Annotated in this window: 83 protein-coding genes, 1 pseudogene and 2 other annotated features; of the genes and pseudogenes, 7 read left to right on the top strand and 77 right to left on the bottom strand. The window is 29.7% G+C overall.

Annotated elements, in window-relative coordinates; translation table 11 throughout:
• Nucleotides 1-155: 155 nt before the first annotated feature.
• The 12 genes and pseudogenes from DW911_RS03600 to DW911_RS03555 form a co-directional block, all read right to left on the bottom strand.
• Complete coding sequence (locus DW911_RS03600; protein ID WP_118607476.1) at nucleotides 156-1,772, bottom strand: bifunctional folylpolyglutamate synthase/dihydrofolate synthase; 1,617 nt, start codon at nucleotides 1,770-1,772, stop codon at nucleotides 156-158.
• 53 nt (nucleotides 1,773-1,825) lie between these two features.
• Complete coding sequence (locus DW911_RS03595; protein ID WP_118431537.1) at nucleotides 1,826-2,152, bottom strand: cyclic-di-AMP receptor; 327 nt, start codon at nucleotides 2,150-2,152, stop codon at nucleotides 1,826-1,828.
• A gap of 62 nt (nucleotides 2,153-2,214) precedes the next feature.
• Nucleotides 2,215-3,387 (bottom strand): deoxyguanosinetriphosphate triphosphohydrolase family protein, encoded by a 1,173-nt coding sequence (locus DW911_RS03590; RefSeq protein ID WP_118607475.1) that lies wholly within the window; start codon nucleotides 3,385-3,387, stop codon nucleotides 2,215-2,217.
• Between the two features lie 53 nt (nucleotides 3,388-3,440).
• Complete coding sequence (locus DW911_RS03585; RefSeq protein ID WP_233542998.1) at nucleotides 3,441-4,727, bottom strand: TrkH family potassium uptake protein; 1,287 nt, start codon at nucleotides 4,725-4,727, stop codon at nucleotides 3,441-3,443.
• 86 nt (nucleotides 4,728-4,813) lie between these two features.
• On the bottom strand, nucleotides 4,814-5,188 hold the full coding sequence (locus tag DW911_RS11085) for a TrkA C-terminal domain-containing protein (protein WP_233542996.1): 375 nt from the start codon (nucleotides 5,186-5,188) through the stop codon (nucleotides 4,814-4,816).
• 6 nt (nucleotides 5,189-5,194) lie between these two features.
• Nucleotides 5,195-5,347, bottom strand: a pseudogene (locus DW911_RS11080) (NAD-binding protein); the annotation flags it as partial.
• 26 nt (nucleotides 5,348-5,373) lie between these two features.
• Nucleotides 5,374-6,174 (bottom strand): NAD-binding protein, encoded by an 801-nt coding sequence (locus tag DW911_RS11075; RefSeq protein ID WP_233542994.1) that lies wholly within the window; start codon nucleotides 6,172-6,174, stop codon nucleotides 5,374-5,376.
• A gap of 162 nt (nucleotides 6,175-6,336) precedes the next feature.
• Complete coding sequence (locus DW911_RS03575; RefSeq protein ID WP_118431543.1) at nucleotides 6,337-7,002, bottom strand: potassium channel family protein; 666 nt, start codon at nucleotides 7,000-7,002, stop codon at nucleotides 6,337-6,339.
• A gap of 11 nt (nucleotides 7,003-7,013) precedes the next feature.
• Nucleotides 7,014-8,417, bottom strand: coding sequence for a TrkH family potassium uptake protein (locus DW911_RS03570; protein ID WP_118431545.1), 1,404 nt, complete (start codon nucleotides 8,415-8,417; stop codon nucleotides 7,014-7,016).
• Nucleotides 8,418-8,480: 63 nt separating this feature from the next.
• On the bottom strand, nucleotides 8,481-9,032 hold the full coding sequence (locus tag DW911_RS03565; RefSeq protein ID WP_199589035.1) for a manganese efflux pump MntP: 552 nt from the start codon (nucleotides 9,030-9,032) through the stop codon (nucleotides 8,481-8,483).
• On the bottom strand, nucleotides 9,023-10,597 hold the full coding sequence (locus tag DW911_RS03560; protein WP_118431547.1) for an NAD(P)/FAD-dependent oxidoreductase: 1,575 nt from the start codon (nucleotides 10,595-10,597) through the stop codon (nucleotides 9,023-9,025). The genes DW911_RS03565 and DW911_RS03560 overlap by 10 nt, the downstream gene beginning before the upstream one ends.
• A complete protein-coding gene (locus DW911_RS03555; RefSeq protein ID WP_118431549.1) occupies nucleotides 10,591-11,670 on the bottom strand; it encodes an NAD(P)/FAD-dependent oxidoreductase in 1,080 nt (359 codons plus the stop codon). The genes DW911_RS03560 and DW911_RS03555 overlap by 7 nt, the downstream gene beginning before the upstream one ends.
• A 133-nt stretch (nucleotides 11,671-11,803) precedes the next feature.
• Between DW911_RS03555 and DW911_RS03550 the strand changes: the two genes are divergently transcribed.
• Both DW911_RS03550 and DW911_RS03545 read left to right on the top strand, forming a co-directional pair.
• Entirely contained in the window at nucleotides 11,804-12,535 is a 732-nt protein-coding gene (locus DW911_RS03550) for a YebC/PmpR family DNA-binding transcriptional regulator (protein ID WP_118431551.1), read from the top strand.
• A complete protein-coding gene (locus DW911_RS03545; protein WP_233542992.1) occupies nucleotides 12,522-13,211 on the top strand; it encodes an MBL fold metallo-hydrolase in 690 nt (229 codons plus the stop codon). Before DW911_RS03550 ends, DW911_RS03545 begins: the two co-directional genes overlap by 14 nt.
• Nucleotides 13,212-13,246: 35 nt before the next feature.
• Here DW911_RS03545 and DW911_RS03540 read toward each other — a convergent pair whose 3' ends face one another.
• From DW911_RS03540 to DW911_RS03505, 8 genes are all read right to left on the bottom strand, one after another.
• Nucleotides 13,247-13,618 carry a VOC family protein gene (locus DW911_RS03540; RefSeq protein WP_118431555.1) on the bottom strand — a complete coding sequence of 124 codons (372 nt, stop codon included), beginning with the start codon at nucleotides 13,616-13,618 and terminating at the stop codon, nucleotides 13,247-13,249.
• Between the two features lie 9 nt (nucleotides 13,619-13,627).
• Nucleotides 13,628-14,749, bottom strand: coding sequence for an Ldh family oxidoreductase (locus DW911_RS03535; RefSeq protein ID WP_118431557.1), 1,122 nt, complete (start codon nucleotides 14,747-14,749; stop codon nucleotides 13,628-13,630).
• 90 nt (nucleotides 14,750-14,839) lie between these two features.
• A complete protein-coding gene (locus DW911_RS03530; RefSeq protein WP_118431558.1) occupies nucleotides 14,840-15,127 on the bottom strand; it encodes a hypothetical protein in 288 nt (95 codons plus the stop codon).
• A complete protein-coding gene (locus tag DW911_RS03525; RefSeq protein WP_118607473.1) occupies nucleotides 15,127-16,062 on the bottom strand; it encodes a type I phosphomannose isomerase catalytic subunit in 936 nt (311 codons plus the stop codon). The genes DW911_RS03530 and DW911_RS03525 overlap by 1 nt, the downstream gene beginning before the upstream one ends.
• Before the next feature lie 3 nt (nucleotides 16,063-16,065).
• On the bottom strand, nucleotides 16,066-16,509 hold the full coding sequence (locus DW911_RS03520) for a DUF523 domain-containing protein (RefSeq protein ID WP_118607472.1): 444 nt from the start codon (nucleotides 16,507-16,509) through the stop codon (nucleotides 16,066-16,068).
• Nucleotides 16,493-17,146: an HAD family hydrolase gene (locus tag DW911_RS03515; protein WP_118431560.1), complete on the bottom strand. Its 654-nt coding sequence runs from the start codon at nucleotides 17,144-17,146 to the stop codon at nucleotides 16,493-16,495. The genes DW911_RS03520 and DW911_RS03515 overlap by 17 nt, the downstream gene beginning before the upstream one ends.
• Nucleotides 17,147-17,235: 89 nt before the next feature.
• Complete coding sequence (locus DW911_RS03510) at nucleotides 17,236-18,465, bottom strand: D-alanyl-D-alanine carboxypeptidase family protein (protein ID WP_118607471.1); 1,230 nt, start codon at nucleotides 18,463-18,465, stop codon at nucleotides 17,236-17,238.
• A complete protein-coding gene (locus tag DW911_RS03505) occupies nucleotides 18,466-19,341 on the bottom strand; it encodes a DMT family transporter (protein WP_118431564.1) in 876 nt (291 codons plus the stop codon).
• A 158-nt stretch (nucleotides 19,342-19,499) separates the two neighbouring features.
• On the opposite strand from DW911_RS03505, the gene DW911_RS03500 reads away from it, so the two are divergent.
• Nucleotides 19,500-21,137, top strand: a complete 1,638-nt coding sequence (locus DW911_RS03500) for a sensor domain-containing diguanylate cyclase (RefSeq protein WP_118431566.1) — start codon at nucleotides 19,500-19,502, stop codon at nucleotides 21,135-21,137.
• 22 nt (nucleotides 21,138-21,159) lie between these two features.
• Here the strand turns inward: DW911_RS03500 and DW911_RS03495 are convergent, their stop codons facing one another.
• From DW911_RS03495 to DW911_RS03375, 25 genes are all read right to left on the bottom strand, one after another.
• Nucleotides 21,160-21,507, bottom strand: coding sequence for an Hpt domain-containing protein (locus DW911_RS03495; protein ID WP_118431568.1), 348 nt, complete (start codon nucleotides 21,505-21,507; stop codon nucleotides 21,160-21,162).
• Nucleotides 21,507-23,018 (bottom strand): HD domain-containing phosphohydrolase, encoded by a 1,512-nt coding sequence (locus DW911_RS03490; RefSeq protein WP_118431570.1) that lies wholly within the window; start codon nucleotides 23,016-23,018, stop codon nucleotides 21,507-21,509. The genes DW911_RS03495 and DW911_RS03490 overlap by 1 nt, the downstream gene beginning before the upstream one ends.
• Nucleotides 23,008-25,326 carry a transglutaminase domain-containing protein gene (locus tag DW911_RS03485; RefSeq protein ID WP_118607470.1) on the bottom strand — a complete coding sequence of 773 codons (2,319 nt, stop codon included), beginning with the start codon at nucleotides 25,324-25,326 and terminating at the stop codon, nucleotides 23,008-23,010. The genes DW911_RS03490 and DW911_RS03485 overlap by 11 nt, the downstream gene beginning before the upstream one ends.
• Nucleotides 25,327-25,340: 14 nt before the next feature.
• On the bottom strand, nucleotides 25,341-26,510 hold the full coding sequence (locus tag DW911_RS03480) for a DUF58 domain-containing protein (RefSeq protein WP_118431574.1): 1,170 nt from the start codon (nucleotides 26,508-26,510) through the stop codon (nucleotides 25,341-25,343).
• 1 nt (nucleotide 26,511) lies between these two features.
• Nucleotides 26,512-27,453: an AAA family ATPase gene (locus tag DW911_RS03475; RefSeq protein WP_118431576.1), complete on the bottom strand. Its 942-nt coding sequence runs from the start codon at nucleotides 27,451-27,453 to the stop codon at nucleotides 26,512-26,514.
• Entirely contained in the window at nucleotides 27,450-30,776 is a 3,327-nt protein-coding gene (locus tag DW911_RS03470; protein ID WP_158575434.1) for a leucine-rich repeat protein, read from the bottom strand. The genes DW911_RS03475 and DW911_RS03470 overlap by 4 nt, the downstream gene beginning before the upstream one ends.
• On the bottom strand, nucleotides 30,766-32,457 hold the full coding sequence (locus DW911_RS03465) for an ATP-binding protein (protein WP_118607468.1): 1,692 nt from the start codon (nucleotides 32,455-32,457) through the stop codon (nucleotides 30,766-30,768). The genes DW911_RS03470 and DW911_RS03465 overlap by 11 nt, the downstream gene beginning before the upstream one ends.
• A gap of 119 nt (nucleotides 32,458-32,576) precedes the next feature.
• Entirely contained in the window at nucleotides 32,577-35,303 is a 2,727-nt protein-coding gene (gene ileS, locus DW911_RS03460; RefSeq protein WP_118431582.1) for an isoleucine--tRNA ligase, read from the bottom strand.
• Nucleotides 35,304-35,339: 36 nt separating this feature from the next.
• Nucleotides 35,340-35,536: a binding site (T-box leader), on the bottom strand.
• The gene (locus tag DW911_RS03455; RefSeq protein ID WP_118431584.1) at nucleotides 35,508-35,963 is read right to left on the bottom strand and encodes a DivIVA domain-containing protein; all 456 of its coding nucleotides are present in this window, start codon (nucleotides 35,961-35,963) and stop codon (nucleotides 35,508-35,510) included. It overlaps the preceding feature by 29 nt.
• A gap of 11 nt (nucleotides 35,964-35,974) precedes the next feature.
• Complete coding sequence (locus tag DW911_RS03450) at nucleotides 35,975-36,733, bottom strand: YlmH family RNA-binding protein (protein WP_118431586.1); 759 nt, start codon at nucleotides 36,731-36,733, stop codon at nucleotides 35,975-35,977.
• Between the two features lie 28 nt (nucleotides 36,734-36,761).
• Nucleotides 36,762-37,184: a cell division protein SepF gene (locus DW911_RS03445; protein WP_118431587.1), complete on the bottom strand. Its 423-nt coding sequence runs from the start codon at nucleotides 37,182-37,184 to the stop codon at nucleotides 36,762-36,764.
• Nucleotides 37,185-37,247: 63 nt separating this feature from the next.
• Nucleotides 37,248-37,487, bottom strand: a complete 240-nt coding sequence (locus DW911_RS03440) for a YlmC/YmxH family sporulation protein (protein WP_118431589.1) — start codon at nucleotides 37,485-37,487, stop codon at nucleotides 37,248-37,250.
• Between the two features lie 24 nt (nucleotides 37,488-37,511).
• A complete protein-coding gene (locus DW911_RS03435) occupies nucleotides 37,512-38,279 on the bottom strand; it encodes a sigma-70 family RNA polymerase sigma factor (protein ID WP_118431591.1) in 768 nt (255 codons plus the stop codon).
• Between the two features lie 46 nt (nucleotides 38,280-38,325).
• Complete coding sequence (gene sigK / locus DW911_RS03430) at nucleotides 38,326-39,024, bottom strand: RNA polymerase sporulation sigma factor SigK (protein WP_442896705.1); 699 nt, start codon at nucleotides 39,022-39,024, stop codon at nucleotides 38,326-38,328.
• Nucleotides 39,021-39,758 (bottom strand): sigma-E processing peptidase SpoIIGA, encoded by a 738-nt coding sequence (locus tag DW911_RS03425; protein WP_158568161.1) that lies wholly within the window; start codon nucleotides 39,756-39,758, stop codon nucleotides 39,021-39,023. Before DW911_RS03425 ends, sigK begins: the two co-directional genes overlap by 4 nt.
• A gap of 323 nt (nucleotides 39,759-40,081) precedes the next feature.
• Nucleotides 40,082-41,725: an AAA family ATPase gene (locus DW911_RS03420; protein ID WP_118431595.1), complete on the bottom strand. Its 1,644-nt coding sequence runs from the start codon at nucleotides 41,723-41,725 to the stop codon at nucleotides 40,082-40,084.
• 99 nt (nucleotides 41,726-41,824) lie between these two features.
• Nucleotides 41,825-42,130 (bottom strand): cell division protein SepF, encoded by a 306-nt coding sequence (sepF, locus tag DW911_RS03415; protein ID WP_118607467.1) that lies wholly within the window; start codon nucleotides 42,128-42,130, stop codon nucleotides 41,825-41,827.
• 90 nt (nucleotides 42,131-42,220) lie between these two features.
• Nucleotides 42,221-42,994 carry a pyrroline-5-carboxylate reductase gene (gene proC / locus DW911_RS03410; RefSeq protein WP_118607466.1) on the bottom strand — a complete coding sequence of 258 codons (774 nt, stop codon included), beginning with the start codon at nucleotides 42,992-42,994 and terminating at the stop codon, nucleotides 42,221-42,223.
• Between the two features lie 46 nt (nucleotides 42,995-43,040).
• On the bottom strand, nucleotides 43,041-44,126 hold the full coding sequence (gene ftsZ / locus DW911_RS03405; RefSeq protein ID WP_118431600.1) for a cell division protein FtsZ: 1,086 nt from the start codon (nucleotides 44,124-44,126) through the stop codon (nucleotides 43,041-43,043).
• 22 nt (nucleotides 44,127-44,148) lie between these two features.
• The gene (locus DW911_RS03400) at nucleotides 44,149-45,420 is read right to left on the bottom strand and encodes a cell division FtsA domain-containing protein (protein WP_118431602.1); all 1,272 of its coding nucleotides are present in this window, start codon (nucleotides 45,418-45,420) and stop codon (nucleotides 44,149-44,151) included.
• Nucleotides 45,421-45,507: 87 nt separating this feature from the next.
• Entirely contained in the window at nucleotides 45,508-46,272 is a 765-nt protein-coding gene (locus DW911_RS03395) for a cell division protein FtsQ/DivIB (RefSeq protein WP_118431604.1), read from the bottom strand.
• A complete protein-coding gene (gene murB, locus DW911_RS03390) occupies nucleotides 46,272-47,198 on the bottom strand; it encodes a UDP-N-acetylmuramate dehydrogenase (protein ID WP_118431606.1) in 927 nt (308 codons plus the stop codon). Before murB ends, DW911_RS03395 begins: the two co-directional genes overlap by 1 nt.
• Nucleotides 47,191-48,267 carry an undecaprenyldiphospho-muramoylpentapeptide beta-N-acetylglucosaminyltransferase gene (gene murG, locus DW911_RS03385; protein ID WP_118431608.1) on the bottom strand — a complete coding sequence of 359 codons (1,077 nt, stop codon included), beginning with the start codon at nucleotides 48,265-48,267 and terminating at the stop codon, nucleotides 47,191-47,193. The genes murB and murG overlap by 8 nt, the downstream gene beginning before the upstream one ends.
• A 32-nt stretch (nucleotides 48,268-48,299) precedes the next feature.
• Nucleotides 48,300-48,377 (bottom strand): hypothetical protein, encoded by a 78-nt coding sequence (locus tag DW911_RS11325; RefSeq protein WP_199589043.1) that lies wholly within the window; start codon nucleotides 48,375-48,377, stop codon nucleotides 48,300-48,302.
• 20 nt (nucleotides 48,378-48,397) lie between these two features.
• Nucleotides 48,398-49,930, bottom strand: a complete 1,533-nt coding sequence (locus tag DW911_RS03375) for a recombinase family protein (RefSeq protein WP_118431610.1) — start codon at nucleotides 49,928-49,930, stop codon at nucleotides 48,398-48,400.
• A 199-nt stretch (nucleotides 49,931-50,129) separates the two neighbouring features.
• Between DW911_RS03375 and DW911_RS03370 the strand changes: the two genes are divergently transcribed.
• The gene (locus DW911_RS03370) at nucleotides 50,130-51,959 is read left to right on the top strand and encodes a diguanylate cyclase domain-containing protein (protein WP_118431612.1); all 1,830 of its coding nucleotides are present in this window, start codon (nucleotides 50,130-50,132) and stop codon (nucleotides 51,957-51,959) included.
• Between the two features lie 28 nt (nucleotides 51,960-51,987).
• Here the strand turns inward: DW911_RS03370 and DW911_RS03365 are convergent, their stop codons facing one another.
• Nucleotides 51,988-52,983 (bottom strand): FtsW/RodA/SpoVE family cell cycle protein, encoded by a 996-nt coding sequence (locus DW911_RS03365; RefSeq protein WP_118431614.1) that lies wholly within the window; start codon nucleotides 52,981-52,983, stop codon nucleotides 51,988-51,990.
• A 99-nt stretch (nucleotides 52,984-53,082) separates the two neighbouring features.
• Here DW911_RS03365 and DW911_RS03360 point away from each other — a divergent pair, with 99 nt between their 5' ends.
• Nucleotides 53,083-53,931 carry a response regulator gene (locus tag DW911_RS03360; protein ID WP_158568162.1) on the top strand — a complete coding sequence of 283 codons (849 nt, stop codon included), beginning with the start codon at nucleotides 53,083-53,085 and terminating at the stop codon, nucleotides 53,929-53,931.
• 146 nt (nucleotides 53,932-54,077) lie between these two features.
• On the opposite strand, the gene murD is transcribed toward DW911_RS03360, so the two are convergent.
• From murD to DW911_RS03220, 28 genes are all read right to left on the bottom strand, one after another.
• The gene (murD, locus tag DW911_RS03355; protein WP_118431618.1) at nucleotides 54,078-55,427 is read right to left on the bottom strand and encodes a UDP-N-acetylmuramoyl-L-alanine--D-glutamate ligase; all 1,350 of its coding nucleotides are present in this window, start codon (nucleotides 55,425-55,427) and stop codon (nucleotides 54,078-54,080) included.
• A 1-nt stretch (nucleotide 55,428) separates the two neighbouring features.
• Nucleotides 55,429-56,418, bottom strand: coding sequence for a phospho-N-acetylmuramoyl-pentapeptide-transferase (mraY, locus tag DW911_RS03350; RefSeq protein ID WP_118431620.1), 990 nt, complete (start codon nucleotides 56,416-56,418; stop codon nucleotides 55,429-55,431).
• A gap of 91 nt (nucleotides 56,419-56,509) precedes the next feature.
• Nucleotides 56,510-56,788 (bottom strand): HPr family phosphocarrier protein, encoded by a 279-nt coding sequence (locus DW911_RS03345; RefSeq protein ID WP_118607465.1) that lies wholly within the window; start codon nucleotides 56,786-56,788, stop codon nucleotides 56,510-56,512.
• Between the two features lie 60 nt (nucleotides 56,789-56,848).
• Nucleotides 56,849-57,376 (bottom strand): tRNA (mnm(5)s(2)U34)-methyltransferase, encoded by a 528-nt coding sequence (locus DW911_RS03340; protein WP_118431624.1) that lies wholly within the window; start codon nucleotides 57,374-57,376, stop codon nucleotides 56,849-56,851.
• Entirely contained in the window at nucleotides 57,360-58,700 is a 1,341-nt protein-coding gene (locus DW911_RS03335) for an MATE family efflux transporter (RefSeq protein WP_118431626.1), read from the bottom strand. The genes DW911_RS03340 and DW911_RS03335 overlap by 17 nt, the downstream gene beginning before the upstream one ends.
• A complete protein-coding gene (locus tag DW911_RS03330) occupies nucleotides 58,700-59,167 on the bottom strand; it encodes a DNA-deoxyinosine glycosylase (protein WP_118431628.1) in 468 nt (155 codons plus the stop codon). The genes DW911_RS03335 and DW911_RS03330 overlap by 1 nt, the downstream gene beginning before the upstream one ends.
• On the bottom strand, nucleotides 59,160-59,819 hold the full coding sequence (locus tag DW911_RS03325) for an HAD family hydrolase (protein WP_118431630.1): 660 nt from the start codon (nucleotides 59,817-59,819) through the stop codon (nucleotides 59,160-59,162). The genes DW911_RS03330 and DW911_RS03325 overlap by 8 nt, the downstream gene beginning before the upstream one ends.
• 103 nt (nucleotides 59,820-59,922) lie before the next feature.
• The gene (gene trpA, locus DW911_RS03320) at nucleotides 59,923-60,690 is read right to left on the bottom strand and encodes a tryptophan synthase subunit alpha (RefSeq protein ID WP_118431632.1); all 768 of its coding nucleotides are present in this window, start codon (nucleotides 60,688-60,690) and stop codon (nucleotides 59,923-59,925) included.
• Nucleotides 60,683-61,867: a tryptophan synthase subunit beta gene (trpB, locus tag DW911_RS03315; RefSeq protein WP_118607464.1), complete on the bottom strand. Its 1,185-nt coding sequence runs from the start codon at nucleotides 61,865-61,867 to the stop codon at nucleotides 60,683-60,685. The genes trpA and trpB overlap by 8 nt, the downstream gene beginning before the upstream one ends.
• Nucleotides 61,854-62,447 (bottom strand): phosphoribosylanthranilate isomerase, encoded by a 594-nt coding sequence (locus DW911_RS03310; protein WP_118607463.1) that lies wholly within the window; start codon nucleotides 62,445-62,447, stop codon nucleotides 61,854-61,856. The genes trpB and DW911_RS03310 overlap by 14 nt, the downstream gene beginning before the upstream one ends.
• The gene (trpC, locus tag DW911_RS03305; protein WP_118431638.1) at nucleotides 62,437-63,228 is read right to left on the bottom strand and encodes an indole-3-glycerol phosphate synthase TrpC; all 792 of its coding nucleotides are present in this window, start codon (nucleotides 63,226-63,228) and stop codon (nucleotides 62,437-62,439) included. Before trpC ends, DW911_RS03310 begins: the two co-directional genes overlap by 11 nt.
• Nucleotides 63,229-63,240: 12 nt before the next feature.
• A complete protein-coding gene (gene trpD, locus DW911_RS03300) occupies nucleotides 63,241-64,248 on the bottom strand; it encodes an anthranilate phosphoribosyltransferase (RefSeq protein WP_118431640.1) in 1,008 nt (335 codons plus the stop codon).
• Nucleotide 64,249: 1 nt separating this feature from the next.
• Nucleotides 64,250-64,819, bottom strand: a complete 570-nt coding sequence (locus DW911_RS03295; protein ID WP_118431642.1) for an anthranilate synthase component II — start codon at nucleotides 64,817-64,819, stop codon at nucleotides 64,250-64,252.
• On the bottom strand, nucleotides 64,816-66,279 hold the full coding sequence (locus DW911_RS03290; protein WP_118607462.1) for an anthranilate synthase component I family protein: 1,464 nt from the start codon (nucleotides 66,277-66,279) through the stop codon (nucleotides 64,816-64,818). The genes DW911_RS03295 and DW911_RS03290 overlap by 4 nt, the downstream gene beginning before the upstream one ends.
• Before the next feature lie 47 nt (nucleotides 66,280-66,326).
• Nucleotides 66,327-66,565, bottom strand: a binding site (T-box leader).
• Nucleotides 66,566-66,620: 55 nt separating this feature from the next.
• Entirely contained in the window at nucleotides 66,621-67,343 is a 723-nt protein-coding gene (locus DW911_RS03285) for a Tim44 domain-containing protein (protein ID WP_118607461.1), read from the bottom strand.
• A 4-nt stretch (nucleotides 67,344-67,347) separates the two neighbouring features.
• On the bottom strand, nucleotides 67,348-68,112 hold the full coding sequence (locus DW911_RS03280) for a 4Fe-4S binding protein (RefSeq protein ID WP_118607460.1): 765 nt from the start codon (nucleotides 68,110-68,112) through the stop codon (nucleotides 67,348-67,350).
• Nucleotides 68,113-68,213: 101 nt separating this feature from the next.
• Nucleotides 68,214-70,211: an ABC transporter permease gene (locus DW911_RS03275; protein ID WP_118607459.1), complete on the bottom strand. Its 1,998-nt coding sequence runs from the start codon at nucleotides 70,209-70,211 to the stop codon at nucleotides 68,214-68,216.
• Nucleotides 70,198-70,965 (bottom strand): ABC transporter ATP-binding protein, encoded by a 768-nt coding sequence (locus DW911_RS03270; protein WP_118431652.1) that lies wholly within the window; start codon nucleotides 70,963-70,965, stop codon nucleotides 70,198-70,200. Before DW911_RS03270 ends, DW911_RS03275 begins: the two co-directional genes overlap by 14 nt.
• A 72-nt stretch (nucleotides 70,966-71,037) precedes the next feature.
• Nucleotides 71,038-72,045 (bottom strand): sensor histidine kinase, encoded by a 1,008-nt coding sequence (locus tag DW911_RS03265; RefSeq protein WP_118431654.1) that lies wholly within the window; start codon nucleotides 72,043-72,045, stop codon nucleotides 71,038-71,040.
• Complete coding sequence (locus DW911_RS03260) at nucleotides 72,042-72,701, bottom strand: response regulator transcription factor (protein ID WP_118431656.1); 660 nt, start codon at nucleotides 72,699-72,701, stop codon at nucleotides 72,042-72,044. The genes DW911_RS03265 and DW911_RS03260 overlap by 4 nt, the downstream gene beginning before the upstream one ends.
• A gap of 71 nt (nucleotides 72,702-72,772) precedes the next feature.
• On the bottom strand, nucleotides 72,773-73,036 hold the full coding sequence (locus tag DW911_RS03255) for a Txe/YoeB family addiction module toxin (RefSeq protein ID WP_118431658.1): 264 nt from the start codon (nucleotides 73,034-73,036) through the stop codon (nucleotides 72,773-72,775).
• Nucleotides 73,033-73,293 carry a type II toxin-antitoxin system Phd/YefM family antitoxin gene (locus DW911_RS03250; RefSeq protein ID WP_118431660.1) on the bottom strand — a complete coding sequence of 87 codons (261 nt, stop codon included), beginning with the start codon at nucleotides 73,291-73,293 and terminating at the stop codon, nucleotides 73,033-73,035. Before DW911_RS03250 ends, DW911_RS03255 begins: the two co-directional genes overlap by 4 nt.
• Before the next feature lie 120 nt (nucleotides 73,294-73,413).
• Nucleotides 73,414-75,048: a SulP family inorganic anion transporter gene (locus DW911_RS03245; RefSeq protein WP_118431662.1), complete on the bottom strand. Its 1,635-nt coding sequence runs from the start codon at nucleotides 75,046-75,048 to the stop codon at nucleotides 73,414-73,416.
• Between the two features lie 397 nt (nucleotides 75,049-75,445).
• Complete coding sequence (malQ, locus tag DW911_RS03240) at nucleotides 75,446-76,927, bottom strand: 4-alpha-glucanotransferase (RefSeq protein ID WP_233542990.1); 1,482 nt, start codon at nucleotides 76,925-76,927, stop codon at nucleotides 75,446-75,448.
• Complete coding sequence (locus DW911_RS03235) at nucleotides 76,887-79,145, bottom strand: glycogen/starch/alpha-glucan phosphorylase (protein ID WP_118431666.1); 2,259 nt, start codon at nucleotides 79,143-79,145, stop codon at nucleotides 76,887-76,889. Before DW911_RS03235 ends, malQ begins: the two co-directional genes overlap by 41 nt.
• Before the next feature lie 105 nt (nucleotides 79,146-79,250).
• Complete coding sequence (locus DW911_RS03230) at nucleotides 79,251-80,624, bottom strand: aminopeptidase (protein WP_118431668.1); 1,374 nt, start codon at nucleotides 80,622-80,624, stop codon at nucleotides 79,251-79,253.
• Nucleotides 80,625-80,687: 63 nt separating this feature from the next.
• The gene (locus DW911_RS03225; RefSeq protein WP_118431670.1) at nucleotides 80,688-81,089 is read right to left on the bottom strand and encodes a hypothetical protein; all 402 of its coding nucleotides are present in this window, start codon (nucleotides 81,087-81,089) and stop codon (nucleotides 80,688-80,690) included.
• Nucleotides 81,086-82,567: a Y-family DNA polymerase gene (locus DW911_RS03220; protein WP_118431671.1), complete on the bottom strand. Its 1,482-nt coding sequence runs from the start codon at nucleotides 82,565-82,567 to the stop codon at nucleotides 81,086-81,088. The genes DW911_RS03225 and DW911_RS03220 overlap by 4 nt, the downstream gene beginning before the upstream one ends.
• Nucleotides 82,568-82,688: 121 nt before the next feature.
• Here DW911_RS03220 and DW911_RS03215 point away from each other — a divergent pair, with 121 nt between their 5' ends.
• Complete coding sequence (locus DW911_RS03215; RefSeq protein WP_118431673.1) at nucleotides 82,689-83,282, top strand: LexA family protein; 594 nt, start codon at nucleotides 82,689-82,691, stop codon at nucleotides 83,280-83,282.
• Here DW911_RS03215 and DW911_RS03210 read toward each other — a convergent pair.
• The gene (locus DW911_RS03210; RefSeq protein WP_118607457.1) at nucleotides 83,279-84,145 is read right to left on the bottom strand and encodes an SPL family radical SAM protein; all 867 of its coding nucleotides are present in this window, start codon (nucleotides 84,143-84,145) and stop codon (nucleotides 83,279-83,281) included. The two genes, DW911_RS03215 and DW911_RS03210, sit on opposite strands and share 4 nt — an antisense overlap.
• Before the next feature lie 114 nt (nucleotides 84,146-84,259).
• Here DW911_RS03210 and DW911_RS03205 point away from each other — a divergent pair, with 114 nt between their 5' ends.
• The gene (locus DW911_RS03205; RefSeq protein WP_118431676.1) at nucleotides 84,260-84,715 is read left to right on the top strand and encodes a MerR family transcriptional regulator; all 456 of its coding nucleotides are present in this window, start codon (nucleotides 84,260-84,262) and stop codon (nucleotides 84,713-84,715) included.
• A 59-nt stretch (nucleotides 84,716-84,774) separates the two neighbouring features.
• Here the strand turns inward: DW911_RS03205 and DW911_RS03200 are convergent, their stop codons facing one another.
• A complete protein-coding gene (locus tag DW911_RS03200) occupies nucleotides 84,775-85,800 on the bottom strand; it encodes an NAD(P)H-dependent amine dehydrogenase family protein (protein WP_199669446.1) in 1,026 nt (341 codons plus the stop codon).
• A 61-nt stretch (nucleotides 85,801-85,861) separates the two neighbouring features.
• Nucleotides 85,862-86,704, bottom strand: a complete 843-nt coding sequence (locus DW911_RS03195; RefSeq protein ID WP_118431680.1) for a MerR family transcriptional regulator — start codon at nucleotides 86,702-86,704, stop codon at nucleotides 85,862-85,864.
• Between the last annotated feature and the right edge of the window lie 135 nt (nucleotides 86,705-86,839).

Below are 86,839 nucleotides of genomic sequence, written 5' to 3'. Positions count from 1 at the left end.
TTTATTATAAACAGTTCTCTTTAGAATTGTCCAATAAAGTGTAACCTATCCAAATTTGAATACATACATTCATTGTAATATCCTGCCCATTAAAATAATAAATATCTTGCATGATAACTAAGCCTCCTTACATATTGTAAACATTTTAATGGCTTTTACTTTAATTCTTTAGATACCATTTCTTTTGTTTGTAAATATTGTCTTACTTGACTAATAAAATAAAGTGAACCCGTAATAAAAACTGTTCCTTGATGACAAAACGCTTCATCTACAGCTTTTTTAAAATCTGTTTCAATCTTGACTGGATAATCTTTAGCTAAATCCTTAGCTGTTGTACCACGAGGATGAGGAAACTGAGTAATAGTTAAATCATCTGTTAAAGTTAACAATTGTTCAATCATATGATTTGTATCTTTATCTTTTAAAGCACTAAAAACAATTTTAATATCTTGGTATTTTTTAGCTCCCTCTACAAAACGGGCAATTCCTTCTTTATTATGTGCACCATCTAAAATAACTAAAGGGTGTTCATGAATCTTTTCAAAACGTCCTGGCCAAGAAGCTTCATATAATCCCTTAAGTAATGTTTCTTTACTAAACTGATAATCATTATGTTCTTTTAAATATTCAAGTACACTTATCGCAAGCATACTATTATCAACTTGATAAAGAGCTGGCGTATTTAAAACAATATGTAAATCATGATAATCATAACTTACTTGATAACCATCTTGAATATTTTGTACTTGAGGAACTTGAATAAGCTTACTATGATGCTTTTTACATACTTCTTTAAAAACATCTAAACATTCTGCTTTTCTTTCCCCTGTAATATAATCAATTCCATCTTTAACGATTCCTGCTTTATTATAGGCAATACTTTGATAAGTATGTCCTAAATAATCGACATGATCCATACCAATGTTGGTATTAACAGCTACAAGTGGTCTAATAATATTCGTAGCATCTAAACTACCACCTAAACCTACTTCAAAAATAGCCAAATCGACACCTTTTTCAATAAAATACATCAAAGCAATAAAGACTTCAATTTCAAACATACTAATTTCATATTTTAGCCATAAATCAACATAACGATTAGCAAATCTTACCATCGTTGCATCATCAATAAATTGATTTTGTACTCTAATAATATCTAATCTTGAATACATTGCTGGCGAAGTAAATGTTCCTACTTTATAACCACTATCTTGTAATACTTCTCTTATATAGTTTGTAGTAGAACCTTTACCATTTGTCCCACCAATATGAACACAATTTAAAGCTAATTGTGGATTATGTAAAGCTTGCATATAATGTTTAAAGTTATCTAAACTATAAACCCGATCTTTTTGACTCGCTATAAAGTGACAGACTTGTTCATAGCTATCAAAACGTTTTTTAGTTTCTCTTGTATAATGAACTTGGTTTTGTTCTTGAACAAAACCAAATTGTTTATATAATGATATATCTGATGTTTGATATATTGCATATAAATCAATTGTTGTCAAATCAAGCGCTACTTGTAATAATTCTTTTTTTGACAGTTTGTTACCTAGTAAAAAATGAATAAAACCTGTTTTCATATTTAAAGAGATCATTCCCCCTTGATCATCTAAATATGTAAGTACAGTAGGATGTATGTAGTATTCTTTGTTGTTGTATTTCATCCATTGTTTTTTTACTGTTTCATCATTTGTACTATCAAGTTGTTTATTGACTAATACTATGGCTTGTTGCCAATTTTTTTTATTTAATAATTTTATCCCCATTTTTATCACCTTTTCTATTATATATGAAAAAAAGTAGCTAACGCTACTTTTTATTAGAATTTTTCAAAACGATCAACATCAACAACAAATACTGTTGCTCCACCTACTAAAACATCTACCATAATTGGAGTAAAGAATTCTCCCATTTCTGTTGGTGGTACTGTTGGTTCTTTTTCCACTCTTTTTTTAGAATGTTCTTTTATAATATTAATGACTTCATCTACCTTTTCATGATTTGTTCCAATGAAGAAAGTTGTATTTCCTTTCTTTAAAAATCCCCCTGTTGTTGATAGTTTTGTAACAAAATATCCAGCTTCAGTTAAAGCACCTTGTACTGAAGAACTATCATCTGAATTAACAATCGCAATAATGAGTTTCATAAAAGTAACCTCCTATCTTTACTTTATTGTAACACGAATTGCTGTCCTTGAATACAAACTTATTAAAGTTTTTCATCATGATGGATTGGTAAAAACAATCTTTGATATTCACTTAAAACATAACTATCCGTCATTCCCGAAATACAATCACTCACAATTAAAGCAGGATCATTTTTTTGATATGTTGGTAACATTTTATGAACATAACGACAAATGGGTGAGTCTTCACCGGATACAAGTTGGTCATAATAAACATGATATAGTTCTTTAATCATTCGTTCAAGTTTAATATTTTCTTGTAATAAAATAGGATGATGATGAACATGCGTTGTTAAAAAATCTAACAATGCACTTAAAGCATCGAAAACTTCACTAGAAAATCTAAGATAAGGCTTTTGATAACTGTGAATCACCAAATCCCCTATAAGTTTATTAATAATACTTTTATTATCATTACCAATAACTTGTGTTATTGATTCAGGCAGATCACTTCTTTCAATGATACCTACCGTAATTGCATCTTCAATATCTTTACCAATATAAGAAATCACATCAGAAATTCTTACTACACAACCCTCTAAAGTCATGGGTCTAATCTTCAAGCTGGTTCCTTCTTGATGCCAACAGTCTTCATATTCTTGCCAAAACTGAGCTACATTTTTATCTAAATCAGGCACATATTTTTTAGAGAGCATTTCACCATTATGACATAAAATACCATCTAATACTTGTAAGGAAACATTATAACCGATACCTTCTCGTTCTAAAAACAAAATATTTCTTACACTATTTGCATTATGACAAAAATAACCAAACCCTTTTTCTTGTAATAATTCATTAAGTACTTTTTCACCAATATGTCCATAAGGAGCATGACCTAAATCATGACCTAAAGCAATGGCTTCTAATAAATCTAAATTAAGATTTAAACCTCTACCTATTTGTCTAGCAATACGACTTACCCATTGAACATGAATGGATCTTTTAGAAATATGAGCATTCCTAAAAAAAGATAAAGCTTGAGTTTTATCAACATATCTTTGATATGATTTACAATATAAAATACGATCAATATCTTCTTCATATGGCCAACGAATATCAAATTCATCATGAGGTTTGATTGTATTTTTTACTTTAATACATTGACTATTCTTGGTTGCATACTTAGATAAACCATCATCATATTTTTTCGTCAATCTTAAAGTATTTTTAATAATATATTCTTCATTTTTCATGATTTCACCTACTTCATCATATGCTTATTTTAACCCATTTATCATTATCTATACTATTTACGCCATGTACTTGGGGCAAACAATAAAAGCATTGGGAAAATTTCAAGTCTTCCTGCTAACATATCAAAAGAAAGAACAAGTTTAGAAATATCTGATAATGATGAGAAATTTCCTACTGGTCCAACAACATTCATTCCTGGACCCACATTATTTAAACATGTCGCAACTGCAGAAAAAGCACTTGTAAAATCAATTTTAAAACAAGATAAAATAAGTAAAGAAATAACAAAGATAATCAAATAAATAACTAAATAACCATGAATAGAACGAATAACACCTTGATCTATGGGCTGATTTTCAAATTTTATAGTTTGAACACTGTGAGGATGTAAAGATTGTTTTAACTCTCTTTTAGCATTTTTAAAATACATCACAATTCTTGATATTTTGATTCCTCCACCAGTAGAACTAGAACACGCTCCTACAAAAATTAATATTAAAATAACCATTTGTGATAAAAGTGGCCATTTATCATAATCACATACAACAAAACCAGTTGTTGTAATGGTTGAACCAACTGTAAAACTTGAATAGCGAATAGCATCTAATATATTATTATACATTGGTAAAATATTGATGGTAATAATAATGATAGCAATTAAAATAACACCTAAATAATAATGCAATTCTTCACTTCTTAAAGCATCTTTAATCTTACCAATTAAAACAAAGTAAAATAAATTAAAGTTAATACCAAATAAGATCATAAAGATGGTAATAACCCAATCAAAATAAGCACTATGATAAGCAGCAATGCTGGCATTCTTAATAGCAAAACCACCTGTACCTGCCGTACCAAAGGCATTAAGTAAACTATCAAATAAAGACATTCCTCCAGCCAATAGTAAAATTACTTCAATAAAAGTCATGGCTGCATAAATAACATATAAAATACGTGCTGTCGCGCGAACTTTAGAAACCAGTTTACCTACAACCGGTCCAGGAACTTCAGCTTTTAAAATATGCATTGATCTTCCCGAAGCAATCGGTACAAAAGCAATGACAAAAACCAAAATTCCCATACCACCTATCCAGTGTGAAAAACTACGCCAAAACAAACTTGTATGACTCAAGGCTTCAACGTTAGTTAAAATAGAGGACCCCGTCGTAGTAAAACCAGAAACCATCTCAAAGAAAGCATCAATATAATGAGGAATTTCATGTGTTAAGACTAAAGGCACAGCACCAAGGGCAGAAATTAAAATCCAGCTTAACGCTACAATAACAAATCCTTCACGAGCATAAATATTTTTTTTCTTAGGGGGCTTTCTTGAAATCATAACTCCTAAAATGGAATCATCATTAATAATCCCGTTAAAGATAATAATTTACCTATTACAAAAACAATCATTCTTCTATTCATAGCTTAACCTCTTAAAATATCGCTCAGTGTTTTCATTGTTTCACCACGTGAAACTACAATCACACTGTCATCTAATTCAATTGTGGTGTCCCCTTTAGGAACAATAACATCTCTACCCCTACATATTGCAGCAATTAATACATGTTCTTTCACTTTCATTTTATTAATTGGTTTATGTAAATATTTAAATTTATTTGTTACTTTAAATTCTATCGCTTCTACTTCACCATCAACAATCTTATAAAGTGTTTTGACACACGAATCATCATCTTTATTCACTTTTGCACGGACATAACGAATAATTTGACTCGCTACAATCTTTTTAGGAGCGACAATACTATCAACTGTCAAGATATCAGATAAACTTGTATAGTTCATTCTTGTTACTTTCGCAATGGTCTTTTTATTAAATAACTTTTTAGCTTGTAAAGATAAAACAATATTTTCTTCATCTAATCCTGTTAACGCTAAAATAGCATCACAGCGTTCAATACCTTCTTCCTGTAATAATTCTTCATCACTTCCATCACCATGAATAATAGTTGCATAGGGTAATTTCTGTGCTAATTGTAAACATCTGTTTGCATCTTTTCAATAATTTTAACTTTAATTCCTTGAACACTGAGTAATCTCGTTAAATAAAAAGCAATTTTTCCCCCACCAATAATCATCACATTTTTAATTCGGCTTGTCGTCACACCAATATCTAAGCATAAATGTGATAAATCTTGATGCGTTCCCGTAATAAATAAATGGTCACCTTCTTTGACTACATAATTACCATCAGGAATAATCACATTTTCATTATGGCTAACTGCACAAACTAAAATATTCGTTTTCGTAATAAAATGTAAATTATTCAAAGCAAGACCAACTAACTGACTATCAGATTCAACAATAAACTCTACTAATTCCACTTTACCTTGAGAAAATGTATCTACTTTCGTTACTGAAGGAAATGATAAAGCACGTCTTATTTCATGTGCTGCTTCTAATTCTGGATTGATAATCATTGAAAATCCTAATTCATTACGCATAAATTCACGTTGTGAAGAATAATCTGGATTTCTTACACGAGCAATCGTATGTCTTGTTCCCATTCTTTTTGCCATTAAACCAGCTAAAATATTGAGTTCATCTGAAGCCGTAACACATATAATTAAATTGGCATCTTGAGCTCCTGCTTCTTGTAAAATATCATAAGAACCACCATTACCAACTACCCCTATTACATCATATAAATTAACAACTTCTTCTACTTTTTTAGCATTTTGATCAACAACAATAATATCATGATCCTCGTTTGCCATATGACCAATTAAAGTCTTACCGACTTTACCAGCCCCTAGAACAATGATTTTCATAAAAATACAGCCTTCCTTACTCTATTTGTATTTTACTTTCATTGTATATATATTTCAACATTGTTAACCATATCTTAACGTTATATGACTGCCAATGAAAAAATAAATTTTATTCATTATAACAAAAAAAATTACTTACAAAAAAAGATAGCTTTTGCTATCTTAATCTGTCATATAGTCAAATCTTTCTAGTTCATGTGTTATACCAAGTACTAAAAAATGATCTCCCTTTTGAATAATATATTCAGGATCAATATTAAGTACTAAATGATCATCACCGGCGTGTTTAATACCAATAACATTCATGTTATAAACACGACGAATATTTAAATCAATGAATTTTTTATCAAGCCATTGATGTGGTGCATTAATTTCAATAATCGAATGATCATCATCTAACTCAACTAAATCAACAATATTCTTTCTCAGTAATGACTTAGCAATACGGGTACCCATTTCTTTTTCAACACGTACCACACGATCAGCACCAATCTTTTGTAGAATTTGCATATTAGGTTTATTTTTAGCCTTTGCTACGATATAGGATGCTCCTAAATCTTTTACATTCATTGTCGCTAAAACAGCTGCTTCAAAATGATTTCCAACGCCAATAATAACAGCATCAAAATCACCTATACCTAATTCTTCTAATTCTTCACGATCAGTAATATCACCAACAACCGCTTTAGTTACACGATCAGCTACCCTTTCAACACAACGTACATCTTTATCTACTGCTAATACTTCACAACCTAAATCCGTTAAAGTTGTGGCTACCGTAGAACCAAATACTCCAAGTCCTAATACAGCAAATTGTTTTCCCTTCATTATGCTCTCTCCTATCCTAATAATATATGTCCATCTGAATACATAATTTCTTTTTTACCATCATGCATATTTGACTTACGGGCAAAAGAAATCACCATTGTAATTGGTCCAATACGACCAATAAACATTAAAATCATAATAACAATTTTACCCACTATTGTAAGTTGTGGAGTAAGTGAAGCACTTAATCCCACTGTTGCAAAAGCCGATACACATTCAAAAACAATATCAATAAATGGAGCTTGCTCACTTATTGATAAAATAAATATTCCCACAAAAGTGATCATTAAAGAAATAAACATAATAGTAAATGCTCTTAATATCACATGTTTGGGTATTCTTCTAGAAAAGACCGTTATTTCTTTTCGACCACAATAAACATGATAAACTAACAAAATGGCTATCGCAAAAACCACTGTTTTAATTCCTCCTGCTGTTCCAGCTGGAGAACCACCTATAAACATCACAATGGACATCATGAGTTTTGTTGCATCATTTAAACAATCCATTGGTACACTTGCAAACCCTGCTGTTCTTAAAGTGATAGATTGGAATAATGAGGCAAGGAATTGATCAAATGGTGATAGATTCCCTATCGTTTTTGGATTATTCATTTCACATAGAAAAAAGACAACAGCAGCAAATACAATCAAAAATGAAGTCATCGTCAATACAATTTTACTATGTACTGTCAGTGTCTTAAACAGCGGACGACGATTTTGATGACGACATTTAAAATACTTCTTTATTTTATCAGCTAAGTCAAACCAGACAATAAAACCTAATCCTCCTGCAACAATTAAAAAATCTATCGTTAAATTGACTATCATATTATTTTGATAAGGCATCATTGACTGACTTCCTAACACGTCAAATCCCGCATTACAAAAAGCTGAAACAGAATGAAAAATACCAAAATAAATACCTTTGATCCAACCATAACGACTAATAAACTGACTTGATAATAAAATAGCACCGATAGCTTCCACCCCAAAAGTAAAACATAATACTTTTTTGATAAAGTGAGGTAATTTATTCATGGAACTTTGATTTAAAGCTTCTTGTAATACGATTTTACTATTTAAAGTGAGCTTACGCTTAATTTTAATTAATAAAATATATAGAAAAGTTAAAAAACCTAATCCTCCTATTTGAATCATAATCATAATGACAATTTGACCAAACAAGGTATACTGCTGAGCTGGTACAACCGTGACAAGTCCGGTTACACATGTTGCTGAAACCGCAATAAACAAATGATTGATATAACTTGTTGATGTTTTTGCATTAGCAATAGGTAAAGATAAAAGCAATGATCCTACAAAGATGACACCTAAAAAGCTTAATGCAATCTGTCTTGTTGGTAACATATGATTTTGTTTTTTAACTTTTGAAATAACAGATTCAGCTATCATTTTCCTTCCTCCAATGACTATATCATATACCAATCACACAAATTAAACAAATACAATTTATTTTTAAGAAAAGAAATGATCAATTAAGACTTTAAAAGACAAAATAATCAAAATAATACCGCCTAAAAAAACAGCATGATTTTGAAATCTTTTTCCAATAAATGTACCTACATAACTTCCCATCATACAAACCAGAAAGGTTGTTAAACCAATTAAAATCACAGATAAATAAAGATGAACTTCTAAAAAAGCAAAAGTAACACCAATTGCTAAAGCATCTATACTTGTAGCAAGAGCAAGTAAAGTCAAAGACTTCCATTCAATAATAAATTGATTTTGACTTTCTTGTTCAAAAGATTCTTTAATCATATTTAAACCTAAAATAAATAATAGAATAAAAGCAACATAATGATCTATTTTAGCAATTTTATCAGCAAATAAACATCCTAAATGATAACCAATAAAAGTCATCATAGCTTGAAAAAAGCCAAAATAACTCGTAATAAATAATCTTTGATAAAGAAAAAGCGATGGCATCATGCCATAAATCATAGATACAGCACAGGCGTCCATCGCTAATGATAAACCAATAAAAATCAGTTCAATTATTGACACTTATCATTTCCCCTCATTAACATTTCACTACATTTTAAACCATCAATTGCACTTGACATAATTCCTCCAGCATATCCAGCACCTTCACCGATTGGATAAATTCCTTCAATATTACTTTGATAATCTTGATGACGTTCAAAGCGTACTGGAGCAGAACTTCTAGATTCTACACCTAATAATAAAGCATTGGATGTAAAACCAGAAAACTTTTGATTCATTAAGGCTAAGCCTTCTTTTAAATTCTTATTCAAGAAGCTTGGAAATAATTCGTTTAATGGGGCATATTTAATTCTTTTTACACTGCATTCAACATCTTCTTCATTAAAAGTATCATTTAAATAGTCCTCTACTTTTTGTACTGGTACCGAATAATCTTTACCACCTAAAATAAAAGCCTGATGTTCTAATTGACGTTGAAAAGCAATTCCAGCTAAAGGATGATCATCTTTAAAATCACTAGGATTGACTGTCACTAAAATAGCACTATTAGCAAACTTTCCATCACGTTTATAATTAGACATACCATTAACAACAACACTTTCTATTTCACTTGATGCGTTCATCACTTCACCACCTGGACACATACAAAAACTATAAACACCTCTACCTTCACTCGTTTTAACAGCTAACTTATAATCAGCAGCTTTTAAAGCAGGATGATTAGCAAAACGACCATATTGATGTTCATTAATAAATTGTTGTAAATGTTCAATTCGTAAACCAACCGCAAAAGCTTTCGCATCCATATTGATACCTTTTTGATAAAGCATTTGATATGTATCACGAGCACTATGCCCTATTGCTAAAACAAGTTGGTCAACCGGCATGACTTTCATTTCATTATTTTGTTTCATAACAATACTTTCGATTTTATTATTTTCAATATTGATATCAGTTAAAGTTGTTTCAAATAAAACTTCTCCTTGATGATTAATAATATATTCACGCATATTTTTAACAACTTCAATTAAAACATCTGTTCCAATATGTGGTTTATTTAGATACAAAATATCATCATGAGCACCATGTTTAACAAAAGTTTCTAAAATAAAACGGGCACGATGATCTTTAACTCCCGTTGTCAATTTACCATCAGAAAAAGTACCAGCGCCTCCTTCCCCAAATTGAACATTACTTTGTATATTAAGTTTTCCGGTATTTAAATAAGTATCAATATCTTTTTTTCTTTGATCAACCGGTTTTCCTCTTTCAATCAAGGTTACTTTTTGACCACTTCTCGCTAGATTATAGGCACAAAACAACCCAGCCGGACCACTTCCAACAACAACTACTTTTTGATGATTTGGTTTTAAAAGTGGATAATGATAATCTTTAACCACAGTTAATTTCTTTTTAGGATTATTTTTGATAACTTGCGCTTCATTTTCAGTTTCAAATGTAAAAGCACAATTAAAATGAACATGATTTTTTCTTCTAGCATCAACGCCTTGTTTAACTAATTTGACATGATGAATCTTTGATTTTCTAAGATTCAACATAGATGCAATCTTTCCTTTATAATCATGTTGATCTAAATCTATACTTACATCACTTATTTTTAACATATTTCCTCCTTGATTGCCCTTGCCACATATTCGCCACTAGCAAAAGCAAAATGTAAATTATATCCACCACAATCACCATCAACATCTAAAGCCTCACCAATAACATAAATACCGGGATACTTTTTTAATTGTAGATGATGGTCTATTTCATCTAAAGAAACTCCCCCATGACATACTTGGGCATGTTTCATACCGTGACTCTTTTCTACTTTAAAAGATAAATCTTTAATATTAAGTTGCTTTTCAATGATTACTTTAGCCACTTTTTCATGATAAAGTCCTTCAATTTGATAATCTTTCAACAAAGATAAATCATATTCAGGTAATAAATCCAAATGAATAACTGGCTGTTTCAAACGATAAATATGTCTAGATAATTGCATAATACAAATTCCTGATAAGCCATAATCAGTAAATAAAACTTCACCAGATACTTCATCTATTTTTTTATTATGATCATATAAAGAAGCTTTGCATTTGACCCGTTGTCCTTTTAATGATTTATAAACTGGCTTCGTTTCTAATTGCACTAAACTTTCTTTAAAAGGAATAATTTTAATTGAAAAATCTTTTAACATATCTAAATTATGGACACCTGATAGTTCACTGGCTGGTGAACCACTAGCAATAATAACTTTATCACCGTAATATGTTCCTTGATTGGTTTTAACTTCATACTGATTATTTTTGATAATTTGATAAACTGTACAGTCAGTAATAATAGAAACATCCTTTAAAGCACTTAACAATGTATTTTTAACAGTTAAACTAGATAAAGAATAAGGATAAATGAGCTCATGGTCATATCTAACCATCATTTTATTCTTTTTAAAAAATTCAACAACATCAAATTCTTTAACAATCTTTGTAATTAAAGGATGGTTTGTATTATAGTGATCCATTGTAATGGGAGTATGTGAGAGATTACAACGCCCATTTCCACTGGCTAAAACCTTTCTTGCGAGTTTACTTGCCTGATCTAAAATAATCACATCATAATTATCACTTTGTGATAATATTCCAGCAGCGACTAAACCACTAGCACCTCCGCCAACAACAATAATTGTTTCCATGATTTCACCCTTTCATTTTTTATCTTGCCTTATTATACTATATTTATATCATTTATAAAATGTCAAACCTTGAAAAAGCATGATGTTAAGAGTATAATTACAAAGTATTTAAGACAATAAGGAGGAATTATATATGGGAAGAGCGCATGAAGTGCGTAAAGTAGCCATGGCTAAAACAGCTGCTGCAAAAGCAAAATTATATTCTCGTTATGGAAAAGAAATCTTTTTAGCAGCAAAAGCAGGAGGAACAGATCCTGATGGTAACTTAGCTTTAAGAAGATTAATCGCTAAAGCAAAAAAAGAACAAGTCCCTGCAGATGTTATTAAACGTGCAGTTGATAAAGTAAAAAGTGGTGCCACTGAAGACTATCAAGAAAAAACTTTTGAAGGATATGGTCCAAATGGTTCAACAGTTATTGTTAAATGTTTAACTGATAATATTAATCGTACTATTTCACAAGTACGTCCTGCTTTTACTAAATCAAAAGCAAAATTAGGAAATGAAGGTTCTGTATCTTATTTATATGATACTTTCTCTATTTTAACTTTTAAAGGATTAGATGAAGAACAAACTTTAGAAGCTTTAATGGAAGGTGATGCAGATTGTCAAGAAATCGAAGCTCATGAAGATGGAACAATCGAATTAACAGGTGCACCTACTGATTTATATAAAATGAAAGATGCTATTGAAGCTGCATGTCCTGATGCTGAATTCGATGTTGAAGAAATTACAACAGCACCTCAAGATTATGTTGAGCTTGAAGGTGAAGATATGGCTCTATTTGAACGTTTAATGAATTTATTAAATGAATGTGATGATGTAGATAAAATCTATCATAACGTTTCAAACTATGAGGGAGAATAATTCTCTCTCTTTTTTTATGAAAGTTACTTATTTATTTAATAGTGGTTTTGTTGTTGAATTAGAAAAACATATTCTCATCTTTGATTATTTTAAAGGAGCCATTGATCATTTAGATCCTCATAAAAAAGTTTATGTCTTTTCTAGCCATCGTCATGAAGACCACTATAATCCTGATATTTTTAACTTCAAGCATCCTTCTATTACCTATATCCTATCCGATGATATTGATCACGATGGTTTTAAAGTTAAGCCTCATCAAACATATCATATAGATGATCTTTCAATTAAAACACTTTTATCTACTGATGAAGGCGTCGCTTTTGTTGTTAATGTAGAAAATAAAACGATTTATCATGCCGGTGATTTAAACTGGTGGAACTGGGAAGGAGAACCTCAAGACTTTCTAGATGATCAAGAAAGAATCTTTAAACAGGAAATCAATTCCATTAAAGATATTCATTTTGATATCATGATGATTCCTTTAGACATTCGTTTAGAAAATCACGCTAGTGATGGTATGAATTATATTTTAAGTCATATGAAGCCTCAATATGTTTTTCCAATGCATTGTTTTTCTCATCATAAAGAAATGTCTCAACTTCTTGATTTACCACCTCTTAATCAATATTCCATTTTTAAAATAGGAAAGCGTCATCAAATTTGGACATTAAATTAAAACACTTTACCTATTACAGATAAAGTGTTTTTTCATTATTTTTTACTAGGAATGATTTCTAACCAGTAATCATCCGGATCATGAATGAAATACAATCCCATAGCAGTATTTTCAAAACAAATGCATCCCATATCTTGATGTAATTGATGAGCTTGGTCAAAGTCTTCTACTTCAAAACAAATATGACTTTCATTTTCCCCTAATTCGTATGCTTGAGGATGATCTTTTAACCATGTTAATTCTATTTCAAAATCACTTTGTCCATCATTTAAATAAACAAGTTTAAAACTACCATCACTGGCTTCTTTTTCTCTTACAACTTGCATATTTAATGCTTTTTTATAAAACTCAATACTTTCATTTAAATTAGTAACATTAATATTACAGTGAATACATCTAAATTTCATATATTTCTCCTAATAAACAGTATGATAGTTTTGATCATCAATATCTAAGTCACCAAAATATTTTTCAAAATCAACACCTACATATTTTGATAAATCTTTCATTTCTAGTACAGTTTTTACATCAACATCAATACCATTAATTTGACGATCTTTTACAGCTTCAATTTCTTTTTCACCATGAGTGTAAATACGTGGTTGTCCTTTGGCTTTAGGAGCATCCCTTAATTCTTGTAAGAATGTTGATAAATGATTTTCTATATCTTCTGGATTACCAAATACTTTTGGATCAATAGCGATAAAACCATGACATGTTCCACCAACACCACCGATATGTGTATGATTAGAAGTTAACCCTTGAGATAAAATCGAACAGAAGATTTCACAAAGCATACCATAACCATATCCTTTATGACTTCCTAATTGTTCAGTAGAACCACCTAAAGGCATAATCCCCCCACCGACTTTATTGACAATATTATCTAAAACATCTGGGGCATCAGTTGAAGGATTTCCATCTTTATCTAAAGCCCAACCTTCTGGTAATTCTTTTTCAGCTTTTCGATACATTTCTAATTTTCCACGAGTAACAACAGTTGTCGAAGCATCAAAGAAAAATGGATAAGGTTTTGCTGGCATAGCAATAGCAATAGGATTAGATCCAAGCATCGCTTTTCTAGCAAATGTAGGAACCATGATGGCTTCCGAATTAGTAAAAGACATCCCCATTAATCCTTGATCACAAGCCATCTTTGCATAATATCCTGCAATTCCATAATGGTTAGAATTACGTACTGTTACAACTGCCATTCCTGTTTGTTTTGCTTTTTCAATACATTTTTCCATTGCAAAACGACCAATTAATTGTCCCATTCCGGCATGACCATCAATAACTGCTGAAACCGGTGTTTCAAATACAACTTCAGGTTTGGCATCAACATGAATTAAACCTTTTTCAATTCCTTTATGATATCTTGATAATCGTTGCATTCCATGCGATTCAATTCCATAAATATCCGATAATAATAATACATCCGTAATAATTTGACTTTCTTCTTTAGTAAAACCAAATTTTTCAAACGCTTCATTACAAAAAGCATTTAAAGTTTCATACTTAAATTTTAAATGTGCCATTTATTTTCCCCCAATATAATTTATAAAAATAAACTATCATATAATTGTAAATTCGTCAATTTGTATCAAAATTAAAAAAAGAAGAAATAATTATTTTATTTCTTCCAAGTTATACTGATTTTTATAAATAAGTATGATATTCATAATAATATCAATAGGCCAATAAAATAGAATAAAGACACTCAAGCCAACTAAAATTGAAAACTTTAATCCTAATACCATATATAATGCTGGAACTACTGAAATAATAGCAGGAATAAAGCCAACCCCTGAAGGGAAATGAATTTGATAAATTGTTCCACACTTAGGACAACGTTGTCTTGATTTATAAGCATATGATGAATCTTTAAATTCATAACTACAATGTCTACATTTCATTATAATGTACAAATCATCACTGTCATATCACCATCATAAACAACTTCTGTTTGATCTGAACATACAACAAAGTGATCTCCTAAACGAACTTCTTTTCCATCCACTGTTCCTTGACCTTTAATAATACTTACTAATTGGAATGGTTTATCATTTTTAATTGTATTTTTACCAGTTAAATCATATTTATTTAATGTTAAAAATTCTGATGAAACCATTAAAGTACGTGTTCCATTTTCAATATTTTCCACTACTTGATTAGCTAAATCATAGGGTTGGTAAGGTACAGTTGTTACATCTATAGATTGTTTAACATGTAAATCTCTTTCATTACCATCTTTATCTTTACGATGATAATCATAAACACGATAAGTAATGTCTGATGATTGTTGTGCTTCATAAATTAATGATCCACTACAAATAGCATGAATTGTACCACTAGGAATATAGAAAAAATCTCCTTCTTTGATTTTAAAAGAATTTAATAAATGATCATAATCATCATTTTCAATTGCTTTAACTAATTCTTCTTTTGTTTTAGCATGATGTCCCATGACCATTTTAGTATTTTCTTCAGTACCTAATACATACCAGCATTCAGTTTTACCTAACGAATTTTCATGGATACCAGCATATTCATCATTAGGATGAACTTGAACTGATAAATCATCACAGGCATCAATAATTTTAACTAATAAAGGAAATTCTTTATCTTTGATATTTCCAAACAATTCACGATGTTCATCAAATACTTGAGATAATGTTTTTCCAGCAAATTCACCTTCAATAATCGTATTATCCCCATTTTTATGTGCGGATGGTGCCCAACATTCTCCAGTTTGATCACTAGGAATATCATAACCATAAACATCTCTTAAACGATGTCCACCCCAGATTTTTTCATGAAATACAGGTTTTACCCATAAAATATGTCCCATAGTTTACCTCTTTTCTCTTTCTTTTAAAAAAGTATCAATATCATTTTCATTATAAACCATTATTCCCTTTTCTTGAAGTAATTTTACAAATATTCCTTGTCCATTTACTAACTTATGACAAAATGTTCCATCATAAATTTGATCTTTACCACAACTAGGACTTTTACTTTTTAAAATAACAGTAGTAACGTGATGTTTCAAACAAATATCTAACGCCTTTTTAGCACCTAATTGATATTCATATGTTCGATCAATGCCATTTTGATCAATAACTTGATTACCAATGATTTCACAAGGAGTACGTGGTATCGGTAAACCACCTAATACTTCTGGACAAACGACAATCGCTTCACCTTGATCAACTAACTCTTTTATTTTTTCTTGAAGGTTATTCTTTCCGGCATATGTACAATTAATACCAGCAAGACAACTACTTACGGCGATCATCAATAATCTCCTTAATTTCATGAGGATGATCAACAACAAAGTTAGCACCTGCTTTTAATAACTCTGCTTTACCTCTAAATCCCCAACTACAACCAATTGATTTGACTTTAGCGTTGATTGCTGTTTGAATATCGACATCACTATCACCGACATAAAAAACATCATGCTTGCTTACATCCATTAGGTTCATCGCTAAAACAACCAATGTAGGATCTGGTTTTTTAGGTTGATAAGGAGTATTTCCAAAAACATATTCAAAAGTATCTGGGAATAAATGTTTAACAATTTTAACAGCATGAGCTTTTGGCTTATTAGTTACCACCGCTAAATGATAACCGGCTTCTTTTAAATCATCAATGACTTTTTTCATTCCAGGATAAGGCACTGTGTGATCTAAGCAATGAAGTGCATAAAGCTTATCAAAACGAGCTCTGGCTTCATTAACTAAATCTTTATGATCATCTGGTAAGGCTCTTTCTATTAATTTGGTCGCACCATTACCAACAAAATGACGATATTTTTCTAATTCATGTGTTTTAAATCCATATTCTTCTAATACAAGATTTGTTGTATGAGCTAAATCTTCTAAGGAATCTACAAGAGTTCCATCTAAATCAAATATAAGGGTATTCATCATTCTCACTCCTTTATTTATTATTCTTTTCATATTCTATCACAACGAATTGATTATACAATAAAATATCACTTCATAAGAAGTGATAGAGATTATTTTTTTGGTTTAATTTTAAATATGATAATATAAACAATAATTAAGACAACAGCTAAACCATAAGGCATCAAAATAGAAGAAACATGTGCTTGAGGTTTTGGTTTTACTTTTTTAATTGTTTGTTGACTAGTCAAATTAATTGTCGATAATTGTTCATTTTGATAAGTGATTGTCATTGTTCCAATGACATCACCTTTTTTAAGAGGGGCTTTTAATGTTTTGATACTCACTTTTTCTTTTATATCTTTTTCATTATATCCTGTAGGAACAATAGCACCAATGCTTTCAGGAGCAACAACTTTTAAAGTCTTTTGTTTACCTTGAGTGACTTTTTTATTAGCTAAATGATCACCTTGTTTATGAAGTTCAACATATTGATAATGACTTCCTACATAGTTAGCTAAAGTAAGGGTATCATTAACAGCACAGTTACCATAAGTTGGGCTATTTTGACAATGAGCCACTACACAAATATAATGATGATCATTGATATTTAATAAACTAGATAAAGTATGTTGGGCTTCATCAGTAAAACCACTTTTACATCCTTCAATCATCGTTGTATCAACACCACGAATTTTAGCATTTCTAATATTCTTTTTAACCCATGAATGTTGTGAATTTGAACTTGTATACTGATAACGATTAAATGCTTCTTTAAAATCTTCATTTTTTAAAGCATATTGAGTCAATAAAGCCATATCAGCAACAGTCGTATAATGATTATCATCATGAATACCTGTTGTATTGACAAAATGAGTATCTTTACATCCTAACTTAGAAGCTAATTGATTCATTTTTTCAACGAATTTTTCTTGATTACCACAAGTATTATTAGCTAAAGCACGTGTTGCATCAGCACCAGAAGGAAGCATTGCTCCCATAATTAAATCACGATAAGTAACTACTTCACCTGGCATAAAGTTAGCGGCACTGGCACCAGTTTCCCATACTGTTGCGATATCATCATCAGTAATAGTTGTTGTCGCATTAAAATCTTTAATCATTTCAATTGCTGTAATACAAGTTACAATTTTAGTAATACTTGCTGGATAAATACGATTATTTGCATTTTTATCATAAATGACTTGACCACTATCTTGATCAATCATAATAGCACTTTGTCCACTGATTCCTAAATCAGGACTTTCAAAACCATATACGGGTACTAACCCCGAAATCATCATTGTAAAAAACAACATGACAGAAAATATTTTCTTTTTCATCTATCCTTTCCCCCTTAAAAACGATAACTTTGTTTCCGATATAATAATCGCAAAAAAGATAATAATAAATCCAAAAACTATTTGTCCATTTAAATATTCTTGACCACATAGTACTGAAAAAAATACACCAAAAACAGATTCTAAACTAAGTAATATCGAAGCCTGACATTCACTTACTAAATTTTGTCCCATATTTTGAAACAATAAAGCCAAAGTAGTTGCAAAAAAAGCAAGATAAAATAACTGTAAAATCATATCCCTGTGAATTAATTTTAAGCTATATAAATCACCAACAAAAACGGCTTGAACAAAAGAAAGTAAAGCAACCATAAAAAACTGCATTGTTGTAAGTTTAACTGGTGATGTTTCTTTCATAAAACGCTTAACAACAATCATATGTAAAGCATAAAAGAAGCCTCCTACTAAAGTAAGAAAATCTCCTTTATTCATCGTTAGAGAACTATCTAAAGATACCATCCCAACACCAACAAAACACATCAAAGCAGCCATCATTTGAAAACGATCAGGTTTTTTTCTTTCTAAAAGCCATACTAAAAAAGGCACAATGGCACAATACACAGCTGTTAAAAAAGCATTTTTCCCTGGTGTAGTCATAGTAAGCCCTATTGTTTGTACTGTATAAGCCAAATATAAAGCGATTCCTGCTAAAAGACCACCTTTTAGATCCTTTAAACAAATTGTCTTGATTTGTTTAAAAAATAATAAAATCATAAATAATGTTCCTAATGTAAAACGAATACAAAGCAACATAGGTGTAGGTAAATTGCTGACAGCATCTTTCATTACAACAAAAGAACTACCCCATATCAAAGCGGCCATGATGAGCATGAATTGTCCTATACCTTTTCGTTTCATTCTTTTCTCCTTACATAATCCAACAAATCATACCACATCTTTACTCATTTTTCATTAAAATCTTTTTTTAAATTATATAATAATTACATCTTTGCTTAATTGATAATAGGATAGCTTGTGATATAATATTTTATATAGTATCAAAGGAGTATGTGATTATGAGGGTATTCGATTATTCTGATTTAACATTTCAAATTTTAGATCATATTTATCATCTACAAGATGAATCTTTTTTATATTCATGCTTTGATGAATCTACATCTGGTTTTTCACCATATCTTGATCATGTTTGTTATAAAAATGATATTCTTTTGCAAATCAATAAACTTAAAAAAACACACATTTCTTATCAGCTTGATCAATATCATTGTCATATTATTGAAAAAAATGAATCTATGTGTCTTGTTGAAGGAGAATATCTTTTACATTTAGAACAATTTAAACAAGAAACGAAACATTTTTATACTATTTTATATAAGATTCATGATGATCAAATTAAAATTAAACATATTCACACTTCATTTTCTATGCGTCATCAAAGTATTCAAGATACCAATACTAATGAATATTTAAATATTGTTTCATCATGTAAATTCAATTATGATGAAAACTTGACAATTAAAGAGATGAACTCGTGTTTTGTTGATATGCTAGGATATCATGACCATGATGAATTATTAACGACTTGTCAGCATCATTTTATCGAATTAATTCATCCTGATGATGTTAAATCTTTTAAAGAAGTATTACAACAAGCAACAATGTCTCATCATCGCTTACAAAATGAATATCGTCTAAGAAAGAAGAATGGTGATTATATTTGGGTTATTGAACAAGGACAGATTATACTTGATTCTTCACTTCAAATTATTTTTGATATGTTGATTAGTGATGTTAATTCTATCAAGCAAAATGAATTAGATTTATTGGTACAAAAAGAGAAATATCAAATGATATTAAAAGATAATTCTATTGCGATTCTAGAATATCGTATTGATGATGATCAAATGATTATTGATATTCAAGAAGAGGATAAAAAGAAAATCTATAATCATTATCTAGATTACATTCAATCAAGTCGCTCTACAGTCTTTGACGAAGATAAACCTGCTTTAATTAGTTTGTTTACTCGTAAAATACCTGGTCCTATCATTATTCGAGAGCATATGCGAGGAAATAAACATTATTTTATTAAAAGAATTGATTCTCATATTATTTATGATAATTTAAATCGACCAATTATTGTTTTAGCAACAGCAAAAAATATTACTGAAGAATGGCAACAAAATAATGTATTAAAACAAAAAGCAGAACGTGATCCCCTTACTCATCTTTATAATTTAGAAACAGGTTCAATGAAAATTGAAGATTATCTTTCTATTAAAGATCCAGATGAAACTTATGCCTTTATTGTTTTTGATGTTGATCATTTTAAAGGTGTCAACGATACATATGGTCATCTTTTCGGTAATCAGGTACTTATTTCTATTTCACAATACTTTATTGATTTAAAAAAGAAAGATGACATTATCATTAGAATGGGTGGTGATGAATTCGTAGTCTTCTTTAGCCATGTTAATCCATCTAAAGTCAATGAATTATGTCAACACATTAATGAGGGTATTAAAAATATTTCTTATCCTCAAACAGATTATCACGCTACGATTTCAATGGGATGCTTCTACAGTCAAGAAAAATATTCCTACACTCAAATCTTTAAAGCAGCTGATAATGTTTTATATAAAGCTAAGAAAAAAGGACGTGATTGTTACACTGTAACCAATCACATCCTCTAAATCTCTCATAAGAGAGATTTTTTTAATCTAGTTGTTTTAATGCTTGAATAACTTTTTCATAATCATTTGTTATCTTTTTAAAGTACTCTTCAACATGTTCAGTTTGACGATTTCTTAATTCTTCTGTTAGTAAACAACTTGATTCATATAAATCATTAAAACCAAAGTTAGAACAAATACCTTTTAAAGTATGAACAAAACGAAAAGCTTCATCTATATTATTCTTCTCTAAATTTTCTTTTAAACTTTGATAAGACTCATCATCAATAAACTTTTTCGCAAGTCTGGTTATCATTTCTTCATTTTGTAAACGTGTCATGACTCCTTGATAGTCTCCACCAAATTGTTGATATGCTTCTTTTAAATTCATTATCGTTCCTCCTTATTACTCGTAGCAATTATATGAGTTAATCGATTACGATCATGACGATCAAATACCCCACGAATAACTAAATCTAAAGTATCCTGTTTATCATTTGTATTTAAGCATAGATGATGTTTACATATTGGATGATAAAAGCTTAAATGTTTCACTTTTTCTTTTAATTCATCTAATTGTTTGTCATCTAAAATATGATGATCTTTTATATAAATAAGTGGATTAGATATTTTTTCTGGTAATTGTAATTGTTGACTACCCCATTTTGATAAATGGAGCACCGGTGGCATAATTGAATATTCAAAACGGATTTCTTTAGAATATTGATAAAAGAAATCTGTTTTTTCGTGATCATAATCTATCATTTGTAATGTACCATCATCATAAAATACTTGACCATCATTCAATAAATCCCTAATTTCATTTTCTATATCTTGTTTGTTATTTTCTGACAGTATATGTGCAATTTCATCTTTTTTAATCGCAGGTTCAATGCTCATTAAACATTCTAATAATAATGGATTAAATTGACCACATTGCCCTTCTTTAATCATTTGTAAAGCCACTTGATGATCAAATGCTTTTTTATAAACTCTAATACTAGTAAGGGCATCATAAGCATCTGCAAGAGATACCACTTGTGCAGCAATGGGAATATCATCACCCTTTAAACCATCGGGATAACCACGACCATCAAACCTTTCATGATGCCAACGACATATTTGATAAGCATATTCTACAAAGTGATCATTTTGATAGAATGGTAAATCTTTAATCATTTTAGCCCCTTCGATAGCATGAGACTGCATAATTTTCATCTCTTGATCAGTTAATCTAGATGGTTTATTTAAAATAGATTCTGGTATAACCATTTTACCGATATCATGTAAAGTAGATGCTGTCGCAATTTCATTAATATCTTTATGACTCAAATGATAACGATCCGTTTTTTCCATTAAAACTTTCAATAATTGTTGTGTTAACATTCTTACGTTAAGAACATGTAAACCACTTTCACCATTTCTTGATTCAACAATATGACTTAATATTAAAGACATGATATTATTAGATCTTTGTCTTTCTGTTACTTGTTTACTTACCAAAGAAATAAGCATCTTTTGCTTAGCATAAATCATGAGTGTATTCTTTACTCGATTTAATATAATTTTTGAAGAAAAAGGGCGAGTAATATAATCTACGACCCCTTTACTAAAGGCTTCTTCAATCGTTTCTGGGTCATTATCAACAGAAATAATCATGACCGGTATTTTTTCAATTAATTGATTTTTATTTAAATAATCTAAAACATCAAAGCCATCCATTTTAGGCATTGATACATCTAACAAGATAAGTGAAATTTGATCTTGATATGAATGAATTATATCAATAGCTTCCTTACCATCATCAGCTTCATAAATAGCATACTGATATAAAATGTCTGACAGTAATTCTCGATTCAACAAAGAATCATCAACAATGAGTATTGTCTGCTTACTTTTCAAGCTGTTTACCTCCCTTATTATTCATATTATCAATTTGTTTAAAGAGTTTCTTACTTACCAAAACAAAATGTAATTTACATTTTTGATATAAAGAAACATTTTTTTTGTGCTGATACAATGTTTCTACAAATCTAGAAATAATATTAAACTCATAAACTTCTAAAGACTTCTCACCATAGAAAAACTTTTTTAACAAATGAATAACTCTTAAATATTCCCCTTCATGTATCATCTGTTTATGTAAAAGTAATTGGTCATTTTCTTGATCTTTCCAGCCAACATAACATTCAACTCCATAAATTGCGAGTATCTGTTTGATAATTAAGTAGAGTATCCGTGTTTGTTGATCTTGAGATGATTGTCTATATAAGCGATAAAGTTTCATTTGATATAGTGTTCTTCTCATTTCTAATATTATAACAAAAATAATAAGAATAATGCCTAAAAAGAAAGCAAAACCAATAAAAATATTTTCTAATTTTTGTATAACCTTTTTTGCTTGTTTAATCACAGATGAACTGCCTTGGTTATCAACTGCCTTAGCCTTTTTAGAATCATCTTTTTTAGCTGATGCTTCTTTAACTCCCTGTGATTGATCTAACATACTCATTAAGGCATAAGTATCATAATAATAGCCAGGTGTAACATCAATTGGCATCCAGCCAATTCCATCAAAATAGACTTCTACCCAAGCATGAGCATTCTTAGAAGTTAAAGTGACTTTCCCTTGTTTATTAAAACTACTACTTTTAGCTAAATATCCTTCTACATAACGTGCTGGAATTCCATAATAACGAAAAGCTTCAACTCCCACACTTGCAAATAAAACATCATTTCCTTGTCTTGTTTCATTCAAAAACGCAAGCAATTCATTTTTATTTTTATGATGGATACTCTTTTCACTGTAAGTCATATTTTGACTTAAGATAGAACGAATATGTTGACTTACAGAATAAATCCCTGTGTTTTTAAATTGTTGTTGATCAAATAAAGATTGAATAGAAGAAAGTAATGAATGATCAACATCTAAATATTTATCATAAACAAATTGACGATAAATATTTTCACTTTTATTATATTTCACTAACTTTTTGCTTGGATGCGCTTGTTTTGTCAGATCCGTTGTATTTAATAATTCACAAGGAAGGTTTTGTGAATATTCTTGATAATCATAATTATCACTACCAAATAAAGTAGTCGATACAAGATTTTGATCTTTAACTTGAGTAACATTTTTTCGTGATAAATAATCTATAGAATAAGGAGCATAGTAGTATTTTCTATTAGCGGCAACATTCTCTATTGTAAGTTCATTGCTTTTTATATCTTGACTATGATCATATGATAAATATTGATTGAACTGTTGTGTTGTATAAAAGCCTTTACTTTCTAACCAATTTAACATACCTTGGTGATTACCATTGTAATCAGCCCTCTTTAAATCAGTCCATTTATTATCAACTAAACGACTTCCTACATATCCTTTTAAATAGAAATCCTTAATCTGTAAAGTCGATACTTTTAAACGAATTTCATCATCTAGATGAATATTGGTAGCCTGAGTTAAATCTCCTTTAGGCAGGGTATCTTCACCATAACGCAAAGTATCTATCTTTGATGCTGTCATATTTTTTATAATCCCTATTGTTTGTTCATCACGATATGAAAAAATAGACGTTAAAGCTATAAATACTGCCATAAAACTCATAAGCCATATTCTAATACGCCAACTAATAAAATCATTATAATTCATGATCCATAAGCCAACTTGACTCAATGTCATCAATCCCATGACAATATAGGAGAATACACCTAACCACATTGAAGCAAAAATAACAATAAAAAATAAAATATGAATAAAAATAAGAGATCTATTTTTAATACATCGATATACATAATAACAAATCAGCAATAAGAAAAATAAAGTAAAAATCATCATATCTAAGTTACTTGTTTGAATTGTCATTGTAAGATTAAAAGCATCTTCATACTTGATATTATATAAATGAATAATACATTGTACTAAACCTAACAATCCTCGATAAATAAACGGTATAAATAAAATGATCACTATAAGTGCTATGACAGAAATCATGATTTTACTTTTTTTACTATGCATCATATAGTCTATTAAAGTATAAAGACTCAAAATAGCTAAAGAAATTATTCCTAAATAACTTATGTTTAAACCTGTTATTGACTGATAGAAAAAGAGAAAACCTGCAATCCATATGAGATTTAATATAAAATGATAAATATTAACTTTTTGATTTACAGTCTTCTTTGCATTTTTTGTGAGTAACTGCATGGTTTCCTCCTTTCTTAAATATCAAAATGATATATATTTTGTGTTAAATGAGAACTTGGTAACTCAATAAATTGAACTGTTCCTTTCTTTAATGATTTGACATCATCAATAGAATCTTTAACAGTGATTGCTGTTAAATCCATATCTTGAGATACTACATTTATATCTGAGATAAAATCACCTACAGTAAAATAAAGCATTTTTGAAAAAGGTAATTCATATTGTTCACTTAAAAATAATGGTAGCGTTGTCCCATTATTCTTTTGTAAAGGTGAACATAGCCATAATGTTCTAGCATAATTTAAATCATCTATCCCTAATACCGGTATCCAACTCATTTTTTCACTATGAGATACCACAATATAATGAGGAAGTCCTTGTTGAATCAAGGTCTCACTTAAAGACATTGCATAAGATAGAGCATGAGATAATTTAACAGGATCTAGTTTTTTTTGATGCTGATATAAACCAATATCAACTAACATAACCGTATTAATACTACTATTATGACTTCCTTCTTTTAAAAGCATTTGTTGCATTTTAGCTGATAACTTCCAATGAATATGACGTATATCATCACCATCATGATAATTTCTTAAATCATAAATATCACTCATGTCAAATCCTTTTTGTAGTAAATAATCATGATTCCCCTCTTTAAAATAAGATAAATCTTTTTTTCTTGTCATATCTATTTTTAATTTTTCAGGAATAATCGTCATATTTTGCCTTTGGCTAAAAGGAAAACGAATACGGCATAGACCAAATAAATCATAAAAATAGACTTCTTTACATGTCATGGTTACATCGCCACAAAGTTTTGCTTTAAATGAACAAGGAATTTGAGTTGAATGACGGTTTAAGTTTTGATGATAATGGAATGTACGACAATCATCAAAAACAATATTATGATAAGCAATATTAAACTCAACACTTCCTATAGCAAAAAGAGTTGTACTTATCACTTCTAAATATAAATGAATATCTTCATCAACCCAGCCATTAGAATCACCTAAATAATGAATTGAAATATGATTTAAATCATATTTCAATAACATATATAATAAAATTGGAAATATGGCTTCTATGATAAGCAAAGCTATAAAATATCGATATTGGCTATAAATCATAGCACTGAGAGTAAAAAGAACAATCATTCCATATAAAATTCTTGCTTTTTTCATCTTAAACTCTTTCTAATTGTGGTGCTTTAATGTCTTCTAAAATACTTTGTAAAATTTTATCAGCATCAATTCCTTCAACTCTTGCTTGTGGTTTTAAAATAAGACGATGAGCACAAACATCTTTAAAAATAGCTTGTACATCTTCAGGGTTGACATATGTTCTTTCTTTAATAATAGCGTGCGCTTTAGCCATTTGTGTAAGAGCCAAAACACCACGTGGTGAAACACCTAATTCAACGTAGGGTGATTTTCTTGTTTCTTCACATAAGCGAATGAGATATTTTAAAACATCATCTTGTATATGGATCGAAGTTAAGTAATTTTGTACTTCCATCATATCTTCTTTAGAAGCGACGGGTTGAATATGATCCAAAGGATTATCATAACGATGTGCTTTAATAATATTCATTTGATGTTGTAAATCTGGATAACCAATGGATAAACGAATCATAAAACGGTCTAATTGAGACTCTGGTAATGGTTGCGTTCCTGCTGCCCCATATGGGTTTTGTGTTGCTATACAAATAAAAGGATAAGGCAAATCATAAGTTATTCCATCAACAGTTACACGTTTTTCTTCCATTGCTTCAAGTAAGGCTGCTTGCGTCTTTGGTGAAGTACGATTTATTTCATCAGCTAATAATAAGTTACAATGAACAGCTCCAGGTCGATATTCAAAATTATTTGTTTTATTATTTAAAATAGAAAAACCAGTAATATCAGAAGGTAATGTATCCGTAGTAAACTGAATTCTTTTATAGTCCATACCTAAAGCCTTAGAAAAAGCTAAGGCTAATGTTGTTTTACCAGTACCAGGACTATCTTCTAACAAAATATGACCTCCAGCATAAATAGTCATTAAAACTTTTTCTATAATATCATCTTTCCCTATAAATGCTTTCGCTACTTCTTTAATAATATATCTTGATTGTTCAATAATCATTCTATTTCCCCCTCATTACTTTCCTCTTCATTATTTTCTACCTGACTATTTTGATTTGTTTCAGTTTCTTGATTTTCATCTGGTTTGGAAGATTCTTGATTTTCTGGTACAGATTCTTCAACAGGTACTTGTGGTACAACTTGTTGATCATTATCTGGTTGTTGATTAGTTTGTGGTTTATAACCAAACATGATTTGTAACATAGAAACAGCTTCATTTAATTTATCCATATCATCAGGAAAGAAAAGTTCATTTCCAAAAGGAACGCCAGCAAATAAATATTTCCAACTTTCAATATAAATTTCTTCATTGCCAGCTGCGCTATTTTGAAGTAATATTTTTATATTTTCTTGAGATATATGAGAATTAAATGAAAATGGTAAAGTTGGTGTATTAACCCATAAATCTATAATTTGATCAGAATTAAAGACAACTTCTTTTAAAGTATCTGTTCCATAAAAGGCATCAGTATCTATAGAAGAACTCCAAATCCATGAGTATTCTTGTGGGAAAATAACTTTTTCAATTTGAGTATTCGCAAAAGCACCTCCAAATACTTTAGCTAAGCCATCAGGCAATTCTAATGTTCCAGATAATTTTGTATTTTCAAAAGCTTTCGCATCAATAAAATATCCAAGCGAATAAACATGAAGATCAATTTGAGTAATCGGAACATCTTTAAAAGCGCCTTCTAATATTTCAATAACATTTTCTTGAGTCGCTATATGACCATGAACAGTTGTTGTTGCAGCATATAAATAATAGGCTGAAGTACTTCCTTCCCAATCACCATAAAGAATATAGCCTCCACCTTGATAATCGCAAAAATAATGATCACTAAAATTGACATTAACTAATTCAGGATAGCCCTCATTATTTTGAGGAACATACATTAATAAATGACATGTTGGATTATAGTTATTTTCAAATTGAGCCACGTTAGCATTAAATACAACAAATCTTAAATCTCCTGTGTTACTTCCGTTTATCTCTAATCCACCTTCTTCAACAACAATTTGATCTGTTGTATTAGAAACAATTCCTTCTAAAGAATGACATCCATAAAATGCATAGGCATCAATTTTATTTACACTCGCTGGTAGTTCTACATAAGTGAGTTGACTACAATTGCTAAAGGCATTTCTACCTATCTCATTGATTTCTATATCTGATAATGTTTGACTATTAAATTCTTTTAATGAACTAGGTGCATTAAGCAAAGTTGTAACTGTTTGATTATCTTCACTTGTTTTGATAATATCAAAGCCATTCTTTTCATAAAATTCAGATTTTGATTTTATAATTTGATTTTGATATTTTGACCATTGTTTTAAGTATTCTTCATATTGATTTTGTAAAACTTCTATTTTAGCGTCTTGATCTAATCCATCAAATGTATCGCTAGATATATGAGGAATCGTATTTGATAAAAATAATAATTCCTTAATATGACTATCTTTAAAAACTTCTTTACCAAATTTTAATGGAGTAGCATAAGGGAAGATGAGTCTTGATATTTTATCATTATCACTAAATGCATTATCTGCTATTGAAGTCACGGTATTAGGAATAATAATCGTACCTGAAGCCTCTGCCATCGTTCCTACTACTTTTGTATCGTTATCAGATAAAATTAAATCATTTTTAACTTCATAATCACTGAAATCTAGCGTTTCACCATATAAAAATACATTATGGGCATTACTATAACCGTAACGATAATAATCTAAATAGTATTTATCTTTTACATTGATTGTTGTAAACATAGATTGAATTTGACTTAAAAAACTTGTATCTTTAATTTTTAATGGTCCATCAAAATAAAGAGACCATACACATGGATAAACCTCTTTAATGTCTTTTACTGATTCAGGTATCGAAATTTCATCATGACATGGCATATAAATGATGGTTTCTTGGTTTTTATCCATAAGCAAGCCATCAAAAGAACTGTATTGTTCATTACGATGATCTACTTTAAATTGACCATTTACATTTAAAGTCGTTGTTTTAAAATCAACTTTATTGATACTAGAAGAAATATAAAAATCACCATTTACATCAATAGTCTGATTTTCCTCTAAACAAATCTCATCAATACTACTAGGAATTGATATATCATCATAGGTTCTTTCACCATCTATTCCAGTCAGTACATAATGATATAGCAATCCACTTCTTTTTAACTCTACTTCAAATCCTGCAGGAATATCTTCTAATTCTAAAGGGTAAAGTTCAACTCTTCCTTTTTGATTTGTAGAATATTGATGTGCTAAAGGTTCACTATCTTTTTTATTTGACCATCCTGAAAACAACTTAGATACAGAGGATTGATCATCAATCATGACATTATAATATTTTCTTAAGTCTTCACTTTGTCCTTCCTTTAAATAAAAGTGTCCTGCTTCTTGATTATCATAATTAAGTAAAGTAACACGTGTATCATATTCTATTTTAAAAGTATGCTTTGCTTCTTGCCATGGTGCATTTACATTTTCTCTAAAACGAAAAGTAGCTGTGAAATCACCAGTAACAATTGTTGGATAATCCACAATTTCAAAGCAATCAGATAATTCAGTAATTCGATAAACCGGTGTATCACCATCTAATACATAAACAACAGAATTACATAATAACTTCCAAGGTGTGATAACACATCCATAATAAAGTGGATCTACTATATCGACCATATCCATTACTGATTCATAATTTGGATTAAAAGTATAACCTTTTGTTGAAGTAGTCGGCTTAAAAGCAGAAACAACACCGATGCTTGAAAAAGGATCATCTGGTAATTGATACTGCGTATCTTTATCAACATAATCATCTTTTTTGGTTGTGTCATTTCCATTATTCGATTGACCATTATTACTTCCATTACCACTACTACCATTATTGGCTATATCCCCAGGTATGATAATCGTCCCGTTTTCTCCTGGAACTAAAATAGTTGAGCCTGATCCAGTACCACCCACTGTTGATTGACTACCACTACTATTAATAAGATAATTAGGGTTTTGATTACTTGTAAATGGTTGAGCAGCATTTTGGAATAAATAACCTGATTGATTATCTTGATTATTCATTGCATCATTTGACTGATTATTATTTTTATAAATATCTTGGTTCCCATTTTGATTTTGATCTAGTGTTTGTTGTTGATGATTAAAAACAACTTGATTTCCCTTAAAAGACTGATTACTTAAAGCGTTCGGATTAAAAACTAATCCATTTTGATAAAGATGATATGCAGAAAAGGCACATGAAAGAGAAATAACACTAGAAACAATAATTTTAGATGTATTTTTAGGATTAAATTTCATATTCATCACCTCTTCCATTAAAAAAATCTTCTAATTCTTCAGCCATTTGCTCAAAATCAATTGGTTTTGAAAAATGACCATTCATGCCAATTTTTTTAGAATAACGCTTATTTTCAACATAAGCATCTGCTGATAAAGCAAAAATAGGTACAGTTTTAGCATCTTGTCGTGCTAATTTTCTTATTTCTTGTGTTGCTTGATAACCATCCATTTCCGGCATATGAATATCCATTAAAATAAAGTCATAATAACCAGGATGATGATTCTCAAATTGTTCTATAGCTTGTTTTCCTGTCTGAACATGTTCTACATAAGCACCTTTTTGTTCAAGAACACTTAAACAAATTTCTGCGTTAATTTCATTATCTTCAGCTAATAAAATAGTCTTACCTGCATAAGTAAAAGGAATATGTTCCTTACCAACCTGTGGTTTATCTTCTATTTCTACTTGATTACTTGCGATTGGTAAATCTAAAAAGACTGTAAAGTCTGTTCCTTGTCCTTGTAAGCTTTCAACAATAATTTCTCCACCCATTAATCTTACGAGTTGATCAGTAATAGCCATTCCTAACCCTGAACCACCATAGTTTTTACTAATTTCAGCATTTTCTTGTTCAAATGGTTTGAATAAATAATAAATAAAATCTCTTTTCATTCCTTTTCCAGTATCGTGTACTTTCATCATAAAATTAATATTATCTTTTGCTCGATACATTTGTCTAAAAGTAACTTTTATTTCTCCATGTTCAGTAAACTTATAAGCATTGGAAACAAGATTAACTAATATTTGCATAATGCGTAATTCATCACCCATGACATAACGAACATCAAAATCATGATATTCAATGTTAAACTGAATATTTTTTTCTTCAATCATTTTTCTAAATATTGTATTAAGTTGTGATTCAAATTGGTAAATATCTATTGGTTTAACTGCTAATTCTAATTTACCTGCTTCCATTCTAGAAATATCTAAAACTTCATTAATTAATGATAATAAATATTGAGATATTTCTTGTGCTTTATGAATATGATAAGCAGCTTGACCATCTTGACTTACATCATGGTTAGCAAGTGTCAACATACCAATAATCCCATTCATAGGTGTTCTAATTTCATGAGACATTTTAGACAAAAAAGTTGCTTTATAGTCGCTGACTTCATTTGCTCGAACAAGTTGTTGTTTTAAATCATTGATTTCATTTTGATACTTCGTATCATCTCTAAATGAAAGAATCGTGTATTTTTTGTCCTTTGTTATACTTATCGTCAATGTAAAATACTGTTCTGTTCCTTTTTGTTTAAACAAATAAGAAAAAGCGTCTTGATGATTCCACTTTTCAATCCCCTTTTCTAGAGTATATCTATCTTCTTGATTAATGATATTTTCTAAATAATCAACATCATTCTTTAATAAAGATAAATCAACATGAAAAGTATCATCAAACCCATCACTTACCATGATAATTTTAAAATCTTTATTTCTTAATAATATATATTTTTGGCTTTGCTCTTGCTTAAAAATACGACTATAAATATCCTTAACCTGCTTTTCACCACTTCTAAGGTGAAAGAAATGCCATACTAAAATATCAATCGCTAAAACAATAACAACAATAATTATGACAAAAAAGAATATGTTTTGCCCATTTTTTGCAAAATACACAAAAAAATCACTCATTATATTTACCTCATTCCATCACATCTTACCTATATTATATGAAAAAAGCCTACCCTATAGCAAGTAAGCATCAAAATATGAAAAAAGGATTGTGTCAATTGACCACAATCCTTTGTATTTTATTCAACTACATCATGACAACGATGGCATAATTCGCCTTCCATTTCATCTTCATCAAAGTAATTCCAACAACGTGGACATTGATGACCATGGAATTTTTCAACTTGAATATAGCTTGTATCATATTCAGGTAATTCTTTATTATCACTTAATTGTACTTTAGCAACAATAAATAATTGTTTTAAATCATCTGCAAGTTGAGCAACATCTTGGTAACCTTCTTTTAAAGTTAAAGTTACTTTTGCTTCCATATTTGATTTAATAACTTGATCATTTCTTAATCCTTCAAGAGCTCTTAAAACATCTTTTCTCACATCTAAGAATTTGTCAAAATAAGCAAGTACCTCTTCTTCTTGAGGAATATCAAATAATTGATATTTAGGTTCTAGGAAGACACTTTCTGCTTTGTTTTCATCACATGTGAAGTTATCATGTAATTCTTCACTTGTAAAGACTAAGACTGTTGATAATAATTTCATCATTGTTTTAGCATGATGATATAAAACTGTTTGTACTTGTCTTCTTCTTAAAGCATCAGCTTTTTCAATATAAAGAATATCTTTAGTAAAGTCCATATAGAATGAACTTAATGTATTTGTAAAGTAATTTAAGATTTCTTGGTTTGCACTAGCAAAATCATAATTATTGTAAGCTTCATCATAAGCTTTCATTAATTGATTTAATTTAGCTAACATATATTGATCAACACCAGGTAAATCTTTAATATCTACTAAATCACTTTCTTTAAAATCATTTAAGTTACCTAATACAAATCTCATTGTATTTCTAATCTTACGATATCCTTCAGCAATTTGTTTCATGATTTCATCAGAAATACGAACATCTTGTTGGTAAGCAACTGAAGTAGCCCAAAGTCTAACAATATCAGCACCATATTGGTTAACTAATTTAATTGGATCAACTGTATTACCTAATGATTTAGACATTTTATTTCCTTTACCATCTAAAACAAACCCATGAGAAAGAACTGTTTTATATGGTGCTCTACCATGAACTGCAGTACCAATAATTAATGATGAGTTAAACCATCCACGATATTGGTCACTACCTTCAAAGTATAAATCAACAGGATAATCAAATCCTCTTTCTTTCATACATCCAGTATGTGAAGATCCAGAATCAAACCATACATCCATAATATCTTTTTCCTTTTTAAAGATACCATTTGGTGAATGTTCATTTGTGTATCCTTCAGGTAATAAGAATTTTTCATCTTTTTCAAACCAAATATTTGAACCATGTTCTCTGAATAATTCAGAAATACGTTTAAATACAGCTTCATCCATAACTGGAGTTCCATCTTCACAATAGAAAATTGGAATTGGTACACCCCAAGTTCTTTGACGTGAAATACACCAGTCTCCACGATCTTTAATCATATTATAAATACGAATATGACCCCATTCATTTAACCATTGAACATGATCAATTTCATTTAATAATTTATCTCTAATTTTATCAACTGAACAGAACCATTGATCTGTTGCTCTAAAGATAATAGGTTTTTTAGTACGCCAATCATGTGGATAACTATGGGTAATGAATTCAAGTTTTAATAAAACACCTAATTCATCTAATTTCATCGTTACTGTTTTATTGGCATCATCAACATATTGTCCTGCAAGCCATTCACCGCAATCTTCCATCATACGTCCATGTTCATCAACATTACAGTAAATATCTAATCCATATTTTTGACCTACAATAAAGTCGTCCATACCAAATCCAGGAGCAGTATGAACACAACCAGTACCCGCATCAGCAGTAACATGTTCTCCTAAAATAACTAATGATTCACGATCATATAAAGGATGTTGACATGTGATCATTTCTAGGTCGCTACCTTTAAATCTTTGTAAGATTTCTTTTTCTTGTAAACCAAATTTTCCCCATAATGAATCCACTAATTCTTCTAATACAACTAATTTACCTTTTTCACTTTGAACAAGTGCATAAGTATAATTAGGATTTAAACAAATAGCAAGGTTAGCAGGAATTGTCCATGGTGTTGTTGTCCAAATAACAAAACTTGTATCTTGATCTAAAATACCTTTACCATCTTTTACTTGGAATTTAACAAAGATTGTTGGACTCTTTACATCATGATATTCTACTTCTGCTTCAGCAAGTGCTGATTCACTAGATGGTGACCAATATACTGGTTTTAATCCTTTATAGATTAATCCATCCATCGCCATTTTAGCAAAAACATCAATTTGATTTGCTTCAAATTCTGGTAATAAAGTCAAATAAGGATGTTTATAATCTGCAAATGTTCCCATACGGATACATTGTTCCATTTGTTTTTTAACTTGTTCATGTGCATAAACATCACATTTTTTTCTAAAGTCGGCTGTAGACATTTCTTTACGGTTAACCCCTAATTTTTGAATTGCATTTTCAATAGGTAAACCATGAGTATCCCAACCTGGAATATAAGGTGTATAAAAACCATTCATGTTTTTATAACGACAAATAACATCTTTAATTACTTTATTTAACATATGTCCCATATGCATATTTCCATTTGCATAAGGAGGACCATCATGAAAAATAAAACTTTCTTTTCCTTCGTTTTGTTGAATTACTTTGTTATACATGTCTGTTTCTTGCCAGCGTTCAACGTATTTAGGTTCTTTTTTAGGCAAGTTTCCACGCATTTCAAAGCTTGTTTTTGGCATTAATAATGTGTCTTTGTAATTCATTGTTTTCTCCCTTTCCAAAATAAAAAAACACATCATCCTAAGGACGATGTGATCGCGGTACCACCTTAATTCGTATTTTCATACGCACTCTATCTTAACGCGATTAACGGCGACTTCTACTTGATTCAAAGTGCTACTCCAGAGTGATTCATTATAACGCTCATTACTGATTTTCACCAACCATCAGTTCTCTACAAACTCCTGTTATAAACTGTCTCCTTCATCGTATTTATCATTTTTTAGATCTTCATTTATTAAGTTATAAACTTCAGAATGATCAATTGACTCAAGGATATCTTTTGACATCTGTTCAACTGAAGCTCTAAATCGAATAGCTTGTGATTTAAAATCACTCATTTCATCAGATAATGATCGAACATATTCTAATGATTCGCTCAGTATCATATTAGCATTCTTTTTCGCTTTGTCAATAAGTTCACTCGCTTCTTTTAATGCTAAACGGGCAATTTCTTCATTGGTCTGTTCTTGAATATTGACACGATGTTGTAATAAAGAATTTTGTTCTTTTAAATGTTGATATTGTTCGTTAAGACTTGTTAACTGACTTTCAAGATCTTGTATTTGTTTTTGATTAGATTCTAATAAAGCATCTACAGTATTGATGTCATAACCTCTAAACTGCTTTTTAATATCACTCATCGTATCACTCCTTATTTATAAAAATATCCCTCTACTACGTAATTATTTGATCTCGTTTGTCTATGACAATCTACAAACTTGACTCTTCCATGCCCTTTAAAGGATATTATATCACTATTATTACACAAATAATTTATTTGTTCAACCGGTTTATGATTAACTTTTACATAACCTGCTCTTATATAATCTGCTGCTTTGGTCCTAGGAATTTTATAAAAGCTAGATATAATTTTATCTAATCTTAAAGATGAAACAATAAAAGATTTAACAAGATATTGATTTTGAATTTCTACAGGGTCAGTATAAACATGTAAATGGACATGACTATGTTTAATAGTTGTTAAATTAGCACTTAAATAGGGATATAGATTTTTTTCAATCGCAATATAAAATCCATCTTGTTGACTTGCTATATCGCCAAATAATTCTCTTTTAATACCAAGTGACATCACTGCTCCTAAGACATCTCGATGTGTTAATTTTTCAAATTTTTGTTGGTATTGAATTTGCAACACAATAATTTCAAAATCATCTTTTTCTATTTCATAGAAATCAGGAGCAATAATCATTCTTTGACTTTCATTATTTAAAAAGCCACCAAAAGCTAAAACTTGCAGTTCATCACTTTGACCGATAATACTTCTTACAATTGATTGATGATAAGGATCTAGAAAAGAGGTAAGAATAAGTCTTTGTTTATAAAGGGCTTGGTCTTTATATTCAAGTACTTTTTTAACAAAAACTTCTTCACCTTTAAAATGTTCTAACATGAAAAAGAGTATTAGCTAAGCTAATACACTATTCTTCAATTTCATCTTCATCTAAATCAATTGTTCCAGCAACCCCAATATTACGAGGTGTACATAAGAAAATTTTAGGTCCAATTCTTTGAATATCACCTTCGATTGCATAGATAACACCACTTAAGAAATCAACAACACGTTTTGCTTGATCTTTTTGTAAACGATGTAAATTCACAACGGCTGCTTTCTTTTGTTTTAAATAATTAGCAATTTCTTGAGTTTCCCCATATGCACGAGGTTCAAATAAAACTAAATGACTATCTTTATTAGCGTTTAAAGCTTTAACAGCTTCACTTGCTTTTGAAAATTTTGCTTGTTCAAATAAACTTGTTTTTGGATCAGTATCGACTTCTGTTTCCCCATATTCTTCAGTTTCGTCGCCTTCTTCTTCAAAAAACCATCTTTTTACTTTATCCATGAAGTGCTCCTCCTTTATGTTTACTTCTACATTATATCACAAGACACAAATAATAAAAAGGTGTCACATTTCAATATTTACAAGAATCACATCCCCACCAAATGATAAAACACATTCAACTGGAATAATGAGACAAGGTGGTTCTTTAAAAAAACAAAAAAAACGAAAAATATTCATTTTTTCAACAATAATTGCTTCAATACATTTACTGCTCCAACATATCTCTATATCACTCACATACCCAATTTTTTTACCATCACAGACATTTACAACTTCTTTTGTTTGCATTTTAACAAATCGCATGATATCACCAATACAAAATATGCTTTAATTCAACATTTTATGTAACAATTCTATCGCCTTTTTTTCTATTCTCGATACTTGTGCTTGAGAAATATTCATTTCTCTTGCGATTTCACTTTGTGACATACCTAAAAAATACCTTTGATTAATAATTTTTCTTTGTTTTACATTTAATTGATTTAAAGCATTCATTAAATCTAAATGACTATGATAAAGCTGCATTTGTTGAGGATTTAAAGTAATAGAATCTACTAACTTTAAATCATCTTCATCATTTGATAATTGATCTTCTAAAGAAGAAACATGATGGGTTGATAGTAAAGCATCAATAATATCATTTCGAGAAACATGTAAATGTTGTACTAATTGATCTATAGTCGGTTCTTTTTGATGATAAGTTATATATTCATCTTTATATTTTAATACTTTATAGGCTAAGTCTTTTAATGTTCTCGATACCCTTATAGGGGCATTATCTCTTAAAAAGCGTTTCATTTCTCCAATAATTAAAGGGACAGCATAAGTTGAAAACTGTAATTGATAGCTTGTATCAAAATGATCAATAGCTTTGATTAAACCAATGATGCCAACTTGAAATAAATCCTGTGAAAATTCACTTTTTTGATAGAAACGTTTCGTCATTGATATGACTAATTTTAAATTATCAATGACGAGACGTTCTTTAATCATTGGATCATGATTTTCTTGGTATTGATCAATCAGTGTATACGTTTCTTTCGTTGTCAATTTGTCAAGTTCAGGCACATTTTGTAAATAAATTTGTCCATTCATTATCATCACCAATCATATTTTGAGCCTTTTTGACAATTCTATACTTTTATTTTGTTTCGTTATAATTTAATTGTTGTCTTAATTTTTTGATAATTTTCTTTTCTAAACGAGAAATATAAGATTGTGATATTCCCATTAATGAAGCGACATCTTTTTGAGTAAGTTCATCTTGGTTACTTAAGCCATATCTTAAAATCAAAATTTCTTTTTCTCGATCATTGAGATCTTTTAAAGCATCATAAAACATCTTTTTTTGATCACTTTTTAAAATTTCTTGTTCTATTAAATCATCATCAGTTCCAACAATATCACTTAGTAAAAGTTCATTACCATCATAATCAACATTTAAAGGTTCATCTAAAGATATTTCATATCTTAATTTATTATTTTTTCTTAAAAACATTAAAATTTCATTTTCAATACAACGTGATGCATAAGTAGCAAGCTTAATATTTTTATCACTTTTAAAAGTATTGATTGCTTTAACTAATCCTATCGTACCAATGCTTATTAAATCCTCAATATGACCTGAATTATTATGATCATATCTTTTAGCCACATAAACAACTAACCGTAAATTATGTTCAATTAGCTGATCTCTTGCATATAAGTCACCTTGTTCTGCTTTTAAAATCATGTCTAATTCTTCTTTTCCTTTAAGCGGTGCCGGTAAGATATCACGATGACCAATATAATATAAAAATGTATGATGATTTATTAATTCCCTAAGCCATTTCCACATCATAAGATTCCTCCCATCAATTGTTTATTTAATAAACAATCATATTGAATCTGACTTATTATGCCTGCATAAATATGATTTAATCGTTGATGATTAATAGTAAGTGTATCAATCATAATAATTTCTATCTCTAAATGGGTTGGTGAAGTAATCAGCAAATGATCAATAACCTGATATTCTTTTAAGATTTCTTTTTTTATAATAATTAAAGGAAACCCATGATAATAAGTCTCATTTCCAGTATCTAAAAAACCTGTTATTTGGTATTGATGATGAAGATACTCCATTTTCATTTGATAACAAAAACGTTGATTCGTTAATTTCTTTTTCAAATAAAAACAATATATTCCTTGAATCATAGAAAAAAACAAACCAACCACAAATAAACTCATTGCATAATAAGTAGTGGGAATAATCAAGATGCTATGATATATAAAACCATCTTCAACAAGTTCTTTTATAAAATATAAAACAGAAAAATAGAGAGTTAAAAAAGTAGGATAATATAAAAAAAGTTGTTTTTTAAATAAAAAAGCAAATATGATAAGCCATATTATTAAGGGGACAATTTTATATAAATCAATATATATCATCATTAATGAGAGATTACATATAAAACTATAGCCACATATTCTTTTAAAAGACCAATTTAAATTTAATAACATGATCATCATTTCAAAAACAATCATTAAAACAATTAAATTAATCAAGTAGGTAATTTCTATATATACATCCATCTTGACACCCCTTATTATCATAGCTTGATTGTAATAAAAAGGATGTCGTATTAAAGATAGAATATTAAAATTCATTTACTTAAAAAGCATTCCAAATTGGAATGCCTTCTTTTTAGTTCGCATTTTTTCAATGTTACATTAAATTGGTAGCGTACACCGCTTTTTTAGTTCCCACTTGGTTATGGTGGGGTACACCGCTTTTTTAGCTCCCACTTAGTTATGGTAGGGTACACCGCTTTTTGATGGAAAACCACCTACAGTCAGTATATTACCATAACGGAAAAATAATTCAATATTCAAATAATGAATATGATCGTTTGCCTTTATTCTTTATCCACTTCAACAAGATAACATTGTTTTTTATGAAAAGAGATACCATATCCTTTTACATTTGGATATCCATCATTAATCACTTCATCCATATATCTTTGTTCAACGATTTGTTTTGCCCCTTCTTTTGCATCTTTAATCAAGTCTTTCACTCGACTAGAATGTTTACATTCTAATATAAGTGCTATTTGAAATATTTGTCTTGGTAATATGCATATATCAAACCGTCCATTCATTGCTTCTCTATTTGATTTTAACATCTTTCCACTAAATAATCCTACTAAAAATCCATGATAGAAACTTTCCTCGTTATCATAATAACTAATACTTCTAGATAAAATATCATTTAACAATTCATTTGCTTCTCGTATTTGACCATTCATAAGCATTTGATAAAGTTCATTCTTTCTACTGCTTGTATAGTCTTCAAAATAACTCATAAATGACTGTTTATAAATTTCATAGACTTCTTTATTAGGAATCACTAATTGATACTGATTTTCTCCTAAATTCTTAATGACTTTTAAATATCCTGTAAGTAATAAAAAACTGTATACATTATTAATATTATCCATTTCTCGATATGTCAGTTCTGGTTTAATATACTTCGTTAATGCATGTCCTTGAATAAGTTGTTCAAATTCATTATGAAGTTCATCATCACCATTTTGAATATAATTGATTACCAAGTCATTACTGCTCGTATTAGCCCAAAATGATGCAGGTTTGAAACAAGCATCATATATCTTGTTTTTTACATAAGTTAGCGTACTCCATGGATTGTATATTTCTAAATTTCCAAACAAATAGCCATCATACCATTCTTTAACTTCGTCCATATACGAAGATAAGTGATAGTCTTTTAATAACTGTTTCACTTCTCTTTCAGTAAAACCAAAATATTCATTACTGATATTATTTAAAATAGAATAAGAACTAAAATTATTTAATCCCGTAAAGATACTTTCTTTAGAAATACGTAAACATCCGGTCATAATCCCCTTTTCTAAGGCATCGTTTGTTTTTAAAGCCATCGAAAAGACATTTCTTAAAAAGTTAACCATATCCTCATAGTAGTTGTTTTGATAAGCTGATTGTAATGGAACATCATATTCATCAATAAGAATGATGACTTTTTGATGATAATATTTACGAAGATAATATGAAATGTTAAATAATGCACTTTCTAATTCATCATCACACATTTTATTATCAACATATCTTTGAAACAATTCTTTTTCAGAACCCAATAAATCATCACCATCAAGTAATTCAAGATAGTTTTTCGCACATAAACAAATAATTTCTTTAAATCTAATCATTTGTCCTTCATAAGAATTATTTTTCATATCTTTTAAAGAGATAAAAATAACAGGATATTGATTTTGATGCTTTAGTGCATCTTTGTTTTTTGAAATATTTAAGTTATCAAACAAATAAGCATTTTCTTTTTCTTTGATAGAAAAGAAATAATAAAGCATCGACATATTAAGAGTCTTACCAAATCTTCTTGGTCTAGTATATAAAACAACCTGTTCATTTAAAACATTACTTATAAGATCTGTTTTATCTACATAGTATGCATCTTTGTCAATCATGTCTTTAAAGTTTTCAATTCCTGTAGGGACTAATTTCATACAATCAACTCTCTTTCCTATTTGTATTATACCCTATGTATTTATTCCTTTTCAATTCATAAATATGCGTCTTTTCCTCACAACTAAAAAGAGCAATACTTATTGCCCCTTTGATTCATAACTAATATATGATGGTAAAAACATATACGTATCATCATTGATTTTAATATCTTGATATTGTAAAACATAACATAGTCCAGATATAAAATCTAATGCTCTTTTAATAACATTGTCGTTAAAAGTACAGACAATAATTTTATGATTTTTAAAATCATCACCAATACTATCTAATTGATCTATATTATTCACATTCCATCGTACAACTTCATTTTTGATTTGATGACTCTCTTGTTGATTATCTTCGCCACTTTCATCAAATAACCAGCTTTTTATATTTTCTAGCATATCTTTCACCTCAACATTATTGTACCTTAAATTTTAAGAAATGTTCACTAAAAAAATAAATTAAGCAAAAACCAGAGTAAAAACTCTGGTCTATTTTGATTCAATGATAGCATCCATTACACTATTTCTAAAAGATCCTCTTTCAAGTGCTTTTACACCTTTAATCGTAATCCCACCTGGTGAACATACCTGATCTTTTAAAACACCTGGATGTAGTTTTGTTTCTTTAACCATATCAGCACTTCCAAGTACCATTTGACTTGCAAGACGATAAGCAAGATCTCTTGGTAATCCTTGCAAAACAGCACCATCAGCCAAAGCTTCAATAAACATATAAACAAATGCCGGACCACAACCAGTTAAAGCACCAGCTCCTACCATGTAATGATTTTCAATTACTTCTACTTCTCCGATACTTTCAAACATCTTACAAGCAAAATCGAATTCTTCTTTTGTAAGTGAATTTGTTTTTTCAAACAATGTCATCCCTTGTAACACTTTTGCAGGTGTATTTGGCATAATTGTAAGATGATGTGTCCCTGGCATTAATTGTTCATAACGATCATAGCTATAACCTGATACAATTGAAATAATTGGTTTGTTGCCAACATCATTTTTAATTTTATCCATTACTGATTCTACAACCTGTGGTTTAACTGCCATAACAATCACATCACATGTTTTAACAATTTCAAGTTCACTTTTCGTTGGATTAATTTGATAATTTTGTTTCATTTGATCAAGTTTTGTTTGATCAATATCATACGCATAAACAAGATTTCCTTCAATAAACCCACTTTTTACAATACCACTGGCAATTGCTCCAGCCATATTCCCCATTCCTATAAATCCTACTGTTTTCATTAATATATCCCCCTTTTTAAAAAATAAGCTAACGTTGTTAGCTTATTTAAATTCTTCTATTTTTAATAAATGCTGGTGGAAAATCATCGTCTTCATCTTCCACATCATCATTTGAACCAAAAGAAGTAAATGATGATCCATCATCAGATGAAATAATAGATGGTTGTACTTGAACATCATCTTTTTCATCTTCAAATCCTGTAGCAATAACAGTAACAATAATATCATCATCAAGATTTTCATTAATAGCAATACCTAAATAAGTATTAATATCATCACCAACTTCTTGAGTAATTGTTTCAAGAGCAATATTAGCATCAAATAATGAAATATTAGGTCCACCAGTAACATTAATAATAGCATCTTTAGCACCAGCTACAGATACTTCTAATAAAGGTGAAGAAATAGCACGTTTTGCTGCTTCTTTAGCTTTATCATCACCTGATGACATACCAATACCAATTAATGCATTTCCTCTATTTTTCATAACCGCACAAACATCAGCGAAATCAAGATTAATGAATGCTGGTACAGCAATTAAATCAGTAATAGTTTGAACACCTTGACGCAATACATTATCAGCTTCTCTAAAAGCTTCTTGCATTGGTCTGCCACCGATAAGTTGTAATAAACGATCATTTGATACCACAATAATACTATCTACATTAGCACGTAATTCATCAATTCCAGCAATAGATTGTTTTTTACGTTTCATACCTTCAAAGGTAAAAGGTTTAGTAATAACCCCAACAGTTAACGCTCCAATTTCACGAGCAATTTTTGCGAACACAGGTGCAGCACCGGTACCAGTTCCACCACCCATACCAGCAGCGATAAAGACCATATCAGCACCTTCAAGCACTTTTCTAATTTCAGCTTCTGATTCTAAAGCAGCTTTTTTCCCAACTTCTGGATTTCCACCTGCTCCTAATCCTTTAGTTAAATCTTTACCTAAAACAATTTTATTTTCTACTGGCGAACGGCGAAGAACTTGAACATCTGTATTAGCTACATAAAATTCAACACCTCTTACTCCTTCTTCTACCATTCTATTTACAGCGTTATTTCCACCGCCACCAACACCGATGACTTTTATTTTTGCAACTTGTTCAAAATCTAATTCTTCATTCATTCGTTTATCCTCGCTTTTTATATTAATCTTCTTCACTAAAGAAAGTGTCTAATAATTTATTAAATCTTGATGTATTTTTAACATCGTGATGTCTATCCTTGTTCTTTGTTAAACCTTTTAATCGCATTGACATTGTCGCTGATACATCGGGTAAAACTAATGATCGATCATAAGGTCCTAATACTTTAGCACGATCCATCATATAAAAAATCATTCCTACTGATGAAACAAATGCCATATCACGAATACCTATAATATCAGGTCGATAAAGTCTAACTGGCGCTTCAAGAACCTCTCCAGCAATTTGATCTAAAAGTTCAAGTTCTCCACCACCACCAACAATTAAAGTCTCATAAGTACGATTATCATCAATAATCTTAATCTTTTCTTTAATCACATTAAGGACCTCAACTGCTGTATCTGCTAGTATTTTAGCTAAATCTTTTTGAGTGTAGTCTTTTCTGCCATCACGCATATATGTTGTATGAATAATATCTTCTTGTCCAATTGTATAATCTAATGAACCATATTTAATCTTGTAAGTTTCTGCTTGATTCATTGATATTTGGAAATTTTGAGCAATACTACGTGTAAAATCATATCCCCCAACCGGACAAACTGTTAAATATTTTAAATACCCATCTTTATAAAATGAGATTGTTGATGTTTTATATCCCATATCAATTAATAAAGCCCCTTCTTGTAAGTAAACTGCATCAAAGGCTTCTTTAGCACAAGAATAAGCATTAATGCAAATTTCAATAACTTCTAAACCTGCTTTTTCTACTGCTGCCAAATAAGGATATAAAAGTTGTTTTTGTGTTGTCATGACTAAAGCATCAACAATTAAATTTCTAGATGTTTTACCTATTGGGGCTGTCGTTGTTGCCCCACTATCACTATGGAATCTCACTGGTACAACCGATACCACTTCTTCTTCCTTAGATCTTTTAAATTTAGTTGCAAGTTTTAACACTCTGACAACATCTTCACATGTAACTTTGGCACCTTCATTCAAAGAAATACTACTATCACTTTGATAAAGTTTCGATTTAATCGTTGGAATATTCAATCCCACCGCTTTGATATCACATTCAAGAAATTCATTAGCTTCTTGAACAAGTTTTTGAATATCACGAATTAAAAAACGATCATCTTCAACAATGCCTTTTTTTACTCCATGACTTGGTAATTTTTTTGCGAACAATACATTCAAATTAGAATTGACAACTTCGCCAACTAATAATTCTATTGTTGCACTACCAATATCTAAAACTGCATATATATCTTCCACGTCAATCTCCCCTTGTTACATATATATAAATAATAGCATAAAAGTCATGATAATTAAAGGCTTCTTTTATCATGACTTCATACTTTTTTATTGATTTACATAGACATTTCGACCTAGAAAATCATAATGTTTTGCATCTGGATATTTTTTTATAACTAAATAATAATTATTTGATGTAAGTTGTTTTTCCATTTGGTCAATTCTTACATAAAATATTTTTCCATCATCCAATTCTAACTGACATTTATCTGGATCATTAGATTCTTTAAGTAACGTGATAGCAGAAATACGATTTCTCACTACCGAAGAGATTTTTTTATAATTTTTAGCAAATCTTACTAATGTATCTTCATCAAATTCTAAGGCTTCCGGACAACGTTGAACATAACTTAGCCAAGATTGATTTTCATCTTTAATCACTTTTCCTGTTTCATCAACGATATACAATACATTATTCATCTTTGCGTATGTAAGTGGTTGTGATTCAACAATATCAATATCAACATGCCCTAATAAAGATTTTTTTACATTTGCCTTTTTAACAAAATCTAATTTTTCTATTTCTTTTTCTGTTTGTCGACAACTCATAGAAAAAATAAATGTTTTTTTCTTTTGTACAGAGATATTTTTTAAAATATAGTCAGTAGAAACCCTTTCATTTCCAGTGACATCAATTGATTTAATCTTACTATAATCACTCATCAAAAAAGCAACAAAAGCAACAATTATAATCAATAAAGCCAAAGCTCTACGTCTTCTTTTTTTCTTTTTGTTTCTTATTTTTCGACGCATTGTTTGTACTTGATTATAATCATGTTCATTATAAATGACTTTTTGTTTTTGCTTTTTCATTAGTCTTGCCAATTAATAAAACATACTTCTGGTTTTAAAGTGATTCCAAATTGTTCTTGAACAATTTGTTGAACATAGAAAATTAAATCATGAATATCTTTAGCACTAGCATAACCATTATTAACGATAAAGTTAGAATGTTTAGGTGAAACCTGAGCCCCACCAATCTCATATCCTCTCAGCCCTGCATCATCAATATATTTCCAAGCACTTCCTTCTACCGGGTTTCTAAAGACACTTCCCGCACAAGGAAAATTCCATGGCTGTGAGGACATTCTTCTTTCTTTACGCTTATCTAATAAAGCTGTAATTTCACTTACATCTTTTGTTTCTAATTCAAATTCTACTTCTAAAACAATCCATTTCTTTTGATCTTGTAAGATTGAATAACGATAACCAAAGTGCATTTGTTCCTTAGTTAACGTCACTGTTTCTAAATGCTCATTTAAGATTGTTACTTTTTTAATAACATGCGATAATTGTGATTTATAGGCTCCGGCATTCATATAAACACCACCACCAATATTACCAGGTATTCCACCCATAAATTCAAAACCACTCAAGCCAACTTTAGCACATTCATAGGCTAGTTTAATCATAGAAACTCCACATTGTGCTTTAACAACATTTCCATTGATTGTGTATTGTTTAAAATAATCATTTAAAGAAACAATAATACCATCAAAGCTTTTATCTGAAAACAATAAATTAGAGCCTCTACCAATAACAAATAAACGAATACGATGTTTACGACAATACTTAATAATATTTCTAAGTGCTTGAATATCTTTAACTTTAATAAAGATTTTAGCAGGTCCTCCTACTTTATAAGTCGTATGTTTATAAAGGGGTTCATCTTGTAAAATATCACCTACATCTAATGCTTTTAAATCTTCATAATATTTTTCAAATTTTAATTTATTCATTTAATAACTCCTTAATTACACGATACATGTCATGACAAGCTTGTGGTTTCCCTATCTTTTTAGCGTTTTGTTTTAATGAATCAAGCGTCACTTGATTCCCCATAACTTCATCTATTAATGAAACAAATGCTTGGGCATTTAAATCTTTCTCTAAAATCATTTTGGCTGCATCCTGTTGAACTAATTCTAAAGCATTGTATTCTTGATGATTAGCAGCAACATAAGGACTTGGAATCAAAATGGCAGGAACCCCAATTGCTGTAATTTCCGCAATAGTACTGGCTCCAGCACGAGAAACAATCAAATCTGTATGATTAAGTAAGGATGGCATATCATCTACATAAGGTACCATTTTTACATGATCATTTTGATATTGCTTCATATCTTCATAAAAAGGTTTCCCAGTAACATATAAAACTTGATAATCTTTTTGTTCAAATAATGGCATGGCTTCCTTCATAGCATCATTGACACTTCTTGAACCAAGCGATCCCATAACAATGGTAATTAACTTTTTGTTAGGATCTAATTGATATTTATCATAAATATCATGAGGCTCTATCTCACTTACTACAGTTGCTCTTGGATTTCCTAATAATAAGGTTTTATCATGAGGAAATGCTTGATAGGCCTTTTGATAACAACAAATTATTTTATCTACTTTTTTAATTAAGATTTTATTTGTTAAACCAATAATAGAATTTTGTTCATGAATTAAAGTTTTAATCTTTAATGAACAAGCTGCTTCAACAGCACTAGCACTTGGATAACCACCAAAACCAACAACAATATCTGGTTTAAATTTCTTTACTACTTTTTTAGCTTCACCAATTGATTTAATAAACAACAAAGCTGATTTTGCTTTTTGAATAGGATTACCAACTAATCCTTTTACATTTAAACCAACATAAGGATATCCCATTTGTGGTACAACTTGTGATTCTAAACGGTCTTTTGTCCCAATAAATAAAAACTCACTATCGGGTTCTTGTTTTTTTATATATTCAACTAAGGCTAAAGCTGGATATAAATGTCCTCCAGTTCCACCTGCAGCTACGATTACTTTCATATTTTTCACTCCTCGTTGTCATTATAACCTATTTATATTGATTTTGAAATATTTAATAATATTCCAATTTCTACAAGCGTCACTACTAATGAAGTTCCTCCATAAGACATCAATGGTAAAGTGACACCTGTCACTTTACCTTAGTGATATAAGGACTCATATCTACCTTAAAATAGATATAAATATGTCTATTTTTATCTACTTCTATCTTGTCAATAATTTGAAAAAGTAATTCATGATCAACTATTTGAAAAGTCATAAATTGTTTAATTAATTCTTGATACCTTTTAATTGGAAATGAATGATAACTCTTTTGTAATTGAACTTGTTGTTTTATTAAAGACAATAAAGTATCTTGATATTTTGCAGATAAAAGTTGATATTGTTTTAAAGAAATAACTTGATTTAATTTATCTTCATAGAGTTGACTTAATATATTTTGAGTTTTTATTATATCCTTTTTTAATTGATGTGCAAGAGTAAGTTGTTGATTATTTTGTTGATCAAACATCTTTTTTATTTGTTTTAATAAAGATTCTTCTTGATAATGTTCATAAAATTGTTTTCCAACATCCTTTAAAAATGTGAGTATATGATTTTCTAGTATTTGATAATTAAAGCTATGACTACAACAAAGTTGCTGACGACTATATTTTGTATAGTAATTACATTGTACCATGAGTTGCTTTTGTTTTTGATGTATACTCATGTGATGTTTACATTCAAAACAATAAATCAACCCTTGAAATAAATAACGATTGTTTTTATTCCGATACTTTTTACTTTGATTTAAAATTCTTTGTGCTTGATTATACAATTCTTGAGATATGATCGCCTCGTGTGTATTTTTTACAATGATCCATTTATCTTCAGGAAGTGTCATCAGCTTTTTAGAATGATAACTCACCTTTTTCCATCTTCCTTGTACCATATGTCCTAAATACATCTGATTTCTACCTATTTCACGAACTGTTTGACTACTCCAAGTTCCCCCTTCTTTACTTACAGGAATTCTCTTTTTTTGATAAATCGAAGGAATCGTTACTTGTAAATTTGTCAATCTTCTTGCAATTTGGGTTGTCCCTATACCTTGTGATAACCAAATAAAAATCATTTTAACATAACATGATACTTGTTTATCAATGATTAAATGATGATGATTTCTCGGATCTTTTATATAGCCGTACTTTGCTTTTGAAGCAATATACTCACCCCTTTCTCTTTTAACATCAAAAGCCATTCGTATCTTTTTAGAAGTATCCCGTAAATATAAATCATTAACACTTAACCTTAAAGCTAACATTTCATCACCCACATGTGAATCATAATGGTCACTGATGGCGATAAAACGAATTCCTTTTATCAAAAAGTAATCTTCAATATATAAACCTGTTTCATACAATTCTCTTCCTAACCTCGATAAATCTTTTACAATCACACAATTAATTTTTCCTTGTTCAATATCTTGTTTTAATTTCAAAAAGCCTGGTCTTTGAAAATGTGAACCAGAAAAGCCATCATCACTATAATGTTTAACTAATTTCATATGGTGTTGATGAATATAACTATCAATAATCATCCGCTGACTTTCTATTGATGAACTTTCATCTAATCGTTCATCTTCTTTGGAAAGTCTTTCATACCCCCCTACTCGATATTCCACACGTTCTCCTTATTCATAAGATATTGAAGAAAACAATGTTCCATCACTTTAGCCATATTTTCTAAACCACTTATATATTCAAATTCTAATGTATATTTTGTCATTTTATCCCTCCATTACCAATGTATTCTTTACATTTTATAAAAATACCTTTTTTCACTTTCATAAATTGATATAATAGAGATAGGAGGACAACATTATGGGATATAAAATTGCCTTTTTTTCTTGGGATTGGCTATTTGAAATTGTCCAAGAAAAACAAAAAGGAATTCAAAAATTCTTAGACGAATATCAAGATATTTCTATTGATTTGTTTGAAAATTATGGAAATTACGGTCTTGTTCATCCGATGGATAGCTTATTAGAACTATATAAATTACCCAATATTAAAGATTATGATGCATTAATTTTTCAAACTAACTCTAATTTTTATAAAGACTATCGCCAACAAATGATAGAAACAGCCCATCGTTATCATATTCCTGTCATATCTATCAATGATCCTATTAAAAATTGTGTTTATGTAGGAACAGATAATCAAAAAGCCATCTATGATATAACAAGGACCATTATTGATGAAAAGCATTGTCAAAATATTGCTTATGTTTCTGGTCCCATGACTTCTAGAGAAGCCAGACTTAGAAAAGCTGGTTTTTTGCAAGCTACAGAGCAAATTGAAAATATTCAAATTATTGATGGAAACTGGAATACAGAAGATGGTGAAAAAGCAGCCAAAATGTTATTAGATCATCTTCCTGAACTGATTGTTTGTGCCAATGACAATTTAGCACATGGTGTTGTCAATATTTTATTGCAGCATCACATTGAAGTAGGAAAAGATGTTTATGTAACTGGTTTTGATAATTTAACTATTGCTAGAGCAGCAAACCCAAGAATTACAACAATCAAAAGAGATTATCAGACGATTACTTATACAGCCTTAAAAACAGCTAGAGAACTGATTTTTGGTAAACAGATTACCCATGTTTATAGCCCATTTAAGATTATTAAAAGCGTCAGTTGCGGTTACCCCGCAAGTGAAGAAGATAATAGTGAATTAAAACAAGAATATTTATCTTACAGTTATAATAGTAATTGCTTTTTTGAATCATTAGAAAGATTAGAAATTCTCTTTTCTAAAGCATCAAACTTTTCTGAATTACTTGATATATTTGAAAAAGAATCACAGAATTTAGGTTATAAACAAGTCTATCTCATTATGAATTCAGACTATGTTGATTCAATGTCTGGAGATATTACTCAATTTTCCGATATTATGTATTTAATGGGTATTTCTTATCACCAACTTATTCCCGATAAACGTCATATCTATCAAAAGTTTCCTAAAAAAGAAATTCTTCCTCAAGCTTATAAATCACGTTATATGATCTATACTTCTCTTAGCAATAATGGTGTCGCTATTGGTTATTTAGCATTTGATCATTATTCTACGATGATTTCTGTTAACTTTATGACAATTATTTTAAAATTACTTGGTTTAACAATAGAAGGAATTCGTAAGGAACAAGTTTTAAGCATCCTTAATGAAAGATTAGAAGATCTTTCTATTAAAGATTCTCTCACTCATTTATACAATCGTTTTGGTATGAATCATTTAGGAAAATCACTTTTTCAATCCTATATTAAAAAAGATCATCAAGCCCTTATTTATTTTATTGATATGGATTATATGAAAAAAATAAATGATGAATACGGTCATGATATGGGGGATTACGCTATTAAAGAGACAGCACAAATTCTATTAGATTCTTGCAGTCAGGATGATTTTATTATTCGTTATGGTGGTGATGAATTTATTATCATTACTAATGCAATGTCAAACCAATTACCACAAATCATTAATCAAAAAGTTGAAGCATTTAATCAGCTTCATGCTTATCCCTTTGATTTATCATTAAGCGTTGGACATTACTTAGCTTCCAACAAAGATCAATTTGAAACAGCCATCAATAAAGCTGATACAATTATGTATGAAGTAAAAAAACAAAAGAAAGCTCAAAGAGTATAATCAGTCATCTTGACTGATTTTTTTATCACTAAAAATGCGTTACACCTGTAACTGGTAGCAATCCTACTACAACCCCTAGATTCATAAAAGTTTGAATACCAATCATAAAAACAATGCCTAACATTAAAAAACTACCAAAAAGATCATCTACATACTTTGCAAGTGTAAAACAATAAACAAAAAAGCAAGTATAAAGTAAAACTAAAAACATACCTCCTATTAAGCCAAACTCTTCTAAATAGATAGCAAAAATAAAATCTGTTTGTGGTTCTGGTAAATAAAAATGTTTTTGAATACTATGATCAAAACCTACTCCTAAAATTCCTCCTGGAGCAATAGAATAAAGTGATTGAATCATTTGAAATCCTGATCCCAAAGGATCAGCAAACGGATTCAAATAAGCTGTAATTCTTTTTAAACGATAGCTCGCTGATAAAATCATTGTGACCATTCCAGCTAAACCTATTAATCCTACCGATAAAAAATAGCGAAACAAAAAAGGTGACACCATCACCATTAATGCTACTGAACATATAATCACTAAACCACTACCAAAATCAGGTTGTAACATAATTAAACCAAACCCTATTAAATTCATGAAAACTAATTTAAAAGCTGTTTTCACCTTTTTCATTTGATGATAATGATGAGCTAAATAATCACTTACATAAATAATCATCGCAATTTTATATATTTCTGAAGGTTGTAAAGCAAATAAGCCAAAATTAAACCAACTTCTTGAACCCCCTCTTACAACCCCTACACCAGGAATTAAAACTAATCCTAATAACACCAAACTTCCCAGTAAAATAGTAATACTATATTTTTGATAAAGATGATAATCTATTTTTGAAAAAATAAACATCATCACGATTCCTAATATTGCAAAAAGGGCTTGTCGTTTGAAATAATAATAATGATCATTGAATTTATAATAAGCCCATATATGGGAGGCACTATATACCATCATTAAGCCAATCATTACAATAATAGAAATGATGAGAATGATTCTTTTTGTTTTCATTTATTTCACCCCTAATAATATATGAAAATTATTCTTTTTTATTTTTTATTCCGTTATTTTTATGAAATTTATACTATAATAAGTACAGAGGTGATAGATATGGAAATGCATTTACTATTAGTTGATGACGCAACAATAAATCAAGCTTTAATGCAAAAAATATTTAATCCTTACTTCATTACCACCGGTGTACATACTATTAGAGATGCTTTAAATTATATAGAAGATCCTAATTACTTATTTGATGTCATTATACTTGATTTAGTAACACCCGGAGCTATCGATTTATTAAGACTTATTAAAAAAAATGAAAGAACTGAAAAAATACCTGTTATTGTTATTGCGGCAAGTAACCAAGAAAATGATTTAATTGAAGCTTTTGATGCAGGAGCTTATGATTATATTACTAAGCCATTTATGAGTGAACTTATCATCAATCGTGTTTATCATGCAGGATTATTTTATTATCGCTATAAACAACTTATGGAAGAACATCATTCTATTGATGAATCAAAAGTTAATCAACTTACTAAAGTTTTTCACTTTGATACTTTAAAATGGCTCGTTGATGAAAAAAGCAGTCATCATCCTCATGATCAAAGAGCACTTGCTATTTTTAAAATTCATGGTCTAAATGAAATTTATCAAAATGAGGGAACTCTTTTGGGAAATACCATTATTCAAAAAACAACAGTCTTTATTTCAAGCCAGTTTAGTAAAGAAGATATTATTGGTCATATAAGTGAGGATATGATTGCTGTCTATGTCACTCACCCTCAATCCAAAGAAGCCCTTTACGCTAAAATAGAAGACATTGTTCGTCTATATAATCAAAAAAAATTAACAGAATTTCCTGATGAAATTATATTAATGGCAGGGATGACTTATATTAATCAAGCAGCAACATTTGAAAATATGTATCAACAAGCTTTACAAGATTTAAAATAGCAAGAGTTCAAACGAACCCTTGCTATTTTTTTGTTATATTCATTAACAACCGTTAGTCCTACTGTTTCAATAGTCATATAAATCAAAAATCTTTTAAAATGAGTTTTAGCATATTTTTCCTTTATATATGCTAAAAATGTAAGAAACTATTTCTTACATTTTTCATTAATCATTTTTTTAAATTCTGTTCCTCTTTGTTCATAACCACTAAATTCATCAAAAGAACTTGTAGATGGCGAAAGGAGAATAATATCTCCTGGTTGAGCTACCTCTAAAGCCTTATCAACAGCTTCTTTTAAATGAGGTTGGTAATCACTATGAGGATGATGCATATCTTGTTTAAAACGTTGACCTGCTACACCAAAAGTAACTAAATACTTAATATGATCATTGTATGACGCTAATTCTGTTAAATCTAACCCCTTTTCAAAACCACCCATCAATAAAATAACAGGTTGTTTAAATGCTTTTAAAGCAATAATAGAAGCATCGGTATTCGTTGCTTTAGAATCATTGTAAATCTTAACACCATTAATTTCATTTACATATTCAATACGGTGTTCTACACCATTAAAAGCTGCAATCGTATCATGAAGCACTTGATTAGATACGCCTGCTAATTTACAAAGAGCCGAGGCTAACATGATGTTTTGAACATTATGATCACCTACAATTTTTATTTCATCTAAATCAATGATATGTTCATTTTGATAATAAATAGCTTGATCTTTAATATGACAAGTTGCATCTTGTTTTAAAGATTGTGTTACCTGTTTACATTTTACAGGATAACGATCTAAATATGTTTTTAATGTTTCATCATCTAAATTACATACATAGACATCATCATCTTGACAGTTTTTATAAATATTTGTTTTAGAAGCATAGTATTCATCTAAAGAAGCCATATAATCCAAATGATCAGGTGTTAAATTAATAATTGTAGAAAATTCTGGTCTAAATTTATCGATATCTAATAATTGGAAATTTGACATTTCTAAGACGATATAATGATTTTCTTCTTCTAATAAGTTGTTTTCTAAAACAACATCACATAAAGGTTTACCAATATTTCCTGCATAGTGAACATGAGAATATTGATTTTTTAAGATTTCATAAATTAATGTAACTGTTGTTGTCTTACCATTTGTTCCTGTTACAGCAATATAATGTTGCTTTTTGGCGACTTGATAAGCTAATTCAATTTCTGTATAAACAGGAATATGACGCTCTTTTAATCTTAAAATAAATGGTTTATGGTAATTAATTCCCGGATTTTTAATAACAAAATCAAAATCACGTTCAAATAATTCATCAGGATGACCACCGGTTACCATTTCTATTCCTTGACTTACATATTCATCATATTCTTTAATATCTTCTTTATTTTTACCTTCATTAATTGTAATGGTTGCATTTAATTTTTGTAATAAATGAACAGCTGCATTACCACTTCTAGCAAGTCCAATAACAAGTACTTTCTTTCCTGTAAGCATCTTATAACACTCCTATCACAATCGCTAAAATACCACAAATAAAACCAACAAACCAAAATGAAATAGTAACTTGTTGTTCAGACCATCCTAGCATTTCAAAATGATGATGAATAGGTGCCATTTTAAAGACACGTTTTCCTCTTGTTTTAAAAGAAACAACTTGAATAATAACAGATAATGTTTCCATTAAGAATACACCACCAACTAAAATTAATAATAACTCTTGTTTTGTAAGAATCGCTAAAATAGCTAAGAAACCACCTAAGCCAAGTGATCCCACATCACCCATAAAAATACGTGCAGGATGATAATTAAAGAACATAAATCCAAGTAAAGCACCAATCATAGCTGCTCCATAACTTGCAACGACATAATCTTTAATCATAATAGCGTAAATGATAAATGGTGCAATTGCCACCATTGTAAGTCCTGTTGCTAGTCCATCTAACCCATCTGATAAATTTACACCATTACTTTCTCCAGTAAACATAATAAATACTAATAAAGCATAGAAGTAACCTAAATCAATATTGACCTTAACAATTGGAATTTGAATTTCAGTAAAGGCCATACCATTAGCTGGAACAATAAATTCTTTTAAAAACCAATAACAAATAATAGCTAAAATAGCTTGTAATAAAAATTTTTGCCATGCTTTTAAACCTTCATTTTGGTGTTTTAAAATAATCAAACCATCATCAATAAAACCAATAGCACTATAACCAACTAAAACAATTGAAATTAAAATCAATTGAGGGTTAGCTAATTGACTAAAATTAACAATAAGTGCTGATAATAAAGCAGCAATCACAAAGACAACACCACCCATTGTTGGCGTACCACCTTTTTTCTTATGTGATTCTAATCCTTCTTCTCTTTCCACTTGTCCAAACTTCATTTTATGTAGAAATGGGATGACTTTTGGCATTGCAATTATGACAAGTAATAATCCAATTAAAAAAGCCATTATTAATTTAATAAAATTTTCCATACGAATTCCCCTTTATTATTTATCTTTAACACTATAACACAAAAAGATTATGTCTTCAATTGAACCAAAATAAAAAAGCCTAAAGGCTTTTTTATGATTGTACCTTTCCTATTGAAAGTTCTGTCATTTTTTTTATTACACTTTCAATAACTGCTTCTTCATCATCACCAGAAGCTTCGACTTTGATTGTTGCTTTACAAGGAATCCCTAAAGATAAAACCCCCATCAAAGATTTCATGTTAACACTTTTTGATTCATATTCTAATTGAATGTCACTAGAAAATGTCTTCATTGTATCAACTAATTCGGTTGCCGGAGTTGCATAAAGACCGACCGGATCAGTGACTATAATAGTTACTGCTTTTGCCATATCAATCCCCTCCTATTTCTATTTATATTATAACATTGTTACTACTTTAATGCATTATATTTACTTTCTTTTTTCAATATCTAATACATAAGGAGCATGATCTTTATTCATCATTTTAAACAACGCTACGTTATATAATTTATGATCTAAAGAAGCAACATATGCATCAATAAGTGCACTTTCTTTTAAACCTTCTTCATGACCAATATAAACAACCAAATAAATATGTCCTAAAGGGTTCAATGCGATAAGAGCTTGTCGTAATGTGTTAAGAGTGACATCACTTTGAGTCGTGATGTGATGGTCACCTTGAGGTAGGTAACCTAAATTAAAAATACCCACATCAAAATGATCAACATAATTTAAAAAATGTTCATGGCTATCAAGATGTAAAAAAACATGACTTTGGTCTTTTACTAACTGCCTCGACGATACAAGCGCCTGTTCTTGAATATCAAAACTGTGAACAGTTTGACAATACTTTGCTAAAAATAATGTATCATGTCCATTCCCCATAGTAAAATCAATACCTATTGAATATTGATTTTGACTTATTCTTTGATGAACAAATTCAATCATTGACTCCATTTACATGCCTCCAATTTTCTTTTTTTATACCATATACAATTCCTACAAGATCAGCTAAAATCCACCCTATAACAATTGATATCCAAATCACTTCTTTACCCCATATTGGCGCAAATATATAAGACAATCCAACTCTTGTGCCTAAAGAAATCACAGTAAGGATAAGTGACATTTTCATTTTTCCAACACCACGATAGTATCCATATAATAAAAATAAGCATCCAATTCCAATATAACATGATCCCTCAATTCTTAAATAAGTCATGCCTATTTGAATAATATGACTATTTCCTGAAACAAATAAAGCCATAAGTTGATAAGAAAATAGACAAACTCCTAAACTTATAAAAACACAAAAAACAAAAGATAAAAGACTTGCTACATATAATCCTTGTTTAATTCTTGTTTCTTGTTTTGCTCCTTGATTTTGTGCTACAAAAGTAGAAAAAGCATTACCAAAATCTTGAACTGGCATATAAGCAAAACTATCTATTTTAACAGCCACACTAAAAGCAGACATCACATCAAGACCAAAACTATTGACTAATCCCTGAATCATTAAAATACCAAAATTCATAATTCCTTGTTGTAAACACGTCATTAATGAATAATCTTTTAATTTTTTAAAGATTTCTAAATCAAAATGAAAATGTTCTTTACCAGGCAAGATTTTTCTTTTAAAAAAGAAAACATAAAGCATTATCCCTAACGCACTCAATACTTGTGATATGACAGTCGCTATCGCTGCACCGGCTACTCCTTTTTTTAAAACCAAAACAAAAACTAGATCTAATACAATGTTACTGATTGTTGAAAGAGCTAAAAATAAAAGTGGCGTCTTAGAGTTTCCCAACGCTCTTAACAAAGCAGCAAAATAATTATAAATAAAAGTAAAAATAATACCTACAAAAATAATTTTTAAATAAAGATAAGTATCATGATAAATAGATTGTGGAATTTGTAACCAATTGAGTATGAAAGGAAGTAAAATAAAACATAGTAATTCTAAAACAAGAGATAATAAACCAATGGAAATAAAAGAAACAAAGAAAGAAACTTTCATTTGATTTTCTTTTCTAGCTCCAAAATACATTGAAAATAAAATACCACTCCCCATACACAATCCAATAATAATCGAAGTTAAAAAAGTCATCAGTGTATAACTTGAACCTACTGCTCCAATCGCACCGTTCCCTACAAACTTTCCTACAATATAAGTATCGACAATATTATAAAGTTGTTGTAGAAGATTACCTAAAATCATAGGGATGGAGAATAAAATAAGTGACGAAGCAATTTTATCTTTCGTTAAATCTCTTTCCATTAAAAACAATCCTTCCATATTGAAATTAACTTATCTAAAGAATAAGCAGCATTAGCTGGAGAAGTAGAAGGTAATTTATAAACAGGCTGTAAATAATGAAAATAACGTTGATAATAACGATAAGCTGTATTTCCATTAGTGATGATCTTTTCAATAGAACAATGTTGCATAATTAAATCTAAATCATTGACTTTAACATTTTCAATACTGGAATCACTTGATCCTTTAATATCACAACTGGCAATGACATCCCATAAAGCAATATGATTTCTAAGTAAAAATTGCTTTTTTTCATCAATTGTTTGAGGTACTTCTTCTTTAAAGATAGCTGCTAAGACTTTCCAAAAACGATTTTGTGGATGATGATAAAAGAATTTAGCTTCTCTTGATTTGACAGAAGGAAAAGACCCTAAAATCAATATTTTAGAATCTTGATTATAAACTGGCTCTATAGGGTGATTAATCATCGCTGGTTACCTCGTTAATGACTTGATCTAAGGAATCTAAAGTACAGTATGTTAAATCTAATATTTCTTGAGGATGTTGTACTAAATCAGGAATACAAATCACATCTATGTTGCCATTTACTGCAGCTAAAATTCCATTTTTACTATCTTCTAAAACCAATGCTTCTTGAGGCTTTACTTTTAAAGCATGACAAGCATCTAAAAAGATATCTGGTGCCGGTTTACCATGAACAATTTGGTCACCACCAACAATATAATCAAAGTATTCTAATACTTTAATTTCTTTTAGATTTTCAATAATTCTTGCTTTTCTTGTTGATGATGCTACCGCAGTTTTAATCTTTTCTTTTTTTAAATAATCTAATAAAGGAACTAATCCTTTTTTCATTTGTAAAGGATTCTCTTTATAATAATCCATTCTTCTTTTAACAGTTTCTTTTCTAATGATATCAAAAGGATAACCCTCACCAAAATAATCTTCTAAATAAGCTTTCGTATTCGCTAAATTTCTTCCTACTAAATCCAATGCTACCGATTCATCTAATGGATAACCATACTCTTGATGTACCTCTATATTTGTTTTTAATGCAATTCTTTCACTATCAATCATTAAACCATCCATATCAAAGATGACTGCTTTTTTCTTTAACATCCTTCCACCTCATTTACTCATTGCATTTATTTTATCATAGTTTAATTTCTTTTCAATGTACCCTCATTAATTCATGGCATAAAAAAAGATAATCTAAGATTATCTATTTTTCTAATAAGCCTTTAACATAATCTATTAAAGGTTGATCGGCATGATCTTGATATTCTTTAATAATATTAACAATGGCACTACCCACAATAACACCATCAGCATAACGATAAAAGTTTTGTACTTGTTTAGCCGTATTAATACCAAAGCCAATAGCTACCGGCGTATCTGTTACTTTTTTGATATGATCTATAATTTCTGGTAATGAATCAGAAAAATTAGATGAACTTCTCGTTCCTGTTACCCCCATTGAAGAAACAAGATAAATAAAACCTTTTGCTTCTCTAGCAATCATTTCTACTCTTTCTTTACTTGTTGGTGCAATCATCGAAATTAAAGTCACATCATATTTTGTACAAACTGAACTTACTTCTTTGCTTTCTTCATAAGGTAAATCAGGTAAGATAATACCATCAATGCCTACTTCTTGACATTTTTTAAAGAAACGATCATATCCATAATGGAATACAACATTTAAATAAGTCATAAAACATAAAGGAATTTGTGTTTTTTCTCTTACTTTTTTTACCATATTAAAGACATCATCAGTAGTCACTTTATTTTTTAATGCTCTTACATTAGCATCTTGAATAGTAGGTCCTTCAGCAATGGGATCACTAAAAGGAATTCCTATTTCAATCAAAGTCGCACCCGCTTTTTCTAAATCTAATATGTAATCTACTGTTTTATCAATAACTGGGTCCCCAGCTGTTAAAAAGGCAATAAATGCTTTATTTTGAAATGCTTGTTGTATTCTATTCATGAAGATCAATCCCCCTATATCTTGCGATGGCAGCAACATCTTTATCACCACGACCTGATAAACAAATAATTAAAATATCATCTTTATTCATCTTTGGCGCTATTTTCATAGCGTGTGCCACAGCATGGGCACTTTCAATGGCACAAATGATACCTTCTGTTTTAGCTAAATATTCAAAAGCATTTACTGCTTCATCATCGGTAACTGGTACATAACTTGCTCGACCAATATCATGTAAATGTGCATGTTCAGGACCAATGCCAGGATAATCTAATCCGGCTGAAATAGAATAAACTGGAGCAATTTGTCCATATTCATCTTGACAGAAATAAGACTTCATCCCATGAAAAACACCTAATGAACCGGTAGAAATTGTTGCTGCTGTTAAAGCTGTATCAACACCTTTTCCTGCTGCTTCACAACCAATTAAAGCCACATCTTTATCATTGATAAAATTATAGAACATACCCATTGCATTACTTCCACCACCAACACAAGCCATCACTGCTGTTGGTAATTTACCTTCATATTCAAGGATTTGTGCTCTTGCTTCTTTAGAAATGACACTTTGGAAATCTCTTACCATCATCGGAAAAGGATGAGGTCCCATAACAGAACCTAAGACATACATTGTGTCATCTACCCTTTTTGTCCATTCTCTCATGGTTTCATTTACAGCGTCTTTTAAAGTCATTGTTCCTGTTGTTACGGGATGAACTTTCGCACCTAATAATTCCATACGATAAACATTGAGTGCTTGACGATCTGTATCTTCTTTTCCCATAAAGATTTCACATTCTAAGTCTAATAAAGCAGCAGCTGTAGCTGTAGCTACTCCATGTTGCCCCGCTCCAGTTTCAGCAATAATTCTTGTTTTACCCATTTTTTTTGCCATTAAAGCTTGACCAAGAACATTATTAATTTTATGTGATCCAGTATGATTTAAATCTTCTCTTTTTAAATAGATTTTTGCACCACCTAAATCTTGAGTCATCTTTTTTGCATAATACAATAAAGAAGGTCTTCCTGCATATTCATTTAATAATTTTTGTAATTCTGCATTAAATTCGGGATCATTTTTATAAAACTCATAAGCATCTTCAATCTTATGAATCTCACTCATTAATGTTTCTGGTATATATTGTCCCCCGTGTATACCATATCTACCCTTTGTCATGTCTAATTCTCCTTATTAACTTTTCTATTTTCTTTTCATCTTTAACACCATTTGTTTCAACCCCGCTTGAAACATCAAGACTATAGACATTTTGTTTTAAAGCTTGATCAATATTATGATCATCAATTCCCCCTGCTAAAAATATTGGTTTATCTAATTGCTTAATCCACTTCCAATCAAATGTTTGACCACTACCTGCTTGTCTACTATCTAATAAATAATAATCAATATTTTGATAAGTCTCATATGAATTTTCATCTTTCATACAAATTGCTTTTATGATTGGCAAAGTTGTCTGTTTTTTTAATTCATTGATATAGTTTTGGTCTTCTTGACCATGTAATTGAATTAAATCAATAATATGTAAATTCGCAAGTGTTGTAATGTATTCAATGTCTTGATTTACAAAGACACCTACTGCTTTAATTTTTTGATTTAATTTAGCTTTTAATTGCTTTGCTTGAATTAAGTCAACTTGTCTTTTACTTGAAGCAAAAACAAAACCAATATAATCTGGAAGATAATGATTAACATAATCAATATCTTCCATTCTTTTTAAACCACAAATCTTAATCTTCACTTTCTAATCCTTTAAGAACATTTAAAGTATGTTGACGGTTATGTGATTTCATTAAAGTTTCACCAATTAAAACACCTTGTACTTGATGTGCTTCTAATTTTTCAATATCTTCTCTTGTTTTAATACCACTTTCTGATACAAAGATAACATCATCACTGACTGTATCTCTTAAATCAAAAGTAGTTTTTAAATCCACTGAGAAGTCTCTTAAATCACGGTTATTAACACCAATAATTTTAGCACCAACACGTAATGCTTTACGAATTTGCATTGTACTATGAGCTTCTACTAATGCTGACATTCCTAAATTATGAGCTAAATTAATACAACGCATTAAAGTAATTTCATCTAAAATACCTGTAATTAATAAAACGGCATCTGCTCCTAATAACTTAGCTTCATAAACCATATATTCATCTACAACAAAGTCTTTTCTTAATACTGGTACTTTTACTACTTTTTTAATTTCACTTAAGAAATCGTCATCACCTTTAAAATAGGTTGGTTCCGTTACAACTGAAATGGCATCAGCACCGATCATTTCATATTCTTTAGCAATCGCTTTATAATCAAAATGTGAAACGATTTGTCCTTTAGAAGGTGAATGTCTTTTTACTTCTAAAATATAAGACATCCCTTCTTTTTCTAATGCTTTTTTAAATGGGAATTGATTTGAAATAGGCATTTTAAATGCCTTTTCTTTTAATTCATAAATCGAATGGCGTTTTTTATTTTCTGCTACTCTTTCTTTTGTTGTTTCTACAATATCTTCTAATATCATAAATATATCTCCTTAGCTATTTGATTCTTGAATGAATTGTTCAAGTTTGTTTTTTGCACAATCATCATTAATCAATTTTCTAGCTAAGTCAATACCTTTTTCTAAATTTTCAGCTTTACCGCCAATATAAAGACCTGCACCGGCATTTAATAAAACAGCGTTCATCTTAGGTCCCGTTACACCATTTAATATATCTCTTGTAATTTGAGCATTTTCTTGAGGTGTTCCCCCTACTAAATCCTCTTTTTTACATCTTTCCATACCAAATTGTTCCGGTGTAATAGTATAAGTCTTATATGTTCCATGGTCCACTTCACAAACAAGAGTTGGCGCTGAAGCCGAGATTTCATCAAGACCGTCTGTTCCATGAACAACCATTGCTCTTTTTACTCCTAATTCACTTAATACATGAGCTAATGGTTCAACTAATGTTTCATCATATACTCCCATAACTTGAAGTGATGCCCCTGCTGGATTTGTAAGTGGTCCTAAAATATTAAAGATCGTACGGATTGAGAGTTCTTTTCTTATTGGCGCTACATACTTCATTGCTAAATGATAATTTTGAGCAAATAAGAAACAGATATTGATCTTGTCTAACAATTCTTTACTTTTTTGATTGTTCACATAAATATTGACACCTAATGCTTCTAAACAATCAGCTGCCCCACTTTTAGACGTGGCTGCACGATTACCATGTTTAGCTACTTTAACCCCACCACTGGCAATCACAATAGATGAAGTAGTAGAAATATTGAAAGAATTAGATGCATCGCCACCAGTTCCTACAATCTCTAAAACATCTTCATCATTAAGTAACTTGACACAGTGTTCTCTCATTCCTCGAGCACTTCCTACGATCTCATCAATCGTTTCCCCTTTCATGGAAAGTGCTGTTAAATAAGCTGATTTTTGAATATCTGAAGCTTGATCATCCATAATTTCATTCATACATTGATAAGCTTCTTGTAATGTTAAATCTTCTTTCTTTGTTAGTTTAATAATCGCTTCTTTAATCATTTTAATAACCCCCTAAAAAATTTTCTATCATCTGTTTACCCTCTTTACTTAAAAAAGATTCGGGATGAAACTGTAAACCATAAACCGGATAATGAATATGTTCAATTGCCATAATCTCATCATCATCACTTTTAGCAATGATTTTTAAACATGTTGGTAAATCTTTTTGTACGCCCGATAAAGAATGATAACGGGCGACTTGTGTTTTTGATGAAACCCCCTTAAAAATAGGACTCTGTTGATCTACATCAATCATTGATGTTTTACCATGCATAATTTTTTTAGCATAACTCACTGTACCCCCAAAACTTTCAATAATAGCTTGATGTCCTAAACAAACTCCTAATATTGGTATTTCTTGATAAAATGTTTGAATAACATCTTCAATAATACCTGCTTCACTTGGTCTACCAGGACCAGGTGAAATAATAAGATGACTTGGCTTTAACTGTCGAATCTGTTCTAATGTTATTTCATCATTTCTTACAACTTGAATATCTTGATTAATACTACCAATTAATTGATATAAGTTATAAGCAAAACTATCATAATTATCAATTAATAAAATCATGAATCAATTCCCCCATTTGCTTGTTTTAGTGCTTCTATCACGGCCCCAGCTTTATTCAAGCATTCTTGATATTCATTTTCTGGAACACTGTCATAAACAATACCTGCACCACTACAAACACTGACACATTCATTACGTTTATAAGCAAAACGAATACCAATGCATAAATCCATATTTCCAGTAAAATCAAGATAACCAATCGCTCCACCATAAATACCTCGACGACAATTTTCTAATTCATGGATGATTTGACACGCTCTAATTTTAGGTGCTCCCGATAACGTTCCTGCTGGTAAAATAGCATCTACTGTATCAATCGCATCTAAATCATCTTTAATTGTTCCACTTACAACACTAGCAAGATGGATCACTTTAGAAAATTTAAGCACATCTAGATAACGGTCAACCTTTACAGTAGAGAACTGACTAATACGTGACATATCATTTCTTGATAAATCAACCAACATATTATGTTCTGCTAATTCTTTTTGATCATGTAGTAAATCGGTTATTAATTCCTGATCTTCTTTTTCATCCTTTCCTCTTTTTCTACTTCCAGCAATTGGAAAAGTTGTTAGAGAAGAACCTTGTTTTTTTATTAATGTTTCTGGAGAAGCTCCTGCTACTTCTAAATGATCACTAGAAAAATAAAACATGTAAGGTGAAGGATTCGTTGTTCTTAAAACACGATAAGTATCGAATAATGAACCTGTCGCTTTAACATTAACACGATTAGATAAAACAACCTGGAAAACATCTCCCTCTTTAATATAGTGTTTTCCTTTTTCTACCATCTTACAATATTCTTCTTTTGAAAGAACCGGTTCAAAATCACCTTGTAGTTTAAGTGGTGGAATGATTGTTTTTATATTTTTCTTAATCAATCTTTCTAATACATCTAGTTCCTTAATGGCTTGATAGTATTCTTCATGTAGATTCTTAATAGGACAATTAACAATTAAAATAATTTTTTGACGATAATGATCAAAACAAATGACTTTATCAAATAACATTAAATCTAAATCATTTAAATGATCGTTATCTTCTAATTGACATTCAACTGAAGGCTCACTATATCCAAAATAATCAAAACTAAAGTATCCTACTAATCCCCCTGTAAAAGATGGAAAACCATCTAATTGAATACTTTGATATTGTTTTAAAATGTCTTTTAAAACAGTTTGTGGATTTTGATTATGAATAATTTGTTGATTCATCCTTATTGTATGATGATCACATGTTATCTCCATTTTAGGTTCATACCCTAAAAATGTATATCTTCCCCATTTTTCTTTATCTTCATGACTTTCTAAAATAAAGACATGTTTAGATAATTGCTTTAATTTCCTCATTAACTCAATTGGTGTTAATAAGTCACTATAAATTTCTTTTTTTATTGGCACATATTGATATGGCCTTAAATCCATTTCATTTAACTGTTCAAGTGTCGGATAATACATCATATTCCCCCTTTATATGCAAAAAACCGTCCTGAAAGAATAAATCTTTCAAGGACGGTATATATCATATCCGCGGTGCCACCTTGATTCATGATAAATCATGCACTTTGCTAGATGCTATCACATCTACGACTACTGACGTAAGCCTCACGTCAAAGAATACTCAGCTATTGCTTTTCACTTTGCCCTCTGTGGTCCATTTAATAGGCTGCGTTCTGCTTGCTTCCACCATCCAAGCTCTCTATAAGTGCACGATCTATTTTTATCTCCACTTCATCGGTTTTGTTGTATACATTGTATACAATACATGATTTCATGTCAATTCATTGATGAAATGTTTTTTATAAAAACATTTCATCCTCCTGTTTAATTTCATCTAATAAAATAGATTGACCTTGACGTTTAAATTTCCAGTATTCAATAAATATATCCGTATTCTTTTCTATTACCCGTTGATTTTCATCAATCATGTGATCATCCATTTTTCCTTCAATGTAAACCCAAAAATAATCTTCATCATCATTTTTACTATCATATAAATTAATAACATCTTGCTCAATTAAACGAATATTTTTTAAAATATTACGTTTTCCTTGATATTCATACCAATTTAATTTTGTTGTCCAGGCATCTAACAAATCCGGTGTTAAATATTTCTTTAACGTCTCTATATCTTGATTTGACCACGCCTCTTGTATCTTATAATAACTTTCTTTTACTGCTTTTTTTATTCGTTCATTATTCCAAAATTCATCTTGGTCATCTAGCGTTTGCATTTGCTTTTTTAATTGCCAATGTGCCTCTTTAGCTTTTATTCTTGAATAATAACGTTTTACTTGCAAAACAAAGTAAGTAAAACCTATAAAGCTTACTATTGATATAATGGAAGAATACGGACCTTCTTGACCAGTATGATCATAATGAGAATATGATGTACTAGAACTTCCACCCGATGATCCAGATCCACCACCACTACTACCGCCACCTGCTCTTGCTTCAATAGATACTAACGAAAAATTCAACACACAAAAGATAGATAAGATAATTAATAATTTCTTTAACATCGTTTTAAATAAAATACTGATTATTTTTTGGCTCTTTGAGTTTTTGATTAAAGCCTACAATAAATTCTTGATATTTTGCATTATGATCCAAATTTTTGGCGTGAACTGGACATTTCTTTAAACAACGGAAACAAGCTAAACAGCGATTTTCATCAATTGTTTTACAATCATCACTTATAGCATGAACGGGGCAATGATTGACACATTTTCCACAATGAATACATTGTTCATTAGTTTCAGGGTAAAAATGCCCTGCTTGACCACCTTGGCGAAAAGGATAACTTCCTGGTATGGATACAAATGAAAAATGATCATTTTTTATTTTATCTTGGACTAAACTACCAAAAAGTTCATCATTGTTTAAATCTGTTTGATGCGGTCTTCCCACTTGAATTTGACCATAAGTATGTTCTCCTATCAATGCTGCTGCGCCAACAGGAATAAAACCTCTTTTTTTAACTTCCATAAATAATTCTAATAAGGCATCATCATAATCACGATTACCATAGGTTACACTAATAATACATGGTGTATGGTCTCCATGGATGTGTTTTAGTCTTTCCAATCCAACATGAACAACACGTCCCCCATAAACCGGAAAGCCAAAAACAACAACATCATGACGATAAAAATGATATTCTTGATTATTTTCAAGCGTTAAATCTATTTCTTGCAATTTACCTTCCAACCCTCTAGCAATAGAAATAGCTGATTTTTTTGAGCCATCAGTAGGTGAAAAAAAGACAGCATATGTACTTGTTATTTTCATATTTGTACCTCCACATCTTAACTAATAATTATACGCCAAATAAAATGAGGTACCACTTTTTAATAATTCATTATCAAATAAATAAAAATAGGGCATTAGCCCTATTCTTGACTTTCATTGATAATACGATGGCTTGCAAGATATGTCATCATGAAGTAACCACCATAGACAATCACAATAAAAATAATTGTAATAAAGATATGATCTAAGGCATTAATATGCACCATCTCTTCAATAATCTTATTAATTTCTTTTAAACCTACAATACTATGAATAATCGCTACAACTAAAGGAAACATAAAACTTAATCCTATTTGATAGAATAAACTACGATTCATCATAGATGAACTTGCTCCTAATTGATTTAAAATATGATAACGATGTTTATTATCTGTCGCATTAGATAATTGTTCAATGGCTAAAACTGTTCCACTAGCAATCGCAAAGATAATACCTAAATACAAGGCAATAAATGTAAAGAGTACAGATTGTTCAACACTGGATTCTTTTAAAGTACTTCTTGTTAGATAACTCACTTCTAAGCCATTATTTTTAATATATTCATGTATAGATTGATGAAACTGATCATAAGTCTTTTCACTTTGATTTATTAAATTACCACTGATGATCGTCATCATAGCAGGTTGACTAAGATGATTGATCACTTCATCATTAACAATTAAAGTTCCAGTATTTCCATTACCTAATGTCTCTAAGGAAATGTTTTTTACCTTTTTCGTATGTGAATGTAATTTTAAGTTTTGAACACTAACTTCATTATTTCCTTTTAAAAACTGATTGAAAGTGCTGATTGCAGAGGGATTATTCGCTGTTAATAAATATTCTTGTTGATTAAGATGAACTTGTTGTTTTTCTAAGTTTTGTAATTTTAAAATTTGATTATAGTCACTTTGTTTAATGATTTGTACTGGTTGACTTTTTATATAGTTAAAATCAGCATATTGATTTGTTTTATCAGTTATAATTTGATTATAACAAAAATCAGGTACTGTGTAATGACGATAACAAGTGTCCTCTTTTACAAGTTTTTGATATACTTTATTATTTAAAATTTGTTGTTCTCTGGCATTATTATCCAATATTGCAATAGAATAATCAAAAGGACTATTTTGATCAAACATTTCATTATAAGCATTAACTAATGATAAAGAAGCTGAAAGAATCCCAATTGTAAGTAACAACATTAAAGAAATAACGGTCATTGAAACAACATGTGTATTAATTTTATTATTAACTTGTTTTAAAACAAAAATATTAAGTCCTTTATAGTAAGATTTTTTATTTAACTGAACAATCTTCAACAAGAATCCTGCTACTGATAAAAAGAAGAAGAATGTTCCTACAGAACCAAGAATAAGCATTTTAGCCATTCTTGAATCAAACTGAATCAAAGCTCCATGATATAACAAATAATAAGCATAGCCAATACAAACAAGAGAGAGTATAAAAATAATAAAATTAACCCAGCTATTTTTAATCTTTACTTTTTCATTTTCTAAATGAGCATGTAATAAATCAATAAGTTGACAACGTTGTAAAGTAAAAACATTAAAAATCATCACAACTAAATAAATTAAACCAAAATTTTTGATTGTTGAAATTAAAGCTTTTAAAGAAAATACAAAGTTAAATTGACTCATATTGGCTTCAAACATCTTAGCAGTAAAAATAGAAACTAACTGAGATAACCCTACTCCTGCTAAAAGACCAATTCCTAGTGAAGTCATTCCTACAATTAATGTTTCTAAAACAAAGATCATAGATACTCTTGTTTTAGACATACCAAGTGTAAGATAAATTCCAATCTCTTTTTTTCTTCTTTTAATAATAAAGTTATTGGCATAAACAACTAAAAAGCCTAGCACAATAGCCACAAAAACAGAAATATATTCCATTAATTTAATTACAATCGTTACCATTTCTTGTTTTGACTTAGATAAAGTCATCATAGCTGTTTGACCATCAAGAGAATTAAAAATATAAAAGATAGCAACAGCAATAACTAAAGTAACAAAATATACTGAGTAATCTTTCATACTCTTTTTAATATTCTTTAAAGCTAAACTAAATGTCTTCATTTAGTTCACCACCTAATAATGTTTGAATATCCATAATTTCATTAAAGAACTGTTTTCTTGTTTTATCACCTTTTTTGATTTCATTAAAGATTTGACCATCTTTAATAAAGATAACTCTTTGGCTATAACTTGCTGTAAAGGCATCATGTGTAACCATTAAAATAGTTGCATTAAGCTGTTCATTTAAAACTTCTAAACATTCTAATAACATTCTCGCTGAACGACTATCTAATGCTCCCGTTGGTTCATCAGCAAGAATTAAAGAAGGTTTCGTGACCATGGCTCTAGCACAAGCAACACGTTGTTTTTGACCACCTGATAATTCATAAGGATATTTTTGTAGGACTTGATCAATACCAAGTGCTGATGCAATATCATGAACTCGTCGATCAATATCTTTATAATTGACTTTTTGAATAGTTAACGCTAAGGCAATATTTTCAAAAGCAGTTAATGTATCCAACAAATTAAAATCTTGAAAAATAAAACCTATTTCTTCTCTTCTTAATTGATTTAATCTTTTTCCTTTTAATTTTGTAATATCAACATTATTTAAAAAGATATGACCACTGGTAACCCGATCAATAGTAGAAATACAATTAAGTAATGTTGATTTTCCACTACCACTTGCTCCCATAATAGAAACATATTCACCATCATTTACATCAAAAGAAATATGATTAATTGCTTTTGTCATATTACTTTTATTTCCATAATACTTTTCTATATCTTGAATTCTTAATCTTTTTTCCATTTCCTTCACCTCACCTTCCATTATAGTGATATCTATTATTTAAACCATTGAATAAAATAACATAACCTTACATTATTGTAAGGTTACAAAAGAACTCATAGGTATAACGATAGAAACCGTCGTTTTATCTTGAGTAGATGTTATATAAATATCATGATACATCTTAATACATAGTTGTTTACAAATATATAATCCCATACCGGTACTTTTTTTATTTGTTCTGCCATTACTTCCAGTAAAGCCTTTATCAAAGACTCTTGATAATTCATCTTCTTTAATACCTATCCCATTATCTTTAATAGTTAAGGTAACACTATTGTCTGATTGAATAGCCTGAATAGTAAGTTTAGGATCTTGTTTAAAATACTGTAAAGCATTATGTATAATTTGATCAAGAATATAAACTAGCCACTTTTTATCACTATACACTGTATAATCAAGTTTTTCTAATTGACAAGAAACATGTTTTTCAATTAAAGCTTTTTTATTTTTCTTAATAGCTTCATAAACAATTTTTTTTAAAGAAACAGCTTTGATTAAATAATCTTTTTCAACATTTTCACTTCTTACAAAATATAAAACCTGTTCAACATAGTGATCAATTTGATCTAGTTCTTCTTTAATACTTTCATTAATTTGAGTAGGATGATTTTCTAAAACAATAAAAGAAGTAGAAAGTGGCGTTTTGACTTCATGAACCCACATTTCTATATATTCTTTCCAAGCTTTTTGTTTCTCTAAAGATAAATTTAAATGTTCTTTCATTGATTTATTAATATCATATAAATATTCTAATAATAGTTTTCCTTCCAAAAAATGAGGGTGATAAGCCATTCCGGTAATAAGATATTTTTCATCTAATCTTGATAAGTCTTGTTCAAAGCGATGATAAAAAGAACATTTACGCCGATATTCATAAACAATAATAATGCTAATAAATACAAAGATCAAAGATGGTAAAAAGTAAATGATAAATAAAGGACATTGAAATACCCATAAAATGATAATAAGTAAACTAAGCATAAAAAAGCAAAGAAATAAACTGAAACTATGATCTTTTAAATAATTCTTGAATGTCATGATATTAAATATCCTTGTCCTCTTTTTGTTTTAATCATCTCTTTATAGCCTAGTTCATCTAATTTATGTCGTAAACGATTAATATTAACTGTTAGGGTATTATCATCAACAAACATATCACTATCCCATAAATAGTTAATAATCGCCTCTCGTGATTGAATTTGTCCTTGATGCATCAATAAAAAATGAAGTATCTTTAATTCATTTTTTGATAATTCTATTACTTGTTGACCTTTAATCATCATACTTTTAGATAAATCAACAATTAAATCAAGATAACGAATTGTATTAAGATGCATTGTACGATCTAATATTTTTTGTATTCGTGCTAATAAAATAAGTGGATTATAGGGTTTAACAACAAAATCATCAGCCCCATAATGTAAGCAAAGTAATTCATTCATTTCATTATTTTGACTTGTAATAATAACAATCGGTGTTGCCTTTTTTTGATGATAATTCTTACATAAATCTTGTCCACTTACTTCCGGTAAATTTAAATCTAACAATATGAGATCACCTTGAAATTGTAACATTTGTTTTTCTACTTGATGAAAATCTGTAATCTTTTCTACTTCATAATGATTATTTTGTAAAAATAAAGAAAGTTCATCAGCCATCTTCGTTTCATCTTCTACAATCAGTATTTTTGCCATCTTATCGCCCCTTTTCCATTTATATTATATTCTACAAAACGATGTTTTTGTAAAAAAAGGAGATAGCGAAACTAATTATCTCCATAATGATAGCGACAAGATAAAATATATACATTATCATCATCTATTTTATAAACCAATCTGTCAGTATCATTTATTCTCCTACTCCAAAATCCAGAAAGATTTCCTTTTAAACCTTCAGGTTTACCAATGCCAGTATTACCATTTCTCATTATATTATCAATAAGCTTGTTAATACGTTTCAATGTTTTCCTATCTTCTGTTTGCCAATAAGTATAGTCCTTCCACCCATTTATAGTAAAAACTATTTTCATAATTCTAAATCCTTAATATCTTTATCAATCGTTTTTCCAGATTCCAATTGACTTTTAGATTCCATTAACCAGTCATAATTTTTCTTATTTTGTGTAAGATAACTATTTTCAATCAAATTATTATATGTTTCTTCACTCATCATAACAATATTATTTCCATTCTTTCTTGTGACAACTATTGTTTCAATAGAATCTGTAATAATATCAAAATACTTTTTCATTGAACTTCTTAATGTACTGTAATTGATTGCTAACATATCTATCACTCCTTTTGTATATTAATTATAACGTACAATATATTGTACGTCAATTATTTATAATTTATACATATATTATTAACTTATATTTAAAAACAAAAAAAGAGGAGTGTAATTTCTTTACGCTCCTTGTAAAACATCATCTAAATTTCTAATGGCTGCAACAGCATCCCAGAAAATATGATTATCACCAAATTCTTCAATAAAATGAACACGTTCAAATTGAGTTCGCACATTTTTTTGTAAACCACTAAGATAAAGAATTGTATTATGTTCTTTACATAATTGAACAACTTCTTTTATTTCATGAATACCTGAATCATCAATGGAAGGTACACCTCTCATAGATAAAACAATGGCTTGGCTATCGCCAATAATTTCTTCTATTTGTTTTTTCAATTGTCCTTGATTACCGAAGAATAAAGGACCTGCTAAATAAATAACACGTGTTCCTTTATGATGATGATTTAAATGATCAATGCGATCAACCGCCACTTCAGACATATCAATACTTAACTGGGTATTATTTAAAACAAATAAGACCATCGCTAATAATACTCCTACAATAATCGCAACTGTTAAATCAAATACAACAGTAGCCACCATCGTAAGTAAGAATTGGCAAATTGGTGTCTTAACACGATGAGTAAACATTTCTTTGATTTCATCCCATTCATTCATACGCCATGCAGTTACAACTAATACACCAGCTAACGCACATAAAGGAATTTTAGCCATAAATGGTCCTAAAATAAACATCGCTAATAATAAAGTAATCGCATGGAAAACACTCACTAAACGAGTTACCCCACCAGCTTTAATCGCTACCGATGTTCTTGCTATAGCTGCTGTAGCTGGTACACCACCAAAAAAAGGAATAATCATATTTCCAACACCTTGAGCAAATAATTCTTGATCTGCATCTAAAGGTTCATTTTTCATCTTACCAGCACTGGCTCCACATAATAAGGATTCAATCATTCCTAATGTAGCAATTGAAAAAGCCGGCATGACAAACTGCGAAATATTTTTCCAATCTATGGCCATAATATTTAAACGTTGATCTAAAAATAATGTTGATGGAATTTTTCCTACTGTTGCAATATCAAAATGAAAAATCAAATTAGCCACTAAGGCAAGAACAATCATCACTAATGAAGACGGACAATATTGAGCCCATTTTTTAGGATAAACAATCATTCCTATAACAACAAATAAACCAATCAATACAGCCGTCATATTAGGTGTAAAACGGCCATCGAAATAAGACGCTAATTTTTCTAAAGTTGAAGTACCACTAGAAGTCACTCCAAAGAAGTTATTAATTTGCTGTGTCAATATTAAGATTGCTATTCCACTTGTAAAACCAGTAATAACACTCGTAGGAATAAAAGATACTACTTTTCCAAACTTAAATAAAGAAGCAATAAGTAACATCACCCCACTTAAAAAACTAGCAATAAAAACCCCTTGTAAACCATAAGCTTGTGACAAACCAATTAAAATGGCAGACATCGCTCCCGTCGGTCCACTAATTTGATAACTTGCGCCAGATAAAGTTCCAATTAAAAGTCCAGCAATAATGGCTGTCATTAATCCTGCCGCACCATCGGCACCACTACTTACTCCAAAAGCGAGCGCTAATGGTAAAGCCACAGCAGCAACTGTAAGTCCAGCCATAATATCTTTCATTAACTTTTGGCCAGAATAATCCTTAAACTCTCTCTTTAATAATTGAATATAATTTTTTAACATAAGTCCCCCTCAAAAACTAACAAATCTATTATATTAAAAAATAAAATCAATGCAAGAAAAAAAGGTCCATTCGGACCTTATCTATATAAACAAATCAAAACGAATAAATTCTTTAAAATGTGTCAGAAGTGTAAAGGGAAGAATCAATCCGTTTCTCCTTGGAGATTACGTAAATCATTATAATTTTCTTCCCCTTAAAGTCAATAAAACTTATACAAATTCATTTATGTAAAGGGGTTACTTTGTAAAAAAATAAAAAATATTGATAAAATGGGCTATTTTTAGGATATATAAAATAAAAGTATGGTATTTATTTTATATAGAGATGAATAATTTTATCAATGAACTCTATTTTATTGATAAAAGACAGGTTCACTTTGATGTACACCTGTCTTTTTTAAAGTCTATGTGTTTGTTTTAATAAATGATGCATTTGTTTAAGATGATCTTGATAATCATTTAAATCTTTTAATTTCCAACACCAGTTAGGTTTGCCAGAAGTACCTGGTAAATTTAATCTTGCTTCATTTCCATACCCCAACATATCCTGTACACTGCAAATAGCAATATCAGCCTCACAATCAAAAGTACGATGTAAGACTTTTTCAGGTGTCGTCATTTCTGGATATGACCATTGTTTCATAATAACATCAATCCGTTTACGATAGCCTTCATCTAGTTCACATTCATACCAACCTTTTAAAGGGGCATTATCATGCGTACCGGCATAAACAACACAATATTCTGGCATTTTAAAATGCTCTCTTTCTTCATTTTCACCAAATGAATATTCCATAACTCGCATTCCCATTAAATGATAATGATCACGCAAAGCATGAACTTCCGGTCGTAAATCACCTAAATCTTCAACAATTAAAGAAATATCAGGTAATTCTTTAAATAAAGTATCAAAGAAATCATAGCCTGGTGCTTCTACCCATTTTCCATTCCTAGCATTGATACTACCATAGGGAACTTGCCAATAAGTATCAAAAGCTCTAAAATGATCAATTCTTAAAATATCAAATAACTTTTGATTCCATTTTAATTTATCAATCCAATATTGATAATGAGATTCTGTTAGAAATGACCAATTATAAATAGGATGATTCCAAAGTTGACCGTCTTTAGAAAAATAATCCGGTGAGGCTCCAGAAACATAAAGTGGTAATAAATCTTTTCCTAACATAAAACATGTTTGATGACTATAAACATCGGCTGAATCATAGCCTACATAAAACGGCATATCTCCCATGATGAGTAGATCATGGTCATTAGCGTAATCTTTTAAAAGTTTGAATTGTTTCATAAAGATAAATTGAACAAAACGTAAATATTCTATTTCTTGTTCCATTCCTGTTAATTTTAAATCTTGCCATTCATTCCATTTTTTCCCTAAGTTTTTTTTATTTAAAGCCATAAATTCGCAATAGTCTTCCAGCCAAAAAGCTTCCTTTAAAAAAGCATCATATTCTTTTTGATAAAGAGGGATTTGTTTTTTAAACTCTTGAAATGCTTTAATCAAATAAGTATGTTTAAAAAGTCTTACTGAATCATAATCTATCATACTCGTTGACTTCAATACTGGTACAGCTTCTAATAAGTGCCACTTAGTAAGCAAATCTAAAGAAATATAAATTTCATCACCAGCAAATGATGAATAAGGGCTATAAGGTGAATCACCTTCACTAGAAGGATTTAAAGGCAATATTTGCCATATTTTAAATCCTGCTTTTTTTGATAAATCAATAAATTGATAAGCACATTCACCTAAATCGCCAATACCATGATTGCCAGGTAAACTACTGATAGCGAGTAGTATCCCAGCTTGTCTTTGATTATAATTTCCAGATATCATCATTGTATTGTTTAATGACACGATCGCTTGAAAAATATCCTGCTTTAGCGATATTGACTAACATTTTTTTAGACCAGCTATCTTGATCTAAATAGTCTTGTAACATGCGATCTTTAGTATGAATATAATCTTTTACATCTAATAACGTCATAAAATAATCCTTTTTTACTAAATTATCATATAAATTCTTCAGTGATTTTTTATCACCAATTTCTAGCATTGGTTGACTGATAATAAAATCAACTAATGGCTGAATCATCTCATCTTGATAATATTCTTGAGCATGATAATCCTCATTTTTATAATGAGCAATGACTTCTTCACTTTTTTTACCAAAAATATAAATAGCGTCATCACCCACTAAATCATGAATTTCAATATTAGCTCCATCATCAGTTCCTAAAGTCACTGCTCCATTGAGCATAAATTTCATATTTCCTGTTCCACTGGCTTCTTTAGACGCTAATGATATTTGTTCAGAGATATCAGCAGCCGGGAATAACTTTTCACCAAGAGTCACATTATAGTTTTCTACCATCACAACTGAAAGATAAGGGTTTACTTCAAGATCATCTTGGATAAGTTTTTGTAAACATAAAATTGTATGAATAATATCTTTAGCTAAGACATAAGCTGGAGCTGCTTTAGCACCAAATATAATGGTAAGTGGCTTTTGAGGGCGATAACCACCTTTTATTTTTAAATACTGATAAATGATATATAAAACATTAAGTTGTTGTCTTTTATATTCATGTAATCTTTTTACTTGAATATCGAAGATACTATTTTCATTAATCACTAAGTTTTGTTTTTCTTTTAAATAGGTTACTAATTCCTGTTTTTTTAACTGTTTAATTGATCTTATTTGATTTAAAACATCTTGATTATTTTGATAATCAAGTAGTTTTTCTAAATACTTAGCATTATTTTTGTATTCTTCACCTATTAATTTATCTAAATAAGTTGATAATTCTCTATTACATCCTAATAACCATCTTCTAAAAGTAATACCATTCGTTTTATTACTAAAATGGGTTGGATATAATTGATAAAAATCTTTGAGTTCTTCTGTTTCTAATATATGCGTATGTAACGCAGCTACACCATTAATACTATATCCAAAATGAATAGCAATAGCAGCCATGTGTACATTTCCTTTTGCATCAATAATAGCTGTTGTTTCTAAAGAACTTCTTTGATCAGCTATCGCATCTAAAGCTTCAATAATATAAACTAACTGTGGCACAATTTCTTCAAAATAAGATAAAGGCCATGTTTCTAATGCTTCTGCTAGGATTGTATGATTTGTATAAGCACAAGTTTGACTGACAATAGAAATAGCTTCTTTTAATATGATTCCCTCTTTATGTAACAAACGAATGAGTTCTAAAATAATCATTACTGGATGGGTATCATTAATTTGAATTGTCACGTATTCATTGAGTTTTCTTAAATCACAATGATTTTGTTTTAAAGTTTCAATGATATATTGTGCACTGCTGCTAACCATAAAATATTGTTGGTAAACTCTTAATTTTTTACCATCTTCATCACTATCATCAGGATATAAAAATAAAGTAAGATTTTTTTCTATTGCTGTTTTATCAAAATCAATACCCTCTTTAACTAAAGACTCATCTACGGTTTCTAAATCAAATAATCTTAAAGTATTCTTTTTTCCATGATAACCAAGTACATCTAATTCATACATTCTTGATTGAACTGTTTGGTTTTTAAATTGAATATCATAAACATGTTGACTACGATTTAGCCAACTTTGATTTTGAATCCATGGATTAGGATATTCACATTGTTTATAATTTTCATATTTTTGTTCAAACAATCCAAAGTGATACAATAATCCCATTCCATCTCCAGGTAAATCTAATGTTGCGATAGAATCTAAAAAGCAAGCAGCTAAACGACCCAATCCTCCATTTCCTAATGATGGTTCTAACTCGATTTCTTCAACCTCAGCTAAAGAAAAACCATTTTTTTCTAAAATTTGTCTTACTTGTTGATCAATTCCTAAATTAATCAAATGATTAGAAAGCATCTTTCCAATTAAAAATTCTGCAGAAACATAATATAATTTCTTTTTCCTTTCAATTTTTGGTTTATCATCAATTTGTTTTTTAACATAATTTAATAAAATGACATAAACTTCTTGCAACGTACAATCAGCGAGTTTTTTTTGATAAGTTGTTGTTGCTAGGGACTCTAATTCTTGTTCTAGCATGTGACCCCTCCTTTATGGCTTCTTTTTATCATTTTACCATATTTTTTCTCTTTAAAAGAAAAAAGGTATACTTTTTAAATAAAGCATACCTTTTACATCCTATTTTTATGCATCTTTTAAGAAAGTTTTATACGCTTGATATGTTTCATAAACATCTACTTTACTTACAATTTCCATTGGCGAATGCATGTTTAATACAGCAATACCTGCATCAATCACTTGCATATTATAATTACCTAAAATATAGGCAATCGTTCCGCCACCACCTTGGTCTACTTTTCCTAATTCTGCAGTTTGATAATGAATATTTTGTTTATCTAAAATATGACGTAAACGCGCCATAAATTCTGGCATTGCATCATTACTTCCTGATTTACCTCTTGCCCCAGTATATTTATTAAAAACAATACCATTTCCTAAATAAGCAGCATTCTTTTTATCATTAACTGATAAATATAAAGGATCGACCCCAGCCGAAACATCGCTTGATAACATCATTGAATTCTCTAATGTCATTCTTGTTTTAATAAAACTATCGATGGACATTTTATATAATAATTGACCAATTGTATTTTCAAAGAATAAAGATTGTGCGCCTGTTGCTCCTACACTACCTATTTCTTCTTTATCAACTAAAATAACGCAACTTGTATAACGACAAGTATCAATATCCAAAATAGCTTTTAAAGAAGTATAAGCACAAACACGATCATCATGACCATATCCTGCTACCATAGAACGATCAATACCATAATCTCTTGCTTTACCGGTTGGTACAATTTCTATTTCAGCACTTAAAAAATCTTCTTCTTCAATACCATATTTTTCTTTTAATAATTTTAAAATGGATGCTTTAACGGCATCTTTTTCTTCATTATTTAATGGCATATTACCTAGTGTAATATCTAAATCTTCACCTTCAATTACTTTAGCTGCTTTTTTATCTAATTGGGTAGCTGATAAATGAATTAATAAATCACTAATTCCTACTACTGGATCATTTTCATCTTCTCCAATAACAATATCTACAACTTCACCATCTTTTTTAACAACAACCCCATATAAAGATAAAGGAATAGTTACCCATTGATATTTTTTAATACCACCATAATAATGTGTATCAGCTAATGCAAATCCTTCTGATTCATAAAGAGGATTTTGTTTTAAATCTAAACGTGGTGAATCAATATGTGCCCCTAATATACGTAATCCTTCCTCTAAAGGTCTTTCACCAATAACAAATAAAGCAATATTTTTTTCTTTATTCACTACATAAACTTTATCCCCTATTTTTAATTGATCATACTCATCTAACGATTTAAAACCAGCTTGTTTCGCTAATGATAATGCTTCTTTTACACAAGCACGTTCTGTTTTTCCTTTTGTAATAAAATCTTTATAAAGTTCATTAAATGCAAAAACATCTTCAACACCATGATCTTGTTCTTGATATTTTTTCCAACTATTTTTTGCGTACATAAAAAAGCCTCCTTTAAACTTTATATAAAGTATACACCTCCCTCTTATTTTCAACAAATTATATTATGCTTTTTTTATTTCTATTTGATAAATAGTATCAAATGGAATAAGTGTTTCATCTTTAAATAATAGATATTTTTGATCAAGATTAATCTTTTTAATATAATTTTTGTGATATAAATATTGTCCCCCTGCTTTTCTTTGATCTTTAATAAAATAACAAACTCCTACTAAAGGATTGGTTTCTAAATTTTCTTGTAAATCTTGTAATTGATAATCTAATTGTGCTTTTTGATCTTCATCTAACTGCTTCTTTAAAGTAGTATAACGACTTGCTTCTATAATTTCATCACTATGACCATCTAAAGCTGAAAAAGGAGCAAATTGAGCTGCTCTTGCTTTTCTAGACATCGGTTGATGATTTTTAGATAATGGACGTTTAATTGTATAAAGATCTTCTTTCATGCTTTATGTCCTCCTATTTGATTATTTCTATCTTTGGTTGTGGCACCCTCTTGTAAGTTCATTCCTTTTAATATGGCATTTTTGCCATATTTATTTTTTATAGTGATCATTGCTTGTTGAAGTTTTCTTTCTTCTTTTAATGATTGTTGCATTGTTTGATATTTTTGTTCTTGTAATGAAAGATCTTCAAATAAATGATATTGTACATAATGATGTAAATCTTCTTGATAATAGTCTAGATGACAAACCGTAATATTAATTCTTCTTATTAGTAATGAAGCATCTACAATCCGTTCAAATAAAGTCACGATTGCTTCCATCATCAATTTAGATGATGCTGTCATTTGTGGTAAATCAATTGTACCATGAGCATGTTTAGGTATCTTTCTACCATAAAAATCCTCTTTAACCTCTCCTGTATAATTTTGATTATCCTTATCATAACCTATCGTTAACACTAATTTTTTACCTACAATATTCTTTTCTACCATTTTTAAAGCTAATAAATCCATCATCTCTTTAACAATCAGTTTTGCTTTTTCATAAGAATAAGGATGATGTAAAACTTGTCCTGAGCCAATACTTTTAGACATTGGCTGATAAGATTTAATATCTTGTATAGTACAAGGCTCATATCCCCAAGCATGATCAATAAGCAATTCTGCATTGACCCCAAATAGTTGATAAAGCACATCTTCGTTTTCTAACGAACAACGTGCAATATCTTCCATTGTATAAATATTGAAAGACGCTAACTTACTTGCATAGCCTCTTCCTACCCGCCAAAAATCCGTAAGTGGTTGATGTTTCCACAAATATTGACGATAAGTCAACTCATTTAAGTAGGCTATTCTTTCACCATCTTGACCGGGTTGAATATGCTTAGCTTGAATATCCATAGCCACCTTAGCTAGATAAAGATTTGTTCCTAGACCTGCGGTGGCTGTAATACCCGTTTCCGCATAAATATCTTGTATTATTTTTTTTACTAATTGATATCCATCACATTGATAAATAGATAAATAATGCGTAATATCTATAAAAACTTCATCTATCGAATAAACATGAATATCTTGGCTTGATACATACTTTAAATAAATTTGATATATTCTTTTACTGTATTCTATGTATTTTGCCATCTGTGGAGGAGCGATGACATAATCCAATTCTAAACCAGGATTTTTATTAAGTTCTTTAGCACTGGTGGATTTTCCTGTAAACATATATCGTGGTGCTTTTTTTATTCTATCTTGGTTTATCTTTTTAACTTGTTGAATGACTTCAAATAGCCTTGCTCTTGAAGAAATACCATAAGCTTTTAATGAAGGTGTTACAGCTAAACAAATCGTTTTTGCACTTCTACTTTCATCAGCGACAACTAAATGAGTCGTAAGCGGGTCTAATTCCCTTTCCTTACATTCTACAGAAGCAAAAAAAGATTTTAAATCAATGGCTGCATAAATATTTTCTTTCATCATTTCCTCCTTTCTTTTTTATTATGATACAAAAAGTATACATAATCAATCTTATTATGTATACTTCGTTTATTTTTTATCTCATTTATTATAAAATAATACTATCAAAAAAAGAGGTAGACATATGGAATTACAAGATATATTAAGAGAATATAAAAGAAGATGTGGTTACAATAACAAAGAACTCGCCCATTTGTTTGGTGTAAGCCACAATACAGTTTGTCGTTGGTTAAGAGGAGAAATTAGGTCTATTCAAGATGAAACAGCTCAAAGAATAAGTCATATTTTAGGTTACGATATTCAAGCTATCTTGCAAGGACAAGCCGTTGATTTAAAAAGACCGATATTAGGTCACGTTAAAGCAGGGTATGATATGTATTTAGAAGAAAATTATTTAGGAATGGAAGCCTGTACTTTAGATGAGTATGAAAAAGGGGATTTCTTTTTAAAGGTTTCCGGTGATTCAATGCTTCCTTCTGGTATCATTGATGGTTCTTTAATTTATGTTAAAGCAACAACAAATGTAAACAATGGTGACATCGTTGTTGCTTTAATAGATCAAGAAGTGACGGTTAAAATATATAAAAAAGAGCAGGATAAAATTTCTCTGGTCGCAAGTAATCCTCAATATCCTACTCGTACTTTTAATTCACAAGAAATTGACAAATATCCATTACATATTATTGGTAAAGTTCTCTTTTGTAAAAACATTTATTAAAACAACTGAAGTTGTTGAAATTGTTTTTGTTCATAATGCTTTAAATAAGCAAAAATTTGTTGATGATCATACATGATGTGATATTTTTTACAATACTTAATAAAATAATCCATTAATTCTTGATTATGAGGACTACTTAAAATATAAGCCTCGCCATACGTTTTCATATACTTTTCCTTCATCTTAGGAAAATAACGATCTAATTGTTGATAAAAATATTCACGATTTCCTTTTCTTAAAGTCACTCCCATATCAAAACAAATAATCCCTTTAACATGTGCCTGTCGACAGTAATCTAGAATTCCTTTTAGATTTTCAAGATTATCATTAATAAAAGGTAAAATAGGCGTTAACCATACAACAGTTTCAATTTCTGCTTGATGCAATATTTTTAAAGTTTCAAATCTTTCCTTAGTAGAACAAACATGAGGTTCTAATATTTTACAAAGGTTTTCATCATAAGTCGTCAGTGTCATTTGAATCACGCATTTAGTTTGTTGATTAATTTGTTTTAATAAATCTAAATCCCTTAAAACAAGATTCGACTTGGTAATTAAAGTAATACCATATTGATACTTTAATGCAAGCTGTAAAGCTTTTCTAGTATAAAATAATTGATTTTCTAATGGCATATAGGGATCACTCATAGCTCCCATCCCTATCATTGTCTTCTTCTTTTTCTTCATTAGAGCCAGTTCTAATACTTCCAAAGCATTTTCTTTAACTGCGATATCTTCAAATGAATGGTCCATTTGATAACATTCACATCGAGAATCACAATATATGCAACCATGACTACAACCACGATATAAGTTCATTCCTTGATTAGCAGATAAAATTGTTTTACATTGAATATAGTGCATAAATTTCTCCTTTTTTGTATTATGACATGACTTATATTAAATGTATAGTAGCACTTGATTTATACTCTTTAACCATCTATAATATCTTTAAGTTACTTTAAGGAGGAAAAGGAAATGATTTATACTATTGGAGAAATGGCAAAACAACTGAATATTCCTGCATCGACCATTCGTTATTATGATAGCCAAGGATTGCTTCCTTTTGTTGAACGTTCTAAAAGTGGTGTCCGTTTATTTCAAGAAAAAGATTATGAATGGTTAAGAGTGATTGGATGTCTTAAAAAAACAGGTTTGTCTTTAGATGAAATTAAAGACTATATTGATTTAGCAATGCAAGGAGATCAAACCCTTGATCAAAGATTAGAAATGATGTTACATCAAAAAGAAGTTTTAAAACAAAAAATAAAAGAAATTAATAATGCTTTAGATGTAGTTGATTATAAATGCTGGTTTTATCAAACAGCTAAAGAAAAAGGATCATCTGAAGCTGTTAAAAATATGCCTGATGATCAATTATCAAAGAAACACAGTCAAACAAGAACTATGTTACAAAGAGTTAATGAAAATTAATTTTCTCATAAAAAGGTATCAATATAAAGAATTACCTATCTTTAATTGATACCTTTTTATTATAAATGATATTCCATTGGATATGTTAAATATTCTATACGGTCTAAATCATTCACTGTTACAACTCCAGCAGGTGCCGTTAAAACAGTAGGAATACGATTAACTATTGTAGCACATGTATGCTCTACTGTAGCTGGTTTGACAACATGGAATTCAGTATCTGGTTCTCCTGTAATTTTCCAATCACACATATCTCCATCATCTGGTCCATATACTTTACCAATACATTGTGTTTCAATAATTGGTCCTTGGAATGTTTCTGTTGTAACAACGGCAGCCATACCAATGCAGTTTCCCTTTGGAATCGTTTTTCCTAACGTAGATGAATATAAATCTGTTTCATGAAAATAAGGAACACATTTTTGAGTTTGTGATTTAATAGTCCATCCCATACGTGCTGCTAGAGCTTCATTAGAATTCCATACATAAGATGGTTCGATTTCTTCAGGGTGGGCAATACTAGCTTCAAATTCTTCAGGAGTTAATCCTACACCATGAGCTTTAGCTAAAGCAAGTCCATAGTCTTCAACATTATAACTTACTGCCCCTTCAATTTTATTAATTGTATGACATCCTCCAGCAACAAGTCCTACCATATTTACCCAGAAAATATCCTCCATACCACTACCAACAAATGTACATCCATTTTCTTTAGCGATAACATCTAATTTATTAGTTCTAACTGAATCAGTTGTCCAACTATATGTTGCTTCCTCACAAGTTGAAATAACACTAATTCCTCTTGATAAACACTTAACGTAATGATCAAAACAATCACTTACTAAGCTAAACAATGTTACAACCGCAATATCTGGATCTGTATTATCTAATACTTCATCTGCCTTATCACTAATACAAACACCAGTCTTTACACCTAATCCAGCAAAATCTCCAATATCTTGACCAATTAAATTTGGATTAGTATCAATAGCACCAACAATCATCGCTCCATTTTCATATAAATAACGAATAATGTATTTAGCCATCTTTCCACATCCATATTGTACTACTTTAATTTTTTCCATCACATGATTCCTCCTTTTATCTTCAAATTAATCATAAACCCTCATTCAAGATGAGAGTCAATTACTTATTAAAAGAAACTGGAACTTGTAATCTTAAAAACATAGATCGTTCATTATGATCAAAAATACTCAATTCACTTAGCACCTCGCATATATAATCCCCACATATATTAAAATTATTCTCTTGACAGTAATGAAGTAATTTTTTTGCATAATCTACTTCTTTATGAAAATCATCTAAATAAATACAAGCATACATTCCATTTTCAATAATCTTTATATCTTCTTTTTTGGGAAAATGGTCATCCACAAAAACAAAAATCTCATGAGAAACAAAATTTTGATGAATAAAGTCTTCTTTCTTCAAAAAAGTTCCAGCATTACAATAATAAATTTGAGGATAATGATGTTTTACCAAATCATTTTTTAATTGATTTAAAATAGATTCGTAAACGTCAATATCATACTCGTAAAAATTTAAATCTGTATTCATCGAATAAATTCTTCTTCGATCAATATATTCTAATGTCATTGTGCCTGATCGAGGTGATTTACGAAATCTTTCTAAACTGTAAATTGTACGTGTGATAGCATCTTTTGTCATTTCCAATTTATCTATTTCTTCTACTAATTGTTGCTTCTTTTTAATTAAGATTGCTTCAATTAAATTCACATCTTCTTTATCTAATAATTCTTTAATTTCTTTTAAATTCATTTGTAATTCTTTCATATATTGAATTAAATCTAATCTAGCATTTTGTTTGATATCGTAGTAACGATAATTTGTTGCCTCATTAACATATGCTGGTTTTAATAAATCCATTTCATCATATAAACGTAGTGTAGAAATTGTTGTATGATTCATTTTAGCCATTTCGCCTATACTTAAATAGTTATTTTTCATTCAAATCACCTCTATTCTATTATAACAAACTCTCATGTTAAAAGAGAGTTATAGACAAAAAAACGACTCTTATGAGTCGCTTCGGTTTTATTTCAAGCCATGATATTTGAAACTGCTTTTCAAAATCTTGTGGTT

The sequence above is a fragment of the Erysipelatoclostridium sp. AM42-17 genome, from assembly GCF_003480255.1.
GTDB lineage: Bacteria > Bacillota_I > Bacilli_A > Erysipelotrichales > Coprobacillaceae > Faecalibacillus.
This window is presented reverse-complemented; position numbering and strand designations above follow the sequence as displayed.

Bases quoted from the DNA above. Each gene is read 5' to 3' on its own strand.
- DW911_RS03285 (WP_118607461.1), bottom strand. From the start codon at position 67,343: ATGTTAAAGAAATTATTAATTATCTTATCTATCTTTTGTGTGTTGAAT.
- DW911_RS03245 (WP_118431662.1), bottom strand. From the start codon at position 75,048: ATGTTAAAAAATTATATTCAATTATTAAAGAGAGAGTTTAAGGATTAT.
- DW911_RS03335 (WP_118431626.1), bottom strand. From the start codon at position 58,700: ATGGAAAGAGATTTAACGAAAGATAAAATTGCTTCGTCACTTATTTTA.
- DW911_RS03595 (WP_118431537.1), bottom strand. From the start codon at position 2,152: ATGAAACTCATTATTGCGATTGTTAATTCAGATGATAGTTCTTCAGTA.
- DW911_RS03330 (WP_118431628.1), bottom strand. From the start codon at position 59,167: ATGATTAATCACCCTATAGAGCCAGTTTATAATCAAGATTCTAAAATA.
- trpC (WP_118431638.1), bottom strand. From the start codon at position 63,228: ATGATATTAGAAGATATTGTAGAAACAACAAAAGAAAGAGTAGCAGAA.
- DW911_RS03465 (WP_118607468.1), bottom strand. From the start codon at position 32,457: ATGAGTGATTTTTTTGTGTATTTTGCAAAAAATGGGCAAAACATATTC.
- DW911_RS03525 (WP_118607473.1), bottom strand. From the start codon at position 16,062: ATGGGACATATTTTATGGGTAAAACCTGTATTTCATGAAAAAATCTGG.
- DW911_RS03550 (WP_118431551.1), top strand. From the start codon at position 11,804: ATGGGAAGAGCGCATGAAGTGCGTAAAGTAGCCATGGCTAAAACAGCT.
- DW911_RS03485 (WP_118607470.1), bottom strand. From the start codon at position 25,326: ATGCAGTTACTCACAAAAAATGCAAAGAAGACTGTAAATCAAAAAGTT.
- DW911_RS03210 (WP_118607457.1), bottom strand. From the start codon at position 84,145: ATGCACTATATTCAATGTAAAACAATTTTATCTGCTAATCAAGGAATG.
- DW911_RS03295 (WP_118431642.1), bottom strand. From the start codon at position 64,819: ATGATTTTATTAATTGATAATTATGATAGTTTTGCTTATAACTTATAT.
- trpD (WP_118431640.1), bottom strand. From the start codon at position 64,248: ATGATTAAAGAAGCGATTATTAAACTAACAAAGAAAGAAGATTTAACA.
- DW911_RS03510 (WP_118607471.1), bottom strand. From the start codon at position 18,465: ATGAAAAAGAAAATATTTTCTGTCATGTTGTTTTTTACAATGATGATT.
- proC (WP_118607466.1), bottom strand. From the start codon at position 42,994: ATGAAAACAGTAGGATTTATAGGAATGGGGAATATGGCTGGAGCAATT.
- ftsZ (WP_118431600.1), bottom strand. From the start codon at position 44,126: ATGAATGAAGAATTAGATTTTGAACAAGTTGCAAAAATAAAAGTCATC.
- DW911_RS03500 (WP_118431566.1), top strand. From the start codon at position 19,500: ATGAGGGTATTCGATTATTCTGATTTAACATTTCAAATTTTAGATCAT.
- DW911_RS03370 (WP_118431612.1), top strand. From the start codon at position 50,130: ATGGGATATAAAATTGCCTTTTTTTCTTGGGATTGGCTATTTGAAATT.
- DW911_RS03560 (WP_118431547.1), bottom strand. From the start codon at position 10,597: ATGTTAAAAATAAGTGATGTAAGTATAGATTTAGATCAACATGATTAT.
- ileS (WP_118431582.1), bottom strand. From the start codon at position 35,303: ATGAATTACAAAGACACATTATTAATGCCAAAAACAAGCTTTGAAATG.
- DW911_RS11085 (WP_233542996.1), bottom strand. From the start codon at position 5,188: ATGAACTATACAAGTTTATCTGATATCTTGACAGTTGATAGTATTGTC.
- DW911_RS03425 (WP_158568161.1), bottom strand. From the start codon at position 39,758: ATGGATGTATATATAGAAATTACCTACTTGATTAATTTAATTGTTTTA.
- DW911_RS03235 (WP_118431666.1), bottom strand. From the start codon at position 79,145: ATGCTAGAACAAGAATTAGAGTCCCTAGCAACAACAACTTATCAAAAA.
- DW911_RS03440 (WP_118431589.1), bottom strand. From the start codon at position 37,487: ATGCGATTTGTTAAAATGCAAACAAAAGAAGTTGTAAATGTCTGTGAT.
- DW911_RS03265 (WP_118431654.1), bottom strand. From the start codon at position 72,045: ATGACATTCAAGAATTATTTAAAAGATCATAGTTTCAGTTTATTTCTT.
- DW911_RS03475 (WP_118431576.1), bottom strand. From the start codon at position 27,453: ATGATTATTGAACAATCAAGATATATTATTAAAGAAGTAGCGAAAGCA.
- DW911_RS03255 (WP_118431658.1), bottom strand. From the start codon at position 73,036: ATGAAAATAGTTTTTACTATAAATGGGTGGAAGGACTATACTTATTGG.
- mraY (WP_118431620.1), bottom strand. From the start codon at position 56,418: ATGGAAAATTTTATTAAATTAATAATGGCTTTTTTAATTGGATTATTA.
- DW911_RS03530 (WP_118431558.1), bottom strand. From the start codon at position 15,127: ATGAAATGTAGACATTGTAGTTATGAATTTAAAGATTCATCATATGCT.
- DW911_RS03360 (WP_158568162.1), top strand. From the start codon at position 53,083: ATGGAAATGCATTTACTATTAGTTGATGACGCAACAATAAATCAAGCT.
- DW911_RS03515 (WP_118431560.1), bottom strand. From the start codon at position 17,146: ATGATGAATACCCTTATATTTGATTTAGATGGAACTCTTGTAGATTCC.
- sigK (WP_442896705.1), bottom strand. From the start codon at position 39,024: ATGATGTGGAAATGGCTTAGGGAATTAATAAATCATCATACATTTTTA.
- murB (WP_118431606.1), bottom strand. From the start codon at position 47,198: ATGAATAAATTAAAATTTGAAAAATATTATGAAGATTTAAAAGCATTA.
- DW911_RS03365 (WP_118431614.1), bottom strand. From the start codon at position 52,983: ATGAAAACAAAAAGAATCATTCTCATCATTTCTATTATTGTAATGATT.
- DW911_RS03195 (WP_118431680.1), bottom strand. From the start codon at position 86,704: ATGAAAAATAACTATTTAAGTATAGGCGAAATGGCTAAAATGAATCAT.
- DW911_RS03455 (WP_118431584.1), bottom strand. From the start codon at position 35,963: ATGAGTGATATTAAAAAGCAGTTTAGAGGTTATGACATCAATACTGTA.
- DW911_RS03275 (WP_118607459.1), bottom strand. From the start codon at position 70,211: ATGAAGACATTTAGTTTAGCTTTAAAGAATATTAAAAAGAGTATGAAA.
- DW911_RS03435 (WP_118431591.1), bottom strand. From the start codon at position 38,279: ATGAATGGACAAATTTATTTACAAAATGTGCCTGAACTTGACAAATTG.
- DW911_RS03270 (WP_118431652.1), bottom strand. From the start codon at position 70,965: ATGGAAAAAAGATTAAGAATTCAAGATATAGAAAAGTATTATGGAAAT.
- DW911_RS03520 (WP_118607472.1), bottom strand. From the start codon at position 16,509: ATGATCGCCGTAAGTAGTTGTCTTGCTGGTATTAATTGTACATATGCC.
- DW911_RS03325 (WP_118431630.1), bottom strand. From the start codon at position 59,819: ATGTTAAAGAAAAAAGCAGTCATCTTTGATATGGATGGTTTAATGATT.
- DW911_RS03290 (WP_118607462.1), bottom strand. From the start codon at position 66,279: ATGTATTATCCGACACTTGAACAGTTAAATGAAATGGATTTAAGGCCA.
- DW911_RS03600 (WP_118607476.1), bottom strand. From the start codon at position 1,772: ATGGGGATAAAATTATTAAATAAAAAAAATTGGCAACAAGCCATAGTA.
- DW911_RS03445 (WP_118431587.1), bottom strand. From the start codon at position 37,184: ATGGATAAAGTAAAAAGATGGTTTTTTGAAGAAGAAGGCGACGAAACT.
- DW911_RS11075 (WP_233542994.1), bottom strand. From the start codon at position 6,174: ATGAAAATCATTGTTCTAGGGGCTGGTAAAGTCGGTAAGACTTTAATT.
- DW911_RS03450 (WP_118431586.1), bottom strand. From the start codon at position 36,733: ATGTTAGAACATTTTAAAGGTGAAGAAGTTTTTGTTAAAAAAGTACTT.
- murD (WP_118431618.1), bottom strand. From the start codon at position 55,427: ATGCTTACAGGAAAGAAAGTACTTGTTATTGGACTTGCTAGAAGTGGT.
- DW911_RS03505 (WP_118431564.1), bottom strand. From the start codon at position 19,341: ATGAAACGAAAAGGTATAGGACAATTCATGCTCATCATGGCCGCTTTG.
- DW911_RS03590 (WP_118607475.1), bottom strand. From the start codon at position 3,387: ATGAAAAATGAAGAATATATTATTAAAAATACTTTAAGATTGACGAAA.
- DW911_RS03570 (WP_118431545.1), bottom strand. From the start codon at position 8,417: ATGATAGCTGAATCTGTTATTTCAAAAGTTAAAAAACAAAATCATATG.
- DW911_RS03215 (WP_118431673.1), top strand. From the start codon at position 82,689: ATGGAATTACAAGATATATTAAGAGAATATAAAAGAAGATGTGGTTAC.
- DW911_RS03220 (WP_118431671.1), bottom strand. From the start codon at position 82,567: ATGATGAAAGAAAATATTTATGCAGCCATTGATTTAAAATCTTTTTTT.
- DW911_RS03225 (WP_118431670.1), bottom strand. From the start codon at position 81,089: ATGAAAGAAGATCTTTATACAATTAAACGTCCATTATCTAAAAATCAT.
- DW911_RS11325 (WP_199589043.1), bottom strand. From the start codon at position 48,377: ATGTCTTATGGAGGAACTTCATTAGTAGTGACGCTTGTAGAAATTGGA.
- DW911_RS03545 (WP_233542992.1), top strand. From the start codon at position 12,522: ATGAGGGAGAATAATTCTCTCTCTTTTTTTATGAAAGTTACTTATTTA.
- DW911_RS03495 (WP_118431568.1), bottom strand. From the start codon at position 21,507: ATGAATTTAAAAGAAGCATATCAACAATTTGGTGGAGACTATCAAGGA.
- DW911_RS03555 (WP_118431549.1), bottom strand. From the start codon at position 11,670: ATGGAAACAATTATTGTTGTTGGCGGAGGTGCTAGTGGTTTAGTCGCT.
- DW911_RS03260 (WP_118431656.1), bottom strand. From the start codon at position 72,701: ATGGCAAAAATACTGATTGTAGAAGATGAAACGAAGATGGCTGATGAA.
- DW911_RS03205 (WP_118431676.1), top strand. From the start codon at position 84,260: ATGATTTATACTATTGGAGAAATGGCAAAACAACTGAATATTCCTGCA.
- DW911_RS03480 (WP_118431574.1), bottom strand. From the start codon at position 26,510: ATGAAAAAAGCAAGAATTTTATATGGAATGATTGTTCTTTTTACTCTC.
- murG (WP_118431608.1), bottom strand. From the start codon at position 48,267: ATGAAAGTAATCGTAGCTGCAGGTGGAACTGGAGGACATTTATATCCA.
- DW911_RS03470 (WP_158575434.1), bottom strand. From the start codon at position 30,776: ATGAAATTTAATCCTAAAAATACATCTAAAATTATTGTTTCTAGTGTT.
- DW911_RS03340 (WP_118431624.1), bottom strand. From the start codon at position 57,376: ATGGAGTCAATGATTGAATTTGTTCATCAAAGAATAAGTCAAAATCAA.
- DW911_RS03585 (WP_233542998.1), bottom strand. From the start codon at position 4,727: ATGATTTCAAGAAAGCCCCCTAAGAAAAAAAATATTTATGCTCGTGAA.
- DW911_RS03535 (WP_118431557.1), bottom strand. From the start codon at position 14,749: ATGGCACATTTAAAATTTAAGTATGAAACTTTAAATGCTTTTTGTAAT.
- sepF (WP_118607467.1), bottom strand. From the start codon at position 42,130: ATGCTAGAAAATATAAAAAGCTGGTTATTTGATGAAAGTGGCGAAGAT.
- trpB (WP_118607464.1), bottom strand. From the start codon at position 61,867: ATGACAAAGGGTAGATATGGTATACACGGGGGACAATATATACCAGAA.
- DW911_RS03420 (WP_118431595.1), bottom strand. From the start codon at position 41,725: ATGAAATTAGTCCCTACAGGAATTGAAAACTTTAAAGACATGATTGAC.
- DW911_RS03250 (WP_118431660.1), bottom strand. From the start codon at position 73,293: ATGTTAGCAATCAATTACAGTACATTAAGAAGTTCAATGAAAAAGTAT.
- DW911_RS03200 (WP_199669446.1), bottom strand. From the start codon at position 85,800: ATGGAAAAAATTAAAGTAGTACAATATGGATGTGGAAAGATGGCTAAA.
- DW911_RS03575 (WP_118431543.1), bottom strand. From the start codon at position 7,002: ATGAAGGGAAAACAATTTGCTGTATTAGGACTTGGAGTATTTGGTTCT.
- DW911_RS03230 (WP_118431668.1), bottom strand. From the start codon at position 80,624: ATGTACGCAAAAAATAGTTGGAAAAAATATCAAGAACAAGATCATGGT.
- trpA (WP_118431632.1), bottom strand. From the start codon at position 60,690: ATGAATAGAATACAACAAGCATTTCAAAATAAAGCATTTATTGCCTTT.
- DW911_RS03540 (WP_118431555.1), bottom strand. From the start codon at position 13,618: ATGAAATTTAGATGTATTCACTGTAATATTAATGTTACTAATTTAAAT.
- DW911_RS03280 (WP_118607460.1), bottom strand. From the start codon at position 68,112: ATGAAAATAACAAGTACATATGCTGTCTTTTTTTCACCTACTGATGGC.
- DW911_RS03345 (WP_118607465.1), bottom strand. From the start codon at position 56,788: ATGGCAAAAGCAGTAACTATTATAGTCACTGATCCGGTCGGTCTTTAT.
- DW911_RS03395 (WP_118431604.1), bottom strand. From the start codon at position 46,272: ATGAAAAAGCAAAAACAAAAAGTCATTTATAATGAACATGATTATAAT.